At 72.2% G+C, this 115343-nt stretch carries 112 protein-coding genes and 5 tRNA genes (2 of these 117 cut by a window edge); 71 read left to right on the top strand and 46 right to left on the bottom strand.

Annotation, left to right across the window (positions count from 1 at the left end; translation table 11 throughout):
- From E9228_RS02735 to E9228_RS02670, 14 genes are all read left to right on the top strand, one after another.
- Positions 1-958, top strand: partial view of a FliI/YscN family ATPase gene (locus E9228_RS02735; RefSeq protein ID WP_166779045.1) — the 3' portion only. Its footprint begins 386 nt before the window's first position; only the last 958 of its 1344 coding nucleotides appear in the window; the start codon falls outside the window, past its left edge; its stop codon occupies positions 956-958.
- A complete protein-coding gene (locus tag E9228_RS02730; protein WP_166779044.1) occupies positions 958-1383 on the top strand; it encodes a flagellar FliJ family protein in 426 nt (141 codons plus the stop codon). Before E9228_RS02735 ends, E9228_RS02730 begins: the two co-directional genes overlap by 1 nt.
- Positions 1380-2159 carry a C40 family peptidase gene (locus tag E9228_RS17265; RefSeq protein WP_166779043.1) on the top strand — a complete coding sequence of 260 codons (780 nt, stop codon included), beginning with the start codon at positions 1380-1382 and terminating at the stop codon, positions 2157-2159. The genes E9228_RS02730 and E9228_RS17265 overlap by 4 nt, the downstream gene beginning before the upstream one ends.
- Positions 2156-3727, top strand: a complete 1572-nt coding sequence (locus tag E9228_RS02720; RefSeq protein ID WP_166779042.1) for a flagellar hook-length control protein FliK — start codon at positions 2156-2158, stop codon at positions 3725-3727. Before E9228_RS17265 ends, E9228_RS02720 begins: the two co-directional genes overlap by 4 nt.
- A 29-nt stretch (positions 3728-3756) precedes the next feature.
- Positions 3757-4197 carry a flagellar hook assembly protein FlgD gene (locus tag E9228_RS02715; RefSeq protein ID WP_166779041.1) on the top strand — a complete coding sequence of 147 codons (441 nt, stop codon included), beginning with the start codon at positions 3757-3759 and terminating at the stop codon, positions 4195-4197.
- A gap of 44 nt (positions 4198-4241) precedes the next feature.
- Positions 4242-5417, top strand: coding sequence for a flagellar hook protein FlgE (locus tag E9228_RS02710; protein ID WP_166779040.1), 1176 nt, complete (start codon positions 4242-4244; stop codon positions 5415-5417).
- Positions 5418-5700: 283 nt separating this feature from the next.
- Complete coding sequence (locus E9228_RS02705) at positions 5701-7284, top strand: glycosyltransferase family 39 protein (RefSeq protein WP_166779039.1); 1584 nt, start codon at positions 5701-5703, stop codon at positions 7282-7284.
- A gap of 68 nt (positions 7285-7352) precedes the next feature.
- Complete coding sequence (locus E9228_RS02700; RefSeq protein WP_166779038.1) at positions 7353-7697, top strand: YciI family protein; 345 nt, start codon at positions 7353-7355, stop codon at positions 7695-7697.
- A 73-nt stretch (positions 7698-7770) separates the two neighbouring features.
- On the top strand, positions 7771-8583 hold the full coding sequence (locus E9228_RS02695; RefSeq protein ID WP_166779037.1) for an alpha/beta hydrolase: 813 nt from the start codon (positions 7771-7773) through the stop codon (positions 8581-8583).
- Positions 8584-8647: 64 nt separating this feature from the next.
- Positions 8648-9292, top strand: a complete 645-nt coding sequence (locus tag E9228_RS02690) for a MerR family transcriptional regulator (RefSeq protein WP_166779036.1) — start codon at positions 8648-8650, stop codon at positions 9290-9292.
- Complete coding sequence (locus tag E9228_RS02685) at positions 9289-10215, top strand: NAD-dependent epimerase/dehydratase family protein (RefSeq protein WP_166779035.1); 927 nt, start codon at positions 9289-9291, stop codon at positions 10213-10215. The genes E9228_RS02690 and E9228_RS02685 overlap by 4 nt, the downstream gene beginning before the upstream one ends.
- Positions 10212-11153, top strand: a complete 942-nt coding sequence (locus E9228_RS02680) for a hypothetical protein (protein ID WP_341849739.1) — start codon at positions 10212-10214, stop codon at positions 11151-11153. The genes E9228_RS02685 and E9228_RS02680 overlap by 4 nt, the downstream gene beginning before the upstream one ends.
- A gap of 46 nt (positions 11154-11199) precedes the next feature.
- Positions 11200-11652, top strand: coding sequence for a hypothetical protein (locus E9228_RS02675; RefSeq protein WP_166779034.1), 453 nt, complete (start codon positions 11200-11202; stop codon positions 11650-11652).
- Positions 11649-12800 (top strand): DNA glycosylase AlkZ-like family protein, encoded by a 1152-nt coding sequence (locus E9228_RS02670; protein WP_166779033.1) that lies wholly within the window; start codon positions 11649-11651, stop codon positions 12798-12800. The genes E9228_RS02675 and E9228_RS02670 overlap by 4 nt, the downstream gene beginning before the upstream one ends.
- Here the strand turns inward: E9228_RS02670 and E9228_RS02665 are convergent.
- Both E9228_RS02665 and E9228_RS02660 read right to left on the bottom strand, forming a co-directional pair.
- Positions 12769-14361, bottom strand: coding sequence for a peptide chain release factor 3 (locus E9228_RS02665; protein ID WP_341849738.1), 1593 nt, complete (start codon positions 14359-14361; stop codon positions 12769-12771). The genes E9228_RS02670 and E9228_RS02665 overlap by 32 nt on opposite strands.
- A 123-nt stretch (positions 14362-14484) precedes the next feature.
- Positions 14485-14865: a hypothetical protein gene (locus tag E9228_RS02660; protein ID WP_166779032.1), complete on the bottom strand. Its 381-nt coding sequence runs from the start codon at positions 14863-14865 to the stop codon at positions 14485-14487.
- A 79-nt stretch (positions 14866-14944) separates the two neighbouring features.
- Here E9228_RS02660 and E9228_RS02655 point away from each other — a divergent pair, with 79 nt between their 5' ends.
- From E9228_RS02655 to E9228_RS02640, 4 genes are all read left to right on the top strand, one after another.
- The gene (locus tag E9228_RS02655) at positions 14945-15850 is read left to right on the top strand and encodes a helix-turn-helix transcriptional regulator (protein WP_166779031.1); all 906 of its coding nucleotides are present in this window, start codon (positions 14945-14947) and stop codon (positions 15848-15850) included.
- Positions 15847-17040, top strand: a complete 1194-nt coding sequence (locus E9228_RS02650; protein WP_341849737.1) for an MFS transporter — start codon at positions 15847-15849, stop codon at positions 17038-17040. The genes E9228_RS02655 and E9228_RS02650 overlap by 4 nt, the downstream gene beginning before the upstream one ends.
- A gap of 98 nt (positions 17041-17138) precedes the next feature.
- Positions 17139-17384, top strand: coding sequence for a CopG family transcriptional regulator (locus E9228_RS02645; RefSeq protein ID WP_166779030.1), 246 nt, complete (start codon positions 17139-17141; stop codon positions 17382-17384).
- A complete protein-coding gene (locus tag E9228_RS02640; RefSeq protein WP_166779029.1) occupies positions 17381-17725 on the top strand; it encodes a type II toxin-antitoxin system PemK/MazF family toxin in 345 nt (114 codons plus the stop codon). The genes E9228_RS02645 and E9228_RS02640 overlap by 4 nt, the downstream gene beginning before the upstream one ends.
- A 22-nt stretch (positions 17726-17747) precedes the next feature.
- On the opposite strand, the gene E9228_RS02635 is transcribed toward E9228_RS02640, so the two are convergent.
- Together E9228_RS02635 and E9228_RS02630 are read right to left on the bottom strand one after the other, a co-directional pair.
- Positions 17748-19043, bottom strand: coding sequence for an LCP family glycopolymer transferase (locus E9228_RS02635; protein WP_166779028.1), 1296 nt, complete (start codon positions 19041-19043; stop codon positions 17748-17750).
- Positions 19044-19180: 137 nt separating this feature from the next.
- Positions 19181-19585: a MerR family transcriptional regulator gene (locus tag E9228_RS02630; RefSeq protein ID WP_166779027.1), complete on the bottom strand. Its 405-nt coding sequence runs from the start codon at positions 19583-19585 to the stop codon at positions 19181-19183.
- A 99-nt stretch (positions 19586-19684) separates the two neighbouring features.
- On the opposite strand from E9228_RS02630, the gene E9228_RS02625 reads away from it, so the two are divergent.
- The gene (locus E9228_RS02625; RefSeq protein ID WP_166779026.1) at positions 19685-20386 is read left to right on the top strand and encodes an SDR family oxidoreductase; all 702 of its coding nucleotides are present in this window, start codon (positions 19685-19687) and stop codon (positions 20384-20386) included.
- Positions 20387-20511: 125 nt separating this feature from the next.
- Here E9228_RS02625 and E9228_RS02620 read toward each other — a convergent pair whose 3' ends face one another.
- From E9228_RS02620 to E9228_RS02610, 3 genes are read right to left on the bottom strand one after another with little or no spacing between them, the layout of a single operon-like run.
- Positions 20512-21405, bottom strand: a complete 894-nt coding sequence (locus E9228_RS02620) for a carbohydrate ABC transporter permease (RefSeq protein WP_252727498.1) — start codon at positions 21403-21405, stop codon at positions 20512-20514.
- Complete coding sequence (locus E9228_RS02615) at positions 21402-22352, bottom strand: carbohydrate ABC transporter permease (RefSeq protein ID WP_166779025.1); 951 nt, start codon at positions 22350-22352, stop codon at positions 21402-21404. Before E9228_RS02615 ends, E9228_RS02620 begins: the two co-directional genes overlap by 4 nt.
- Before the next feature lie 10 nt (positions 22353-22362).
- Positions 22363-23703: an extracellular solute-binding protein gene (locus tag E9228_RS02610; RefSeq protein WP_341849736.1), complete on the bottom strand. Its 1341-nt coding sequence runs from the start codon at positions 23701-23703 to the stop codon at positions 22363-22365.
- Between the two features lie 115 nt (positions 23704-23818).
- Here E9228_RS02610 and E9228_RS02605 point away from each other — a divergent pair, with 115 nt between their 5' ends.
- Positions 23819-24634, top strand: a complete 816-nt coding sequence (locus E9228_RS02605; protein WP_341849735.1) for a DeoR/GlpR family DNA-binding transcription regulator — start codon at positions 23819-23821, stop codon at positions 24632-24634.
- Between the two features lie 28 nt (positions 24635-24662).
- Here E9228_RS02605 and E9228_RS02600 read toward each other — a convergent pair whose 3' ends face one another.
- On the bottom strand, positions 24663-26234 hold the full coding sequence (locus E9228_RS02600; protein WP_166779024.1) for a glycoside hydrolase family 36 protein: 1572 nt from the start codon (positions 26232-26234) through the stop codon (positions 24663-24665).
- Positions 26235-26362: 128 nt separating this feature from the next.
- Between E9228_RS02600 and E9228_RS02595 the strand changes: the two genes are divergently transcribed.
- A complete protein-coding gene (locus E9228_RS02595; RefSeq protein WP_166779023.1) occupies positions 26363-26581 on the top strand; it encodes a hypothetical protein in 219 nt (72 codons plus the stop codon).
- 50 nt (positions 26582-26631) lie between these two features.
- A complete protein-coding gene (locus E9228_RS02590; RefSeq protein WP_166779022.1) occupies positions 26632-28221 on the top strand; it encodes a Na+/H+ antiporter in 1590 nt (529 codons plus the stop codon).
- 23 nt (positions 28222-28244) lie between these two features.
- Here the strand turns inward: E9228_RS02590 and E9228_RS02585 are convergent, their stop codons facing one another.
- From E9228_RS02585 to E9228_RS02570, 4 genes are all read right to left on the bottom strand, one after another.
- Complete coding sequence (locus tag E9228_RS02585; protein WP_166779021.1) at positions 28245-29036, bottom strand: anti-sigma factor; 792 nt, start codon at positions 29034-29036, stop codon at positions 28245-28247.
- Positions 29033-29599, bottom strand: a complete 567-nt coding sequence (locus E9228_RS02580; protein WP_166779020.1) for a sigma-70 family RNA polymerase sigma factor — start codon at positions 29597-29599, stop codon at positions 29033-29035. Before E9228_RS02580 ends, E9228_RS02585 begins: the two co-directional genes overlap by 4 nt.
- 89 nt (positions 29600-29688) lie before the next feature.
- Positions 29689-30333 carry a class F sortase gene (locus E9228_RS17480; RefSeq protein WP_341849734.1) on the bottom strand — a complete coding sequence of 215 codons (645 nt, stop codon included), beginning with the start codon at positions 30331-30333 and terminating at the stop codon, positions 29689-29691.
- Between the two features lie 2 nt (positions 30334-30335).
- On the bottom strand, positions 30336-31178 hold the full coding sequence (locus E9228_RS02570; protein WP_166779019.1) for a DUF4397 domain-containing protein: 843 nt from the start codon (positions 31176-31178) through the stop codon (positions 30336-30338).
- Between the two features lie 229 nt (positions 31179-31407).
- Here E9228_RS02570 and E9228_RS02565 point away from each other — a divergent pair, with 229 nt between their 5' ends.
- The 13 genes from E9228_RS02565 to csrA all read left to right on the top strand — a co-directional run bounded on the left by E9228_RS02565 (position 31408) and on the right by csrA (position 41980).
- Positions 31408-31689, top strand: coding sequence for a flagellar FlbD family protein (locus E9228_RS02565; RefSeq protein WP_166779018.1), 282 nt, complete (start codon positions 31408-31410; stop codon positions 31687-31689).
- Position 31690: 1 nt separating this feature from the next.
- Positions 31691-32503, top strand: coding sequence for a motility protein A (locus E9228_RS02560; protein ID WP_166779017.1), 813 nt, complete (start codon positions 31691-31693; stop codon positions 32501-32503).
- 2 nt (positions 32504-32505) lie between these two features.
- Positions 32506-33435, top strand: coding sequence for an OmpA/MotB family protein (locus E9228_RS02555; protein WP_166779016.1), 930 nt, complete (start codon positions 32506-32508; stop codon positions 33433-33435).
- A 68-nt stretch (positions 33436-33503) separates the two neighbouring features.
- Positions 33504-34385, top strand: coding sequence for a FliM/FliN family flagellar motor switch protein (locus tag E9228_RS02550; RefSeq protein ID WP_166779015.1), 882 nt, complete (start codon positions 33504-33506; stop codon positions 34383-34385).
- The gene (fliN, locus tag E9228_RS02545; protein WP_166779014.1) at positions 34382-35095 is read left to right on the top strand and encodes a flagellar motor switch protein FliN; all 714 of its coding nucleotides are present in this window, start codon (positions 34382-34384) and stop codon (positions 35093-35095) included. Before E9228_RS02550 ends, fliN begins: the two co-directional genes overlap by 4 nt.
- Before the next feature lie 4 nt (positions 35096-35099).
- Positions 35100-35642, top strand: coding sequence for a flagellar biosynthetic protein FliO (locus E9228_RS02540; protein WP_166779013.1), 543 nt, complete (start codon positions 35100-35102; stop codon positions 35640-35642).
- Entirely contained in the window at positions 35639-36466 is an 828-nt protein-coding gene (gene fliP / locus E9228_RS02535) for a flagellar type III secretion system pore protein FliP (RefSeq protein ID WP_166779012.1), read from the top strand. Before E9228_RS02540 ends, fliP begins: the two co-directional genes overlap by 4 nt.
- Before the next feature lie 24 nt (positions 36467-36490).
- Entirely contained in the window at positions 36491-36766 is a 276-nt protein-coding gene (locus E9228_RS02530) for a flagellar biosynthetic protein FliQ (protein ID WP_110902510.1), read from the top strand.
- The gene (locus tag E9228_RS02525; protein ID WP_166779011.1) at positions 36766-37527 is read left to right on the top strand and encodes a flagellar biosynthetic protein FliR; all 762 of its coding nucleotides are present in this window, start codon (positions 36766-36768) and stop codon (positions 37525-37527) included. Before E9228_RS02530 ends, E9228_RS02525 begins: the two co-directional genes overlap by 1 nt.
- Before the next feature lie 4 nt (positions 37528-37531).
- Positions 37532-38731, top strand: coding sequence for an EscU/YscU/HrcU family type III secretion system export apparatus switch protein (locus E9228_RS02520; RefSeq protein ID WP_166779010.1), 1200 nt, complete (start codon positions 37532-37534; stop codon positions 38729-38731).
- Entirely contained in the window at positions 38728-40782 is a 2055-nt protein-coding gene (locus tag E9228_RS02515) for a flagellar biosynthesis protein FlhA (protein WP_166779009.1), read from the top strand. The genes E9228_RS02520 and E9228_RS02515 overlap by 4 nt, the downstream gene beginning before the upstream one ends.
- Complete coding sequence (locus E9228_RS02510) at positions 40757-41710, top strand: hypothetical protein (RefSeq protein WP_166779008.1); 954 nt, start codon at positions 40757-40759, stop codon at positions 41708-41710. Before E9228_RS02515 ends, E9228_RS02510 begins: the two co-directional genes overlap by 26 nt.
- Positions 41711-41728: 18 nt before the next feature.
- Positions 41729-41980, top strand: coding sequence for a carbon storage regulator CsrA (gene csrA, locus E9228_RS02505; RefSeq protein ID WP_111044175.1), 252 nt, complete (start codon positions 41729-41731; stop codon positions 41978-41980).
- 37 nt (positions 41981-42017) lie between these two features.
- Here the strand turns inward: csrA and E9228_RS02500 are convergent, their stop codons facing one another.
- A complete protein-coding gene (locus tag E9228_RS02500) occupies positions 42018-44162 on the bottom strand; it encodes an acyl-CoA dehydrogenase family protein (RefSeq protein WP_166779007.1) in 2145 nt (714 codons plus the stop codon).
- Between the two features lie 233 nt (positions 44163-44395).
- On the opposite strand from E9228_RS02500, the gene E9228_RS02495 reads away from it, so the two are divergent.
- Positions 44396-45859 (top strand): peptide MFS transporter, encoded by a 1464-nt coding sequence (locus E9228_RS02495; RefSeq protein WP_166779006.1) that lies wholly within the window; start codon positions 44396-44398, stop codon positions 45857-45859.
- Between the two features lie 217 nt (positions 45860-46076).
- On the opposite strand, the gene E9228_RS02490 is transcribed toward E9228_RS02495, so the two are convergent.
- From E9228_RS02490 to E9228_RS02470, 5 genes are all read right to left on the bottom strand, one after another.
- Positions 46077-46418 (bottom strand): hypothetical protein, encoded by a 342-nt coding sequence (locus E9228_RS02490; RefSeq protein ID WP_166779005.1) that lies wholly within the window; start codon positions 46416-46418, stop codon positions 46077-46079.
- Between the two features lie 65 nt (positions 46419-46483).
- On the bottom strand, positions 46484-49849 hold the full coding sequence (locus E9228_RS02485) for an SbcC/MukB-like Walker B domain-containing protein (RefSeq protein WP_166779004.1): 3366 nt from the start codon (positions 49847-49849) through the stop codon (positions 46484-46486).
- A complete protein-coding gene (locus tag E9228_RS02480) occupies positions 49846-50685 on the bottom strand; it encodes a DUF4194 domain-containing protein (RefSeq protein ID WP_166779003.1) in 840 nt (279 codons plus the stop codon). The genes E9228_RS02485 and E9228_RS02480 overlap by 4 nt, the downstream gene beginning before the upstream one ends.
- A complete protein-coding gene (locus E9228_RS02475) occupies positions 50682-52217 on the bottom strand; it encodes a DUF3375 family protein (protein ID WP_166779002.1) in 1536 nt (511 codons plus the stop codon). Before E9228_RS02475 ends, E9228_RS02480 begins: the two co-directional genes overlap by 4 nt.
- A gap of 201 nt (positions 52218-52418) precedes the next feature.
- Positions 52419-52491: transfer RNA gene (locus tag E9228_RS02470), tRNA-Val, on the bottom strand.
- Between the two features lie 248 nt (positions 52492-52739).
- On the opposite strand from E9228_RS02470, the gene E9228_RS02465 reads away from it, so the two are divergent.
- From E9228_RS02465 to E9228_RS02440, 6 genes are all read left to right on the top strand, one after another.
- Positions 52740-52811: transfer RNA gene (locus E9228_RS02465), tRNA-Gly, on the top strand.
- 86 nt (positions 52812-52897) lie between these two features.
- Positions 52898-52971: transfer RNA gene (locus tag E9228_RS02460), tRNA-Cys, on the top strand.
- Positions 52972-52994: 23 nt separating this feature from the next.
- Positions 52995-53069: transfer RNA gene (locus tag E9228_RS02455), tRNA-Val, on the top strand.
- Positions 53070-53199: 130 nt separating this feature from the next.
- Positions 53200-53892, top strand: a complete 693-nt coding sequence (locus E9228_RS02450; protein ID WP_166779001.1) for a GDSL-type esterase/lipase family protein — start codon at positions 53200-53202, stop codon at positions 53890-53892.
- Between the two features lie 21 nt (positions 53893-53913).
- Positions 53914-54501 carry a hypothetical protein gene (locus tag E9228_RS02445; protein WP_166779000.1) on the top strand — a complete coding sequence of 196 codons (588 nt, stop codon included), beginning with the start codon at positions 53914-53916 and terminating at the stop codon, positions 54499-54501.
- 203 nt (positions 54502-54704) lie between these two features.
- Positions 54705-56561 (top strand): glycoside hydrolase family 18 protein, encoded by a 1857-nt coding sequence (locus E9228_RS02440; RefSeq protein WP_166778999.1) that lies wholly within the window; start codon positions 54705-54707, stop codon positions 56559-56561.
- 190 nt (positions 56562-56751) lie between these two features.
- Here the strand turns inward: E9228_RS02440 and E9228_RS02435 are convergent, their stop codons facing one another.
- Complete coding sequence (locus tag E9228_RS02435) at positions 56752-58149, bottom strand: serine hydrolase (protein ID WP_166778998.1); 1398 nt, start codon at positions 58147-58149, stop codon at positions 56752-56754.
- Positions 58150-58282: 133 nt separating this feature from the next.
- Between E9228_RS02435 and E9228_RS02430 the strand changes: the two genes are divergently transcribed.
- A tRNA-Gly gene (locus E9228_RS02430) sits at positions 58283-58354 on the top strand.
- A gap of 320 nt (positions 58355-58674) precedes the next feature.
- Here E9228_RS02430 and E9228_RS02425 read toward each other — a convergent pair.
- The 8 genes from E9228_RS02425 to E9228_RS02390 form a co-directional block, all read right to left on the bottom strand.
- Positions 58675-59451, bottom strand: coding sequence for an FAD-binding oxidoreductase (locus E9228_RS02425; protein WP_341849733.1), 777 nt, complete (start codon positions 59449-59451; stop codon positions 58675-58677).
- Complete coding sequence (locus E9228_RS02420; RefSeq protein WP_166778997.1) at positions 59448-60041, bottom strand: molybdopterin-dependent oxidoreductase; 594 nt, start codon at positions 60039-60041, stop codon at positions 59448-59450. Before E9228_RS02420 ends, E9228_RS02425 begins: the two co-directional genes overlap by 4 nt.
- Positions 60042-60158: 117 nt before the next feature.
- Positions 60159-60821: a response regulator gene (locus E9228_RS02415; protein WP_166778996.1), complete on the bottom strand. Its 663-nt coding sequence runs from the start codon at positions 60819-60821 to the stop codon at positions 60159-60161.
- A complete protein-coding gene (locus E9228_RS17260; RefSeq protein WP_166778995.1) occupies positions 60818-62098 on the bottom strand; it encodes a histidine kinase in 1281 nt (426 codons plus the stop codon). Before E9228_RS17260 ends, E9228_RS02415 begins: the two co-directional genes overlap by 4 nt.
- Positions 62095-62844 (bottom strand): VTT domain-containing protein, encoded by a 750-nt coding sequence (locus tag E9228_RS17255; RefSeq protein ID WP_166778994.1) that lies wholly within the window; start codon positions 62842-62844, stop codon positions 62095-62097. Before E9228_RS17255 ends, E9228_RS17260 begins: the two co-directional genes overlap by 4 nt.
- Before the next feature lie 95 nt (positions 62845-62939).
- Positions 62940-63878, bottom strand: a complete 939-nt coding sequence (locus E9228_RS02400) for a glycosyltransferase family 2 protein (protein ID WP_166778993.1) — start codon at positions 63876-63878, stop codon at positions 62940-62942.
- The gene (rfaE2, locus tag E9228_RS02395; RefSeq protein WP_166778992.1) at positions 63875-65461 is read right to left on the bottom strand and encodes a D-glycero-beta-D-manno-heptose 1-phosphate adenylyltransferase; all 1587 of its coding nucleotides are present in this window, start codon (positions 65459-65461) and stop codon (positions 63875-63877) included. Before rfaE2 ends, E9228_RS02400 begins: the two co-directional genes overlap by 4 nt.
- Positions 65458-66969: an aldehyde dehydrogenase family protein gene (locus E9228_RS02390; RefSeq protein WP_166778991.1), complete on the bottom strand. Its 1512-nt coding sequence runs from the start codon at positions 66967-66969 to the stop codon at positions 65458-65460. Before E9228_RS02390 ends, rfaE2 begins: the two co-directional genes overlap by 4 nt.
- Positions 66970-67178: 209 nt before the next feature.
- On the opposite strand from E9228_RS02390, the gene E9228_RS02385 reads away from it, so the two are divergent.
- Positions 67179-68279, top strand: a complete 1101-nt coding sequence (locus tag E9228_RS02385; RefSeq protein WP_341849732.1) for a glycosyltransferase family 9 protein — start codon at positions 67179-67181, stop codon at positions 68277-68279.
- Between the two features lie 246 nt (positions 68280-68525).
- Here the strand turns inward: E9228_RS02385 and E9228_RS02380 are convergent, their stop codons facing one another.
- From E9228_RS02380 to E9228_RS02350, 7 genes are read right to left on the bottom strand one after another with little or no spacing between them, the layout of a single operon-like run.
- Entirely contained in the window at positions 68526-69230 is a 705-nt protein-coding gene (locus tag E9228_RS02380) for an SDR family oxidoreductase (protein ID WP_166778990.1), read from the bottom strand.
- A gap of 53 nt (positions 69231-69283) precedes the next feature.
- Positions 69284-70675 carry a PfkB family carbohydrate kinase gene (locus E9228_RS02375; protein ID WP_166778989.1) on the bottom strand — a complete coding sequence of 464 codons (1392 nt, stop codon included), beginning with the start codon at positions 70673-70675 and terminating at the stop codon, positions 69284-69286.
- Positions 70672-71322 carry a D-sedoheptulose-7-phosphate isomerase gene (locus E9228_RS02370; RefSeq protein WP_166778988.1) on the bottom strand — a complete coding sequence of 217 codons (651 nt, stop codon included), beginning with the start codon at positions 71320-71322 and terminating at the stop codon, positions 70672-70674. The genes E9228_RS02375 and E9228_RS02370 overlap by 4 nt, the downstream gene beginning before the upstream one ends.
- Complete coding sequence (locus E9228_RS02365; RefSeq protein ID WP_166778987.1) at positions 71319-72677, bottom strand: glycosyltransferase; 1359 nt, start codon at positions 72675-72677, stop codon at positions 71319-71321. Before E9228_RS02365 ends, E9228_RS02370 begins: the two co-directional genes overlap by 4 nt.
- Positions 72677-73693 carry a glycosyltransferase gene (locus E9228_RS02360; RefSeq protein ID WP_166778986.1) on the bottom strand — a complete coding sequence of 339 codons (1017 nt, stop codon included), beginning with the start codon at positions 73691-73693 and terminating at the stop codon, positions 72677-72679. Before E9228_RS02360 ends, E9228_RS02365 begins: the two co-directional genes overlap by 1 nt.
- Positions 73694-73752: 59 nt before the next feature.
- A complete protein-coding gene (locus tag E9228_RS02355; RefSeq protein ID WP_166778985.1) occupies positions 73753-74889 on the bottom strand; it encodes a glycosyltransferase family 9 protein in 1137 nt (378 codons plus the stop codon).
- Positions 74886-75434, bottom strand: coding sequence for an HAD-IIIA family hydrolase (locus E9228_RS02350; RefSeq protein ID WP_166778984.1), 549 nt, complete (start codon positions 75432-75434; stop codon positions 74886-74888). Before E9228_RS02350 ends, E9228_RS02355 begins: the two co-directional genes overlap by 4 nt.
- A 120-nt stretch (positions 75435-75554) precedes the next feature.
- On the opposite strand from E9228_RS02350, the gene E9228_RS02345 reads away from it, so the two are divergent.
- From E9228_RS02345 to E9228_RS02335, 3 genes are all read left to right on the top strand, one after another.
- Positions 75555-76538, top strand: a complete 984-nt coding sequence (locus E9228_RS02345) for a glycosyltransferase family 9 protein (protein WP_166778983.1) — start codon at positions 75555-75557, stop codon at positions 76536-76538.
- Positions 76539-76584: 46 nt separating this feature from the next.
- Positions 76585-76938 carry a PRC-barrel domain-containing protein gene (locus tag E9228_RS02340; RefSeq protein WP_166778982.1) on the top strand — a complete coding sequence of 118 codons (354 nt, stop codon included), beginning with the start codon at positions 76585-76587 and terminating at the stop codon, positions 76936-76938.
- A gap of 309 nt (positions 76939-77247) precedes the next feature.
- Complete coding sequence (locus E9228_RS02335; protein ID WP_166778981.1) at positions 77248-78174, top strand: GDSL-type esterase/lipase family protein; 927 nt, start codon at positions 77248-77250, stop codon at positions 78172-78174.
- Positions 78175-78196: 22 nt separating this feature from the next.
- On the opposite strand, the gene E9228_RS02330 is transcribed toward E9228_RS02335, so the two are convergent.
- Positions 78197-79072, bottom strand: coding sequence for an alpha/beta fold hydrolase (locus tag E9228_RS02330; protein ID WP_166778980.1), 876 nt, complete (start codon positions 79070-79072; stop codon positions 78197-78199).
- A gap of 23 nt (positions 79073-79095) precedes the next feature.
- On the opposite strand from E9228_RS02330, the gene E9228_RS02325 reads away from it, so the two are divergent.
- Complete coding sequence (locus tag E9228_RS02325) at positions 79096-79554, top strand: NUDIX domain-containing protein (RefSeq protein ID WP_166778979.1); 459 nt, start codon at positions 79096-79098, stop codon at positions 79552-79554.
- A 139-nt stretch (positions 79555-79693) separates the two neighbouring features.
- Positions 79694-81784 carry a carboxypeptidase-like regulatory domain-containing protein gene (locus tag E9228_RS02320; protein WP_166778978.1) on the top strand — a complete coding sequence of 697 codons (2091 nt, stop codon included), beginning with the start codon at positions 79694-79696 and terminating at the stop codon, positions 81782-81784.
- 224 nt (positions 81785-82008) lie between these two features.
- Here E9228_RS02320 and E9228_RS02315 read toward each other — a convergent pair whose 3' ends face one another.
- Together E9228_RS02315 and E9228_RS02310 are read right to left on the bottom strand one after the other, a co-directional pair.
- Positions 82009-83400 carry an MFS transporter gene (locus E9228_RS02315; RefSeq protein WP_166778977.1) on the bottom strand — a complete coding sequence of 464 codons (1392 nt, stop codon included), beginning with the start codon at positions 83398-83400 and terminating at the stop codon, positions 82009-82011.
- A 253-nt stretch (positions 83401-83653) separates the two neighbouring features.
- The gene (locus E9228_RS02310) at positions 83654-84658 is read right to left on the bottom strand and encodes a hypothetical protein (RefSeq protein ID WP_166778976.1); all 1005 of its coding nucleotides are present in this window, start codon (positions 84656-84658) and stop codon (positions 83654-83656) included.
- Positions 84659-84745: 87 nt separating this feature from the next.
- On the opposite strand from E9228_RS02310, the gene E9228_RS02305 reads away from it, so the two are divergent.
- Complete coding sequence (locus E9228_RS02305; RefSeq protein ID WP_166778975.1) at positions 84746-85015, top strand: hypothetical protein; 270 nt, start codon at positions 84746-84748, stop codon at positions 85013-85015.
- On the opposite strand, the gene yidC is transcribed toward E9228_RS02305, so the two are convergent.
- The gene (gene yidC / locus E9228_RS02300) at positions 85012-85782 is read right to left on the bottom strand and encodes a membrane protein insertase YidC (RefSeq protein WP_166778974.1); all 771 of its coding nucleotides are present in this window, start codon (positions 85780-85782) and stop codon (positions 85012-85014) included. The two genes, E9228_RS02305 and yidC, sit on opposite strands and share 4 nt — an antisense overlap.
- 57 nt (positions 85783-85839) lie before the next feature.
- On the bottom strand, positions 85840-86157 hold the full coding sequence (locus E9228_RS02295) for a DUF6412 domain-containing protein (protein WP_166778973.1): 318 nt from the start codon (positions 86155-86157) through the stop codon (positions 85840-85842).
- 67 nt (positions 86158-86224) lie between these two features.
- Here E9228_RS02295 and ybaK point away from each other — a divergent pair, with 67 nt between their 5' ends.
- The 17 genes from ybaK to E9228_RS02210 all read left to right on the top strand — a co-directional run bounded on the left by ybaK (position 86225) and on the right by E9228_RS02210 (position 104486).
- On the top strand, positions 86225-86710 hold the full coding sequence (ybaK, locus tag E9228_RS02290) for a Cys-tRNA(Pro) deacylase (RefSeq protein ID WP_166778972.1): 486 nt from the start codon (positions 86225-86227) through the stop codon (positions 86708-86710).
- A 96-nt stretch (positions 86711-86806) separates the two neighbouring features.
- Positions 86807-89395 carry an ATP-dependent Clp protease ATP-binding subunit gene (locus E9228_RS02285; protein WP_166778971.1) on the top strand — a complete coding sequence of 863 codons (2589 nt, stop codon included), beginning with the start codon at positions 86807-86809 and terminating at the stop codon, positions 89393-89395.
- Between the two features lie 689 nt (positions 89396-90084).
- Positions 90085-90330, top strand: a complete 246-nt coding sequence (locus E9228_RS02280; protein ID WP_166778970.1) for a hypothetical protein — start codon at positions 90085-90087, stop codon at positions 90328-90330.
- A 139-nt stretch (positions 90331-90469) separates the two neighbouring features.
- Entirely contained in the window at positions 90470-91012 is a 543-nt protein-coding gene (locus E9228_RS02275) for an adenine phosphoribosyltransferase (protein ID WP_166778969.1), read from the top strand.
- 95 nt (positions 91013-91107) lie between these two features.
- A complete protein-coding gene (thrS, locus tag E9228_RS02270; protein ID WP_166779370.1) occupies positions 91108-93096 on the top strand; it encodes a threonine--tRNA ligase in 1989 nt (662 codons plus the stop codon).
- Positions 93096-93674 carry an HIT family protein gene (locus E9228_RS02265; RefSeq protein WP_166778968.1) on the top strand — a complete coding sequence of 193 codons (579 nt, stop codon included), beginning with the start codon at positions 93096-93098 and terminating at the stop codon, positions 93672-93674. Before thrS ends, E9228_RS02265 begins: the two co-directional genes overlap by 1 nt.
- Before the next feature lie 12 nt (positions 93675-93686).
- A complete protein-coding gene (gene pdxS / locus E9228_RS02260; protein ID WP_166778967.1) occupies positions 93687-94604 on the top strand; it encodes a pyridoxal 5'-phosphate synthase lyase subunit PdxS in 918 nt (305 codons plus the stop codon).
- A complete protein-coding gene (gene pdxT / locus E9228_RS02255; RefSeq protein WP_166778966.1) occupies positions 94594-95193 on the top strand; it encodes a pyridoxal 5'-phosphate synthase glutaminase subunit PdxT in 600 nt (199 codons plus the stop codon). The genes pdxS and pdxT overlap by 11 nt, the downstream gene beginning before the upstream one ends.
- 162 nt (positions 95194-95355) lie before the next feature.
- A complete protein-coding gene (locus E9228_RS02250; RefSeq protein WP_111073446.1) occupies positions 95356-96120 on the top strand; it encodes a YebC/PmpR family DNA-binding transcriptional regulator in 765 nt (254 codons plus the stop codon).
- Between the two features lie 23 nt (positions 96121-96143).
- On the top strand, positions 96144-96773 hold the full coding sequence (gene ruvC, locus E9228_RS02245; RefSeq protein ID WP_166779369.1) for a crossover junction endodeoxyribonuclease RuvC: 630 nt from the start codon (positions 96144-96146) through the stop codon (positions 96771-96773).
- Entirely contained in the window at positions 96770-97390 is a 621-nt protein-coding gene (gene ruvA, locus E9228_RS02240) for a Holliday junction branch migration protein RuvA (protein ID WP_166778965.1), read from the top strand. The genes ruvC and ruvA overlap by 4 nt, the downstream gene beginning before the upstream one ends.
- The gene (gene ruvB / locus E9228_RS02235) at positions 97387-98424 is read left to right on the top strand and encodes a Holliday junction branch migration DNA helicase RuvB (protein ID WP_166778964.1); all 1038 of its coding nucleotides are present in this window, start codon (positions 97387-97389) and stop codon (positions 98422-98424) included. Before ruvA ends, ruvB begins: the two co-directional genes overlap by 4 nt.
- Before the next feature lie 66 nt (positions 98425-98490).
- On the top strand, positions 98491-98880 hold the full coding sequence (locus tag E9228_RS02230; RefSeq protein ID WP_166778963.1) for a preprotein translocase subunit YajC: 390 nt from the start codon (positions 98491-98493) through the stop codon (positions 98878-98880).
- A gap of 91 nt (positions 98881-98971) precedes the next feature.
- A complete protein-coding gene (gene secD / locus E9228_RS02225; protein WP_166778962.1) occupies positions 98972-100729 on the top strand; it encodes a protein translocase subunit SecD in 1758 nt (585 codons plus the stop codon).
- On the top strand, positions 100729-101727 hold the full coding sequence (gene secF, locus E9228_RS02220; RefSeq protein ID WP_166778961.1) for a protein translocase subunit SecF: 999 nt from the start codon (positions 100729-100731) through the stop codon (positions 101725-101727). The genes secD and secF overlap by 1 nt, the downstream gene beginning before the upstream one ends.
- Entirely contained in the window at positions 101727-102086 is a 360-nt protein-coding gene (locus E9228_RS02215; protein ID WP_166778960.1) for a rhodanese-like domain-containing protein, read from the top strand. Before secF ends, E9228_RS02215 begins: the two co-directional genes overlap by 1 nt.
- Positions 102087-102131: 45 nt before the next feature.
- A complete protein-coding gene (locus tag E9228_RS02210) occupies positions 102132-104486 on the top strand; it encodes a RelA/SpoT family protein (protein ID WP_252727496.1) in 2355 nt (784 codons plus the stop codon).
- Between the two features lie 70 nt (positions 104487-104556).
- Here E9228_RS02210 and E9228_RS02205 read toward each other — a convergent pair whose 3' ends face one another.
- From E9228_RS02205 to deoC, 3 genes are all read right to left on the bottom strand, one after another.
- Positions 104557-105108: a type IV toxin-antitoxin system AbiEi family antitoxin gene (locus E9228_RS02205; protein WP_166778959.1), complete on the bottom strand. Its 552-nt coding sequence runs from the start codon at positions 105106-105108 to the stop codon at positions 104557-104559.
- A 78-nt stretch (positions 105109-105186) separates the two neighbouring features.
- Positions 105187-106146 (bottom strand): ROK family protein, encoded by a 960-nt coding sequence (locus E9228_RS02200; protein ID WP_166778958.1) that lies wholly within the window; start codon positions 106144-106146, stop codon positions 105187-105189.
- Between the two features lie 100 nt (positions 106147-106246).
- A complete protein-coding gene (deoC, locus tag E9228_RS02195) occupies positions 106247-106993 on the bottom strand; it encodes a deoxyribose-phosphate aldolase (RefSeq protein WP_425248363.1) in 747 nt (248 codons plus the stop codon).
- Positions 106994-107035: 42 nt separating this feature from the next.
- On the opposite strand from deoC, the gene E9228_RS02190 reads away from it, so the two are divergent.
- From E9228_RS02190 to E9228_RS02175, 4 genes are all read left to right on the top strand, one after another.
- Positions 107036-108568: an SDR family oxidoreductase gene (locus E9228_RS02190; protein ID WP_166778957.1), complete on the top strand. Its 1533-nt coding sequence runs from the start codon at positions 107036-107038 to the stop codon at positions 108566-108568.
- On the top strand, positions 108565-109188 hold the full coding sequence (locus E9228_RS02185; protein ID WP_166778956.1) for a GDSL-type esterase/lipase family protein: 624 nt from the start codon (positions 108565-108567) through the stop codon (positions 109186-109188). The genes E9228_RS02190 and E9228_RS02185 overlap by 4 nt, the downstream gene beginning before the upstream one ends.
- Complete coding sequence (locus tag E9228_RS02180) at positions 109185-109640, top strand: DUF6804 family protein (RefSeq protein ID WP_208385446.1); 456 nt, start codon at positions 109185-109187, stop codon at positions 109638-109640. Before E9228_RS02185 ends, E9228_RS02180 begins: the two co-directional genes overlap by 4 nt.
- A 68-nt stretch (positions 109641-109708) precedes the next feature.
- Positions 109709-111262, top strand: coding sequence for a stealth conserved region 3 domain-containing protein (locus E9228_RS02175; protein WP_166778955.1), 1554 nt, complete (start codon positions 109709-109711; stop codon positions 111260-111262).
- A gap of 38 nt (positions 111263-111300) precedes the next feature.
- Here the strand turns inward: E9228_RS02175 and E9228_RS02170 are convergent, their stop codons facing one another.
- From E9228_RS02170 to qcrC, 4 genes are all read right to left on the bottom strand, one after another.
- The gene (locus E9228_RS02170) at positions 111301-112260 is read right to left on the bottom strand and encodes a phosphodiesterase (RefSeq protein ID WP_166778954.1); all 960 of its coding nucleotides are present in this window, start codon (positions 112258-112260) and stop codon (positions 111301-111303) included.
- A gap of 198 nt (positions 112261-112458) precedes the next feature.
- The gene (qcrB, locus tag E9228_RS02165; RefSeq protein ID WP_166778953.1) at positions 112459-114150 is read right to left on the bottom strand and encodes a cytochrome bc1 complex cytochrome b subunit; all 1692 of its coding nucleotides are present in this window, start codon (positions 114148-114150) and stop codon (positions 112459-112461) included.
- Positions 114147-115214 carry a cytochrome bc1 complex Rieske iron-sulfur subunit gene (gene qcrA, locus E9228_RS02160; protein WP_166778952.1) on the bottom strand — a complete coding sequence of 356 codons (1068 nt, stop codon included), beginning with the start codon at positions 115212-115214 and terminating at the stop codon, positions 114147-114149. The genes qcrB and qcrA overlap by 4 nt, the downstream gene beginning before the upstream one ends.
- A gap of 33 nt (positions 115215-115247) precedes the next feature.
- On the bottom strand, positions 115248-115343 hold the end of the coding sequence (gene qcrC / locus E9228_RS02155) for a cytochrome bc1 complex diheme cytochrome c subunit (protein WP_166778951.1). 720 nt of this gene lie beyond the right edge of the window; the window shows 96 of its 816 coding nt (coding positions 721-816); its start codon lies off the right edge, out of view; the stop codon is at positions 115248-115250.

The following is a 115343-nucleotide window of genomic DNA, read 5'->3' as shown; positions in this document are numbered from 1 at the left end:
CCACGACACCCCGAACGCGATGGCCCGCACCCGCATCGACACGCCGATGCAGCTCGGGGTCCGCGTGCTCGACACGCTGACGACCGTCGGCCGCGGCCAGCGCATGGGCCTGTTCGCGGGCTCCGGCGTCGGCAAGTCCTCGCTGCTGTCGATGATCGCGCGGGGGAGCGACGCCGCCGTCAACGTGATCGCCCTGGTCGGGGAGCGCGGCCGTGAGGTGCGCGAGTTCCTCGAGGACGACCTGGGGCCTGCGGGCCTCGCCCGCTCGATCGTCGTCGTGTCCACGTCGGACGAGCCCGCGCTGATGCGGTTGCGTGCGGCGTTCGTGGCGACCCGCATCGCCGAGTCGTTCCGGGACGCCGGGCAGGACGTCGTCCTCATGATGGACTCGCTCACCCGCGTCGCGATGGCACAGCGCGAGATCGGCCTGTCCGTCGGCGAACCGCCGGCAACGCGGGGCTACCCGCCCTCGACGTTCTCGGTCCTCGCCGGTCTGCTCGAGCGCGCCGGCACCGACCGGGTCGGCAGCGTCACCGGGATCTACACCGTCCTGGTCGACGGCGACGACCACAACGAGCCGATCGCCGACGCTGCCCGCAGCATCCTCGACGGCCACGTGGTGCTGGACCGGAAGCTCGCGGTGACCGGCCACTTCCCGTCCGTGGACGCGCTCGGGTCGATCTCGCGCGTGGCCTCGAAGGTGACGACGCCCGAGCAGCGGGCCACCGCGACCGCGCTCCGGAAGGTGATGGCCGCTCGACGCGCGGCACAGGACCTGCTCGACGTCGGCGCGTACCAGCGCGGTACCAACCCCCTGGTCGACGCGGCCGTCGACCACCAGGACGCCATCGACGCGTTCCTCCGGCAGGGCATGGCCGAGCAGGTCACCGCCGCCGGGTCGTGGGAGCGCCTCAGCGGACTCGTCCGCACCCTCGGCGCCGGCGGGGGGCTCCTCTGATGGCCCGCCGGTTCCCGCTCGCCGGGCTGCTCCGTCTCCGGCACGCCGAACAGGACCGTGCCGCGGCGACCCTGGCGGACGCGAACGGCCGGGTCCGTGCGGCCGCCGACGCCCGGATGGCCGCGCGGCGCACCCTGGACGACGAGCCGGCGACGATCACCGACGCCGCGACGCTGAGCGCCGTCGCCTCGGCCCGGGCAGCGACGCGGGGGATGCTCGAGGAGCTCGACGCCGTCGTCCGGTGCCGCCGCGCCGACGCCGACCGTGCGCAGTCGACCTACAACGCCGCACGCCGCTCGGCACTCGGGCTGGAGAAGCTCGAGGGTCAGCACACCGCGCGGGTCACCGCCGAGGACCTGCGTGCCGAGCAGAACGCGCTCGACGAGATCGCGGCCCGTCGCCGCACCGAGGGGGGACATCGATGAGCATCGACGCCGTGCTCTCGCGGATCAGCGAGATCCGCAGCCAGATCGAGACGCTGCAGAGCGGGAGCGGCGCGCCGTCCGCCGCGTCCTCGGCAGCGGCCTCCTCGGCCTTCGCCGACGCCCTGGCCACCGAGACCGGCACCGGGACCGGGACCGGGACCGCGACAGGTGCCGCAGCCGGTGCCTCGACGGCGGGTGCAGCCGGCACCGCCGCTCCCGCCGGCGCCGCGACCGCAGCGCCAGCCACGTCGGTCGACGCCGGCCGCGACACCCTCGCCACGGGCAGTGGAGCGACCGGGGACGCCGTCGTCGCAGCGGCCGAGAAGTACCTCGGTGTGCCGTACGTGTTCGGCGGCGAGACCCGCGCCGGCATGGACTGCTCGGGTCTCGTGCAGACCGTCTTCAAGGACCTCGGCGTCACCATGCCCCGCGTCGTGCCGGACCAGGCCGACATGGGCGTGGCGGTGCCGTCGCTGGCACAGGCGCAGCCCGGCGACCTCATCATCCCCAAGGGCGAGGGACACATCGTCATCTACGTCGGCGACGGCAAGGTCCTGCACGCGCCGCACCCCGGCAAGGACGTCCGGATCGTCGACAACTGGTACAAGGACTCCGACATCGCCACCATCCGCCGCATCGTGCCCTCCGGACAGGAGGCCGCGGCCACCGCCGCAGCGCAGGCCGCGCGGACCGTCGGGACGAGCAGCACCACGAACGCCACCGACCTGCAGATGGCCGCGCTGCAGTCCATGCTCACCTCCGGGAGCGTCGCGTGAGCGCCGTCCTGGCCGGCGCGTCGGCGACACCGGCCGCGCCCGTCGTCCGGACGCGGCCGGTGGGGGACCGCCAGGGACCGACCGAGGACAGCACGGGCGCCGGCTTCGGTGCCGCGCTGTCCGCGGTGGCCGGCCACGCCGAGCGGGACCGAGGACGGCAGGACTCCTCCGACGACACCGACGCGAGCACCGCTGCGACACCGACCGCCGCACCGGCAGCGATGCCGACGTCCTCGCCCGGGACCGCAACCGGGACCAGCACCGGCACCGCGCCGGTGACGCCGACGACCGGCACCTCGGGCGTCGCGACCGCTGCCACGCCGACCGACCTGGTGTCGCCGGGGGAGCACGCAGCGGGCACGCCGGCACCGGCCGTCGTCTCCACCGCGGCCGCCGTCATCGTCCGTGCCGTCACGGTCGGCGCCGCCGCCGTCAGCGCGGGTGTCGTCGGGACACGCGTCGCCGGTGATGTCGCCGCGCAGTCCGCGCAGTCCGCGCAGGCCGCGCGGGCCGCGGCGACCAGCGACGCAGCAGCGGTGACCGCCGACCCCGCCGACGTGACCGGTGGGGCCGACGCGGGCAGTGCGACCGGGGCCGCGGCACCCGTCACGCCGGCCCCGTCGGCGGTCCTGCCGACGGCTCCGCCGCTCGACACCACTCCCGTGGACCCGACGGCTCCGCTCCCGGCCGGGCCGTCCTCGTCCACGACGGCAGCCAGCACACCGGCCGCGACCGCACCGGCACCGACTCCGCGACCGGTGCCTGCACCGGCGGCCAGCGCGGTCGTGTCCAGCGCGGTCGTGTCCAGCGCCGCCGTGTCCGGCGCCGTCGTTTCCGCGGCGACCGCTGCCGCGGGTGTCGTGACCTCGACCTCCGCACCCGCCCCGCGACCGACCACCGGAGGGGACGCCCAGCCCGCGACCGCCGCGGTCCCCGGTCCGTCCGTCGGCCCGGCCGGCCACGCGGTTGCCGCAGCCGCTGCGGACCAGGGCGGGGCGAGCCTCCCGGCGGTCACCGCCACGAGCGACGCACCGGTCGTCCTGACCGTGCCGACGACCGCGCCGCCCGCGACCGCCGGCACCCCCGCGCCGACCGCCGGTCCGGCCGCGCCCGCCGCAGCACCCCAGCCAGTGGTGCAGCAGCTCGCGCGTCCGCTGTTCACGCTCGCGCACGCCGGCCCCGGTGAACACGTCCTGACCGTCCAGCTCACACCGGAGGCACTCGGCCCGGTCACCGTCCGCGCCCACGTCACCGGACACGGCATGCACGTGGAGCTGTTCGCGGCCTCCGACGCCGGACGCGACGCGGTGCGGCAGATCCTGCCGGACCTCCGCCGCGATTCCGGCGGGAGCACGACGCTCGACCTGTCGGCCCAGAACCACCCGGCCGACACCAGTGCCGACGGTCGCGACCAGGCGGCCGACGCCGGGCGCGACGCCGCCGGCCGCGACCGTGCCACCGACGGAGCCGACCGCCCCGCCGTCCGGGAGGCCCGCGCCGGGATCGCCCCGTCCCTCCCGTCCGCCTCGACCACCGTCCGCACCGCGGGACTCGACGTCCTCGCCTGACCGGCCACCACGACACAGGAACGAGAACCATGCCACTCGACGGGATCACCGGCTCCGTGGACACCGCCACGGCCGCTGCCGCAGTCGCCGCCAACCCGACCTCGTCGCGGTCGCAGACGATGGACTCCGAGGTCTTCATGAAGCTCCTCGTGACGCAGCTCCGCAACCAGGACCCGTCGTCGCCGATGGACACCAACCAGATGATCAGCCAGCAGACGCAGCTCGCGATGATGGAACAGGTCACCAACCAGACCACGACGGCCAACGAGGACTTCTCGCTGCAGATGCGCATGGCCGCCGCGAACCTCGTCGGGAAGCAGGTCAGCTACACCGACGCCGCCTCCGGCGCGGCCGTCACGGGGACCGCGTCCGCGGTGTCCTACGCCAAGAGCGTGCCGACCGTGACCGTGAACGGGAAGGAGGTCGATCTCGACGTGATCTCCGGTATCACCACCGCCTCCGGTTCCTGACCCTCCCTCTTCCCGCACACTCCTCGTCCACGAAGGGACGCACCATGCTCCGCTCGCTCTACTCCGGGATCTCCGGCCTCCGCTCCCACCAGGAGATGCTCGACGTCACGGGCAACAACATCGCCAACGTGAACACCGTCGGCTTCAAGTCGTCGACCACGGTCTTCCAGGACACCCTGTCGCAGATGACCCAGGGTGCCGGCGGCCCCCAGACCGGCATCGGCGGCACCAACCCGGCTCAGATCGGCCTCGGCGTGCAGGTCGCCGGCGTCTCCACGAACTTCGCCCAGGGCTCGGCGCAGGCCACCGGCAAGGCGACCGACCTGATGATCTCCGGCGACGGCTTCTTCGTCACGCGTCTCGGCAACGACACGGTCTACAGCCGCGCCGGTGCGTTCGACTTCGACGCCGACGGCCGCCTGGTCAGCTCCGACGGCAAGATCGTGCAGGGCTACTCGGCCACGGACGGCGTCGTCAACGACGGCGGTCAGATGAGCGACATCACGCTGCCGCTGCAGTCCGCCGCACCCGCGACCGCGACCAGCACCGCGGGTGTCTCCGGCAACCTGCCGTCGGACACGAAGACCGGTGAGGTCCTCAACCGCGACGCCACCGTGTACGACCAGTACGGCACCAAGCACACCCTGTCGCTCGCGTACACGAAGACCGACACCGGTTGGAGCGTCTCCGCGTCCAACGGGCAGGGCTCGTCCGCAACCGGCACCGTCGCCTTCGGTGCCGACGGCAAGATCACCCGTGGCGCCACCCTGCAGGTCGGTGGCATCGCGGTGGACATGACCCAGCTGACCGGGTTCGCCGCGCTGAACACCGCGTCGATCTCGTCGCAGAACGGGCACGAGGCCGGGTCGCTGAAGAGCTACTCGATCTCGAAGGACGGCACCGTGATGGGTACGTTCTCGAACGGTGCGTCGCTCGCCGTCGGCCGCATCGCCCTCGCGACCTTCGCCAACCCCGCGGGTCTCGAGAAGACCGGCGCATCGGGCTACCGCGCGACCGCCAACTCCGGCGCCGCCACCGTCGGCGTCCCGGGATCCGCAGGTGTCGGCTCGCTGGCCGCGGGCACGCTCGAGATGTCGAACGTGGACCTGTCGCAGGAGTTCACCAACCTGATCGTCGCGCAGCGCGGCTTCCAGGCGAACGCCCGCATCATCACCACCTCGGACGAGGTGCTGCAGGAGCTGACGAACCTGAAGCGTTAGTCGCGATCGATCACGGCACGACAGCGCCCGGACCGCCCCGTCCCCGCCTCGGCGGACGGGGCGTTCCTCGTCGCCGCGACGGTGGTCGTCATCCAGGTCGGCGCAGGCGCACGGCTGGCGACACGCGGCACCACCGCTCCCGCAGCTGACGGTGTCCTCAGGCCGCCATGCCCCCACCGTTCGCGGCGAGCGCGGACTCGGCACGACCGCCCGCGCGCCTTCCGGACAGTGCGCTGCCGCTGTGCCGGAAGAGCCTCATCCGAGCGTCGATATCCTCCGCGACATGCCCCGCACCCGCTCGGACAGCCCGCCCGACGTCGTCGCTGATCGACCATCGACGGTCGACGGCACCCCGACCCACGGCCGGCTCGCCCTGGTGCTCGGCAGCGTGTTCGTCGGCATCGTGGGGACCGTCGTGTCGTTCTGGGGTGCGTGGACGGCCCCGGCCGGCATCGACGAAGCAGCCACGATGAGCGCTGCTCGTCGGTCGCTGCCGGAGCTCTGGCACATGGCGCACAACGTCGATGGTGTGCACAGCCTCTACTACGCGTTCGTGCACGTGTGGTTCCGCTTCCTGCCGTACGACCTGGCGACGCTGCGCTTCCCGAGTGCGGTCGCCGCCGGGGTCGCCGCGGCACTGCTGGTCGTCCTGGTCAGTCGACTGACGACGCTCCGGGCCGGTCTCATCGCGGGCGTCGTCCTGGCGGTCCTCCCGCGGACCACGTCCTCCGGCCTGCAGGGGCGTTCCTACGCGATGAGCATCGCGGTCGCCGTGGTGCTGACCCTGATCTTCGTCGTCGCGACCGACCGGAGCATCCAGCGACGACCCCGCGCGTGGCTCTGGTGGCTCGGGTACACGGTCGTCGCGGTCTTCGGATCGGCCCTGTTCCTCTACTCGGCCCTGCTCGTCGTGGCCCATGCCTGCACGATGCTGATCTGGCAGCTCACTCGTCGCCGTCAGGGCGCCACCGGCCGGGCGGGGCTCTCGTGGCTCGTCGCCGCCGTGGCCGCCGCTGCCGGGACGGTGCCGATCGTGCTGTTGACCAGCGGACAGGCCCAGAAGCAGCTCTACTGGATCGGGACGACCCTGAGCGTCGACGGCCGGCTGGCGGACTCGGTGTTCGTGCTCCAGTACTTCGGCCTCTCGACGGTCCTCGCCGTCGTCAGCGGTGTCCTCGCCCTGGTCGGCATCGTCGCGGTCCTCGTGCTGCGGCGGCTCCGTCCCTGGGTCGCCGCGATCGAGATCGCACTGCCGGCCGTGGTCCTGCCCACCGTCATCGTGATCGTCGTGTCGGTCGTGGTGCAACCGCTCTACAACTCGCGTTACCTGACGTTCACGACGCCGTTCGTGGCCGTCCTCGTCGGGCTGGGTCTTGCCGCGGTGCGGTGGCGGACCGTGTCGGTGGTGGGCCTCGTCGTGTTCGCCGTGGTCGCGGCACCGCAGATCGCGCAGCAGAAGGAGCCGGACCACAAGACCGGATCGCACTGGCGGGACGTGGCCGCGTACGTCGCGGCCGAACGCGAGCGGCTGCCGGACCTCGGCGGTGTCGACGGCGTCTACTACGGCCCGCTGCCCGGCCACCCGATCCGCACGACGGAGTACGTCTCGTCGTCGTACCCGGCCCCGTTCCGTGGCCTCCGCGACGTCACCCTGGTCCGGACGGCTGCGGACGTCGGCGAGCTCTGGGCGGACCGGTCGCCGGCGACGGCCATCCCGCGTCTGCGCGGCGTCGACCGGATGTGGTACGTCGGGGCGACGACGGCCGAGCAGCCCGCTGCCGTCGGAGACCGACTGGAGGCCCACGGTTGGCGGGTCGAGACGCGTCACCGGGTCGACGACTTCGTGGTCGTCACCTACGTCCGGTGACCGCGACAGGCGCACACTGTGGGTGACGGCGACGGTGCCGTCGCACCGACACGGCAGGAGAGTGCGCCATGCAGTACCTCGTGAACGTCCTGGACAGCGGACCGCGGTCCGGACGGCAGACCTCCGGCACCGCGACCGACGCGGAGGCGGCGGCCGTCGACGCCTTCAACGACCGCCTGCGGGCGGCAGGGCAGTGGGTGTTCGCGGCCGGGCTCTCGGGACCGGCGGACGCGACGGTCGTCGACGACCGCGACGGTGTCGGGCTCGTCGAGCCCGGTCCGCGTACTGATGCGCCAGAGCACGTCGCCGGGTTCTGGATCTGGGACCTGCCGGACGGGGACACCGCGCTCCGTCTGGCCCGCGACGCGTCGCGAGCGTGCAACCGTCGCGTCGAGGTCCGACCCATCCTCTGACAGCCGACGGCGACCCGGTACGGTCGCAGCAGGGTGTGCCAGGGGAGCGCCACTCGGGACGGGGGAGGTGGGCATGGGCACGGGGAACACGGTCGGGGCGGACTCGCTCCGGTGGTACCGCTCGGAGACCGAGGCCCACGTCGCCGGTCCGACGCTGCTCTGGCTGCACGGCGGCGGGTTCTTCCGCGGGAGTCCCGCGCAACCCGAGGCACACGACGTCGCCCGGGTCCTCGCCGCCCGGGGCGTCACCGTCGTGACCGCGGCCTACCGACTCGCGCCGGTCCCCGGCATCGGGCACCTGCGGCGGGGTCGGGCGGAGCGGGAGCGCTTCCGCAGGCCACTCGACGACGTCCTCGTCGCACTGCGGAGGACAGCGACCGAGTCGCCGGAGGGCGTCGTCATCGGTGGCGCGAGCGCGGGTGCGTGTCTGGCCGCCGCCGCGACCCTGCACGCGATCGACGACGGTGCTGTGCCGACCGGGGCCGTCTTCGCCTACGGCTTCTTCCACGCGACACACCCGCGGAGCGGGGACCCGGCGCACCGCTCCCGGGGCCACCGTCGGATCACGCACGCGCCGTGGGCCCTCGACGTCGCGAACCGCAACCACGCCGGCTCCCGGCAGGCGCTCGCCGACCGGTACGCGTTCCCGGGTGGCCACGACCTCGCCGGGTTCCCGCCGACGCTCCTCGTGCACGCCGAGCGGGACACCATGCGGACGTCGGGCGACCGGCTCGCGGCGGAGCTCTCGGCCGCGGGTGCTGACGTGGAACGCCATGTGCTGCCGGGCAGCGCGCACGCCTTCCTCAACCGCCCGGGCTCCCCGGCGTTCACGGCCGGCACCGCGCTGATCGCGGAGTGGATGCAGCGGCGGCCGCGTGCCGGGTGAACACCCGGTGTCGGATCGAGCCGGAGGCTTGTGTCACCGGAGCAGATAGTTCTACTCTCCGAGAGTGCGAATATCCGAACTGGCTCGAGAAGCCGCCACACCGCTGACGGCCGTCAAGTACTACCAACGTGAAGGGCTCCTGCCCGCGGGCGAGAAGACCGCACCCAACCAGACCGCGTACGACCGTCGACACGTCGAGCGCGTCCGCCTGGTCCGCGCGCTGCTCGAGACCGGTGGTCTGTCCATCGCGGTCACGAAGCAGGTCCTGGCCGTCCTCGACACCGACGACGCCCCGCTCGCCGAGGTCTTCGAGGTCGCCCAGTACGCCATCACCGACTCGCGCTCCCCGGAGACCCCGGCCAGCCGGGCGGCACGTGCCCGCATCGAGGACCGGGTCACCGCCGCCGGGTGGTGCGCCACGACCGACAACCCCGGCCACGAAACGGCGGCACGAGCGCTCGACGGGCTCGCCACGATCGGCTTCGACGCTCCGGACGACTACCTGGACGCGTACATGACCGCCGCCGCGACCGCCGCCCGGGCCGACGTCGCCGCCCTGCAGAGCCGGGACGGCCGGGATGCGATCGCCGAGCTCATGGTCATCGGCACGGTGCTCGGCGACCCGTTGTTCGCCGGGCTGCGACGGATCGCGCAGCAGGACGCGACCCACGACGTCTTCCCCGTCGCCACGGACGGCGCGACCTCGTGACCGCGACCCGGCACGTCGTCCTCGGCGGCAACGGCGTCATCGGTCGTGAGACCCTCCGCGCCCTCCGCGAGCGCGGACTCGACCCGGTGTCGGTCGGGCGACGCCCTGCCGTCGGCCGTGGTGGTGCGTCGGTCACGGCCGACCTGCTCGACGCCGACGCGGTGGCGCGGACCCTCGACGGTGCCGACGTCGCGTACTTCGTCGTCGGTCTGCCGTACTCGGCACCCGTGTGGGCGGAGCAGTGGCCGGTGTTGGTGCGGAACACGATCGCCGCCGCGCGCCGGAGCGGGACGCACCTGGTGTACCTCGACAACGTCTACGCCTACGGTCGGGTCACCGGTCCGATGACCGAGGAGACACCGGTCCGTCCGGTGAGTCGGAAGGGCCGGGTCCGCGCCGAGGCCCTCGACCTGCTCGCGTCCGCCGCTGACGAGGGGCTGACCGTCACCGTCGGTCGCAGTGCGGACTTCTTCGGGCCCGGAGCGACGACCAGCGTCGTCAACGGGTTCGTCCTCGACCGCATCGCCGCCGGGAAGCGACCGACGTGGTTGCTCGACGCGGACCTCCCGCACTCCCTGACGTCGACGACCGACGTCGGCGATGCCCTCGCGGTGCTCGGTACCGACGACCGGGCCCGCGGCCGGATCTGGCACCTGCCCACCGCCCCGGCCCGTACCGGTCGGGAGGTCGTCGAACTCGCCGGTGTCCCGGCGGCGCAGACCGCGGTGATGCGTTCGGCGACGCTCCGGATCGGTGCCCTGTTCACCGCCGCCGCGCGCGAGACCCTCGAGATGCGCTACCAGTGGGCGGAACCGTCCGTCCTCGACTCGAGCGCGTTCGAGCGGACGTTCGGCACCGCGCCGACGCCGCTCGAGGTGAGCATCCCGGCAGCGCTCGCGCAGACCCGCCCGGTGTCCCGGTGACCGCCTCGATCCGCCGCGCGGTCGCCTGGCACCCGGCTCTCATGACCGTCGCCGGGGTGATGGTCCTGTGCGCCGTCGTCAGCGTCGTCGGGCTGCTGGTCGACCCGCGCACAGTCCTCGGCGCACCGCTCTGGGCGAAGCCGCTGAAGTTCTCCGTCTCGATCCTGCTCTACGCCGTCACCTGGGCGTGGCTGATCGCCCACCTGCCGCGGTGGCGACGGCTCGCGCACCGGCTCGGCACGGTGATCGCCCTCACGCTGCTCGTCGAACAGGCCCTCATCCTCTGGGCGGCCGCCACCGGCACCACCAGCCACTTCAACGTCTCGTCACCCCTGCACATCGTCGTGTGGGGCGTGATGGCGGTGTCGATCACCGTCCTGTACCTCTGCACCTTCGTGACCTCGGCCGCGCTGTTCTTCCTGCGTTTGCCGACACCCGCGCTCACCGTGGCGGTCCGGCTCGGCGCGGTGATCGCCCTGGGCGGCATCGGTGTCGCGTTCCTCATGACGGGTCCGACGCCGACCCAGCTGACGACCCCGGACGGCATCGTCGGCGCGCACGCGGTCGGTGTCGTGGACGGTGGGCCGGGCGTGCCGGTCCTCGGGTGGAGCACGACCGGCGGCGACTACCGGGTGGCGCACTTCGTCGGCATGCACGCCCTCCAGCTCGTCCCCCTCGCGGCACTCGCACTGACGGTGCTCGCTCACCGGATCCCGCGACTGCGCTCCGACACCACGCAGGTGCGCATCGTCGTCATCGTCGCGCTCGCCTACGCGGCCGGCACCCTGCTGCTGACGCTGCAGGCGGCCGTCGGCCAGTCCGTGGCGCACCCGTCCGGAGCGGTCTCGGCGATGGCCGTGGCGATCCTCCTGGCCGCGAGCACCGCGACGGTGCTCGTGCTCCTCCGGCCCCCGACGACCGCGCTCCGGACGACGTGACCCAACCGTGTCCCGCGAGGGGGACCGCCCGGTGCAGGATCGAGCCATGCGGACGGCACGGGCGGCGGTGATCGGCGGGGTGGTGGCGCTCGTCGCCGCGATCGCCGTCGTCGGCTGCAGCGTCGGCCCGACGGCGTGCACCGCGGTCGGCTGGGTGAACGGCGTCCAGGTGACGCTGCTCGGCGACACCTCCGCGGTCGCCACCGTGACCGTGTGTGGTGGAGCCGGATGCGAACCACCAGCCGCCGACGACCCGCCCGCGATCCCGCCCGAGGCGGACCCCGGGAGCACGCCGACCCCGGTGTCGGGCGGCGTCCGGTGGCCGGTGCACCTCGGGTCCGACACACCCGGACGTGGCGCGGTCGCCGTGTACGACGGTGCCGGTCAGCTGATCGTCGAGCAGGCGGTCACGCTGCGCTGGGACAGCCCGTACGCGGCGGACCCGTGCGGCGGACCGTCGTCCGGACGCGTCACCGTGCGTCTGCCGGTGCCGCCGTGAGTCCCGTCCCCGACACGACGATCCGCAGCGCACGACTGACCGCCGGCCTGGTGGGGCGACCGGTCGGCAGCTCGCCGACCGCCCGTGCTGCCGCCCCGCTCGACGTCGTCCGGCACCTGGTCGCGGTGCAGGCGCAGGACTTCAACCAGTCCCTGTGGGCGATCGGCGCCCGGTCGCTCGGCACCACCCGCACGGACGTCCTGGCCGCGTTCGACCGTGGTGAGCTCGTCCGGTCCTGGCCGATGCGCGGCACCCTGCACACCACCACGCCCGACGACCTCCGTGTCCTCCTGTCCCTGACGGCGACCCGCACGATGCGGACCGTCGCGACCCGGTTCCGGCAGGTCGGCCTGCAACCGGAGGACGTCGACCGTGCCCGGGACGCCCTGCTCGCTGCGCTCTCCAGCGGGGTCGCGCTCGAACGGGAGGACGCCATGCGGTCCTTCCGTGACGCGGGCGTCGATCCGGGTGAGTCGCGCGAGTACATCCTGCTGCTCGCGTTCGCACTGGAGGCACGCATCGCCTGGGGACCGAGCCGTCGCGTCGGGCAGGCGCTCGTCCTGCTGGACGACCGGGCACCCGTCAGCAGTGCGGTGCGCGAGCTCGTCGAGGACGCGGAGGCGGCGCTCGTCCACGTCCTGCTCGGCTACCTCCGCGGGCACGGCCCGGCGACACTCGCCGACTTCGGGACGTGGATCGGGCTGCCGCTCACCGCGGTCCGGCGCGCTCGAACGACTGCCGCGCACCAGGTCGTCGACGCCGACGCGACCCGTGTCGCGATCGGCAGCGCAGCACCGGCGAGCAGCGCCGCGGTGGCCCACCTGCTCCCGGCGTTCGACGAGTACGTCCTCGGTCTCGCCGACCGATCGGCGTTGTTCGTCGACCCCACGGACCGGGTCGCGAGTCGGAACGGCATCGGTGCTCCTGTCGCCGTCGTCCGCGGGAGGATCGTGGGCACCTGGTCGCGACCAGCCGACGACGGCACGATCTTGCTCACGCCGTTCCGCGCGCTCGGCGCGGCGGACGAGCGCGCACTGCACCGAGCCGCGGACCATCTCGGCTCGTTCCTGGAACGTCCGACGAGCCTCCGGATCGATGCCGGAACCGGACCGCCGGTCACACCGGCGCCGGCAGCTCCAGGCCCTTGAGCTCGCGCATCACGGAGTTGAGGTGCCACTGGTCGCGGAACAGACCGTAGCGGTCACGGTCGGTGGTGACGATCTCCATGTCACGGCGACGCTCGAGCAGTGCGAGGTCAGAGTCGGTGACGGTGCGGACCATAGTCCACGGCAGGGCTTCGACGCGGACTGCCGTGCCGAACTCGGCCAGCAGACGGGAGGTCAGGACCTCGAGCTGCAGCGATCCGATGACGCCGACCATGGGCGCCTGCGCGGTCCGACGCTCGGACTCGAGCAGCTGCACGACGCCCTCGCCGGCGAGCTGCTGCATGCCCTTCCGGAACTTCTTGGCCGTGCTGGGGTCGGTCGGCGCGACGGTCGCGAACATCTCCGGGGCGAACCGGGGGAGCGGCTCGAACTCGACGGCCTCGTCGCTGTAGAGCGTGTCGCCGGGGTGCAGCATCGTGGCGTTCACCAGACCGACGACGTCGCCCGGCCAGGCGACGTCGACGGTGTCGCGCTCCCGACCGAAGACGCTGAGCGCGTGCTTGGTGTTGAAGCGACGGCCGGACTGTGCGTGGGTGAGCATCATGCCGCGGTCGAAGCGGCCGGAGCAGATGCGGACGAACGCGACCTGGTCGTGGTGGGCCGGGTCCATGTTCGCCTGCACCTTGAACACCTGGGCGGCGAACTGCTCGGTGACCGGGCGGGGAGCGCCGTCCTCGGTCCGCCGGGGCAGGGCCGGAGGAGCGGTGTCGCGGAGGAACCGCAGCAGGTCGACCGTGCCGAGGTGCTTGGTGGCGACGCCGAAGAACACCGGCATGCTGACCCGGGCGTGGAAGTCGTCCTGGTCGGGTAGCCCACGGACCTCGCGGGTGAGTTCGACCTCTTCGAGCGCGGTGGTCCACGCGGCGCCGAAGAGCTCGGCAGCCTCGGCCGCAGAGCGGACGGTCGCGACCGGCAGGTGGCCGCCACCGGTGGACTCGTACGTCGTCAGGGTCTCGGTCGCGGTGTCGACCAACCCCTGCAGGTCGCCGGCCTCGCCGACCGGCCAGGTGACCGGGGTCGGTACACGGCCGGTGCGCTCCTCGAGCTCGTCGAGCAGGTCGAGCGCTTCACGGCCCGGGCGGTCCCACTTGTTCACGACCGCGATCACCGGGATGTCGCGGGTCCGGCACACCTCGAACAGACGGATCGTCTGCGCCTCCATGCCCTTCGCGGCGTCGATCAGCATGACCGCGCAGTCGACGGCTGCGAGCGCACGGTAGGTGTCCTCGGAGAAGTCGGCGTGGCCCGGGGTGTCGACCACGTTGATGAGCGTGCCGGCGGCGTCGAGCTGGACGACCGCGGAGCTGATCGAGATGCCTCGGCTGCGCTCGATCTCCATCCAGTCGGACACGGTCGCGCGGCGGGTGGCCTTGCCCTTCACCGCGCCGGCTTCGTCGATGGCCGAGGCCGCCAGGGTCAACGACTCGGTGAGCGTCGACTTCCCGGCGTCCGGGTGCGCGATCACGGCGACGGTGCGGCGGCGGTCGGCCTCGCGCTCGATCGTGCCGGCGAGCGCGGCGTCCGCCGGGGACGGACCGGTCACGCGACGCCCCGCTGGGAGCGTCGATCGACGGCGTGACCTGGGCGTTCCGACTTCTGCACCCCACGACGATACCGACTGCTCCGGACAGTCGACGAACCGGCACCGCCCGGAGGCCCGTCCCCGTCAGGTGGGCATCGCCAGGATGCGACGGAACAGCTTGCCGATCGCGGTCCGGCGGGGCTTCCAGCCGTGCGCCGCGAGGGTGTCGTTCACCGGTTTCGTGATCCACCGCGAGTTGAACGTGAAGGAGCCGGATCCGCCGGTCGACGAGCGAGTGCTGGTGCGCATCAGGCGTCGGTACTCGTTCGTGTCGGGCAGCAGCTGGATGCCGTAGCGGTAGGTGGTGACCGTCCCGCCGCCGGAGCGACCGAGCTGGTGGGTCGCGATGAACTGTCCGTCCTCGAACGTCATGTCGAACGGGTGCTCGGTCGCGCGGTGCAGGGCCATCAGGGCGTCGCCGACCTGGTTCGCGGATGACGGGGACGCGGCACCGGGGGTCGACATACCCGGACCCTACCGATGCCCGGTTGAGGTGGCACGACAGGGAACCCCTCCCCGGGAGGCCCGGCCGTACCGTGGGCGCATGCCGAACGAGAACGAGGTGCGGGACTTCCTGATGTCCCGCCGTGCCCGGATCACACCCGAGTCGGTCGGCCTGCCGGGTGGACCCGGTCGACGGGTGCCCGGCCTCCGACGTGGCGAGGTCGCCGTCCTCGCCGGGGTCAGCGCCGAGTACTACTCCCGCATCGAGCGGGGCAACCTGGCCGGCGTCACCGACACCGTCCTCGAGGCCATCGCCGACACGCTGCGGTTCGACGACTCCGAGCGTTCGCACCTGTTCGACCTGGCCCGGGCGGCGAACACGTCCCCGGTGCGCCGCGGTCGTCCGAGCGTCCCGGGCGCCGTCCGGCCGGGACTCCGGTACGCGCTGGAGGCCATGCACGACGTCGTCGCCTTCGTGCAGAACACCCGACTCGACGTGGTGGCCATGACGGACCTGGGCCGTGCGCTCTACAGCGACGTCGTCGAGGCCGGCGGCGACCAGCCGAACTTCGCCCGCTTCGCGTTCCTGCACCAGGACCTGTCGCGTCGGCTCTACCCGGACTGGGACGGCGCGGCGGACACCTCCGTCGCGATGCTGCGGACCGCGGCCGGTCGACACCCGGACGACCGTGCTCTTCGGGACCTGATCGGCGAACTCGCGACGCTCAGTCCGGAGTTCCGGCAGAAGTGGGCGGCGCACGAGGTCCGGCTGCACACCCACGGTGTCAAGACGTTCCACCACCACGCGGTCGGCGACGTCCGGTTGCACTTCGAGAACCTGACGCCTGGGCTCGACGGCGAGCACAGCGTCATCGTCTACTCGGCGGAACCGGGCAGTGCGGACGCGGAGTCGTTGCAGCTGCTGGCGAGCTGGGCCGCGACCCGCACGACGGACGCGAGTGGTGCCTCCCGGGCCGAGGACGTGACCCGGGGCGGAACCCGGTGACGACCACCGCGCCCTCACCGACGACGACCGGCCACGCAGCCACCCGTATGCCCTGGGCGGCGCTGGTCGCCCTCGCGGCGATCGGGTTCCTGCTGCTGTCCGCCGAGACGATGCCGGCCGGACTGCTGCCGCTGATGGCCGGCGACCTGAGCGCCAGCGAGGGTGTCATCGGCCAGTTCATCAGCGTCTGGGCCCTCGGCACCGTCGTGGTCACCGTGCCGGCGATCACCCTCACGCGTGGGATGCGCCGCAAGCCGCTGCTCCTCGCCGCGCTCACCTGCCTCGTGCTCGCGAACACCGTCACCGCGCTCTCGTCAGACGTCGTCCTGTCGCTCGTGTCCCGCTTCGTCGGCGGCGCGGCGACGGGCGTCCTGTGGGGGATGCTGGCCGCGTACGGGCGCCGGATCAGCCCGCCGGCACGCGGCGGGCTGGCCCTGGCGGTCGTGTCGACGGGCGCGCCGGTCGGCTTCGCGCTCGGCACGCCGCTCGGCGCCTGGGTCGGCGGCGTCCTGGACTGGCGGTGGTCGTTCGCCGGCATGTCGCTGCTCGGCGTCGTGCTCATGGTCCTCGTCGTGCTGCTCGTGCCCGACGTCGCGGGTCAGGCAGCCGGTGGACGGCTGCCCCTGCGGCGGGTGTTCCTGCTGCCCGGCGTCCCCGTCGTCCTGGTCGTCATCGTCGTGTGGATGCTCGGCCACAACACGATCTACACCTACATCGCGCCGTTCCTCCGCGACACCGGCACCGGACTCTCGGCGGACCTGGTGCTCCTGGTCTACGGCGTCTGCTCGATCGGCGGGGTCGCACTGACGGCGGCGCTGATCGATCGGCACCCCCGCGGGCTGCTGTGGGCGAGCCTCGGCGGGTTCGTGTGCGCCGCGGTCCTGCTCGTCGTCGGACACGGGTCGCCCGCGGTCGTGCTCGGTGCCGCCGTGCTCTGGGGGTTGACCTTCGGTGGAGCGGCGCCGCAGCTGCAGAGCGCCCTGACGATCGCCGGCGGCTCGGAGTCGGACCTGGCGAACGCGTTCCTGCCGGTCGCGTTCAACCTGGCGATCTCCGCCGCGGGCCTGGTCGGAGCGCTGCTCCTGGGCGTCTCGGGTGGGCTGGTCCTCGCGGTGTTCATGGCCGTGCTCGGGGCGCTGGCGCTGGCGGTGACGGTCGTCGGCCGGCGGAACTTCGCCGCTCGCGGGTGACAGCCGCTCCGGGCAGTGGGCGCGGCGGTCGGTACCCGACTCTTCGTCGGCACCGGTAGGGATCGACGTCATCGGTGTGAACGGTTATACTCGCGCGTATGAAGACCGCGATCTCGATCCCTGATGCCGAGTTCGAGCGTTTCGAACGCGTTGCCGCTCGTCACGGTCTGAACCGGTCCGAGTTCTACCGGCGTGCTGCTGACAGGCTGGCTCAGGAACTCGAAGGCAGTTCCGACTTGACCAGGATCGCGAATGCGGTCATCGAGCGCGCGGGTCAACCGTCGGCTGACGACGTGTTCGTCCGCGAGTCCGAGCGCCAGATGATCGAACGGACCGAGTGGTGATCGAGTACGGCGACGTGGTCTGGGTGGACTTCGGGGCGCCTCGCGGATCCGAGCCGGCCAAGGTCCGACCCACGATCGTGATGCAGCAGGACTGGCTCCTCGCCAGCGACATCCGAACGGTGTTGGTTGTCCCACTCACCTCGAACACCGCGTTGGAGTCGTTCCCGGGCAACGTCTTCGTCCCTCGCGAGACGTCGGGCCTCGAGAAGGACTCAGTCGCGGTCGTGTCGCAGATCGGCCCGGTGGGCCGTGAGTTCCTGGACCCGTCCCCGGCGGGCCACCTGCCCGCCTACCTCCTCAGGGAGGTCGGCGCCGGTGTGCGGCTGGTGACCGGGGTCTGAGGCCCAGGCTTCTGCGATCGGCCTAGTACTTCGACTTCGCCGCGCAGGTCACCGTGTCGGCGGTCTGTCCGGAGACCGAGTCCGGTAGTTCGGCGGCGGACGCGCTCGCCCGGGGCGTCGCCGGAGCCGTCGTCGGGCTGCCGGCGGCGGGCGGGGTGGTGGTCCCTGTCACACTGGCGGGAGCCGACGGTGATGCGGTGGGCGCGTCCGGATCACGAACCGCCGAGCGACCGAGGCTGTCCGGCGCGAGCTGCACCGGCTCGTCGGCTCGCAGCGCAGCGGTCAGGGTCGCCGCCGGTCCCTCGGACACCAGGACCCGGCCGGGCTGGTCCGGGTCGTCGACGACCGGGAACTGCAGGAACACCATGTTGGCGAGTCCGACGGTGTTCACCGCGAGGGCGAGGCGCGCCAGGGTCGCCGGATCGCTGAGCGAGTCCGACAGGACCATGTTCTGGAAGGCCATGTCCGCGAGCCGCAGGACCTTCGCCGGGTTCGTGAGTGTGCCGGCGGAGACCGTCTGACGGGCGAGCGCCGACATGAACGTCTGCTGGTTGCTGATGCGGCCGAGGTCGCTCGTGTCACCGACGCCGTGTCGCGACCGGAGGAACGCAGCGGCTTCGGCACCCTTGAGTTCCCGGTTGCCGGGCTGCAGGTCGAGCGGCGGCGTGACGTCGTCGTCCTTGATCGGCGTGGCGAGGCAGACCGTGACGCCACCCACGGCATCGGCCATCCGCACGACGCCGTCGAAGCTGATGGTGCCGGCGTAGGCGATCTGCAGGCCGGTGAGCTGCCCGATGGTGCTCGCGACGCAGGCCAGACCGTGCTGCTCGCCACCGCGTGCGAGTGCGGTGTTGAGCATCGCCGCGGACGACGCCGGTGTGACCGTGCCCTCGTCGTTCGTGCACGCCGGGATCGGGATGACCAGGTCGCGCGGGAAGCTGATCACCGACATGTTCGAGTGGTCGGCCGAGATGTGCACGAGGATGTTCGTGTCGTTGTGCCCGACGCCGCTGCTCGCCGCACGGTTGGCCGCGTCGTCGAACCCGGCCCCCTGCCCGTCCCGGGTGTCGGTCGCGACGAGGAGCATGTTGACCTCGCCCGACTGGGCCGTCAGCGCGGGTGCCTTCTGCGCGGTGACGCCGGGCATCGCGAGCGAGACGGACGGCTGCGCGCTCTGCAGGACCTGCCACGTGGCGACGGCTCCGATCGAACCGGTCCCGACCACCGCGACCGCTGCGACGACCGCGACCGCGCGGAGCAGGGTGCCGAACGGGCCACGACGGGGGAGACGACCGTGCCGCGCCAGGGGAGCGCCCACCCCGCGAGTCGATGACGCGTCTGCGTGCGCTCGTCCGTCGTCCGACATGCATCCCCCAGGGTCAGCCGGAGTGGTCCCCGGTCCGGTCATCATGCCGGACGCCGGGGTCGGTCACCGCCGAGACTCCTGAGAGGGCCTCAGGCCGCGACGACCGCGTCGGGCGACGGCCGGCCGGTCCGGAGCGTCGGGCAGTGCTCCGGGGTCGGGTGTTCGGAGATGTGGATGACCTCGTCCAGCCGGTCCCGTGCAGCCGTCAGCTCGGCCAACTGCGCGGTGATCCGGTCGCGCTCCTGCACGAGCAGGGCGAAGGACTCCGGTGTGGCCACGCCGGCGTCGACGCAGGGCAGGAGCTGCACGATGGTGCGGCTCGGCAGACCGGCGGCGAAGAGCTGCTGGACCAGGCGGACCCGGTCGACGGCGTCCACGCCGTAGGTCCGTTGGCCGCTGCCGGTCCGGGTCGACGCGAGCATCCCCTGCTCCTCGTAGTACCGGAGCGAGCGGACGCTCACCCCGGTCCGGGCAGCGAGGTCCCCGATGCGCATGTCGTCTCCGTTCCGGGCTTGCCCCTGACACTGATGTGAGGTCTTAGCGTAACCGAGCCGCAGCGGGACGGACCCGTTCGGCGGAAGGACACCACCACCATGGACATCACCGGATCCGTCGCCCTCGTCACCGGCTCGAACCGCGGCCTCGGACGGCACTTCGTCGAACAGCTCCTGCAGCGCGGTGCGTCGAAGGTCTACGCCACCGCCCGGCGCCCCGAACTCGTCGACGTCCCCGGGGTCGAGGTGCTCGCCCTCGACATCACCGACCCGGCCTCCGTCGCGGCGGCAGCCGCCGCTGCGGGCGACGTCACGCTGCTGGTCGACAACGCCGGCATCTCGTCGTCGGGCTCGCTGCTCACCGACGACCTGGCGGACGCCCGACGTGCGGTGGACACCCACCTGTGGGGGACCCTCGAGATGGTCCGGGCGTTCGCACCCGTGATCGAGGGCAACGGCGGCGGTGCGATCGTCAACGTCCTCTCCGCCCTCTCCTGGTTCGCCGCGCCCGGCGCCGGTGGGTACGCCATCGCCAAGGCCGCCGAGTGGAACATGACGAACGCCGTCCGTCTCGAGCTCTCCGGTCGGGGCGTGACCGTCCAGGGCCTGCACCTCGGTGCCGCCGACACCGACATGATGGCGGGCTACGACGGGCCGATGACCGACCCAGCCGAGGTGGTGCGCGCCGCGCTCGACGGCGTCGAGCGCGACGCCACCGAGGTGCTGGTCGACGACTGGAGCCGCGTGGTGAAGGCCTCCCTGGCCGGCGACCCGGTGGACTTCTCGGCGCAGATCGCCTGAACCGGCTGCCTCGTGACCGGGGACCTGACGGACGGGAGGCCCGTGGCGACGCCGCCACGGGCCTCCCGTCCGTCAGGTGCGTTCGCGCCGCGGTCGACGAGGTCGTCCAGGGTCCTGCCGGTCGCTCACCCCTTGAGTCCGGCCGACGCCATGGTGGCGACGAACTGCTTCTGCGCGACGAGGAAGAGCAGGATCAGCGGCAGGGTCGCGACGACGTTGCCCGCCATGAGGAGTGACCAGTCGGTCCGGCGCACCCCCTGGAAGTTCGTCAGCCCGAGCTGCAGCGTGAAGGCGTCCTCGTTGTTGATCGCGATCAGGGGCCAGACCAGGTCGTTCCAGGACCCGAGCAGCGTGAACACCGCCAGGGTGGCCAGGGCCGGACGGGCGAGCGGGAGCACGATCCGGAAGAACACCTGCAGGCGGCTGCAGCCGTCGATCATGCCCGCCTCCTCGAGCTCGGCGGGGAGCGAGAGGAAGAACTGCCGCATCAGGAAGATGCCGAACGCCGACGCGAGCCACGGCACGATCGCGGCACCGAGGTGGTCGACGAGGTGCAGCCGCGCGAACATGACGTAGGTCGGGATCATGAGCAGCTGCGACGGGATCATGATCGTCGCGAGGATCGCGAGGAAGCCGAAGGTGCGCCCTGGGAACCGCAGCCGCGCGAAGCCGTACCCGGCGAGGGAGCACAGCACGAGGTGCGAGACGATCGCCGACGCCGAGACGATGACGGTGTTGAGCAGCCAGTGCAGGACGTCGCTCTCCGCGAAGAGCCGCTCGTAGCCGGTCAGGGTGAAGTGCGTCGGGATGAACGCCGGCGGGAACCGGTTGATCTCCGAGGCGGGCTCGAGCGAGGTGGTGAACATCTCGATGAACGGCACCAGGAAGAGCAGCGAGACGGGCAGCAGCAGGAGGTGCCAGGGGCTGAACGGCAGTCGTCGCCGACGCCGGGTGGCGGTCGCGCCGGCGCCGTCGGACCCGGCACCGAGGACGGGGACGCGGGTCTCGGTGGACATCATGGCGTGCTCCTTCCGGCACGTCGCTGCGCGACCGTGACGATGACCGTGGTGACGAGGGTGAGGAAGAACAGGCCGTAGGCGATGGCGGAGCCGTACCCGAACTGGAGGTTCTGGAAGGCGACCTTCCAGAGGTGGTAGACGATCGTCTGCGTCGCGTCGAGCGGCCCGCCGCGGGTGGTCGCGTAGACCAGGTCGAAGAGCTGCACCGCCTGCAGGGTCTGGTAGATCGCGACGAACGAGGTGACCGGCGCCAACTGCGGCCAGACGACCCGCCAGAAGGTCTGCCACGAGTTCGCACCGTCGATCCGCGCGGCCTCGATGACCTCGTCGGGGACGTCCTGCAGCGCGGCGAGGTAGATCACCGTCGTGAACGCCGCCTGCCCCCAGAGCGACATCACGATGATGACGATCATCGCCTCGCTGCGGTCCTCGAGCCAGCCCTGCTGCGGCAGGTGCAGGACGCGCAGGACGTTGTTGACGATGCCGAACTGCGGGCTGAACAGGTACGTCGTGAGGATCCCGGTGGCGGCCGCGGACGCGACGAACGGCACGAAGACCGCCGTGCGGTACAGCCCGATGAACCGGATCTTGCGGTTCAGTGCCACCGCGAGGAACAGCCCGAGCAGGAGCGACGCCGGCACGAAGAGGACCGTGTAGAGCCCGGTGTGCAGCACGGCCGCCCCGAGCGAGGCGTCGGTGACCAGGTCCTGGTAGTTCTGCGTACCGACCGGCGTGGCCGGGCTGAACCCGTCCCAGCTCTGGAAGGAGAGGACGAGCGCCCAGACACCGGGGAAGATCGTCAGGCCGAGGACGATGGCGAGCGCGGGGGCGACGAACCCCCACCCGGCGGCTGCCTCGCGGCGGGACCGGGCGGACCGTCGACGGGCTGCGGTCTTCGCGGGCGTCTGCTCACGCTGCGGCGGGGGCTGGATCGTGGAGGTGGTCATGTCGTGGCTCCTAGCCCTGTCGCAGTGCCTTGTCGGCGGCGACCGTCGCCTGCCGCAGCGCCTCGGTGGGTGTGCCCTCGCCCTGGAGCACCCGCGCGACGCCGTTGCCGACCGCTTCGGACAGGCCGTTGTAGCCGGGCACCGTCGGTCGGGCCTGTTCGGCGTTCGCGGAGTTCGCCTGCATGACGTCGAGCCCCGGCAGCGCGGCGACCTGCTTCCGGAACGCCGGGCTGCTCGTCTCGCTCGAGCGCAGCGGCAGGTTGCCGACGGCGACGTTGAACCGCTCGTCCTGCTCCGCCGCGGTCAACCAGCGCGTGAACTCGGTCGCCCAGTGCGCACGGTTCACGTCGTCGTTGTCGAACACGGTCCAGAGGTCCGGACCGGACACCGTCTGGTGGTCGCCGTCGGTACCCGGCAGCCTCACGACGCCGTACGAGGTCTTCGCCGTCTTCAGGGCCGAGAGCTGCCACGGTCCGGAGGTGATCATCCCGATGCGGTCGCTCGCGAAGAGCTGCGCCGCCTTCGTGTCGGTCTGGTCGAGGTACACGCTCCGGTCGTCGACGGCCATGCCACGGAGGAACGCGACCGCCCGGACACCGGCCGTCGAGTCGAAGGCCGAGCGCTCGCCGTCCTCGCTCAGGATCGCGCCGCCGTTCTGCCACAGGTGCGGCCAGAGCTGCCAGGTCGTCTCCTCGCTGCCGGACACCGAGTAGCCGTACCCGTAGGTGTGGCTGTCGGCGTCGGTCAGCCGCTCCGCCGCGCGGCGGAAGTCGTCCCAGGTCCAGTCCGCGGTCGGGTACGGGACACCGGCCCGGTCGAACACCGTCCTGTTGTAGAGCAGCGAGATGTTGTCGACGACGGCGGGGAACCCGATCACCTTGCCGCCGGTCGGCTGCGCGGTCGCCCGGGCGGCGGACGAGAACTCGTCCCACCGCACGTCCGGGTCGGACACCACGTCCCGGAGGTCGAGCGTCCGACCGGAGCGCTCGAGCTGGCTCGCCCACGACCCGAACGTGTAGGAGACGTCGGGGGAGTCGTGGCCCGCGAAGGACGCGGCGAGCTTCTGGAGGAGTTCCTCCGTCGACGACGACCCTGCGGACATGTCGATGGTGACGTTCGGGTGCGCTTCCTCGAACTCCGCGACGAGCCGCTGCAGGAGCTTCTCCGCCTGGTCGCTCTGCCCGGACCACATCGTGATGGTGACCGGTGCCTCGGTGTCGAGCACGGTCGCGCCCGGGTTCGAGCAGCCGGTGAGCAAGGCCGTCGTGACGGCGAGCGTGGTTCCGAGGACGATGCCCCGCAGTGCTCTGGACCGTCGTCGGCGGGCGGACGTGCGTCGGGGTGTCGGCACCGGGAACTCCTTCGTCGAACGGTGGGATGCGTCGTGGAGGCATACTGTTTGGTTTTGAGCGTTTGTCGCAACGGTCGACCAGAACCGCGCAGTCCAGTTGAGCGAAAGGGAAACCGTGACGTCCTTCCTCGAGTCCGCTCCGAGCCGCCGAACCGGCTCGTCGAAACGGTCGACCCGCAAGATCGCGATCATCACGGCGGTCCGTGAACGTCGGAGCGTCGGCCTCGACGACCTGATGCGGACGTTCGGGGTCTCCGCGGCGACGATCCGGCGGGACCTGGCCGACCTCGAGGACCAGGGGATGCTGGCGCGGACACACGGCGGCGCGCGGACCCTGCCGGCCGCGGAGGTGCCCGTCGGGCTGCGGGACGCCCAGCACCGCGACGCGAAGACCCGCATCGCCCGCTGCGCCGCGACCCTGCTGCCCGAGGGGCCGTGCGCCGTGGCGATCGGCGGCGGCACCACCGCCGCCGGGGTCGCCCGTGCGCTGATGTTCCGGAACGACCTGACCGTCGTCACGAACTCGGTGACGACGGCGTCCGAGATCGGCGGTCGGCCCAACCTCACGGTGGTCGTCACCGGCGGGGTCGTCCGCGGGCACTCCCTGGAGCTCGTCGGCGCGCTGGCCGAGAGCACGTTCAGTGCGGTCAGCGTCGGGACGGCGATCCTCGGCATGGACGGTTTCAGTGCCGCAGGCGGGGCCACCACGCACGACGGGACCGAGGCGCGGACGAACAGCGTGATGGTCCGTCGGGCCCAGCGGGTCGTCGTGGTCGCGGACTCCTCGAAGATCGGCCGGGTGACCACCGCGTGGGTCGCCGACCTCAGCGACGTCGACGACCTGGTGACGGACGACGCGGCGGACCCGCACGAGCTCGACCGCATCCGGCAGCACGGCGTCCGCGTGCACACCGTCTCGGTGCCGCGGTGACCCATCGGCCGCCGGATGGGTGGGATCGCTAGCCCCGCGCCTCCGTCAGGCGTTCCCGGCCCAGGCGTGCCTCGCGGACGACCGGCGCGAAGTCCACCGTGCGGCCGTCGACGACGAAGCGGTCCGGTCCGGTCCGCTCGACCTGCGGTTCGCCGGTGAGGAACCGCCGGAGCGCCGCCTGCTCGGTGTCGTCGAGCCAGGCCACGGGGTCGGACGTCGACCGGAAGCCCGACACCCGCGCCAGGTCGACGCCGACCTGACGCTGCTCGGCCGTCATCGTCGTGTCCCGCGACCGGAAGAACGCCACGTCGGGGTCGACCTGGTACAGCCCGCGCATCCACAGTCGGGCGAGGGACGCAGCGGCACCGTTCCGACCACCCTCGTGACTCGGATCCGCGACGCTCCCGGGCGGTGCCCAGTCCGAGGCCGTGTCCGGGCCGACGCGGACCCCGTCGAGCAGGCCGACGGACGGGAGCATCGGTGCCCCGCACCCGAGCAGGTAGACGTCGGGCCCGGCGGCGACACGGATCCGCTCCAGGGCCTCCCGGTACGCCCGTTCCCGCGGCACGTCCCGGTGTCGGAGCCCCGGCAGGGCCCCGGCGTAGAGGAAGTCGAGCTTGAGGTACCGGAAGCCCCAGCTGACGACCGTCCGGATCACGGTGTCCAGGTGCTCCTGCACCTCGGGGTGCGTGGTGTCCAGGGCGGCGTAGTGGGAGTCCCAGTTGTACCCGGCGACGAGCGGGCCACCGGCCGGGTCCTGCACGAGCCACTCGGGGTGCTCGGTCGCCGTCCGTGACCCGGGCAGGCAGATGAGCGGCGCGAGCCAGAGCCCTGGGCGCGAGCCCCGTGCGGCGATCGTCGCCGCGGTCGCCGCCATGCCGGACGGGAACCGGTCGCCCGCCACCCAGTCGCCGACGATCTCCTCCCACCCGTCATCGACCTGGACGACGTCCACCGGCAGGTCCCCGAGCCCGGCAGCCGCGTCGGCGATCAGCCCCTCGTCGATGTCCTCGTAGGACGAGTACCAGCTGCACCAGAGGGTCGACACGGGTGGAGCGGTCGGTGCGCCGAGCCGGTCGCGCAGGAGTTCCGCGTACCGGGTGAAGACGGCCTCCTCGGGTCCGAGGCCCAGGAACCACCCGTCGCCGTCGTCGGTCTCCACGGTTCCCCACAGGCTGCGCGCCGCGCCGCCCACCCTCGGGGTGCCGAGGCCCAGCGCACCGAGGAGCAGGACCCGGCCGTCGGCCAGGCGGAGTGCCCCGACCCCGTTGCCCTCGTGCCGGTCCGGCGTGTCGTTCGCCGCGTCGTCCGCGGTCAGGCGGCGCTCGTCGTCACCCCAGATCCGCAGCGGACTCTCGTCGAGCGGAGCCCAGCCCGTGGGCGACCAGGAGTTCCAGCCACCCCGGTGGAAGTCGGTCGCCGCGAGGTCGAGCCCGTCGAGCCCGTCGAGCCCGTCGACGACGATCCGCACGTCGCCCGGGTCGAGGACCCATCCCAGGCGGGTCCGGACGACACCGTCGCCCACCACCGCATCGTCGCCCGCCACCGCACCGGCGGAAGCCAGGCCCGTACCGTCGACGTGCAGTTCCCTCGTCGCCATGACCAGGCTCCCTCCCCGCGCCACGACCTGCGGCGCGCGACGATCGTAGGGGCCGCCAGCGCTCCGGTGACGGAACCGAGCACCGCGGCTGCGCGGCTGGGCGGCAGCGGTCGGGGGAGAATGAGCACGTGGACACCCAGGGACAGCAGCCGCGGTGGCGGAAGACGTGGTCGATGGTGCAGGTCGGCGTGCTCGCCACGGCGGTGGTCGGCTGCATCGTGCTCCTGCTGACCGGCGACGGCACGCTGGACCGCGTCTACGCCGTCGCGCTCGTCTTCTTCGGCATCGCCCTGCTCGGGCACGTCACGTTCCTGGTCATCACGGCCCGGGCCGAGCGGGGACGCTGAGCGGACGACCGCGCACGCGCACACCCGCACCCTGCCAGGCTGGAGCCTCCATGGAACTCATCGCGCCCGAACTCGTCGTCGTGCTCGTGGTCGCGATCGCCGTCGCCACCGCCGTCTCGACCCGGTTGCGCGTCGCGCCCCCGGTCCTCCTGCTCGCCTTCGGGGCGGCGATCGCCTTCATCCCGGTGTTCGGCGAGGTCGAGCTGCCGGCCGACGCGGTGCTCCTGCTGTTCCTGCCGGCGCTGCTGTACTGGGAGAGCCTGACGATCTCGCTGCGGGAGATCCGGGCGAACCTCCGCGGCATCGTCCTGATGGGCACGCTGCTCGTCGTCCTGACCGCCGGCGGCGTAGCAGCCCTGCTGCACCTGCTCGGCATGCCCTGGGGTCCCGCCTGGGTCCTCGGCGCGGCGGTCGCCCCGACGGACGCCACCGCGGTGGGCGCGCTCACCCGGTCGCTGCCGCGGCGCAACACCACGGTCCTCCGTGCCGAGTCCCTGGTGAACGACGGCACGACCCTCGTCATCTACGGCATCGCGGTGGCGGTGACGGCGGGGGAGCAGGAGCTCACCGTCTGGAACGTCTCCGGCATGCTCGTGCTCTCCTACGTCGGCGGGATCGCGGCCGGACTGCTCACCTCGTGGCTCGGCATGCTCGTCCTCCGTCGGATCCACGCGGTCGTGCTCGAGAACCTGCTGACCCTCCTCGTGCCGTTCGCCGCGTTCCTCGTGGCCGAGGCGGTCGGCGCGTCGGGCGTCCTCGCCGTCGTGGTCGCGGGACTCGTCGTCAGCCAGGTCGCGCCGAAGCTCGACCGTGCCGAGACACGGCAACAGGTGCGCTCGTTCTGGTCCTTCGCGACGTTCCTGCTCAACGGCGCCCTGTTCGTGCTCGTCGGCATCGAGGCGACGATCTCGGTCCGGAACCTCGCCGGCAGCGAGATCGCGATCGGCCTCGGGCTGATCGGCGCGGTCTCGGTCGCCGTCGTCGTGCTGCGGTTCGCGTTCCTCAACCTCTCGTGGGGCACCATCCGTCTCGTCATCCTCCGGACGGGAGGCTCGCCCCGCGAAGGACACCGCGACCGGTTGGTCAGTGGGTTGACCGGGTTCCGCGGCGCGGTCTCGCTCGCCGCCGCCGTGGCCGTCCCGCGCGTGGTCGAGAGCGGTGGGGCGTTCCCGGACCGGGACCTCATCGTGTTCGTCACCGCGGGTGTCGTGGTGGTCACCATCGTCGGGCAGTCGCTCGTGCTGCCGGCCGTGGTGCGGTGGGCGGCGTTCGACGGCAGCGGCGAGGTGCTCGAGGAGCGCCGTTCGGCCGAGCGCACGGCGATCGAGACGGCGCTCGACGCGCTGCCGCGGCTCGCCCGGAAGACCGGCGCCGAGGCGGAGATCGTCGACCGGATCCGTGAGGACTACGAGGGCCACCTGGCCCTCGTGGAGGCCGAGGAGAGCGACGACGACGAGCACCCGCTGCTCGTGCAGCGCGGTGCGGCGGTCGAACTCGAGCTCGCACTCGTCCGGCTCAAGGCGGCGACCGTGCTGCGGCTGCGTGACCAGGGCGAGATCGACGACCTCGTCCTCCGCCAGGTGCGCGCCGAGTACGACGCCGAGGAGACCCGGCTGCTCCGGCTCGACCAGCGCGAGTAGCTCCGGTCGGCGGGAAGGCTGGATCAGCCGTCGGCTCGGAGGGTCCCTCGGACGACCGAGTCACCGGAGTGCGCGGGGTCGCCGTCGGCGGACTCGGCGGAGACGTCGACGACCGGGTAGCGGGACGGGTCCACGCCGGAGGGGACCGTGAACCGACCCTGGTCGCCGTCGAGGAACCCGACGCTGACGAGCCCGCTGAGGTCGGAGCGCATCATCCAGACCTCCCGGAGCGGGGCCGTGCCGTCCGAGGTCCGCGGATCGACGTCGACCACCAGGCTGAGTCGGCCGTCGGTGTCGCGTTCGAGTGCGGCGGTGCCGTGGGCGCCGGACCAGCCGGGGAGGGCGGCGAGCCGCGCCTGGGACACGACGGCGTCGGAGCCGCCGCCGGCACCGGTGCCGACGAGCGCTGCGGCACCGAACCCGACCACGAGGCCGGCGACCACCCCGGCCGCGGTGAGCAACGCGACGGTGCGGCGGCGGAGACCCGGACGTCGGCGGCGGACGTGGTCGTCGCCGGACGTCGGGCTCGGCGTCGCGGCCGGAGCGACCGCCGGTCCGACGACCGGCACCGCAGCCGGGCTCGGCCGCTGCGTCTCGTCGAAGCCGAGGTCCGTGGCGATCCGCTCCCACACCCGGGCCGACGGCGCGACCAGGTCGAGGCTCTGCGACGACCTGGCCACGGTGACGACGCGGCGCAGGTCCTCGAGCTCGCCGCGGCACCGGGCGCAGTCGAGCAGGTGACCGGCGGTCGCGTCGGTCGGGAGCGTGTCGCCGATGGCGAGCAGGGCGAGGGTCTCCTCGTCGATGTGGTTCATTCGGTCACCTCCAGACGTGTTCGGAGCCGAGCGAGACTTCGACGGATGTGGCTCTTCACGGTGCCGAGCGGCAGCCCGAGTCGTTCGGCGATCTCACGGTGGCTGAGTTCCTCGTAGAACGCCAGTCGCATCACCGTGCGGGGGACCTCCTCGAGCCGGTCGAGCTCCCCGGCGACCAGGACACGCTCGGCCAGTCCGTCCGTCGTGTCGTGGGTCGGCGGGACCGTGCGCTCCTGGTCGGCGACGGCCGAGGCGAGTCGGGCGTGCCGGGTCCGTTCCGCGAAGGCGTCGGCGATGCAGTTCCGTGTGATGCCGACGAGCCACGCGCCGAGCGGTGCCTGGTCGGGACGGTAGGTGTGTCGGCTGCGCCAGGCTCGGACGAAGACCTGCTGTGTGACGTCCTCGGCGGCGGCGACGTCGCCGAGGGACCGGAGCGCCAGCGTGTGCACCAGGGTCGACCAGCGCTCGTAGACCGCGCGGAGGACGGCTTCGTCGCCGGTGCCGAACGCGTCCGCCAGCGCAGCGTCGTCCCGGGCGCTGTCGTCGGTCTGGGTGCTGGTCACGGCGTCGTGGAGCCTTCCGGTGGCCGCTCGGGGCCCCTGCCCCGATGGTAGGCCGCCGGGGTGCGCGGTGGGGCGGATGAGTCGGTCGGTCACAGCGGTGTCGCGGTGACGACGAGGTTGCTGCGGTAGTGGTGGGTGCTGGTGTCGAACTCGCCGCCGCAGGTCACGAGCACCAGGCGGGGTGGGCCGTCCCGGTCGAAGACGCTCGACCAGGGGACCCCGGTCTTGGCCAGCAGGTCGACGGTCGCGACCGTGTAGTCCGTGGCCCGTCCGTCCGCGCCGGTGACCGTGACCGTGCTGCCGACGGCGACCGTGGCGAGCCGGGCGAACGGACCGACCCCGTACCCGACGGCGTCGACGTGGGCGGCGAGCACGGTGGACCCGGACGCCGAGGTCGGGGTCGCGCCGAACCGGTACCAGCCGGCGACGGCCGGGTCCGCGGGCAGCGCCATCGCCCCGGCGTCGTCCACACCTTCGGGCTGCACGGTCTGGTCGATGCCCAGGCCCGGCACGGCGACCCGCACCGGCGGCACCACGACCGGTACCTCGTCGGGCAGCGCGGCGTCCTGCCGGGGCACCGCGGTCGAGAACGCCGAGGGGACGGGCGTCGGGGTCGCGGTGGGGAACAGGTGCTCGCCGGGGACCCGATCCGCCGACGAGCACCCGGTCAGGAGGGCCGGGACGGTGGCGACGAGCAGGGAGATCGTCACCGCCGTCCCGACCCGGTCGCGCACGGTCAGCGCCGAGCCGATCGGACGCCGGCTGCACGGCGTCGGAGGCCGACGAGCGTCAGGGCGGCGAGCAGGACGACACCGCCGCCGATCGCCAGCGGAGCGCCGTCGGTGCCGTTCGTCGCGACCAGTCCGGCGTTGCCGGCCGGCACACCGTTCGGCGCACCGCCGAGGTCACCGATCGTCTGCGTGGCGAGCTCGAGGTCCTCGTCGTCGAGGCTGCCCCAGGCGTAGACGATCGTGGCGGATCCGGCCTGGACCGCGACGTCCGCCGGACCGATCACCGGGTCGGTGGTCCCGGTCGCCGCGACCGAGGCCGATACGGTGCCGGCGGGCAGGGTGAGGGTCTGCTCGTCCGGGTTCGACAGGTTCGTCACGACGGCCTTCCCACCGGCGAGGACGTCGACCGCGGGGGCCGCGGCGACGTGGCGGACGACGAGACGACCCTGCCCGGCGGCGACCGCCGAGGTGTCGTTCGTGAACACCGTGGCGGTGGGGCTGCCGTCCGCCTGCAGGTGCGCCACGGCCGTGGAGTCGCTGCCCGCCGCGAACGAGACGTCCACCGGTCCGATGACCGGCTTCGAGTCGTCGGTCGCGTCGCCGGCGGTGATCGTGAGGGTGTGTGCGCCGGCGGGGACCGTCATCGGGCCGGCGAGGGTCCCGGGGGTGAAGTCGTCGATGGCCCGGGCACCGTCGAGGTAGACGTCGACCGTGGTGTCCGGGACGGCGTGCAGGACCGAGAGCGTGGCGTCGCCGGCAGCTGCCGTGGCCGAGGTCGCCGGGATCGCGATCGCGATCGCCGCGAGCAGGGCACCGGCGCCGATGCCGGTGACGAGGTTCTTCCGCATGGTGTGCCTCCTGGTCGGCCCGGAGGCCGGGTCGGGTGGTGGGCGACGTCGTCGTCGTCCACCACCACTACCGGGGGCACCGCCCGTCCGGATGCACCGGGTCCGGAACTCGTCGCGTGGCTTACGGACGGCACCGGTCCGCCGATAGTGCGCACTGACCACCCACGGACGGGCGGTCGAACACCTGCCCCACGGACGGCGGCGGGTCGATCGAGAACCAGGACGGGCCATGATCGTCGTCACACGACTGAACGGCAGCGGATTCGCTGTGAACCCCGATCTCGTGGAGCGCATCCAGGAGACGCCGGACACGACGCTCATCATGGTCGACGGGGCGAAGTACATCGTCCGCGAGTCCCTGGCCGAGGTCATCGACCGCATCGCCTCGTACCGAGCGCGCATCGTCAGCATGGCGTACGGCACCGACCTCCCCGTCGGCCGCGACGCCACCGGTCCGCAGCCGACCCTCGCGGCGGTCGCTCCGCTCCGCACGCAGGACGGGGGGCGGTGACATGGACATCGCGACGATCGTCGGCATCCTCCTCGCCTTCGGCGCCCTCTTCGGCATGATCGAGATGGAGCACGTCGAGCTCGGCGGGCTGTTCCTCCCCGCGCCGATCCTGCTCGTGTTCGGCGCCACCATCGGGGCCGGGATCGCGAGCACCACGCTGAAGGACGCCATCGCGAGCTTCAAGGCCGCGCCCAAGGCCTTCACCGGCAAGGTCACCCCGCCGGCGTCCGTCATCGAGGACGTCGTGGGCCTGGCGGAGGTCGCCCGCTCGAACGGCCTGCTCGCCCTGGAGCAGGAGGCCGACAAGCACGACGACCCGTTCATGAAGAAGGCGCTGCAGAACATCGCCGACGGCACCGACGGCGACGAGCTCCGGATCCTGCTCGAGGACGAGATCGAGTCGAACGCCGCACCGATGCGCAGCGCGAGCTCGTTCTTCATGGGCCTCGGCGGGTTCGCCCCGACCGTCGGCATCATCGGCACCGTCGTGTCGCTGACCCACGTGCTCGCCAACCTCGGCAAGCCGGACGAGCTCGGCCCCCTCATCGCGAGCGCCTTCGTGGCGACGTTGTGGGGTCTCCTCACCGCCAACTTCATGTGGCTGCCGATCGGCGGCAAGCTCCGGAAGCTCGCACAGCTCGAGTCGGACCGGCAGACGCTGCTGATGGAGGGCCTCCTGGCCGTGCAGGCCGGCAGCCAGCCGCGGCTCCTCGGCGAACGCCTCACCGCGATGGTGCCGCCGAGCGCGCGGGGAGCCTCGGGCAAGGGCGCCAAGGCGAAGGCCGGAGCCGACGACCAGCAGCTGGCGGCCTGATCATGAGCGCCAACCCCCGCGGCCGCGGACGCGGTCGCAAGAAGGGCGGTCACGACGAGGCCGAACACCCGGACGAGCGCTGGATGGCCTCGTACATGGACATGATCACGGTGCTCATGTGCATGTTCCTCGTGCTGTTCGCGATGTCGACCGTCGACCAGGACAAGTACATCGCGCTGAAGAACTCGCTCGCCACCGGCTTCGGCGAGGTGAAGTCGCAGAAGGTCGACACCGCCTCCGGCACCGTCGTCACGAAGGACCAGGTCGAGGACGGCTCCGGCTACTCGGTCGACAAGGCGCAGGCCGACCACTCGACCGCGGCGTCGGGTGCGAAGGACACCAACGTCGACCCGGCCTCGACCGTCGTCCCGGCGACCGCGACCAAGGCGGACGTGAACGCTGCGCAGGCCGAACTCGACGACCTCAGGGCGATCGAGGCGGCGATCAAGGGCAACCTCGACAAGGCGGGGCAGTCGACGAACGTGCAGTTCACGGTCGACGCCCGCGGCCTCACGGTCCGGCTGATCGGCAGCGAGACGTACTTCGGCACGAACAGCGCCGACCTGTCCGACCAGGCGAAGCGGATCATGGACGCCATCGCCCCGGTGCTCCGCGGCGCCGACCACGACGTCAGCGTCGAGGGGCACGCCGACAGCCGCAACTCCACCGCCCCGTACGCCACGAACTGGGAACTCAGTGCGGCCCGCGCCACCGGGGTGCTGCGCGACCTGGTCGAGCGCGGCGGGATGCCCGCGGCGCGCATCCAGTCCGTCGGCTTCGGGTCGAGCCGGCCGCTCGCCACGGGCACCACCGACGGCGACCTCGCCCTGAACCGCCGCGTCGACATCGTGGTCCTGTCGAACGCCGACCAGGACGTCAGCGCCCTCATGCCGAGCCTCGCGAAGGCGCAGGACGGAGCCCGTTCCGGGTAGCACCGACCGTCGCCCCAGAAGAGGGGCCAGAGCTGACGGTCGTCCGCGGACGGCCGAGAGTACGACTCGTGACCGAGACCCTGACCGCGCCCGAGGTGTACGACTTCGCGCGTCCGTCGACGCTCGCGCGTGAGCACGCCCGGGTCCTCGAGCTCGCCTTCGAGACGTTCGCCCGGCAGTGGGGCACGCAGTTGACCGCCAAGGTGCGTGTGCTCAGCCAGGTCACGTGCGACCAGGTCGCGATGATGACCTACGACGAGTACGCCGCATCCCTTCCGGCCCTCACCGGCATGGTCCTGCTGCCCATCGAGGGCGTCCCGGCCAAGGGGGTCCTGCAGGTCCCGCTCGACGCCGCCCTCGCCTGGGTGTCGCACTCGCTCGGCGCCTCGAAGCCGCTGCCGACACCCGAGCGCACCTTCACCCCGATCGAGCAGGCCCTGGTGCGCCGGCTGGTCGAGGACGCGCTCGACGACCTCCGGTACTCGCTCGGCGGGCTGCTCGACCAGACGGTCACCGCGGGGGCGTTCCAGTTCAACAGCCAGTTCGCTCAGGCCGCGCAGAAGTCCGACCTGATGATCGTCGCCTCCTTCGGCATCCGGGTGGGGGAGCGCCTCGCCGCCGGGACCCTCGCGCTTCCCGCCGAGGCCGTCCTGCCGCAGCTCGTCGACCGACCCGCCGACGTCTCGACCGCCGACGCGAAGGCACTGCTCGACGCACAGCTCGCCGCCGTGCCGGTCGGCGTCTCGCTCCGCTTCGCACCCGCGACCGTGCTGCCGGCACAGGTCCTCGGCCTCACCGTCGGCGACGTCCTGCCCCTGCCGCACCCGCAGCACCGCCCGCTCACCATCTCCGTCGACGGTGAGCCCGTCGGCACCGCCGCCGTCGGCGCGAACGGCTCGCGGCTCGCGGGCGTCGTCGTCACCACCACCGCATCGGAGCCGTCCGCATGACCGTCGTCACCTCCACGCTGCACACGACCGCCGCCGAGGCGCTCGCGAACGCGCTGCCCACCGCCGTCCCGCTCGTCGCCGTCGTGCAGCCGGGAGGCCCGACGCCCGACCTGCAGGCACGTGCCGCGGACGCCGTGGTCGCCTCGTTCGTCGGTGGCGTCTCCGCGGACCTCGCCGTGGTGCTGCTCGACCTCACCGCCATCACGGCCGCGGGCGGCGTCGACTCCGGTCTCGTCTCCGTCGCCGACGTCCTCCGTCCGTCGCTCGAGGCCGCCGTCGCACCCCTCGGTGCGGGTGTGCTCGGCGAGGGCCGCCGCGACTCCGCCGTCGCGCTCGTCGCCGACCCGGAGGCCGTGGTGTTCGCCCTGACCGCCGCTGGGCAGCCGATGGGCTGGGTGGCGATCCGGATCCGCGAGAACGGCACCGTCGCCGAGCCGATCGTGGCCGCACCGGTGCCGTCCGCCGGCAACCTCGGCCGCATCAACAGCGTCGAGATGACCCTCACCGTCGAGATCGGCCGCACCCGGATGTCCGTGCGTGACGTGCTCGGCATGGAGCCCGGCGCCGTCGTCGAGCTCGACCGGTCGGCAGGCGCCCCCGCCGACGTGCTCCTCAACGGCCGGCTCATCGCCCACGGCGAGGTCGTCGTCGTCGACCAGGACTACGCCGTCCGCATCACCAAGATCCTCGACGTCGCCGAGACGGTCTGACCCGGTGGACACGCTCGTCATCGCGCTCCGCGTCGCGCTCTCCCTCGGCGTGGTGCTCGCCCTCATGTGGGTGCTGCACCGACGCATGCAGAAGGGGCAGTTCGGCGCGGGACGGACCCGGGGACGCCGTTCGGCGTCGCTCGAGGTCGTCGCCCGTCAGGGCATCGGCGGCAAGGCGAGCGTGGTCGTGGTGGACGTCGACGGGGAGCGGCTCGTCCTCGGCGTGGCCGAGCACGGCGTGACCCTCCTCACGAGCGGCCAGGCGCCCGCGCCGGAGCTCACGATCGTGACGGGTCCGGTCGCGCTGCCGACGGCGGACGCGTTCCGTGCGGAACTGGACCGGCAGGACGGGGCCGGAGCGAGCCTCCCGTCCGACACCGCCGCTGCCGTGACCGACGACACCCTGCCGCTGCGACCGCGCGGACGACGTGCCGCGCCCCGCACCGCCTCGGTCGTCCCGACCGCCGCGCAGCTGCAGGGTTCCGTCCTGTCCGTGGACACCTGGCGTCAGGCGGCGTCGGCGCTCCGCTCCCGGCGGACCGGGTGAGCGCGGCCCGCACGGGTCGGCTCCTGCTGCTCGTCCTGCTCGGCGTGACCGTCGTCGCGGGGTTCCTCATGCTCACCACGACCGGCGCGCACGCTGCCGGGGTCGTCCAGCCCACCGCTCCGGCGGCGCCGACCGCCCCGCCGACACCGTCGACCGGTGGCTTCAGCGTCGACGTCAACGGCCCCGACGGCACGCCGTCCTCGGCCGTCGTCACGCTCATCGGGATCACCCTGCTCAGCGTCGCCCCGGCGCTGCTGCTCATGATGACGTCGTTCACGAAGATCTTCGTCGTCCTCGCGATGACCCGGAACGCGCTCGGTCTGCAGTCGATCCCGCCGAACCAGGTGATCGCCGGACTCGCCCTGTTCCTGTCGCTGTTCGTGATGGCACCGGTCATCGGGCACGTCAACGACGACGCCCTGCAGCCGTACCTGGCCGGGCACCTCGACTTCCAGCAGGCCGTCGAGATCGGCACCAAGCCGCTCCGGACGTTCATGCTGCACCAGACCCGTGACGAGGACGTCGCCCTCATCACCCGGGCCGCCGGTCAGGCGAACCCCAAGCACATGAGCGACGTGCCGATGACCACCGTCATCCCGGCGTTCATCATCTCCGAGCTCCGCAGCGCGTTCATCATCGGGTTCGTCATCTTCATCCCGTTCCTCGTCATCGACCTCGTCGTCTCCGCGGCGCTGATGTCGATGGGCATGATGATGCTCCCGCCGGTGATGATCTCGCTGCCGTTCAAGATCCTGCTGTTCGTGCTGGTCGACGGCTGGGGGCTCATCATCACCTCGCTCATCGAGAGCTACCACGTTGTCTAGCCGCACCACGTCCGGGAGGCACGCGTGAACCAGCAGGCGGTCATCGACCTCACCCTCCAGGCGCTCCTCGTCGCCGGCAAGCTCGCCGCCCCCGTGCTCATCACCTCGCTCGTCGTCGGGTTCGCGATCTCGCTGTTCCAGTCCGTGACGCAGATCCAGGAGGTCACGCTCTCGTTCGTGCCGAAGGCCCTGGCCGTCGCCATCGCCCTGGTCGTCTGCGGCAACTGGATGATCTCCGAGATGATCGCGTTCACGCACGTGGCGTTCGACATGATCCCGAAGCTGCTCGGGAGCGGCTGATGGACCTCGTCGTCGACGCCGCCCGACTCGAGGGCACGATGCTCGCCGGGGTCCGGCTCGTCGCGTTCTTCGTCGTCGCCCCGCCGTTCTCCTACAAGGCGTTCCCCGGTGTGGTGAAGGTGATCCTCGGGCTGGGCCTCGCGATCGGCGTGGCCCCGAAGGTGACCGCCGGGTACGAGCAGCTCGACACGGCCGCGTTCCTCGTCGCCCTGGTCACGCAGCTGCTCGTCGGCCTGGTGCTGGGCTTCATGGTGTACCTCGTGTTCGCCGCCGTGCAGTCCGCGGGCGCCCTCGTGGACCTGTTCGGCGGGTTCACGCTCGCGCAGGCGTACGACCCGCAGTCCCAGGTGAACGGTGCCCAGTTCACCCGGCTGTTCCAGATGGCGTCGCTCGCGCTGCTCTTCGCCTCGGGCGGCTACCAGCTCATCATCGGCGGCCTGGTCCGCTCGTTCGACGGTGTCCCGCTCGTGGGCGGTCGGTTCCCGGTCGACGGCGTCGCCCCGATGCTCATCGCCGCGTTCGGGCAGATGTTCCTGGCCGCGCTGCAGATCGCCGGGCCGCTCGTCGTCGTCCTGTTCCTCGCCGACGTCGGACTCGGCCTGCTGACCCGCGTCGCCCCCGCGCTCAACGCGTTCCAGATGGGCTTCCCGATCAAGATCGGCCTCACCGTCCTGTTCGCCGGCGCGCTCTTCATGGCGCTGCCGAGCGTGGTGTCCTCGCTCACCGGCGACGCCGTCCAGGCCATCACGGGCAGGGGGTGACGACGTGTCGGACAGCGGAGAACGCTCCGAACAGGCATCGCAGAAGCGGATGCGCGAGGTCCACCGGAAGGGCCAGCTCGGCCGGTCACAGGACCTCAGCGCCTGGATCGGCATCGCCGTCGCCGCGCTGATGATCCCGTCGACCATCGGGCACGCCTCGTCCGCCGGGCAGCAGCAGCTCCACGCGGTGACGCTCGTCATCGCGGACCCGAGCATCGGCACCATGCGGCACGTGCTCGACGACGCCCTCGCCTCGATCGGTAGCACGGTCGGCCCGATGCTCGGGGTGGTCGCGGTCGCGGTGCTCGCCGTCGCGGTCGCGCAGGGCGGGGTCCACATCAAGAAGCTGACCCCCGAGCCGGACCACTTCGACCCGGTGGCCGGCGTCAAGCGGGTGTTCGGCACCCAGGCGCTCTGGAACGGGCTGAAGGCCCTGCTGAAGACCGCGGTCGTCGGACTGGTGCTCTGGTTCGCCGTCCAGGGACTCGTCCCCGTCCTCATGTCGAGCGGGTCCCTGCCGCTGACGAGCGTCCTCGAGGCCGCCGGAGCCGGCGCGGGCACCCTGCTCCGGGCCGCGATCGCCGCCGGGCTGGTCCTCGCCGCCCTCGACGTGTTCGTGGTCGTCCGCCGGAACCGCAAGCGCACGATGATGACCAAGCGCGAGGTCAAGGACGAGAACAAGCAGGCCGAGGGCGACCCGCTCGTGAAGTCGCAGCGCCGTTCCCGACAGCTCGCCGCCAGCCGCAACCGGATGATCGCCGCGATCGGGACCGCCGACGTCGTGATGACCAACCCGACGCACTACGCCGTCGCGATCCGGTACGAGGCCGGGAAGTCCGCGCCCCGGGTCGTCGCGAAGGGGGCCGGTCCGGTCGCGGAAGCCATCCGGCAGAAGGCCACCGAGGAACGCGTGCCGATGGTGCAGGACATCCCGCTCACCCGTGCGCTGCACGCGGCGTGCGAGCTCGGCCAGGAGATCCCGGTCGACCTCTACACGCCCGTCGCCCGTGTCCTGTCCTTCGTCATGACGCTCGCCGCCCGCGGGGCCACCGCCGGCACGCACACCCCGCCCCGTCCCACCACCCCGGAGGAGGTCGCCACCGTGCTCGACCCGACCACGCTCAGCGGCGACGTCCGCCCCCGGAAGCTCCGGACCCCGCGTCCCGTCACCGACAACACTCCCGGAGAGGCCCTCCCCGCATGAAGCGCGCCGACCTGCCGAAGTTCGCCGTCCCGGTGCTCATCGTCGGCATCATCCTGCTGCTGATCCTGCCGGTGCCGCCGTTCCTGCTGGACGTGCTCATCATCTGCAACATCCTGCTGGCGCTGGTGATCCTGCTCACGACGCTGTTCGTCAAGAAGCCCCTCGACTTCTCGGTGTTCCCGTCGCTGCTGCTCGTCGCGACGTTGTTCCGGCTCGGGCTCAACGTCGCCTCGACCCGTCTCGTGCTCGCGCAGGGGTTCGCGGGCGACGTCATCCAGGCGTTCGGGCACGTCGCCGTCGCGGGATCGGTCATCATCGGCGCGGTGATCTTCCTCATCCTCGTGGTGATCCAGTTCGTCGTCGTCACGAAGGGCGCCGAGCGCGTCGCCGAGGTCGGCGCACGCTTCACCCTCGACGCGATGCCGGGCAAGCAGATGGCGATCGACGCCGACCTCAACGCCGGGCTCATCACGGACGTCCAGGCCAAGGAGCGTCGCGCGGCGGTGTCCGCCGAGGCGGACTTCTACGGCGCCATGGACGGTGCGTCGAAGTTCGTCAAGGGCGACGCGATCGCCGGCATCCTGATCCTCGTCATCAACCTGGTCGGTGGCATCGCCATCGGCATGCTGCAGAACGGCATGTCGATCACGGACGCGCTGTCGCACTACGGCATCCTCACCATCGGTGACGGCCTCGTGTCCCAGATCCCGGCGCTCCTGATGGCCGTGTCGACCGGCATGATCGTCACCCGCTCCGGCGCCGAGTCCGACATCGGCACGTCGGCGTCCGACCAGCTGTCGCAGTCCCGTACCGCGCTGATCATCGCCGGCGCGGCCGCGATCGCGATGGGGTTCATCCCCGGCATGCCGATCCTGCCGTTCCTGCTCATCGGCGCGACCCTGCTCTTCACCGGGTGGCGGATCGGGCAGAACGCCAAGCGCGCCGCGGCGTCGGCCGCCGAGCAGCAGGCCATCGCGGCGGCCGCGCCCGCGAGCGACACCCCCGAGGACCTCCTCGAGCAGATGCGGGTGCACGCGCTCGAGATCCTGCTCGCACCCGATCTCGTCGACATGGTGTCCGGCGCCTCCGACGACCTGCTCGGCCGGGTCCGGGCCCTCCGCCGGAAGATCGCGATCGACATGGGCGTCGTGGTCCCGCCGGTCCGCACCCGCGACAGCATCGACCTGCCGCCCGCGACGTACGCCATCCGGATCGCCGGGGTCGAGGCGGGCCGGGGCACCGCGCCGGCCCGGAGCGTCCTGGCCCTCGGCGAGCAGCTCGACGGCCTGCCCGGCGACCCGACCGTCGAGCCCGTGTTCGGCCTGGCGGGCAAGTGGATCCCCGCCGAGCTCCGGCACGCCGCGGAGATGACCGGCGCGACCGTGATCGACCGGGTGTCCGTGCTCGTCACCCACCTGCAGGCCGTCATCGGCGACAACGCCGCGCGCCTGCTCACCCGCGAGGACGTCAAGGTCCTGACCGAGGGGGTCAAGCAGGTCAACCCCGCGGCCGTCGAGGAGCTCGTCCCGGGCATGCTCTCGATGGCCGAGCTGCAGCGCGTCCTGCAGGGGCTGCTCGCCGAGCGGGTTCCGATCAACGACCTCGGCCGGATCTGCGAGGCGCTGACCCTCCGCGCGAAGGTCTCCACCGACCCCGAGGGTCTCGTCGAGTCGGCACGTGCCGCGCTCGGCCCGGTGCTCGCCGCCCGGCACCTCGACGGCACGGTGCTCCGCGTGATCATGATCGACCCGGTGCTCGAGCAGGCGATGCTCGAGGGACTCCGACCGTCCGAGCAGGGCAGCCAGATCCTGCTCGACGCGCACCGCATCGAGCAGGTCCTCGGTTCGGTCCGCGACTCGGTCCGCGCCGTCGAGGACCAGGGACTGTCTGCCGTGCTGGTGTGTGCGCCGCAGCTCCGCCCGGCCGTGCACCGCATGGTGTCCGCGCAGGCGAACGGCCTGCCGGTGCTGTCGTACCAGGAGGCCACCGCCGCGGGCTCCACCATCGAGACCGTGGGAGTGGTCCGTGCCGCCGATCCGATCGCAGCGTAGCGGCGCCACGCTCGACGAGGTCCGCGCCGGCGTCCTCGCCGAGTTCGGCCCCGGCGCGCGCATCGTCTCGGCCGAACGCGTCACCACCGGTGGCGTCGCGGGGCTGTTCCGGAAGGCGCACGTCGAGGCCGTCGTCGAGGTCCCCGACCCGCTCGACCCGCCGACCGCGCGCGTCGCCATCGCGTCCTCGCCGGCCAAGCGGGTCGGGATCGCGGCGCTCCTCGCCGACGCCGAGGCGGCCGAGTCCCGCATCGCCGAGTCCGACGGCACCGCCACGACCCGGGCAGACGCCTTCGCGTCGGTGCTGGACGGCTTCGCGTCGGACGGGCTGGCCCCGCCGCGCCGGACCGGCGCCCGACCAACGACGGCCGAGCCGGGCCTCCCGTCCGCGACCGACGGCGCCGTCGCGTCCGTGACCAGCCTGCCGGGAGGCCCGGAGCCCGACCCGTGGGCCGACCTCCGTGCCGAGCTGGTCGCCCCCGGAGCCGCCGGCGCGGCCTCCGGCGCGCCGGCCGCGCCGCCGCCCGCCCCGGCCGTCCGTTCCGCGGACGGCGACCTGGTCCTGCTCGTCGGCCGGGCCACCGACGTGGACGCTGCCGCCGGGGTCTTCGCGAACCGGCACGCCCTCCGCGCCACGGCCGCCTCGGACCGACGGAGCGGGATCCTCGCCCGCGCCGACGCGGTCCGGGACGGCGTGGCACTGCTCGCCGTCGCCGCGTGGACCGACGTGGCGACCACCGCGTCGCTCGCGCCGGACCAGGTGTGGGTCGTCGTCGACGTCGGCCGGAAGCACGAGGACGCCGTCGCGATGCTGACCGCCGTGGTCGAGGTCGGGGTCCCGATCGCCGGGGTGCTCGCGATCGGCGCCGAGGAGACCGGCACCCCGGACACGGTCCGCCTGCTCGGGGTCCCGGTCCGCACGCTCTGACCGGGATAGGCTGGTCCGGTGCTGGTACTCACGCGGAAGGTCGGCGAGCGGATCCTCATCGGTGACGACATCGTCATCACGGTGCTCGACTCCCGCGGTGACGGCGTGCGCATCGGGATCGATGCCCCGCGCGGTGTGAAGATCCAGCGCGAAGAGGTCGTCCGGGCCGTGGCCGAGGCGAACGTCGCCGCCGCTGCCGGAGCCGACGACGACGCCGAGGCCCGCCTGCGCGCCGCCCTCGGCGCCCCGCGGCCCCCCGCCGCCGACTGAGGCGCGGCAGGGCGCCGTCCGGCTGTCCGGCGCGCGCCTACGGGCGGGGCTTCTTCTCCTGCTCCGGCAGCCGACCCGCGGCACGCTCGGCGGCGTACCAGGCACGGGCCTCGTCCTGTCGGGCCTGCTCGGCACCGGCCGCGATGGGGGAGCGGACGTGCGCCGGCTCGTACCCGAAGGACTCGATGAGCTGCGGGACGACCGGGCGGATGCGGGCCACGAGCCGGTCGACGTACGCCGACACCGCCCGGGCTCGCTGCGCCGAGAGGCGACCGTGCAGCAGGTGCCAGTCGAGGTGCTGCTCGACCAGCCCGAGGGCGAACAGGTCCCGCAGCCAGACGAGCACCGTGCGGGTGTCGCCCGGCGGGACGTCCGCGATCGCGTCGGTGAAGGCGTCCCACTGCATGAGTTCCGCGTGCGCCTTCGACGCCTCGATGAGCTCGTGCTGCGACCGGTTGAGGAGCACGGCGGCACGGGCACGGTCCTTGCCGGCGGTCCGCAGTCGCATCCCGATCTCGGTCACCATGGTCTCGACGCGCCCGGCCAGCAGCGCACGCTGCGTGCCGGCGTCCTGCAGGTCGGCGACCGAGGCCGCGAGCGAGCCGCGGTCCGACACGGTCTGGCCGAGCCGACGGAGACCCGTGGCGTCCGCGAGCTTCGACCCCACCTGGGTCGCGACGAACTTCGCGGTGGACACGGCGTCACGCGGCGCGGCCTTCCGGAAGTCGGTGAGCAGCCGCTTGCCGACGAGCTGCAGCAGGACCGTGTTGTCGCCCTCGAACGTCACGTAGACGTCCAGGTCGGACCGGAGGCTCGTGATCCGGTTCTCGGCGAGGAACCCGGCGCCGCCGGTCGCCTCACGGCACTCCTGCAGCGTGTCGAGTGCCGACCAGGTCGACATCGACTTGAACGCCGCCGCCTGGGTCTCGAGGTCCTCGCGGCGCTCCGGGGTGTCGGCACGCCCGCTGAACACGTCGTCGAAGGTCTGCAGCAGCTTCTCGTGGGCGAAGGACTGCGCGAACACGGTCGCCAGACGCGGGATCAGGCGGCGCTGGTGGCGGCCGTAGTCCAGCAGGACGCCCTCCTGCCCGTCGCCGGTCGGGAACTGCCGACGCTGCATCGCGTACGTCAGGGCGATCTGCAGCCCGACCTTCTGCGCGACGACCGCGGCTCCGTCGAGCGACACCCGACCCTGCACGAGGGTGCCGAGCATCGTGAAGAACCGACGGCCGGGGGACTCGATGGGCGAGGAGTACGTGCCGTCCTCGGCGACGTCGCCGTAGCGGTTGAGCAGGTTCGTGCGGGGGATCCGGACGTGGTCGAACCACAGCCGTCCGTTGTCGATGCCGTTGAGGCCGCCCTTGACGCCGTCGTCCTCGCCGCCGACACCGGGCAGGAAGCCGTCGTCGTCGCGCAGCGGGACGTAGAACGCGTGCACGCCGTGGTCGACGCCCTGCGTGACGAGCTTGGCGAACACGACCGCGGCCTTGCCGTGCAGGGCGGCGTTGCCGATGTAGTCCTTCCACGCGCCGCGGAAGGGCGTGTGCACGACGAACTCCTGCGTCTCCGGGTCGTAGGTCGCGCTCGTCGCGATGTTCTGCACGTCCGAACCGTGGCCGGTCTCGGTCATGGCGAAGCAGCCGGGGACGTCGAAGGCGATGATGCCGGGCAGGAACTCGCGGTGGTTCCGCTCGGTGCCCAGGTGGTGCACGGCGGACGCGAAGAGCCCCCACTGCACGCCGGCCTTGATCTGCAGCGACGGGTCGGCGACGGTGAGCTCCTCGAACGCCGCCAGGTTGCCGCCGTGGTTGTCCTGGCCGCCGAACTCGGCCGGGTAGGGACGCTGGATCGCGCCGGCGTCGACCAGGATGCGGAGCTGGTCGAAGACCCGGGCGCGGTGCTCGGCGATCGGCTGGCCCTCGATCTTGTGGAGCGCGGGGTCCCCGGCCAGGCGACGCGAGATCCGGCGGTCCTCGGCCCAGCGACCGAGCAGGTGCTCGGCGAGCAGGTCGACGTCGATGCGGACGTCCGTGTCCGTGCTGCCGGTCGGCGTACCGGCTGCCGGGTCACCCGTGGCGTCGGCCTTCGGCGCGCTGCCGGAGTCCGGTGCGCCGGGTGCGGCGGGGCCGGTGCTGCTCGCACGGCGGTCGGTGCTGCTGCGGACTGGTGCGGTGTCGACCATCGGGTGCCTCCTGGACTGCGCGGTGGACGGACCACGTCACTGCGACGTCGGTCCGACCGGACCAGCGTAGGCACCCGTGTTGCGGATGGCATGACAGCCGTCCGAGGGCGACAACCGGTCCGGCCGGCGGTGCGACGGCGTTCGTGGGAACCCTCCAAGACCCGCCCGGGGCATCCGTCGGGACCCTGGTGGCGATTCGGCACGACCCTCGTCCCGGGGGCACACTGGCCGGCATGTCGAGCACCACGAAGCCAGACCGGCGCGGCAGCGGGCGCACCTTCTTCGGGCAGCCGTTCGAGCTGTCCACGCCCTTCGCCGTCGAGCTCTGGGAGCGCTTCTCCTTCTACGGGATGCAGGGCATCGTCCTGCTCTACATGTACTACTCGCTCTCGCGGGGCGGCCTGGGCATCGACCAGGGGGTGGCGAACGGCATCATGGGCGCCTACGGCGGTGCCGTGTACCTCTTCACCATCCTCGGCGCGTGGATCGCCGATCGCCTGGTCGGGGCCGACCGCACGCTGTTCGGCAGCGCCGTCGTTGTGATGCTCGGGCACATCGCGCTCGCACTGCTCCCCGGGGTCGGGGGCATCGGGGTCGGCCTCGTCCTCATCGCGCTCGGGTCCGGCGGGCTCAAGGCGACCGCGACGACGATCGTCGGCTCGCTCTACTCCCGCGACGACCCGCGGCGCGATGCCGGCTTCTCGCTGTACTACCTCGGCGTGAACCTCGGTGCGTTCGCCGGGCCGCTGCTCACGGGGCTGCTGCAGTCGACGCTCGGCTTCCACTACGGCTTCGGGCTGGCCGCGGTCGGCATGGCCGCCGGACTCGTGCAGTACGCGATCCGCCGCCGGAACCTGCCCGACGCGGTGCAGCACGTCACGAACCCGCTGCCGCGGTCCCGTCGGCCGCTGGCCGTCGTCGTGGCGGTCGTCGGACTCGTCGTCGTCGCGATGGCCGTGCTCACCGGGGTGCTGAACGTCGCCACGCTGCCGGTCGCCGTGGTCGCCGTGGTGGTCGTCGCGACGATCGCCTACTTCGTCGTGATCCTGTCGAGCGGCCTGAGCGCCGACGAACGCTCGCGGGTGTTCGCGTTCATCCCGCTCTTCATCGGCAGCGCGGTGTTCTGGTCGCTGTACCAGCAGCAGTTCACGGTCGTGACGGTCTACGCCGACCAGCGCCTGGACCGCGACCTGTTCGGCTTCTCGATGCCGGTGTCGTGGGTGCAGTCGATCAACCCGATCATGATCATCGTGCTGTCCGGCGTCTTCGCAGCCATCTGGACCCGCCTCGGCGACCGCCAACCGTCCACCCCGACGAAGTTCGGACTCGGCACCGGGATCATGGGCGTGGCGTTCCTGCTCTTCCTGCCGTTCGTCGGCACCGGGCAGAACGGCACTCCGCTGCTGGCCCTCGTCGGCATCCTGCTCGTGTTCACGGTCGCGGAACTGCTGCTGTCGCCGACCGGGCAGTCCGTCGCCACGAAGCTCGCGCCGCCGAAGTTCCAGACGCAGATGGTGGCGCTGTTCTTCCTGTCGGTGTCGCTCGGCACGGCGATGACCGGCGTGCTCTCCCGGTACTACGACCCGCGCCACGAGGCGCCGTACTTCACGGTGCTCGGCCTGGTCGCCGTCGCGGTGGGCGTCGTCCTGCTCGTCCTCGCCCGACCCGTGCTGCGACTCATGCGGGGCATCCGCTAGCGGCGCGTCACCGTGCACCGAGCGCGCGCCACCGCACGTCGGACAGGCACGGTCCGGTAGCCTTGTGGTCAGCTGAACAGCACCGGATCACGAGGAGTCACCCCCATGCTCGAGCTCATCGCAGGCATCATCATCGGCATCGGCGTCCTCGGCGGGTTCGGCACGTGCCTGGCCTTCGCCGCCATGATGAAGTCCGGCTCCGAAGAGTACTGACCGGTCAGGACGCTCCGGCGTCCACGGTCTCCGGCTCCAGCGGGACCGGCACCAGCTGACGACTCAGGACGGTCGCGCGCTCGAACGGGCCGCGGCCGTCCGTCGTGTACGCGGGCTCGTCGAACTCGACGACCCAGGCCACCCGCACACCGGCGCCGGCGTACCCGGCGAGTTGCGCGCCTCCCGGAGCGACGATCAGCCCGATCGGGTCGTCCGCCCACTGGTCGCCGCGGTCCGACGGGACCACCCGCACCACGGCACCGATGCCGAGGACCGGGACGTCCGACGGCACCGCGCCGGAGGCGTCGTCGGGGGCAGCAGGGCGGGGAGCGCGACGTCCGAACACGCGTCGACCCTACCGCCGACCCCGGGCAGCGCCCCGGGACCGGACCCGGGCACGCCGCGGGCGCGTCAGTCCCGCCGGATCTCCGTCACCGACGAGTACCCGGTGTCCGGGTGCTTCCGCATGGACAGCAGCCGCTCCATCGACGGCTCCAGGGCCGTCACCTTGTCGAGCGGCGCGCTCACCACCAGCTGGAACCCGAGGCGCAGCCAGGCGGTGACCGCACGGCCGGCGAACTCCGAGTCGGCCTTGATGAACGCCTCGTCGAGGAACACCGGTGCGAACCTCGGGCGTGGACGGGTCTCGTCGCCGAGCTGGTACCGCAGCGCCGCACCCACGATGAACGCCACGAGCTCCTGCGTCTCGCCACCGGACTTGTCACCGAGGGACGAGTAGACGCCGAGGTCGTCGCCCGCGGTGTCGTAGCGGACGGCCGTGATCTCCATGTGCCGACGCACGTCCAGGACCGCGTCGCGCTGCGTGGTCCGGCCACGCGGGGACTCCGGGTCGGGTCGGATCACCGCCATGAACCGGCGCAGGCGTCGGAACCGGGTCTCGAGGACGTCGTCCGTCAGCTCGGTGTCGACCGACGCGGACAGGGCACGGAGCTCCCGGCGGAACTGGGTGACGTCCTCGCGGGTGACCCGGCGGATCACGATCTTCAGCCGGTCGCGGTTCGCGCCGAACGGCAGGTCGCGCAGGATCTCGTTGACGGGCTCGAGCCGCTCCTCGATCTCGACGACGGCTCGGTCGAACGCGCCGGAGAGCGGCACCAGGTCCTCGCCGCTCCACTGGGACAGCCGTCGACGCCACTCACTGCGCCGGGCGTGGAGGCCCGTGGCGACGATCTGGTCGAGGATCGCCCGGTAGTCCGGGTACGACGCGACCCCGGTGCCGAGGTTCGGGTCCGGCCAGGCGTCCTGGTAGCGCTCGAAGGTCGTGATGAGGGCCACCGAGGCAGTCGCGGCGCCGTCGAGGGCCTGTGACAGCCGCTCCTCGAGTCGCCGGCGGAGGCGCTTGGTCGCGTCGTCGAAGCCGTCCACGCCGTCGGGAGCCCCGACCTCGTCGAACGCCTCGGCGAGCAGCCGTCGCTGCTGCTCGTCCGGCAGCCGCTCCGGGGCCTCGGTGAAGCGCTCGAGGATCTCACTGGCCGCGTCCTGACCGTCGACGAGCACCGCGTGCCGTTCCTCGAGCCGCTTGACGCTGAGCCGTGCCGCGGACCGACGGTCGCCGGCCTCGTCGAGAGCGGCGCGGAGCCGTGCGACGGACTCCCGGAGCGTCCGCAGCCCGTCGTCGGCGGCGAGCAGCGCCTGGCGTTCGTCCTCCAGACGGGCGAGCGACGCGTCGGCACCGGCCACGTCGACCGCGTCCCACGTGACGTCCACGCGGTGCTGGTGCGCGGTGCGGAGCGCGTCGAGCACGGCCAGGTCCTGCGCGATGTCGGTGCGGCGGGCCTCCAGGGCGGTCAGGTCCGCGGAGATCTCGGCGAGTTCGGTCTCCACGGAGCGGACCCGGGACTCGTTCGTGAAGCCGATGACGTTCGCCTGGCGACGGTCACCGTGGGCACCGCGGCGGCCGTCGCGGAGCTGCCCGGCGACGGTGACGCGGCGGCCGCCACCACCGAGGTCGGCGGCGTCCTCGACGCAACGGGCGTCGATCCGGTCGGACTCGATGCGCTCCCGCACCCACGTGCTGAACGGCGACGGCTTGATCGCGAGCTTGCCGGACACCATCGATCGGTCGCCCGGCAAGTCGAGGTGCGGGCCCATCGGCACGCCCTCGAACTGCACCCGCACCGGCAGGCGCAGCGAGTCGATCGCGGCGCTGAAGTCGTCCAGGCGGTCCTCGTCGACGAGGAGGGTCCGGGCGACCGGGGCCAGCACGGACTCGATCGCGGTCCGCCACTGCTCCTCGGCGGGCAGGACGTCGAGCAGCTCGGCGACGAAGGGCACGTCCGCCGGATCGAGGCCGGCAGCCCGTGCCATCGCGACCCGGGCCTCGTGCATCGGCAGCGGCATCGCACCCTGGCGGTGCTCGAGCGACCGACGTTCCTGACGGAGGGTCCGCTCGCGGTCGAGGAGCGGGTACTCCTCACGGGTCAGGGCGTCGCGGCGGCCGTCGAGGTCGTCCCGACGGGCGCTGTACGTGCCGAGGAACTCGTGGCTGGCGCGCTGGGCCTCGGTGAACTCGGCCTCGGTCGTCAGCGGTTCGCCGAGGGGAGCGGTGCGCTCGTCGAAGACCTCGCGGGTGCGGGCGACGGCGGCACGCTCCCGGGTCCCGCGGTCGATGCGGTCCTCGAGCTGCGTGAGCGCGTTGCCACCCGAGTCGCGCAGCCGGGCCTCGGCGTCACGGAGCTCGACCTCCACCGCGGCGTGCCGGGCCGAGGCGGCCTCGACCTCCGCGCGCGTGGCGGTCCGTTCCCGGGTGTTCCGCTCCACCTCGAGGTCGAGCAGCTCCCGCTTCCGGGACGCCGTCCAGTGCGCGAACGGCGAGACGTCGGCGCCGGTCGCGATGCCGTCGAGTGCAGCGGCGGCCGCACGGGACCGCTCGATCTCGTCGTGCAGCTCGGCGATGGGGGAGAGGATGCGGACCTTGCGCTCCTCGGTGTCCATCGCCTCGTACGCCTCGTCGAGGGCGGCGAAGTGCGCGAGGGCGCGGTCGGCCGCCTCGTACGTGCCGGGGGTCTCGAGCACGAGGGACTTGTAGAGGGCGTCCACGGTCGGCATGTGCTGCCCGGCCTGGATGCGGGCGAGCAGGCGCATCGCCCGGTTGCCGCCGCCCGAGTCGCCGATGCCCAGCCGGGTCTGCAGCGTGTACGCCAGCTCCTGGTACGTGTCCCGGATGACGAGCCCCGGGACCCGCCCGGTGAGCTCGAGGTGCGCGAACCGGGAGGGCACGAAGTCCTCGAGGCGGCGCAGGTCGAACACGTCGTCGACGGTCGCCATGGTCATCTGGATGTCCGCCACACCGCGGGCGCGGCGCGGCACGATGTAGGCGCGGAGGACGGTGAACCGCCGCTCGTCGTCGTTCCGGAACGTGACGGCGACGGCGCCCCAGGTGGTCTGCTCGTCGCCGCGGAGCGTGACGTCCTCGAGCGCGCCCGTCTCCGGGTCCCGTCGGGTGTCGACCTTGCCGCGCAGGTAGGTGAGCAGGTTCCGCTGGTCGGCGCTGCGGGCCCGTCCGGTGGTCGCGTCGTTCGAGGCGCCGTTGAACGGCACGTCGGACGGCATCATGACCGCGAGGTACGCGTCCATCAGCGTCGACTTGCCCGTTCCGGAGGCGCCGGAGATCAGCGTCGCCGTCCCGGAGAGCTCGACCTGGCGGTGGCCCTGGAAGCCGCCCCAGTTGATGACCTGCATGGACTCGGCACGCCACTGCGCGACCGTGTCGAACAGGGCGGGGATGCCCGTGGTGTCGGTGTCGACGGTGCTCACGCGCGGTCCTCCTCGGTGTCGTCGGCGTCGGTCTCGGTGTCCGGCTCGGTCTCGTCGGGTTCGGTCACGTCGACCGGGAGGCCCGGCTCACCCCCGTCGGTCGCCGCACCGCCGTCCGTGGTCGCGTTCCGCAACGCGGTGGTGCTCGTCAGCCACCTGTCGAGCTCGACCAGACGCTCGAGGGGCAGGAGGACCTCGATGACGCTCGCGATCCGGAAGCGGTCCGGGTCGGAGGTCTTCAGCAGCACCCGGGCCGTCACCAGCCGTTCGATCGCCTTCGCCACGCGGGCCTCGTCGCGGGTGCGGTCGGTCGCGGTCGCCGGCCGGAACCCGGACACGTGCCCGAGGATCTCGGCCCGGTCCACGACCACCTGGTCGGGGCCCGGTCGGGCGTCGGCACGCAGACGCATGCGCAGGTAGACGAGGACGATCGTCTCCTCGCGGGTGTACGGGGCATCGCGGAGCAGGGTCGGGAAGCCGCGCCGGGTGCTCTCGGACCGGGCCTGGCGCTTGAAGGCGACCTCGCGGTCCCGGTCGACGTGGAGTTCGAGGAAGAGGTCGTTGAGCCGCGACCGCAGCTGGTGTTCGGCGTCCAGGACGGCACGCCACTCGTCCGCGTGCGTGCGGGCGCTGACGTAGGGGTGTCGGAGCAGTGCGACCAGGGCGCGGCGCTGGGGTTCGTCGAGTCGGCCCTCGTCGCCCTCGAACAGCGCGAACGTGCTCTCGTCGCGCTCCGGTTCACCGGAGGCGTCCTCCGGTCCACCGAAGACGTCGACGGGACCGTCGTCCACCGAGGTGACCTCGTCGTGGACGGGTGCTGGCGTCGTGTCGCTCACCGTGCCTCCTGGCCGGGTTCGTCGTCGGGGTGCGGTGCGTCGCCCGCCGGGGCGAGCGCGGCGGTGGGCATGTGGAAGGTGACCGGCTCGCCGTCGGGCCGGACCGTGCGGTGCGGCGCGGCGGCGGCGGCCGCCTCGAAGTCGTCGTGTCCGGTGAGCAGGTGGGCGAGTCCGAAGAGCTCGACGGGTCGGCGCTGCTCGGCGGGCAGCGCGTGGAACGCGTCGACGCTCGAGCCGGTCGCGGCACGGGCCAGGACGTCGCGCAGTTCGGCGAGCAGCGGACCGCCGTGGCGGCGGAGTGACTCGACGTCGATGTCCTCGAACACGTCGTCGTCCGGCTCCTCGATCGGCGGCGGCACGGACTCGGCGTCCGGGTCGTAGAAGCGTTCGCGGAGCGTGCCGACGGCGGCGGACGGGGGCAGCAGGCCGAGCGGGACGCGATCACGTGCCGAGCCGGCGTCCATCCAGGCCGCCAGACCGCGGTTCACCGAGCGGAGGACGGCGTCGAGCTCGCGGTCCCGGACGACGTCGTGCGCGACGATCTGGTCGCGCAGCGTCGCGGTGAGCATCCGGCGCTGGGCGAGGACGTCCTCGATGCCCTGGCGGAGGATGCCGACCGTGCCGCGGAAGGTCCGACGCTCGGTCGGGCTGAGGGAGCCAGCGAACGGGTGCTCCAGGATCGTGGTGATGTCGTCGCGGAGCCGGAGGAGCAGCGCGTCGTCGCGCAGGAGCTCGAACGCCCCCTGGAACGCCCGGCCTTCCGGCGTGGACTCCATCAGGTTGTCGGTGCGGGCGAGGTAGTCGTCGAGGATCTCGCCGATCGGGCGGACCTCTTGCCGGAAGTCCTCGACGATCTCGCGGTGCATCGTCGCCACCGCCTCCTCCACGCGCTTGAAGTCGCTCGGCAGCTGGCGGATCAGGTCGGTGAGGTTCGTGTAGCCGTCGCGCATCCGGTCCTCGTCGACCGTGACGACCTCGTCGCCACGGGCCAGGCGGTCGCGCTCGGCCTGCAGTTCCGCGATCTGGGCGTCGAGCCGGCGGACCTGGGTGTCCCGGTCGGGCTCGGCGCGGGCAGCCCAGCGGTGCACGGCGTCGACGATCATCGTCAGTCGGCTCTCGCTGATGAGCGCGCGCTCGGACGACAGGGCGTCGATGAGGCTCAGCGCTTCGAGGGCGTGACTCGTCAGGCTGTACTGCTCGTCGCCGTCGGGGGAGTTGGAGCGGACCAGCCACTGCGCCGCCACCCACTCGCGGCAGAGCGAACGGCCGTTCGGACGCGGAGCCTCGCCGGCGGGGAGGTCACCGGTCGTGGAGTCGCTCGCCGGCACGCGCGCACCCGTCGCCTGCAGCCGGGCGACGTGCTCCTCGACCTGCAGGTGCATCCGGTCCGCGGGGACGTACTGGACGTCCCGGTCGAACACCGTGCGGAAGACCGAGACGACGGCGGCACTCGTCGGACGCGACATGAGCCGGAGCGTCGGACGGTCGAGCACCTGGCGGACCCGGGCGAACTCGAGGTCGACGTCGGTCATGCTGCCCCTGGTGGTCGGTCGGGTCGTGTGGTCAGGTCGTGTCGTCAGCCCAGTCGTGTCATGAGCCCGTCGGGGGATGCAAAGAGCCCGACGCGGTGGCGTCGGGCTCTTCGGGTGTTTCGACTGCGGGTGTTTCGACTGCGGGTGTTTCTACTGCGGGTGTTTCTACTGCGGGTGTTTCGACTGCCCGGAACGGGCACGTGGGCGATACCAGACTCGAACTGATGACCTCTTCGGTGTGAACGAAGCGCGCTACCAACTGCGCCAATCGCCCCTCGCACTTGCGTGCGGATCGATAGTAGCGGATGTCCGGCCGTGGTCGGAACACCGGCCACCCGTCGCGCGCGTCGCCGGCCGCGTGGGCACCCTGGAGGACCGTGGAGACCCCGCCGATCCGCATGAACCCGGGGGACACGCCCGGTGAACGGGATGGGTTTTGGAGAAACCGCGTGAACTGGGTACAGTTTACGAGTCGCCGCGAGAGCGGGTCGGACAACACCGGTGTGACTCAGGTCAGACCATGCGGATGTGGCGCAGTGGTAGCGCATCACCTTGCCAAGGTGAGGGTCGCGAGTTCGAATCTCGTCATCCGCTCGAGGTGCCTGTCTTCTCCGGAAGGCAGCAACTCTCCAGAAGAGGTATCCCACCGATCGGGTACTACGCCAGACGTGGACCTTGATGGTGGGGTGGCCGAGAGGCGAGGCAGCGGCCTGCAAAGCCGTCCACGCGGGTTCGAATCCCGTCCCCACCTCCAGTCCGCCCCGGCGGAACTCATCTGGGCGATTGGCGCAGCGGTAGCGCGCTTCCCTGACACGGAAGAGGTCACTGGTTCGATCCCAGTATCGCCCACCACGAAGAAGCCCCCGGGTGTCGACAGACACCCGGGGGCTTTCCTCGTTCCATGGCGGACCCGTCCGGTCGGCGGCCAGCGCGCGCCGACCGTGTCCGTGATCGATCCTCGTGATCCGCTAGGTTCTCCTCCGTGCACACGAAGTCGCTCCCTCGCCTCGCGGCGGTCCTCTCCGCCGTCACCGCCGTCGTCGTGACGGCCACGGTCGCCGCCGGTGCCGTCGCGTCGACCACACCGGCAGTCGACGCGGCCCGCGCTGCGTCCGCCCCCGTCACGTACACGTTCGCCGGGGACAGCGTCACGCAGGCGAGCAACAAGTGGTCCTGGGTGAAGTACGTCGACACCCGCCGGGCGAAGTCGGTCGGCGGCGTGGCGGCCGGCGGGCTGACCTCGGCGACGGTCGCCGCCCAGGTCACACACCGCGACGCGGACGTGCTGGTCGTCATGGTCGGCGTCGGCGACGTCCGCAACGGCGTCTCGCCGGCCACCGTCCGGAAGAACATCGGCACGATCGTCCGCAAGGTCGGCGCACGCCACGTCCTGCTCGCCGCGGTGCCTCCGTGCGACCGCACCGCAGACGGCCCGCAACGCATCGACCGCCGGGCCGCGGGCTTCGTGCTCGACCGGTCGTTGCAGGAGTTCGCGTCGTCGCGCGGATGGGGCTGGGTCGACCCGTTCTCGTCGGTCCGTCACATCGACAACACCTGGAGTGCCGGGACGTCGTCGCCCGACGGGGTGCACCCCACTGCGACCACCGCGAAGCGGTACCTCGGACCGCGCATGACGGTCGCCGTCACGCAGTCCGTCACCGGTGCGAAGCCGTAGGTCGGGCACCGAGGACATCCCGTGCAGAACGTGACCGACGGGGCGGGCCGGCTCGTGACGCGCGTCGCCGTGACCCGCCTGCTCGTCGTCGGGGTCGGGACCGCCGTCGTCGCGACCGCGCTCGTCAGCCTCGCCGTCGGGCTGGGCCTGCGATCGCTGTCGTTCGGCATCTCGCTCGCGGGGTTGGCGCTCGTGGTGACGGCGTTCACGCTGCGGGCCTCGCTCGGCACGGGCTGGTCCAACGGCCGGCGCTTCGGCGACCAGGCGGCCGCGCGTCGGCTGCGCCGGGCGGTTCGGCGGCGGTCCGTCGACGGCCTGACCGGTGACGACCGTCGCGTCGTCGTCGAGTACGCCCTCGGGTACCGGGACGTGATCCTGGTCGACGCCGTCCAGAACGCCGGGCTCGGCCTGTCCGTCGGGATGAACCAGGTCTCGCGTCTCTCCGACGACGGGTCCGTCGACGGGTTCGCCGTCGTGCTCCTGATCGCCGGCACCGGGCTGGTCGTCGCGGCGGTGGTGACCGCGCTGGTGCAGGACCGCCGGCGCCGGCGGTTCCTGGCGACCCTCGAGTCGGTCGACAGCGCGGACCGGACGCCGACGCCGGAGTGACGACGTGCGTCGACGGACGGGAGGCGCGGTACCAGCCGGCACCGCGCCTCCCGTCGTCGTCCGGTCACGATCGCGACCGGACGCCGCCGACCTCGGCGACTCGGAACGCCGACGGATCGCTCCGCGTGGCCGATAGCGCCTGACGGAACGAGACGTCCGGTCCGAGGGGGCTGCGGACGGTTCCCGACCCGAGGAGTGGCTCCATGCTGCGTCCGATCCCGACCAGACGGTTCCTGCCGGTGGTGGTGCTGCTCACACTGCTCGCCACCACGGTCACCGCGGCCCCGGCCGTCGCCGCGACCAGCACGCAGGTGTCGGTCTCGTGGCGGAACACGTCGTCCTGGTCGACGGGGTTCCGGTCCGCCGTCGGGGTGACGAACGGGTCCGGAGCGACGTGGCGGGGGTGGAAGATCACGTTCGCCTACGGCTCCGCCGCCACGGTGTTCCGCGACGTCCGCCGGGTGTCCAGCTCGACGAGCGTGCTGACCGTCGCCGGGGTCACCGGGCGGTCCGACCTGGCGAAGGGGGCGACGGCGTCGTTCCGCATCGACTCCCGGAAGGTCGCGAAGGCGCGGACGGTCCCGACCTCCTGCACGGTGGTCGGAGCGGCGCTGCCGTGTTCGTTGAACGGCGGGAAGGCCACCCCGGGCCGGCCGCCGGCGAGTCCGACCCCGAGCCCGACCCCGACCCCGACTCCCAGCCCGAGCACCGGTCGGGACGGCGTCGTGTCGGTCGGTTGGCTCAACAACTCGACCTGGACCACGGGCACGCAGTCCTCCGTGTCCGTGACGAACCGGACCTCCCTCCGGCTCGCGCCCTGGCGGATCCGGTTCACCTACGCCGCAGCGGTGGACACGATCTGGGACGCCTCAGCCAGCTCGGTGCCCGACGGTTTCGTCGCCGCCGCTCCGTCCTACGCCACCGTCCTCGACGCCGGTGCCGCCACGTCGTTCGGCCTGACCTCGACGACGACGGGCGGCGCCGGCGTCGTCCCGACCGCGTGCACCGTCCTCGACCTGCCGGCCGGCACGGACGTCGCGTGCACGGTGGGCGGGGGACCGGTCGGCGCCCCGGCGACGCCGGCCCCCGCCCCGGAGCCCATCGCGGCGCCGGCACCGTTGACGCAGCCGCGGGTCGGTCGGACCCTGATCGCCCCGTACGTCGACCTCGGGCTGTGGCCGACAGCCGACCTGCGGTCCTTCGCGACGCAGACCGGCATGCGCGCCTTCACGCTGGCGTTCGTGGTCTCGGACAACGGCGGCAGCGCCTGCACGCCGGCGTGGGCGGGTTTCGACGCGTACCGGATCGGCGGCCCGCAGGACTTCCACGCGAACATCGCCGCGTTCCAGGCGAGCGGCGGTCAGGTCGTGGTGTCCTTCGGCGGCGCGGTGAACAGCGAGCTCGCCCTGCAGTGCACCGACCCGGCGGAGCTGCAGGCCGCGTACCAGCAGGTCGTCGACCGGTTCGGCGTCGACCGCATCGACCTGGACGTCGAGGGCACGGCGCTCGGCGACACGGCAGCGAACCAGCGTCGTGCGCGCGCGATCGCCGGGGTCGTCGCCGCGCAGGCCGCGAAGGGGCGCCACCTCGACGTCTCGCTCACCCTGCCGGTGATGCCGACGGGGCTCCTCGACGAGGGCATCGCTGCCGTCCGCGGGCTCACCGCCGCCGGTGTCCGTCCGGTCGCGGTGAACCTCATGGCGATGGACTACGGGCAGGGCTCCCGGCCGATGGCGGCGGCGGCGGAGTCGGCGGCGGTGGCGACCGCGACGCAGCTCGCCGCGATCCCCGCGTACGCCGGACTCAGTGCTGCCGAGCGTCTGTCGATGATCGGGATCACCCCGATGATCGGGCTCAACGACACGGGTGAGGTCCTCACCCGCGCGGACGCCCAGGCCCTGGCCGCCTGGTCCGTGGCGAACGGCATCGAGGTGCTGTCCTACTGGGAAGCGACCCGCGACCAGCCGTGCAACCCGTCCATCGGCGCGTACATGTGCTCCGGGGTGCCGGAGGCGCAGTGGTCGTTCGCGCGTGCGGTGGTCACCGGCGCGACCGGGTGAGCCGACGGAGCCCGTCAGCGCAGCGCGTCGGCGAGCTCCTCGAGCAGGGACGCGATCGATGCCGCCCGTGGTGACGTCCGCCTCGCCGCTGTCCGTTCCGTGTTCCACCCGTCCGACCGTAGGGACCGGCACATCGGCCGGCCTTGCGGTTCCGCGCTCTCCGGACCGTCGGCGTCGGCGTCGGCCGAGCTCAGTCCACCGGGGATCGGTCGACCGGCCGGTGCAGGGTGGCGATGCCGTCGTGCAGCGGTTCGGTCTCCCAGGCGGCCGAAGCGGACCCGTCGGCCAGGTCGCAGCGGACGTGCAGCAGGTGGGGCGTCTCGACGAAGCGGACGTCGATCGTGACCACGTCACCGGCTCGGGCACCGCTCGTCGCCGTCGCACCGGAGACCAGCCACGAGCCGTCGCCCACCGGCGCCGTGACCGTCCCGGAGGCGTCGCGGAGGGTGAGCACCCACCCGCGGTCGGTGTCCTGGGTGAGGTGCAGTGCCTCCAGTCCGGCTCCGGTGCCTGCCGACAGGGTGACGGCGGAGCCCTGCGGCAGCGTGCCGAGCGGATCGCCGCTCACCGGGGGGAGGGCGAGCCCGGCGAGGCGGTCCTGCAGCCGGCCGTCGTCGGCGGCGGATCCCGGCCGGTCGACCGCCGGCAGCAGGTGTTCCCACACCGCGTCGAGGACGGCCTGCATGTCGACGCTCTGCCCGGTCATCGCGACGACGACGTCCTGCTCCGGCAGCACGACGCAGAACTGCCCGTACGCGCCGTCGCCGCGGAAGCCGTGCCGGGCCATCCAGAACTGGAACCCGTAGCCGACGGACCAGTCCGCGGCGGCCTCGTCCGGGTTCTCGACCCGGACGCTGGTGGCTGCGGCGATCCAGTCCTCGTCGAGCAGACGCTCGCCGTTCCACACACCGCCCTGCAGGTACAGCTGGCCCAGGGCGGCGATCGCGTCGGTCGTCGTGTAGCCGCCGCTGTACCCGAGTTCCGCGCCGGCGTCGTCCCGCCGCCAGGCGAAGTCGTCGATGCCGAGCGGTGCGAGCAGCCGCGGGCGCAGGTACTCGAGCAGCGAGGTGCCGCTGACCCGTCGGACGATCTCACCGAGGGTGTACGTGCACGGCTGGTTGTAGGCGAAGACACTGCCCGGCTCCTCCTCGGGCGGCAGCAGCAGGAAGCCGCGCACGGTGTTCGTCGGGTCCAGCTGCTCTGCCCGGTCGATGGTGTCCGTGCGGTGCCCGCTCGCCATCGCCAGCAGGTGTCGCACCAGCATCCGCCGTGTGCGCTCGTCGGTGACCTCGGCGTCGAGCTCCGGGAAGTGACTGATCATCGTGTCGTCGAGGTCGATGAGCCCGGCGCGGACCGCGATCCCGACGGCCGCTGCCGTGAAGCTCTTGCTCAGCGAGTACAGCAGGTGCGCTCGGTCAGCGGCGAACGGGGCCCACCAGCCCTCGGCAGCGACCTGGCCGTGCCGGAGCACCATGATGCTGTGCGGCTCGACACCGGCGGTGTCCTCGAGCGCGGAGACCAGTCGATCGACGCCCGTCGCGTCGATACCGAGGGTGGACGGGGAGCTGCGTCGGAACGTCGTCGTCACGGCTCCGACCCTAGTCGGCGCGTCGTTCCGGCAGTGGGTGAGGGTCCGGCGCGCCCGACACGCGGCCGGGAGGCCCGGTTCCGGACCGACGTCGGGTACAGTTGGCCGTGTTGGTCACCCCGGTGGGCAGCATGCGGATGTGGCGCAGTGGTAGCGCATCACCTTGCCAAGGTGAGGGTCGCGAGTTCGAATCTCGTCATCCGCTCAGTAGCGTTCCTCAAGAGACAGACGAAACCCCCGGCCGGTGGCCGGGGGTTTCGTGCGTCGTGGGGCGTGTGGCGATGCAGTCGCCCGGTGGTCGTCGGCGCCGGCTGGGCGCAGGGTTCGGGTCCCCGCGCCCACGCCGGCGCGGAGGCATCGTCGCCTCCAGGGGACCGGCGGATGGGTGGTCCGGCGCAGGTCCCGGGCATGTCTTCGGAACCGTTGCCCCCCGAGATGGGCACACGTTCCGTCCGTGCGGTTTCCCGCAACGATCCCGCACCGTCCGCGAGCCCCCTTGACGAACGTCGCGTGGACTGTCGCGCGTCAGGCTCCGCCGAAACGCTCCGCCCGGACCTCGGTGACGTCGTGCCCGAGCTCACCGAGCCAGCGCAGCACCTGTTCGACGAACGGCGTCGAGCCGCAGACGTAGACGAGTGCCCCGGCGTCGGGCGGCAGCACCGACGCGGCCAGGCGGTCGCGTGTGAGCCGCCCGGCGGGTGTCTCGGCTCCGGGCGGGGTCTGACGGCTGTAGACCACGTCGAGCGCGAACGGTGCCCGGTCCGCTGCAGCGACCGCCGCGTCGAGTTCGGCCCGGAAGAAGACGTCCTCGGGCGTCCGGACGGCGTAGAGCATCCGGAACGGCGACGGGTCGCCGGCCTCGGCGTGGGCGGTCACCATCGGCAGCAGTGGCACGATGCCCGACCCGCCGGCGATGAGCTGCACCGGTCGTGGGTCCGCTGCCGAGACGTCCGGACGCCAGACGAACCAGCCGCCGAGCGGTCCGTGGACCTCGAGCGTGTCGCCGACCTCGACGGCGTCGACCAGGAACGGGGAGACCTCGCCGTCCTCGACCCGGTCCACCGCGAGCGTGATCCGGGTGCCGTCGCCGGCGGAGGCGATCGAGTACGAGCGGGTCGCCTGGTAGCCGTCCTCGGCCGTCAGGCGCAGGTCGAGGTGCTGGCCCGGGTCGTTGCCCGGCCAGGTCGGGACGTCCAGGACGAGACGACCGGCGTTCGGGGTCTCGGGAGCGACCGCGACGACCGTCGCGTCGTGCCAGGCGGGACGACGGAGCGGCCGGACCGGCGTGGCGGGCAGGGTCACCAGTACCGCTCTTCCTTCCACGGGTCCCCGTGCATGTTGTAGCCGGCGTTCTCCCAGAACCCAGGCTCGTCCTCGGCGTGCATGACGATGCCGCGGACCCACTTCGCGCTCTTCCAGAAGTACAGGTGCGGGACGAGCAGCCGCGCCGGGCCGCCGTGCTCCGGGGTCAGGGGTTCGCCGTCCGCTTCGAACGCGATCCACGCCTGCCCGTCGAGCAGTTCGTCGAGCGGGACGTTCGTGGTGTAGCCGCCGAAGCTGTGGACCATGCAGAAGTCGAGCGAGGTCTCGATGTCGGCGAAGAGCTTGTCGAGCGGGACGCCGCGCCAGCCCATGCCGAGCTTGGTCCAGTGCGTGACGCAGTGGATGTCGACGGTGATGTCCTCGAGCCCGAGCGCCCGGACCTCGTCCCACGTCCACGAGTGCAGGCCGGACTCGGTGCGGATCGAGAAGCTCCACTCGGACGGTTCGATCTCCGGGGTGGCTCCGGCCGACAGCACGGGCCAGTCGTGCACGAGCGTCTGCCCGGGCGGGATCTTGCTGTCGTCGACGTCACGGCGGCGTCCGCCGAACCCGCGGGTGAAGCTGGCCATCGCGTCCTCGTTCCTGTCGTCACCGGCGTCGAGACCGCCGCCCACCCGATCCTGCCACGGCTGCGCCCTCGTCCGCCGCCCGAGCGCTGCGACCGAGCGATGCGACCGAGCGGGGAGTCAACCGGCCGGGGTGACCAGGCCGGACTCGTACGCCAGGACCACGGCGTGCACGCGGTCCCGCAGCTGCAGTTTCGCCAGCACGCGGCCGACGTGGGTCTTCACGGTCTGCTCGGCGATGAACAGTTCGCGACCGATCTCACCGTTGGAGCGGCCGCGGGCCATGAGCATGAAGACGTCCCGCTCGCGGTCGGTGAGGACGGCGAGCACGTCCGCGGGTGCCGCGGCAGGTCGGGGACCGGCGATGAACGCCTCGACGAGGTGCCGGGTGACGCGGGGGGCGAGCAGGGCGTCCCCGGCGGCGATGGTCCGCACGGCGGCGATGAGGTCGTCGGCGCCCGCGTCCTTGAGCAGGAAGCCGCTGGCGCCGGCGCGGAGCGCGTCGAACACGTAGTCGTCGATGTCGAACGTGGTGAGCATGAGGACGCGGACGGGCGTCGAACTCGGCGCCGCGGTCAGCCGTCGTGTCGCCTCGATCCCGTCGAGGACGGGCATCCGCACGTCCATGAGCACGACGTCGGGTTCGAGGTCGATGCCGAGCGTGACCGCCTCGGCACCGTCCCCGGCCTCGCCGACGACCTCGATGTCGGGCTGGGAGCCGAGGATCGCGACGAGCCCCAGGCGGAACACGGCCTGGTCGTCGACGACGAGCACACGGGTCATCGCGGGTCTCCGTCGGGGAGGCGGGGCAGGGTCACGGCGACGCGGAAGCCGCTGTCGGCGGTCGGTCCGGCCTCGAGCGTGCCGTCGAGCGCGGCGACACGCGAGCGCATGCCGGCGAGTCCGTACCCGCCGTCGTCGGCAGGGGGCGGGGCAGCGAGGGGCGCCGGGGCGTTCGTCACCGTGACGGACACGGCGGCCCCGACCACCTGGACGACGACGGTGGTGGCGGCACCCGGGGCGTGGCGCACGACGTTGCCGAGTGCCTCCTGGACGACGCGGTACACCGTGAGCTGTGTGACCCGGCCGACCGTTTCGGCGGCCCCTCCGTCGTCGGCGTCTCCGTCCCGGCGCACGTCCAGCGTGACCGACAGTCCGGCGGCCCGGGTCGAGGCGACGAGCGCCGGCAGGTCCGACAGCCCCGGCTGCGGTGCCCGCTCGGCGTCCTCCTCGCCGCGCAGCGTGCCGAGCAGTTGCCGCATCTCGCGCAGGGCGGTCCGGGAGGTCTCGGCGATCGTTGCGAACTCCGCCCGTGCCGCCGGGGTCAGGTCCGCCACCCGGTACGGCGCCGACTCGGCCTGCATGTGCACGACGGACATGCTGTGTGCGACGACGTCGTGCAGCTCCCGGGCGATGCGGGCACGTTCCTCGACGGCGCGGCGGGCGTCCGCCTGCTGCTCGGCCTCCTGCCGCGCGGCCACGAGCTCGGCGCCGACGTGCCGCCGCTGCCCGAGCAGGACGGCGGCGGCACCGGCGAGCAGTGCGCTGCCGGACGACACGACGAGCGTGCTCACCCAGACGTCCGGCTCGGCCCAGCGGCCCGGGGTCACGGCGACGAGCACCAGGGTCAGGACCGTCGACGCGCCCCACGCGATCGCCGTGGTCCGCCAGTCGGTCCGGAGCCCGAGGACGACGAGCAGCACCGACAGGCCGATCATCGCGGTCACGGGCATCGGCCACGGGCCGGCCGTCCCGGGCGCGGTCAGGACGCCGAGTCCGGCGAGGGCGAGCAGGTGCACGGCGGTCGCGGACCGCGGTCGCGCCGGCGCGACCAGGAGCGTCGCGCTGAGGACGGCCGTCACCAGGAGCGCGAGCGGGACCGGCACGTCGTGCACGACGACCGCGACCGGAGCGCCGACGGCGAGCAGCGTGACGGCCGCGACGACGAGGGACCCGCGGACGGCGACGACCGACCGGGAGGCACGCAGTCGCGTCCCCGGGATCCGGAACGTCGCCGGGAAGGTGCGGTCCAGGACGGTCCTGCTGGTGCGGGCGGTCACGGTCGTGCGGTCCCTCCGGTGGTGACGGTGCAGGTGGTGGGGCGGGGTGCCGTCATGGCCCGGGCGGCTCGGGGGGTCTGGTCGGTGGCGGGGGTGGGGCGTGCCTCCCGGTCGGTGACCGTGCCGACGACGGTGGCTGCGGTGCGGGCGGCCCGTCTGCGCTGGAGCCTACCGAGGACACGGTCCACGGCGAGGCCCAGGCCGCCGGCGACGACCATCGACACCGCGGCTGCCACGAGCGGCTCGTGCAGGAACGACGAGGTGGCGAGTGCGATGCCGATGGATGTGGTGCTCCACGCGATCCCCGCCACCGCGCTGATGCCGAGGAACCGGCGGTAGGGCAGCCCGGTGGCTCCGGCGGTCATGTTGACGGCCACACGGCCGACCGGGACGTAGCGCCCGATCAGGATGAGGCTGGCGGAGCGCCGCTGCATCTGCCGCTCGGCGAACGCGAACGCCGCCGCGATCCGGGGCCGTCGGGCGTTCCGGAGCCGCTGCAGCCCGATCCGCCGGCCGATCGCGTAGGCGATCGAGTCACCGGCGATCGCGCCCAGGGCAGCGGCGCCGAGCACCACGGCCAGGACCGGCTGGCCGGACGTCGCGGCCACCGCGGCGACGGCGACGAGCGCGGTCTCGCTCGGCACCGGCGGGAAGAAGCCGTCGACCAGGCAGAGGAGGAACAGGGTCAGGTAGACGAGCGGCGATGACGCCAGGTCGACGACGAACGGGGTGATCTGGTCGAGCACGGGTGTCGCTCCTCCCGTCGGCGGACCTCGCCGACGGGTTCGACGCTACGGAGCGACGGGCGGTCTGCCATCCCGCTGCGGTCGCGTCCGACCCCCTACCGCGGTATGACTCCGCGGGTCCAGTGCTGCCGGTGCTGCTCGTGCTCCGTCTGCTGCTCGTGCGCGAAGACCACGTCCGGTGCGTCGACGGAGCGGTCCGTGACGGTCGTCGGCGCTTCGAGGTGCACCGCGCCGGAGGGCACGATGCCGACCCCGCCGAAGCGCTCCATGACGAGCCACTGCGCGACGACGTCCTCGCCGGCGTGCCCCGCCGGCAGCGACTCCCAGAACCGGAAGCCGCCGACGGCCTCGAGCGACGCGCGGTCGTACATCGCGCAGGCGCCGACCCAGGCCACCCGGTACGGCAGCCAGCCGCCCGGTTCGACGTCGAGCTCGGCCGCGACGTGCACGAGGTTCGCGGCGTTGTGCAGGGACCAGCGGTCGAAGCCCGGAGTCCCACGGCGCACGACCTCGGGCACGACCGGACCGTCCCAGAGCGCGAACGGCTCCGTCTCGTGGGGACGGCGGTCCTGCAGGTAGGACAGTCCCTGGACGGCGCTGCCGACGAAGCCGGTGTCGAGCGACCGCAGCGCGTCGAGCATCCGCTGCACCGAGCCGGGTTCGAGCCACACGTCGTCGTCGAGGAACAGGACGGCGTCGGCGCGGGCGTGGTCGAGCAGGAACTGCCGGTGTTCGGCGAGCCCCCGCCGGTCCGGGTGGGTGAGGAGCGTGACGGGTCGGCCCTGTGCCTCCAGGACGCGGACCATCGCGGCGATCGCCGGCCGCTCGACGACGTCACCGGTCTCGGACTGGTCGCTGAGGACCAGACGGAAGGCGACCTCGGTCTGGGCGGCGAGCCCGGCAAGCGTTGCGGCGAGTTCCGCGGTCCGACCGACGGTCGGGATGAGCACGTCGACGTCGACGGGGGAGGAGTCGGTCGGTGTCACCTCGGCCGGACGACCCCACTCGCCGGACCACCGCGCCCCCCGTGTCATGCGTCGCCGGTGCCCGTGCTCGCCGGCCCGGTCGTGGCCGAGTCGGTCGCGGTGCCGTTGCCGGCCGCGGTCTCGCGGATCCGGCGGACCACGGCGCTCGTGGAGTGCTCGGCGACGTAGTCGACCATGACGACCTCGCCACCGTGTGCGCGGACCACCTCGGTCTCGCTGAGCATCTCGGGGGAGTAGTCGCCGCCCTTGACGTAGACGTCGGGACGGATGCGCTCGATGAGGGGGATCGGGGTGTCCGTCGCGAACACCGTGACCAGGTCGACGCAGGCCAGGGCGGCGAGCACGCCGGCGCGGTCCTCGGCCGTGTTGATCGGACGCTCGGGTCCCTTGAGCCGGCGGACCGAGTCGTCGTCGTTCAGCGCGACGACGAGCAGGTCGCCGAGTTCGCTCGCCTGTCGCAGGTACGTCGTGTGCCCGCGGTGGACGACGTCGAAGCAGCCGTTGGTGAAGACGATGCGACGACCGGCGCGACGGGCTTCCTCGACGGCGTCGGCCAGCTGGTCGTGGTCGACGACGGTCTCGGCGGGTGCGGACACCGACGCAACCAGGGCGTCGGCGGTGCAGACGGACGTGCCGGCTTCGCGGACGACGACGTCGGCGGCGGCCTGCGCGAACGAGACGGCCTCGCGGACCGGGGTCCCGACGGCGAGGGCGACCGAGGCTGCGGCGCAGAAGGTGTCACCGGCACCGGAGGCCTGCTGCTCGGACGCCGGGGTCGCACGGGTCCGGTGCACGTCGGTGGTCGGCCGGGCCGTGTCCTCGAGCAGGACGGTGCCGTTCCGGTCGAGCGTGACGACGGCGTTCCGGGCACCGGTGACCGCGAGGACCTCGTCGCGCACGGCCACGACGGTCTCGGCACGTTCCGCGCCCTGGCCGAGGTCACGTCCGAGCAGGGCCGCGGTCTCGCCGGCGTTCGGGGTGACGAGGTCCGGGTGCAGTGCACTCCAGCGGGAGAGGTCGTGCGCGTCGACCACCACGGTCGTCGGACGGTCCCGCTCGAGGACGGGGACGATCGCGGTCGCGTCGACACCCAGGTCGTAGTCGCAGACCACGACGGCGTCGGCCCGCGCGGCCACCAGGTCGGGGGATCCGGGCACGTGCGGGGTCCGGCCCTGCACGGCCGCCGCCGTCGCCTCCGCGAGCAGCGCGGTGTCCGCCGCGCTCGGGGCACCGGCCAGGTCGTCGACCCGGACGACCACGCGGTCACCGCCGACGATCCGGTCCTTGCTCGTCGTCGTCGCACCGGGCACGGCCACGAGCCAGCGGGTGTCGACCCCGGCGGCCTCCAGGCGGTCCCGCAGGACACGGCCCGTCTCGTCGTCGCCGATCAGGGCGACCATCCGGACGTGCGCGCCCAGGGCGCGGGCGTTCACGGCGGTGTTGGCCGCGCCTCCCGGGACGGCGATGGTCTCGGTGACCCGGACGACCGGCGCTGGTGCCTCGCGGGAGACCCGCTCGGCGGCACCGACCGTCCACCGGTCGAGGATGACGTCCCCGACCACGACGACGACCGGCTCGGCCGCAGCGACGGAGTCGACGACGCGGCGGACCATGCGGACGTCGGCGGTCACCGGACGTCCTCGGCGGTCGCGGTGTCGGTGTCGTGGCTGCCGGCGGTGGCCGGGTCCACGGCACCGGCGGCAGCGTCGGTCGGCGTGCTGGTCCGGCGCGGTGCGGCCTCGAGGTGCACGACCGTGGTCGTCGTCATCTCGTCGAGCAGGTGCGGGCCGTACCCGAATCCCGAGCCCGACGCGCCGCGCGGCTCGGCGCTGCCGCCGGGCGCGCCGCCGAAGACGGCGTTGATCTTGACGGTGCCGACCGGCAGCTCGGCGGCAGCCTGCAACGCGGTCGCGGTGTCGCCGGTGAGCACGGTCGCGGCCAGGCCGTACCGGTCCTCGGCGGCGAGGCGGAGCCCCTCCGCCATGTCCTCGACGATGCGGACGGGGGCGATCGGGCCGAAGGTCTCCTCGGTGAGGACGAGCATGTCGTCGGTGCAGCCCGTGAGGACCGTCGCCGGGTAGAACGTGCCGGCGCCGGCGGGGACGGACCCGCCGGTCAGGACCTGGGCACCGGCCGAGACGGCCTGGTCGACGTGCTCCTGCACGGTCGTACGGAGTCGCTCGTCCACCAGCGGACCGAAGTCGGTCGCGGCGGCGGCGGTCTTCCGCTCGGCGGCACGCACCAGGGCGGCGGTGAACTCCTCGGCGATGCCGCGGTGCACGTAGACGCGCTCGACGCTCGTGCAGATCTGGCCGGTGTTCGCGAAGGCGCCCAGTGCGACCTGGTCAGCCGCCCACACCGGGTCGACGTCGGCGTCCACGACGGCGGCGTCGTTGCCGCCGTTCTCACGGATGACGTGCGCGCGGGTCCGCAGTGCGGCCTCCGCGAGACGGTCACCCGTCGCGGTCGACCCCACGTGCGCGTAGACCGCGATGCCGTCCTCGGCGAGCAGCTGTTCACCGGTCGCGGCGTCCCCGTCGACCCCGACGAGCACGCCGTCGGGCAGTTCGGCGGCGAGCAGGCGGTTGAGCAGGGCGATCGTGCCGGGGCTCCGCTCGCTGCCCTTGTGGACGACGGTGTTGCCGGCGGCGATCGCGGCACCGAGGATGCCGCACGCGACGGCCACCGGGTCGTTCCACGGTGTCAGCGCGAGGACGACGCCCCGGGGGTGCGGGACCGCGAAGTCGGCGGCGCCGTGGTTGCCGCGCAGGGCCTCACCGCGGTGCAGGGGGCCGAGTTCGGCGTACTGGATGAGGGTGTCGATGCCGGCTTCGACCCCACCGAGCGCGTCGCCCGGCACCTTCCCGGTCTCGCGGGTGTTCATCGCGGCGAGCTCGTCGGCGTGGTCGCGCAGCCGCTCGGCGGCCGCACGGAGCATCGCCCCGCGCGCACCCGGAGCCGTGCGGGCCCAGCCGGTCGCCGCTGCCCGTGCCCGCGCGACCGCGTCGCGCACCTCGTCCGCCGTGCTCCGGCGGGTCTCCGAGGCCACCTCCCCGGTCACGGGGTCGAGCACCGTGATCGTGTCCGCGGACGAGTCGTCCGACGACGGGGCGGTGGTGGTGGGGGCATCGAGCGTCATGTGTGTCCTTCTCGTCGTGGTCCGGTCGCGTGCACCGGGGCTCCCCACGCTGCACTGCTCCTGCTGTGTGTGCCCACGGGTCGCGCCGTGGTGTCCACGGGACGCAGCAGGACCACCCGACCGGCACCCGCACGGGTGTCCGTCGGTAGGAACGAAGGGACGCGCGACGGGGATCCCGGCGGCGTCGGACATCGAGGAGGACGACAGGCGTGGTGCAGATCGGACGTGGCGGCGAACGGTTCGAGGGGGTCCGCGAGATCGCGGTGCTCCGGGGCGGGGGACTCGGCGACCTGATGTTCGCGATGCCGGCGATCGAGGCCCTGGCGGCGGCGTACCCGGAGGCGCGCATCACCCTGCTCGGGACACCGACGGCCGGAGTGCTGCTCGCCGGCCGCACCGACGCGGTGCACGCGGTCGAGGAACTGCCGGTGTCGCCCGGGGTCCGCGACGGTGGCGACGGCGCTCCCGACCTCGAGGACTTCTTCGCCCGCCTGCACGGCCGGTTCGACCTGGCGGTGCAGCTGCACGGCGGTGGCCGCAACTCGAACCCGTTCCTGCTCCGCCTGGGCGCGGCACACTCGGTCGGCACCGCCACGGAGGACGCCACCCCGACCGAGCGCTGGGTCCGCTACGTCTACTACCAGCACGAGGTGCTCCGCGCCCTCGAGGTCGTCGGGCTCGCCGGCGCGGAACCGGTCACGCTCGACCCACGCCTCACCGTCACCGACGACGAGCGCCGAGCGGTGCGGGAGCGCCTGGGCGTCGCGGGTCGGCTGGTCGCGATGCACCCCGGTGCGACCGATCCTCGCCGTCGCTGGAGCCCGGAGCGCTTCGCGGCCGTCGCGGTCGCGCGACTCGAGGCCGGCGACGACGTCGTCCTGGTCGGGGACGACTCGGACCGGCCGGCCGCTACCGCGATCCGGGCGTCCGTCGCCGAGGCCGTCGGGCCCGAGGCCGCCCGGCGCCTCCACGACCTCACCGGCACGCTGCCGTTGCCGGAGCTGCCCGCCGTCCTCGGTGCCGCCGACGTGATGGTCGGCGACGACTCCGGTCCCCGGCACCTCGCCGTCGCGGTCGGCACCCCCACCGTCGGTGTGTTCTGGTTCGGCAACGTCATCAACGCCGGACCGCTCGACCGCGGGCGGCACCGGGTCCTCATGAGCTTCGTCACCCGGTGCCCGGTGTGCGGGGTCGACGTCACGCAGGTCGGGTGGAGCGCCGAGCGGTGCGAGCACGACCCGTCGTTCGTCGACGAGATCACGCCGGACCGCGTCCTGGCGGACGTCGAGGACCTGCTCGCCACGAACTGACGGCCGGCCCGGGCCCGGCAGGCCCGGGCCCAGCGCCGCGCCCGGGCCCGCCCGCCGAGGTTCCACGATTCCGGCATCCTGCGCCTCGAGATGCCGAAATCTCGGCACCGCGACGGGACGCGTGCGGCATGTCCTGCGACCTCGGCGGCGCGACACTGACGGACGGGAGGCCCGGTACCAGCTGGTACCGGGCCTCCCGTCCGTCAGGTGCGAGCGCCGGGCGCGTACCCAGGGCGCGAGCGCCGGTCAGGGCCAGCTGGGCTCCGTCGCCGGCATGATCGACAGCTCGCGGATCTCGCACCCGGCCGGCTGCGACAGGGCGAAGATGATCGAGTTCGCGACGTACTCCGGCTCGATGAGCTGCGCGTCCGGGCCCGGCTTGTACTGCTCGGTCCGGTCGGCGAAGAAGTTCGTGCGCATGCCCGCCGGGATCACGTTGGTGACGCCGACGCGGCCCGCGGTCTCGGCCGCGAGGGCCTGCGAGAACCCGCGGACGCCGAACTTCGACGCCGAGTAGGCGGTGCCGTGGCCGACGCCGCGCAGGGCGAGCGACGACGAGATCGTCACGACGCGGCCGTGGGTCGCCTCGAGTGCGGGGAGGGCGGCGCGGACGGTCGACGCGGTGCCGATGAGGTTGACGGCGACGATCTTCTCCCAGTTGCCCGACGAGATGGCGTCGATCGGGGCCGGGGTGTCGATGCCCGCGGCGGTCACGACGGCGTCGAGGCCGCCGTGGCGCTCGACCGCTTCGGCGACGGCACGTTCGACGGCGTCGGTGTCCGAGACGTCCACGGCGACGGCGTCGACGCCATCGGGGACGGCGTCGATCCGCAGGTCGAGGACGATCGGGGTGCCGCCGGCCTCGGTGACGGCGGCGACGACGGCTGCGCCGAGTCCGGAGGCTCCGCCGGTGACGAGGACGCGGCCGATGGGGGTGGTGGGGACGGGCATGGATGTCCTTTGCGTTCTGGTGCTGTGGTGGGAAGAGGAGGTCAGGGGGCTGCTCAGCCGACGCGCTCGATCGCGGCCGCGAGCCGGGTGGTGGAGCGGCCCGGGTGGAACGGCACGGTGACGACCCGACCACCCCACTCGGCGAGGGTCACGGACTCGGGCAGCTCGTCGGCGGTGTAGTCGCCGCCCTTCGCCCAGACGTCCGGACGGAAGCGGCGGAGCGCGTCGTCCGGGGTGGACTCGTCGAACACCACGACGGCGTCGACGCAGTCCAGCGCCAGCAGGAGCTCGACGCGGTCGTCCTGGCCCATGATGGGTCGGTCGGGTCCCTTGAGGCCGCGGACGGACTCGTCGGAGTTGAGGCACACCACCAGGCAGTCACCGAGTGCGCGCGCCGCCGACAGCGTGCGGGCGTGGCCCGCGTGCAGCAGGTCGAAGCACCCACCGGTGGCGACGACCACGCCGCCTGCGGCCCGGACGTCGTGGACGACGCGCAGGGCGTCCCGGTCGGCACCGGGCACGGCGATCGGTGCGGGCGGTGCACCCTCGACGAGCGAGGCCACCCCGCCGGCGGCGAGGTACGCGGAGGCCGCCTCGACCCCCGCGGTCACGGCGTCGGCGATCTCCGCTCCGGTCGCGAGGGCGACGGCGACACCGGCGGCGAGCCGGTCTCCGGCGCCGCACGGGTCGCCAGCGGTGACGGAGGGGGCGGGGACGAAGCGCGAGTCGGCGCCGCGGGGCGTCCGGCTGCCGACCAGGGCACCGCGGTCACCCATCGTCACGGCGACGGCGCGGACGTCCCAGCGGGCGACGAGGTCGGCGGCGGCGTCGGTCGCGAAGGCGACCCCGCTTCCGGTGATGCCGGTGAAGCGGTGTGCCTCGCTGGCGTTCGGGGTCGCGACGGTGGTCCCGGCGACGGGGGTGGCGCCCTTCGGGTGCGGGTCCCAGACGACCGGGGTGTGCGAGACGACGGCACCGAGCGCGGCACGCATCTCGGGAGCTTCGGTGAGTCCGCGGCCGTAGTCGGCGACGATCACCGCGTCGACTCCGTCGAGGGCGTCGCGCATCGCGGGGGTCACCGCGGGGACCGGCGGGGTGTCGCAGCCCTCGTCGATCCGGACGAGCGCGTGCTCGCCGACCCGGACACGGGTCTTCACCGGGGTCGGCGCACCGGAGGGACCGTCGACGATGCGGACACCGGGGAGCAGCGAGCGGAGCTGGTCGGCCGGGGCGTCGTCGCCGAGGACGGTGACGAGCGTGACGTCGTGACCGTCCTTCGCGAGCATGGTCGCGACGAGACCGGCGCCACCGGCACGGCGCTGGTCCGAGCGGACGTCCACGACGGGCACCGGGGCGTCCGGGCTGAGGCGGTCGCTCGTGCCGATGACGTCGACGTCGAGCAGGGTGTCGCCGACGACGACGATGCGGAGCTGCCGGTCGGTCATCGGGTGCCTCCACGGCGGAGTGCGGGCTCCATGGCCCGGCAGAGTGCGTGCACGAGGACGAGTTGCGCCTCCTGCACGTTGGCGGACGGGCCGTCGATGGCGATGACGTCGTCGACTGCGGCCGCGAGGGGGTTGGGCAGCGCGCCGGTCATGGCGATCGACCGGGCGCCGGCGTCACGGGCGGCGGCCGCGGCGGCGAGCAGGTTGGGGCTCTTGCCGCTGGTGCTGAGGAGGACGACGACGTCGCCGGCGCGGGCGTGTGCCCGGACCTGGCGTGCGAAGACCTCCTCGAAGCCGTAGTCGTTGCCGATCGCCGTGACGGCGGAGGTCTCGGCGTGCAGGGAGATCGCCGAGTACGCCGGCCGGTCCCCGTCGAAGCGTCCGGTCAGCTCGGAGGTCAGGTGCTGCGCCTCGGCCGCGGAGCCGCCGTTGCCCGCGGCGAGCAGGCGGCGTCCGGCGACCAGGCGCGCGGCGATGTCGTCGGCCCAGGCGGCGATGTGGTCGCCGTGGTCCACGAGGGACGCGATCACGGGCACGGAGGCGGCGATGTGCTCGAGCACCGTCCGGGTACTGGCCGAGGTGTCGCTGGTCGGGCCGTCGCTGGTCGGGGTCTCGGTCGTGCCGATCCCGGTCTGCTCGATGGTCATCGGGCGTTCCTCTCGGTGGTGGGGAGCGCGGCCTCGGCCAGCGGCTCCTCGGCGGGGCGGACGGAGTCCGGGATACGGGTGGTCGTCGGGGAGACGCCGATGCCGCCGACCGGACGGACCGGACGGACCCGGCCACCGGCGACCAGGCGTTCGTAGACGCGCTCGGTGTCCGTCGCGACCTTCTGCCACGTGTAGCGCGACTCCGCGCGGTGTCGACCGGCGAGACCGTACGCGGCACGGCGTTCCGGGTCGTCGAGCAGGCCGCCGAGCGCTGCGGCCAGGCCGTCCTCGTCGCGGGGCTCGACGTGCAGACCGGTGGCGTCCTCGACGACCGTGTCGATGAGCCCGCCGACCCGGGACGCGACGACGGGCACGCCGCACGCCATCGCCTCGAGCGGGACGATGCCGAACGGTTCGTACCAGGGCGCGCACACGACGACGTCGGCGCTGCGGTACACGGCCCCCATCGCCTCCTGGGCGAGCTGCCCACGGAACGAGACGTGGTCGCGGACGCCGAGGTCGCGGGCCAGCGCGTCGAGGCGCTGGTACTCCGGGTCGTCGGGGAGGTCCGCCCCGGCCGTGCCGGCACCGCCGACGATGACGAGTTCGACGTCCCGGCCGGCGGCGACGAGCTGCGCGACGGCGGCGATGGTCGTGCCGACGCCCTTCCGCTGCACGAGTCGGGAGGCGGTGAGGACCCGGAACGTCCGCCCCCGGTCCTCGACGGGACCGTCCGGGCGGAACAGCTCGACGTCGACGCCACAGGGGACGACCGAGATGGAACGGAGGGGGACGCCGAGGCTCTTCAGCTCGAACGCCTCGTCGGAGCACGTCGCGACGACCTGGTCGGCGCTCCGTCCGACGGCGGGCTCGAGCCACTCGCGCTCGGCGGGGCTGGTGTCGGCGGAGCCCTGGTGCCGACGCTTCACGACGCCGAGCGCGTGGAAGGTCTGCACGACCGGGATGCGCGTGCCACCGGTGCGGGACTGCACCTGGCCCACGGCGTCGATCGTCGCGTGACCGGACATCCAGAAGTGGCCGTGCACGACGTCGGGCCGGTCCACGAACCACTCGGACGCCAGGACCTGCGCGAACGTGCCCATGTACGGGAGCAGGTCGTCCTTGGGCACGTGGCGAGCGGGACCGGCGTCGACGTGCACGACGTCGACACCGGGACGGAGCGGCACGCGGACCGGCAGCGAGGCGTCGTCACGGCGCGTGTAGACGGTGACGGTGTGGCCGCGGTCGGCGAGGGCAGCGGAGAGCGCCGCGACGTGGACGTTCTGGCCGCCGGCGTCGACGCCACCGAGGGTCGCGAGCGGGCTCGCGTGTTCCGAGACCATGGCGATCTTCATCAGATGCTCCTTCCCTGCGGTGCCGCGGCACCCGCACCGACGGTCGCTGCCCCGGTCTTCGACCGGTGTCGCGACCGCACGTCGTCCAGCAGCTCGTCCCAGTCCGCCAGGAACCGGGGCAGCGCGTGCCGCGCGAGCACGGCCTCCCGGGCGACGAGGCCGCGTCGGCGTGCTTCGTCCGGGTCCTCCAGGAGGGTCCGGGAGGCGCGCACCAGTTCCTCGACGTCGGTCGCGATCGCGCCGGCCTCGGCGGGCACGGTCCGTGCGGCGTCGGTGGTGGCGAGGACGAGCACCGGCATCGCCATGTGCATCGACTCGATGAGCGACAGCCCGAGCGAGGTCCACCGGTTGGCGTGTACGTACGCCCGACGCCGGGCGAGGGCGGCGTGCATCGGGTCCGGCTTCACGTCACCCAGTCCGACGAGCAGGTCGCCGTGGCCGAGTTCGCCGAGCTTCTCGGTGCCCATCCCGAACACGTCGACCGGGGCGACGGCGCCGAAGCGGGGGAGCAGGTCCGTCCCGACGACGCGGTTCCGCCGGACGGGTTCGTTGATGACGGCGGCGAACCGCTCGAGCTCACCGGAGTACAGCGGACCGGGGTCGACGACGCCGTGCTCGACGACGGTCGTGCGGGTCGAGCCGCAGTCCCACATCAGGGCGTTCCAGTGCGTGACGTGGGCGATGGTCACGTCGTCGCGGTCCCGGAACGGGTGGAGGCTGTCCGGGACGTCGAGGCGCGGGGCGTTGTGCTCGACGAAGACGACCGGCACGTCGCGTCCGCCGAGCAGCTCGCGGGCGACCTCGAGTTCCTCGGGCCGCTGGAGGACGACGAGGTCCACCTCGGCGCCGGCGACGTCCTCGGGTGCGATCTCGACGGCGTTCGTGCCCCAGTTCCGGCCACCACGACCGAGGCCCCAGCCGTCACGGGCGGGGGTCGTGGGGATGAGGTACTCGTGCGGGCCGCGGACGAAGGCGTCCATCCAGCCGCCGTGCACGTGCCACACGAGGATCCGCATGCACTGCCTTTCGGTCGCTGTCGATCAAGGAGGAGGAGAAGGAGAAGCAGTGCCGCACGCTACCCACGGGTCTCTGGCGCTCCTCGCAGGGAGTCGTCGTTCGTCCGCAGAGCGCATCCGGTGAGTCGTTCGTGCGCCGCGAGGACCTCGTCGACGCTCACCCCGGCCAGGCACGGGTGACCGGGGACGGGGCACTCCCGCGCCCGTGAGAGCCGGCACGGGGCGTCCTGGTCGCCGAGGAGTTCGACGTGCTCGGCGTACGGCGCCCACTTCACGGCGGGCACGACCGGGGAGAACAGCGAGACGATCCGGGCGCCGACGGCCGCGGCGAGGTGGGCCGGACCGGTGTTGCCGACGACGACGACCTCGGCGCCCGCCAGGACCGCGGCGAGCACCGCCGGGCTGGTGCGTCCGCCGAGGTCGATCCCGCTGGTGCCGGCCACCTCCGCGGTGAGGTCCCGTTCACCGGGGGACCCCGTCACGACCACCGGGACGCCGAGTCGGGCGTACGCGGCCACGAGGGCACGGTGGGCCGGCGGCGGCCACGAGCGGGCTTCGACACTGGCGCCGGGGTGCACGACGACGTACCGGTCGAGCGCGGCGACCTCGTCGGGCAGCACCGCGGTGTCGTCGTGCCGGACCCGGAGTCGCCCGTCGTCACCGTCCGGCAACGCGTAGCCCGCGGCGGCGGCGATGCGGAGCGCCCGTTCGGGTTCGGGGACGTCCTCGGGCAGGTCCTCGCCGGGCCGGAGCCGCACGTCGAGCAGGGACCCGGGATGGTCGACCGATGCGCCGGACACCCGCGGGACGCCGGCGAGGCGCAGGAGCATCGCGAGCGGCAGCGGCGACTGGTGGAAGGACGTCAGGACGACCACCTCGTCCGGTCGCTCCTCGTCGACCAGCGCGCGGAACTCGGCGAGGACGGCGTCGTCGAGCGGCCGGACGGTCTCCGTGACCCACGGTGCTGCCCAGACGCGGAGCGAATCGACGCCGGGCAGCAGTGCTCCGGCGGGGGCGCCCTGCGGGCCGCAGAGGAGCGTGACGTGGTCCGCTCCGGCGGCGACGGCACGGACGGCGGGACCGGCGACCAGGACGTCCCCGAACGAGTCGAGACGCGCGACGAGCACGCGGTGACCGGAGCGTGCGGCCGTGCCGGTGCCGGTGCCGGTGCCGGTGGTGGGGTCGCTGTCGGTCATGCCGTCGCTCCGACGGAACGCGCGACGACGAGCGCCACGGCCTCCTCGATCGAGCCGGCGACGGTGGTGGCGGCCTCGACCTCGGCGGGCATCGTCCGAGCGGTCGGCACGAGGATGCCCTGCGCCCCCGCTGCGACGGCCGCTCCGACGTCGGCACCGATGTCCCCGATCACGACGAGGTCAGCGGCGTCGAGTCCGAGTCGCTGCGCGGCGGAGAGCACCATGCCGGGCCGCGGCTTCCGGCAGGCGCAGTCGTCGCCGCGGTCGTGCGGGCAGACCTCCCAGACGTCGAACGGCCCGACGAGCTCGTCGACGCGGGCGTTCGTGGCGTCGACCTGGTCGCGGGTCGCCAGGCCCTTCGCGATCGCGGACTGGTTCGTCACGACCCCGACGGCCAGCCCGGCGGCCCGAGCCGCGGCGACGGCGTCGGCCGCACCCGCCACCGGCACCACCCGCTCCGGGTCGGCGTTGTAGGGCACGTCCACCACCAGGGTGTCGTCGCGGTCGAAGAGCACGCCGCGGAGCGGACGATCGGTGAGGGCCACACCTCTCTCTACCGGTGGAGCCGCGTCCGTGCCCACCCGGCGCGCGGAGCGTGGCGCGCGGTGGACAGGGTGGAGCCACCCGGCGGACGGGACGGTGCCGTGCCGGTAGCGTCGGGCGACGTGACCGCCGTACCCACCCTGCCCCCGTCCGACGGCCGACCGGAGCTCGTCGTGCTCCGGGCGATCAAGCTCGGCGACCTGCTCGTCGCCGTGCCCGCGCTGCACGCTCTCCGCCGCGCCTTCCCGGGCCACCGCATCACCCTGGCGACGACCGCCTGGCTCGCCCCGGTCGTCGAACTCGTCACCGACGTCGACGTGCACCTCGCCCAGCACGGCCTGGACCACCCGATCCACGTGCCCACCGGCGTCGTCGACGTCGCCGTCAACCTGCACGGTGCCGGACCCGAGTCGGGCGACCTCATCGACGCGCTGCAGGCCCGCCGGGTGATCGGTCACGGCGCCCCCGACGGTCCGGAGTGGCAGCACGACGTCCACGAGCGTGTCCGCTGGGCCGGGTTGATGACGGCACACGGCATGCCCGCCGACCCGGACGACGTGTCGATCGCGGTCCCGGCGGTCCCCGCCGTCGTCCAGGGCGCGGCGGTCGTGCACGTCGGAGCGTTCCACGGCGCCCGGCACTGGCCGGTCGACCGCTCCGCCGACGTGGTCCGCGGACTCGTCGCGCGCGGCCACCGGGTGGTCCTCACGGGAGGCGCGGACGACGTCGAGCGCGCACTGGCCGTCGCCGGACTGGCCGGCCTCGACGACGCGGCGGTCCTCGCCGGACGCCTGGACCTGCAGCCGTTCGCCGCCGTCGTGGCTGCTGCGAGCCTCCTGGTCACCGTCGACACCGGAGCGGCGCACCTCGCCTCCGCCTACGGGATCCCGTCGGTCGTGCTCTTCGGCCCCGCGCCGCCCGAGGCGTGGGGTCCGCCGGCGTCGGGCCCGCACGTGGTGCTCACCGACGCCTCGGTCCGCCGGGGCGACGTGTTCGCCGAGGACCCGGACCCGGCGATCCTGGCGGTCAGCGCCGACGACGTCCTCGCGGCGGTCGACGGACTCGGTGTCACGCCCGCCGTCACCGTCCACAGCACGGATCGGTAGCGTCGATCCGACGGCACGGACAGTCCGGCCGTCGGAGGGAGCCGCCGTGTTCGAAGCAGCCAACATCCGGGACTGGATCGGCCTGCCGGTCGTCGACGCCCAGGAGGACAAGATCGGCAACCTCGAGAGCATCTACTACGACACCGCGACGCAGCAGCCGGCCTTCGGGTCCGTGACGACCGGCGTCGTCGGCAAGAAGCTCGTGTTCGTGCCGCTCGTCGGCGCGACGGTCGCCCCGAAGCACCTGCTCGTGGCGTTCGACAAGAAGACCGTGAAGGACGCCCCGTCCATCGCCACCGACGGTGAACTCGACGCCGCCACCGAGCCCGAGCTCTTCCAGCACTACGGCCTCGACTACCAGGCGGGTGCCGGCGGCGAACGCCGGCTCGGTCGTCGCTGAGTCACGCGTACCCGCTGAGGTCCTGGGAGGGAGGGCCGAGCCGGACCGGCTAGCCTGGTCCGCTCGACCCCGCCCGAGGGTCGGCCACCCGACCCGAACACCCCGGAGCCCACCCTGCGCCGTCCGCTCAGCACCCGCGTCCCCGGTGGCCGTGCGCGCGGTGGCCGTGCGCGCGGTCGTCGGCTCGCGGCACTCGTCGCCGGAGCCGTCGTCCTCGGCACCGTCCTCGTGGGCGGTCCGGCCGGGACGCCCACGGCGCCGCAGGAGGCGTCGGCCGCACCCGGGTGGCCGGTGCCACAGCCCTTCCGCGTGACCGACGACCCGCCGGAGACGTTGACCGACCTGCCGCCGGGCAGCGAGTACGTCGCGCTCGGCGACTCGTACTCCGCGGGGTACGGCCTGGCGGACCCGACCGGACTCCCCGTCCGGGCGTGCGCGCAGTCCGGGCGGGACTACCCGCACCGCATCGCCGCACGGTTCGGTCTCGCACTCACCGACGTCACCTGTGCCGGCGCGACCAGCGAGGACGTCCGCGACCGCACGCAGTGGCGCGGGGCACCGCCGCAGATCGAGGCGCTGTCGGAGTCGACCCGGCTCGTCACGCTGACGATCGGGGGCAACGACGCGGACCTGTTCGGCACCGCGGCCTCGTGCATGGCGCTCTCCGCCTCCGGGCCCGTGTTCTCGGGCAAGAACGCGCCGTCCTGTCGGAGCACGCTCGACGTCGACGGGGTCGACACGCTCGGGGCGAAGATCGAGGGGCGGGTCGCGCTCGGGATCGCGGAGACCCTGGCCGACATCCGCGAGGCGGCACCGAACGCGACGGTCCTGCTGCTCGGCTACCCGGCGATCTTCCCGGACGCCGCACACACCCCGGCGCGGGGCTGCTTCCGACCCGCGGTCGACCTCGGCACCCTCGCGGGACGGTTCCCCGAGGACACCTACCCCTTCACCGACGCCGACGTCCGGTGGCTGCACGGCGTGCAGGAGCAGCTCGACGAGGTCGGTCAGAGCGCAGCCCGGGCCGCCGGTGTGCGGTTCGTGGACGTGTTCGCGACGACGCAGGCGCACTCGGCCTGCGCACGGTCGGGCGCGTACGTGAACGGGGTGTCGCTCGACTCGCTCGGCGGGTTCAGCAGCATCGACCTCGAGCCGGGCGCGCTGCACCCGAACACGGCGGGGGTCCGGTACCTGACCGGACGGCTCGACGCGGAACTCCGGGAACGGCTCGGCTGACCGCCGCTCGACCGGGCCCGGGTCAGGCGCGCAGGACTGCGCCCAGTCGGTCCATCAGCGCCGGCAGCGTCGACAGGACCGCGATGTGTCCGTCGTCGGGACGCTCCTCGTACCGGGCCGACGGCATCGCCCGGGCGAGTGCGCGCCCGTGTGCCACCGGGACGACCCGGTCACGCGCGCCGTGCACCAGGAACGTCGGCACCGTGACGGCCGACAGCGCGAACCCCCAGTCCGTCACGAACGCCACGTCGTCGTCGGCGCCGCCCAGGAGGCCCGGCCCGCCCGCCGCCGACGCGTCCTGCCCCAGGGCGGCCCAGTCCCCGTCGAGGGCCGCCCAGTCGGTGTCGACGAACTGGGACGGATCGAAGTCCGCGGTCGCCGCCCAGGTGATGCGTGCCTCCCGTCCGGCGGCCGCGGCACGGAGGCCGCCGTCGTCCGCCATGCCGTCCCACCAGGCCGGCGTGTCCGCGAACGGTGAGGGGGAGGCGAGCGTCGCGACGGCGGCGACCCGGTCGGGCAGGAGGGCCGCCGCAGCGAGGGCGTGCGGGCCGCCGCCGGAGCCACCGACGACCGCGACGCGGGCGATGCCGAGGGCGTCGAGCACCTGACCGAGGTCGCTCGCGCCGTCCGCGACCCGGCGTCCGGGCAGTGGGTCGGCGCCGCCGTAGCCGGGCCGGGTGACGGCCACGAGGCGGAGGCCGCGGGCCGCGGCGGTCCGTCGGAGCGGCTCGAACAGGACGCCGGTGTGCGGTGACTCGTGATGCCAGACGAGCGTCGGCCGGTCCGGGGCGGCAGCGTGTCCAGCGGCCCGGCCAGCGGTGTGTCGGGCGGGGGCGTCGTCGACGGCGGTGTCGTCGACCAGGACGATCCGGCCGTCCCGGAGCTCGATGGTCTGCATGCGCCGGAGGGTAGTCTCCGGCCGTGCCTCCTCGCTCCGCCGGACTGCTGCTGCACCGTGGCACCGGGTCCTCCCTCGAGGTCTTCATCGCGCACATGGGCGGCCCGTTCTGGCGTCGGCGTCCGCGGGCGTGGTCGATCCCGAAGGGCGAGCTCGAAGCGGGGGAGGACGCGCTGACGACGGCGCTCCGCGAGTTCGGTGAGGAGATCGGGACTCCTGCTCCCGAGGGCGCGCCGGTCCTGCTCGGCGACTTCCGGCAGGCCTCCGGCAAGGTCGTGACGGTGTGGACGCTCGACGCGCCCCACTTCGCCGTCGACGTCGTGCGGAGCAACACCGTGTCGCTCGAACTCCCGCGCGGTTCCGGGCGCTTCGTCGAGGTGCCCGAGGTCGACGATGCCCGCTGGGTGCCGCTGGCCGAGGCCCGGGACCGCGTCGTCGCCGGCCAGGTCGCCGCCCTCGACGCCCTGGCGCACCGCGGCTGACCCCGCTCCGCAGCACGTCGCCGTCCCGCTGGCCGATCGACGCACGCCGTGGCCGATCCTGCGCTCGCTGGCTAGCCTGAGGGTCGTTCAGGTCCGCGACGCCTCCCGCCGGTCGGACCGTCAGGGGACAGGGGAACACATGCAGCGCAACCGGATGCTGGTCGCGGGAGTGACCGCACTCGTCATGGGAGCCGGACTGACCGTGGGCGGCTCGACCGTCGCCTCGGCCGCGCCGGTCGGACACTGGGGGACATTCACCGTCGCCGGGGCCGCACGGGCGTACACCGGCACGGTGACCCTGCCGGGCTTCCCGGCGACCACGTACACGTCGACCTCCCGGCAGTCCACGGTGATCAGCGGGGCGTCGGTCTGGCAGGGACCGGCGACGGGCCCGGGGTCGACGTACGGGTCGAGCCGGGGCACCACGTACCTCAACCAGCGCCCGGCCACCGACACGCCGAACACGTCCGGGGCGTCGGTCACGACGTACACCTTCGCGACGCCGACCCCCGGCGCCGGCAGCTGGTCCTTCGTCCTCGGTGACGTGGACGCCGACCAGGCGACCATCGCCGCGACCGTGCCGGGCGGTGGCGCGGCGACGGCGGCGCAGCTCGGGTTCCAGAGCACCTACAACTCCTGCTCGGCCGTCTCGGCCGGCGGGTGGTCGTGCCCTCCCGATCCCGACGGCACCACCGGCCGGGACGTCCCGACGTGGAACAGCGCGACGCGCACCCTCACCGGCAACGCGGCGGCGACCGACACCGCCGGGGCCACCGCCTGGTTCACGCCGACGGTCCCGCTGGAGACGCTGACGATCACGTACCAGCAGCGCAGCGGGCTCCCGGTGTACCAGACCTGGTTCGCCGACCGCACGGCAGCGATCAGCGGCACCGCGACCCGTGACGGCGCGCCTGTGGCCGGCGCGACCGTCACCGCGACGGCGCCCGGCGGCCGGACGGTCACGACGACCACCCGGGCGGACGGCACCTACGTCTTCCCGGAACTCGCCGTCGACTCGGGCTACCGGGTCACCCTCACGGCCCCGGACGATGTCGTCGGGGACCCGACCGTCACCGACGTCTCGCTCGCGAGCAGCCCCGGCGGTGCGGACCGGACCGGCGTCGACTTCGTCCTGGCCTCGGTCACGGGCACCGCGACCCTCGACGGCGGTCCCGTAGCGACCGGCACCCGCGTCGAGCTCCTCGGCACGGACGGCACCGAGATCGCCGCCACCACGACCGACGCCACCGGCGCCTACCGCTTCACGACGACGCCCGGCGACTACCGGGTGCGCGTCACCGCCCCGGAGGGCACGACCGGCACCGCGACCGAGTCGGTGACGATCCCGGCGGCCGGGACGACCCAGGACTTCGCCTTCACCACCCCGGCCGCCGTCGTCGACCTGCCCGGGACGGTGACGGACACCACCGGTGCGGCCGTCGCCGACGCCCCCGTGGTCGCCACCCCGGTCGACCCCGCGGTCAGCGACCCGGTCACCGCGACGACCGGGACCGACGGCTCGTTCGTCCTGCCCGAACTGCAGACCGACACCGCGTACTCCGTCGTCGCCGGCACCGGTGACGACGCCAGCGACCCGCAACGCGTCACGACCCCCGCGGCGGGCACCACGCCGACGCCGCTCTCGTTCGTCGTCCCGGCACCCGTGGCGGTGCCGACCGTGGTCGACGTCCCCGGCACCGTGACCGACACCGCCGGGGAGCCCGTCGCCGACGTGCCCGTGACGGCGACGCCGACGGACGCCTCGGTCGGCGCTCCCGTCACGGTCACGACGGCCGCCGACGGCGCCTTCGTGCTGCCGGACCTGCTGACGGAGACCGAGTACTCCGTCGTCGCCGGCACGGGCGACGACGCCAGCGCGCCCCGCCTCGTGACGACCCCGGCTCCGGGGACGGCGGCGACCCCGCTCGCCCTCGTCGTCGCCGCCGCAGCCACACAGGCGCCCACACCGACCCCCACCCCGACACCGACACCGACACCGGGCACGCCGTCGCCGGCTCCGAGCACCCCGCCGGGGACCGGGGGCGGTACCGGGGTCACGCCCGGCAGCGGCAGCGGCACCGGCTCGACCCCGACCGCCGGGGGTCTCGCCTTCACCGGCGCGGACCTCACGCCCGGCCTCGTGGCCGCGGGCGTGCTCCTGCTCCTCGGTGCGGGCCTCCTGACCCTCCGCGGGGTCTGGAACCGTCGCCGTCCCGAGATGCACGACTGACCTCACGAGCACGACGAGACGCCGCCGACCCCGGGAGGTCGGCGGCGTCTCGTGCCCCCGGGCCACGGCCCCGCTGCGGACGCCCGGTCCGGCACGCCGGCGCTCACGGGACGGGACGGCACCCGCACGACCGGCACGCGCACGACCGGCTCGAACGACCGACTCGTACGACCGGCTCGTACGACCGGCTCCTACGACCGGCTCCTACGACCGGCTCGCGGACGCTACCGCTCGCGGACCGCCCGCACCGAACCGGTGGCCGTCTGGATCGACCCGGTGGCCGCACGGCGCACTGTGGCGACGGACCCGGTGACGGTCTGGATCGCCCGGCTGACCGTCGGGATCGAGCTCGTGACGACGGCGAGCGACGAGGTGAGCACCTCGATCGACGACGTGCTGAGGTGCGGCTGCGCCGTGCTGTGCACCGGGAACCCACGCTTGGCGAACGCGACGACGGACAGCCCGGCGACGAGCACCAGGGCGCCGGCGAACGGCAGCGTCTGCAGACCCGAGAGCCCGAGCACCTGCCCGCCGATCGCCGCCCCGCCCGCGATGCCGATGTTCGACGCCCCGTTGACCAGGGCGCCCGCGATCTCCGGGCTGACCCCGCCGGTGCGGATCGCCGCGGCCATGAACAGCGTCCCGGTCGTGCCGTTCGCCGCCATCCAGAGGCCCGCGACGACCATCGTGCCGACGAGCGACCCGTGGGCGAAGGGCATCAGGACGAACGCGGCGGCCATCGCGGCGATCGCGGCGATCAGGGTCTGGCGGGGTGCCCGGTCGACGAACACGCCCGCGAGCCAGAGTCCGATCACGCCGGTACCCCCGAGGACGAGCAGCGCTCCCGAGACCATGCCGGCGTCGAGCCCGGCGTCGATGACGTAGGGGCCGATGTACGTGTAGACGACGTAGTGCCCGGCGAAGAGCAGCAGGTCGGCCACGACGACCGACAGCAGTCCGGTCCGCGCCCAGGCCCTGGGGGAGCCGACGTGCGGCGAGGCAGCGCCCCGGACGGCGGGCAGGCACACGGCGGCCACGACCGCGAGGAGCGCCGCACAGGCGGCGACGCCACCGACGGCGGGACGCCAACCGACCGACTGCCCGACGCCGGTGGCGAGCGGGACGCCGATGACGAAACCGAGCGAGCTGCCGGAGTAGACGAACGCGATGGCGCGACCGGCGAGCCGTGGCGGGACGATGCGCGTGGCGTATGCCGAGGCGACCGAGAAGAACAGGGCGTGCGCGATGCCACCGACGACCCGGCCGGCGCAGACCACGGCGAAGGACGGTGCGAGCGCGACGAGGGCGTTCGACACCGTGTAGCCGATCAGGGTCGCGACGAGGACCGTCTTCCGCGGCAGCTTCGCGGTCAGCGAGGTGAGGGGAAGGGCGAGCAGCGCGACGGCGGCCGCGTACACCGTGATGACGATGCCCATGGTCGACTCGGTGACGCCGAGGTCGCGGCTCATCGTGCCGAGCAGGCCGACCGGCATCAGCTCGGTCGTGATGGCGAAGAACGTGGCGAGGCCGAGGACGGCGATCCCGATCACCGACGACGTCGTGACGGTGATCGGCGTCGTGTGCGGGTGCACGGTTCGGTTGCTGGTGGTGGACACGGCGGCTGACCTCCTCGAGGACGTGCGAGGAGCGCGCGGGAACGACGGAGTGGTCGATCGGTCGGAGCGCGCTCGCTGGTGGTGGGCGGGGATGTGGAGATGTGGTTCTGGCCACTCCACGGCGAGTGCGCTCCATCCAGTGTTGCACGACGCACGGCGATCACGCGAGGGCTCCCGGGCCGTTCTCGCGATGCTCTCAGGAGCGCTCCAACGCGGTGTCCTCCGGGAGCGCGTCCGACCGACAGCCCGCCGGTCAGTACAACGGTGGCGGCGAGCTGGTCACGGTGCCGCGGACGGCGCCGCCGACGACCCGGAGCCAGAGGGTCCCGCTCAGCGAGGTCGCCGACAGTGAGACCGTCCCGTGCAGGGCGTCGTCGCGGGGGTAGCACGCGCTCGTCCCCTGCAGGCGGTCCGCGGTCGCCACCAGGCACAGGGTCGAGCGGTCCCGGCCCACGCCGGCCCAGACGTTCCACGGCGTCGCGGCGTCGTCGCCCGCCAGTGACCGGTTCGTGAAGACGAGCCGGGTGGTGTGCAGCGACACCGGTGCGTCGATCCCACCCGGCAGCTGGTCGGCGTACGTCTGCGGCAGGTCGAGCATCTGCTCGAGCGTCACCGTCCCCGCCGCGGGGGTGGTCACCGCGGACGCGGGCTCCGCGGCGGTGCGGGTGCCGATCGAGAGCCCCACGCCGGTCCCGGCCACCAGACCGATCACGACCGCGGCACCACCGAGGGCCCACAGCACGGTGCGGTCGGTCCGACGGACACGCGCCAGGAGCACCCGCGCACGGTGCGTGATCCGGCGGGTGCCGGCCAGGAGGCGCGTCCCTGGTCCGCCGTCACCGCTCGCCTCGGGCGTCCGGTCGCGGTCGTCGTCGTCGCCGTCGGTGCCGGGGTCCGTCAGGCGGCTGGGGTCGTCGGCACGATCCGCGTCCTCGGCGTGCACCGGCTGCATGGCGGGCAGCGCCGCGACCGGAACGCCGGGAGCGGAGTCCGGAAGGGACGACGGCGGCTCGGGAACGGACGACGGCACCTCGGGAACGGACGACGCCGGCTCCGCGGCGGGCGACGCACCTGCCCGGCGGGGACGACGCGACCCCGTGGCGGGGCCGACAGCGCCGGCGGGACGCTTCCGGGCCTCCCGGTCGAGGTCGGCGAGTGCGATCCGGGCGCGCGCTGCTTCCGCCGGGGTCGACCCCGCGCCCCACGCGGTGCGCTCGAGACGCGCTCGTGCTGCCGCGTCGTCGTCGGTCCGGCTCATCCGCGCTCCTCGTCGTCACGCCCGACCTCATGCTGCCACCGGTGCGCCGACGGCGCGCACCCAGACCGGGGGGAGTACGCCCGAGGGATGACCGATGCGCAGAACGACCAGGCCGCCGACCCGACCGATCCCGCCGTGCCCGCCGACGCCACCGGTTCGACGCCGCAGGCCGTCGACGAGGAGACGCTCGAACCGCTCAGCCATGACACGCAGTCCGGTGAGGCCGACTACGTCGCCACCAGCCCGGGCGGCAGCGGCACCGAGCGGCACGTGCCGCTGCCGGAGGAGGAGCAGGGCCGCGACACCGAGTACGACCCGGTCGACCAGGGACCGCAGCAGGAGGGCCAGGGCGGCTAGGCGAGTCCGACCGCCGCGCGCTCCCGGAGGACCCGCCGCAGCACCGCCCGCTCGCCGAGCGTCCACACCGCGCTCGTCACGACGTACAGCGCGGCGGCGAGGGGTGCGATCGCGGCGAACCCGACCGAGACGAACGGCATCCACCGGGCGATGCCGGTCATGGCCGTGGCACCGGACACGGCCGGGTCGCCCGACTGCGACGCGGGTGCCGGGTTCCCGTGCAGCTGTGCCCGCCGGGTCAGCTCCACGACGACCGCCAGCACGGCCAGCAGCAGGAGCACCACCCAGCCGTGCACCCACAGTGGCGAGGTGACGACCGTCACCGCGGACTGCGCGAGCGGGATGCCGGCCAGGGTGGCGCGCAGCAGCGTGTTGACCGTGCCGTCGATGCTCGCGTGGGTGAACAGCGTGTACAGCAGCGACACGACCGGCGCCTGCGCGAGCACCGGCAGGCAGCCGGCGAGCGGGGACACCCGCTCGCTCGTGTACAGCGCCTGTAGCGACCGCTGGAAGCGGGCGGTGTCCGTCCCGGCCCGTCGTCGGAGTTCGGCGATCCGGGGCGCGAGCCGTCGGCGGTCCCGCTCCGCACGCACCTGGAGGACGGCGAGCGGGACGAGCAGCAGCCGGACCGCCAGGGTGAGCAGGACCACGGCGAGCGCCGCGGCGGCCGTCCCGGCGACGGGGGTGAGCAGGTCGGTGAGCGTGGTGACGAGTGTGGTGCCGGCGTGCAGCAGCGTGCTGAGGCCGGGCAGGGTCGTGATGTCCATGACGGAGGTCCTTCGATCGTGGGGTCTGGAGCGTCTGCGGCCCGAAACCGATCGGTGTCAGACCGCCGGGACGGCTCCCGGCGCCCGCGATCGCGGGTGGCCGTCGGCGTCCGGGTCGCTCCAGCCGATCCGGGTCACGAGGTCCGGTGTCGTCCGGGAGGCCCGTGGTGCGCCCGCAGCGTCGGCCCCGGTCTGCAGGGCGACCAGGCGCAGCACGAGCAGTGCGGCAGCGAGGGCGGCCACGGCGGTGACGGTGATGCCGAGCGCGCCGAGCCCGAGCGCCGCGACGGCGAGGGCCGGGAGCGAGCCGAGCGCGGACGGGTCGAGGCCGTGCAGGGCGGAGAGCCCGCGGAGCAGCACCTCGATGACGGTCATGGTGCGGCTCAGCGTAGCGCCCGCGTGCCTCCGAGGTCGTGACGGTCGAGCGGGGCAGGATCGGGGCATGAGCGCAGCATCCCCGAGCACCCCGGCGACGCTCGCGCTGGAGCGGGCCGGTGTGCCGTTCACTCCGCACGTGTACGAGCACCACGAGAGCGCCACGAACTTCGGGGAAGAGGCGGCTGCGGCACTCGGGCTCCGCGAGGAGCAGGTGTTCAAGACGCTGGTGGTCTCGGTGGACGGCGACCTGGCCGTGGCGATCGTGCCGGTGGCCGACCGTCTCGACCTCAAGGCGATCGCGGCGGCCGTCGGCGGCAAGAAGGCATCACTCGCCGACCCGAGCCTGGCGGAGCGGCGGACCGGGTACGTCGTCGGGGGGATCAGCCCGGTCGGGCAGAAGACCCGCATCCGCACGGTGCTCGACGCATCGGCTTCCCAGCACGCGACGATCTTCGTGTCCGGCGGGCGTCGTGGCTTCGACATCGAGCTGTCGCCGGCGGACCTGGCGAGGGTCACGGACGCCAGCACAGCGCCCATCGCCCGGAGTTGAGTCCAGCCGCCGCAAGTTCTTCATCCGAGCGGGAATGAGCCCGGTCCCCCTGCGTTGCATTGAGTCGAAGGCACTCAAGTTCCTCAGGAGGTCCCTTTGCCACAGACGTTCGGCCCGACCGGCGGCAACGACTCGTTCGACGAGTTCCTCGCACGACTGCTCGCGGCTTCACAGAACCCCGGCCAGTCCCAGCGGTCCATGCCGTTCGGACGACCGGTCGACATCACGCGGCTCCTCAGCCGTCGTACCCACGAGCTGCTCCAGCAGACGGCGACGTACGCCGTCGAGCAGGGGCAGCACGAGATCGACGCCCTGCACGTGCTGCACGTGCTCGTCGGCACCGAGCCCTTCGCAGCCGTCCTGCGCTCCGCGGGCGCCGACCCCGAGCGGTTCGCCGCCGACGTCGAGCAGCGTCTGCCGATGCCCTCGGGCGACACCGTCGAGGGCCGTCCCGCGCTGACCCCGTCGGCGCAGCGGATCCTGCTCGAGGCAACCCAGGCCGCCCGCGGGTTCGGCAGCACCTACACCGACCCCGAGCACGTCTTCTTCGCGCTCGTCACGGACCAGGACACGGTCGCGGGCCAGCTGCTCGCGAGCGCCGGCGTCACCCCGCAGGTGATGCAGTCCTACGCACAGGAAGCGGCCGAGGCCGCACGAGAGGGGCGTCCCATGCCCGGCACCACCGCCCAGCAGGACCAGCAGTCGGAGACCCCGACGCTCGACCAGTACGGCACCGACCTCACCGCCCGCGCCCGCGAGGGTCGCATCGACCCGGTGATCGGCCGAGCGGACGAGATCGAGCAGACCGTCGAGATCCTGCTCCGTCGTACCAAGAACAACCCCGTCCTGATCGGTGAACCCGGCGTCGGCAAGACCGCCATCGTCGAGGGGCTCGCCCAGCGCATCGTCGACGGCGACGTCCCCGCACTGCTCCACGGCAAGCGCGTCGTCGCCCTCGACCTGCCCGGCATGCTCGCCGGCACCCGCTACCGCGGCGACTTCGAGGAGCGCCTGACGACGGCCATGGACGAGATCGCCGCACACGCGGACGAGCTCATCGTCTTCGTCGACGAACTCCACACCGTCGTCGGCGCCGGGGGTGGCGGCGAAGGCGGGTCGATGGACGCGGGCAACATCCTCAAGCCGCGCCTGGCCCGCGGCGACCTGCACCTGGTCGGCGCCACGACGCTCAACGAGTACCGCCGCATCGAGAAGGACGCCGCACTCGAGCGCCGCTTCCAGCCCGTGACGGTGGGGGAGCCGAGCGTCGAGGACGCGGTCGCGATCCTCGCCGGGCTCAGCCCCCGGTACGCGGAGCACCACGGCGTGACCTACGCGGAGGACGCCATCCGCGCCGCCGTCGAGCTGTCGCACCGCTACGTGACCGACCGGCACCTGCCGGACAAGGCGATCGACCTCATCGACCAGGCCGGTGCTCGCCGCCGTCTCGCCCGCTCGGGTGACGTCGACGTCGAGGCGCTCCGTGCCCGGGTCACCGACCTGACGGCCCGGAAGGACCGCGCGGTCGCAGAGGAGCAGTACGAGGAAGCGTCGGACCTGCGTGACGAGCTCGCCGGACTGGAGGCGCGGATCACCGCCGCCGCCACCGGTGACGCCGAGCGCGCCTCCCGTCCGTCGGCCGTGGACGACGTCATCACGGAAGCGGACATCGCCGCCGTGGTGTCGCGTGCCACCGGTATCCCGGTGACCCGCCTCGGCTCGGCCGACAAGACCCGCCTGGCCGCCCTGGAATCCGAACTGCACGACCGCGTCGTCGGCCAGGACGACGCCGTGCGCGCCATCGCGAAGGCGGTCCGGCGCAGCCGCACCGGCATGGGCGACCCGCGTCGCCCGGTCGGCAGCTTCCTGTTCCTCGGCCCGACGGGCGTCGGCAAGACCGAGCTCGCGAAGGCCCTGGCCGCGTCGCTGTTCGGTGACGAGTCCGCGATGCTCCGCTTCGACATGAGCGAGTTCGGCGAGCGCCACACGGTGTCCCGCCTGGTCGGTGCCCCTCCCGGGTACGTCGGCTACGACGAGGCCGGCCAGCTCACCGAGCGTGTCCGTCGGAACCCGTACTCGGTGATCCTGCTCGACGAGGTCGAGAAGGCGCACCCGGACGTGTTCAACCTGCTGCTGCAGGTGCTCGACGACGGACGGCTGACCGACGGGCAGGGCCGCACGGTCGACTTCCGGAACACGGTGGTCATCATGACCTCGAACATCGGGTCGGAGTTCCTGGCGTCCCGCTCGGGTGCGCTCGGGTTCTCGGTGGCCGCCGACGGCGGGTACGCGGAGGACGACCTGCGCAACCGTGTGATGGGCAAGCTCCGCGAGTCGATGCGGCCGGAGTTCATCAACCGGATCGACGAGATCGTGCTCTTCCGCAAGCTCGACCGCGAGCAGCTGCGCTCCATCGTGGGGCTCCTGCTGCAGGACACGGCCTTCCGGCTCGCCGCGCAGGGCATGGTCCTGTCGGTGTCCGAGGCCGCGACGGACTGGCTCGCCGAGCACGGGTACGAGCCCGAGTACGGCGCCCGTCCGCTCCGCCGGCTGATCCAGCGCGAGGTCGACGACCGCATCGCGGAACTCGTGGTCGACGGATCGGTGCACGAGGGTGACACCGTCCGGATCGACATCGCGGACGGCGAGGTCGTCGCGATGGTCGACGCCCCGGTCGCGGTCTAGTCAGCTGTTCCTCGAAGAGCCCCCGGTACTCCGGTACCGGGGGCTCCTCCGTGTTCCCGGATGCAATTCGGCGAGAAATGCAGGAAAAGGGTTGCGGGCCGGTTCCGGTCGTGGATAGTGTTCTCTCGACGCGAACGGATCACCGATCCGCCGTCGAAGACCAGCCGACACCGTGCCGAAAGGGGGCCGACCATGATCACCACGCAGACGCCGTTCCGAGCAGTCCGTGGAACCACCGGCCCCACCGCCGAGTCGTGCTGATGAACACGCCGTCCTGAACCGCGATCAGCGCTGACCGGACTCGTCCGGTCACCGGCGTCGGCCACGGCTCGTGCCCTTCCGGCTGGCGCGCTACGTCCGCCTGACCAGGCGGCATCGGCCGGGTCGGGGAGGAGCAGCGGGATCGACCGGCCGCTGACGCGGGCCTTGCGGGTCCTGCCGGTCCTGCGGGGCCGCGCCGTCTCGCCGTTCGTGACGCCGGTGTTCCACGCTGCACCGCATCCTCGCGGAATGCGTACGCGCCGATTCTTCTGCACGCATTCTCCGGCGCGCATCATTCCGCGTGGATTCTTCTGCGACTCCACGAGTTCTCCTGTCACGCCTGCCGGCATCGTCCCGGCGCGTGACCCCGGTCGATTCGTCGACCCTTCTCCCCGCATTCCGCGGCATTCTCTCGAACAGGAAACGCAATGTCATCGAAGACCCTCCTCCGCCCGGTGCGGCCGCCGACCGGACGACCCCACCGGGTGTCGTTGCCGGACCGGATCGCCCTCCGGATCGGACTCGCCCTCATCGTGTGGAGCCGCCGGACCCGGCGTCAGCCGCACGAGATCGACCCGGCTGCCGAACTCCGTCGGCACCGCGAAGAACAGGCCCGCCTCGCTCGCGAAGCCGAGTGGGTGACCCTCGGCGCCGCCATGCACATGTGGCGGTGACCGATGTGGACGCCCGGCGCGGCCCGCGCCGGACGGGAGGCACGGCACCAGCCGGCACCGCGCCTCCCGTCCGGCACGCCCCGCGTCGGTGCGCCGAGCACGGACGGCGGCACCCCGCCGGACCCGTACGGTTGAGGGCATGACCGACTCCGCCGCTGCCCTCGTCGAGCGCCTCACCACGATCGTCCCCGACTTCCCGAAGCCGGGCGTGCTCTTCCGTGACGTGACGCCGGTGTTCGCCGACCCGATCGCCTTCGGACGGGTGTGCGAGGCCCTCGCCGCGCCGTTCGCCGTCGGTGGGGGCTTCGCCGCCGTCGCCGGCATCGAGGCACGCGGGTTCGCCCTGGCCGGCGGCATCGCCGCGCAGCACCAGGTCGGTGTGCTCACCGTCCGCAAGGCCGGCAAGCTGCCGGGCGACGTGCTCAGCGAGCAGTACGCGCTCGAGTACGGCGAGGCCGAGCTCGAACTCCGCCCGGGCCAGCTCGAACCGGGCACCCGGGTACTCGTCGTCGACGACGTCCTGGCCACCGGGGGCACCGCCGCCGCGACCGTGACGCTGCTCGAGCGTGCCGGGTACGAAGCGATCGGCTTCGCCGCGCTGCTCGAACTCGACGGGCTGTCCGGCCGGGAGCGCCTCGAACCGCGCCTGCCCGTCACCACGCTCGGGCGCGTGCCCGCCTGACCCGACCCGCCACTACCATCGACGTACCACCAGACCGAGGGAGCCCCACCATCGTGACCGAGTCAGTCGCCGCAGAGTCCGCCGAGCCCGCCGACGTGCCCCAGGCACCCGAGCCCCGCACCGCGACGACCCCGACGACGGGCACCGAGCTCTTCGACGGCGTCCGCGGCGTCGTCGCGATCCGTGTGGACGGGGTCCTCAAGGACCTCGCCGCCGACGTGCAGGCGGGTAAGACCGCCGAGCCGGTGACGCTCGACGAGCAGGACGGTCTCGACATCCTCCGGCACAGCGCCGCCCACGTGTTGGCGCAGGCCGTGCAGCAGATCAACCCGGACGCCAAACTCGGCATCGGACCGCCGGTCACCGACGGCTTCTACTACGACTTCGACGTCGCCGAGCCCTTCACGCCGGACGACCTCAAGGCGATCGAGAAGGGCATGGACCGCATCGTCAAGCAGGCCCAGCGTTTCCGCCGCAAGGTCGTGACCGACGACGAAGCCCGCGAACTGATGGCGGGGGAGCCCTACAAGGAGGAGCTCATCGGCCTGAAGGGCGCCGCGTCCGAGGGCGACTCGGGCGAGAGCGTCGAGGTCGGCGCGGGCGAACTCACCGTCTACGAGAACGTCGACCCGAAGTCCGGCGAGGTGCTCTGGCAGGACCTCTGCCGTGGCCCGCACGTGCCGCACACCCGCTGGATCGGCAACGCTGCCAAGCTCATGCGCGTCGCCGCGGCCTACTGGCGTGGCTCCGAGAAGAACCCGCAGCTCCAGCGCGTCTACGGCACCGCGTGGCCCGACAAGGACCAGCTCAAGGCCTACCTGGTTCGCCTCGAAGAGGCCGCGAAGCGCGACCACCGCAAGCTCGGCGCCGAACTCGACCTCTTCTCGTTCCCGGACGAGATCGGCTCGGGCCTGGCGATCTTCCACCCCAAGGGCGGCATCATCCGCCGCGAGATGGAGGACTACTCGCGCCGTCGGCACGAGCAGGAGGGCTACTCGTTCGTCTACACGCCGCACATCACGAAGGGCGACCTGTTCGAGCAGTCCGGTCACCTGGGCTGGTACAAGGACGGCATGTTCCCGCCCATGCACATGGACGAGGCTCGCGACGACGACGGCAACGTCACGCGTCAGGGTGCGGACTACTACCTCAAGCCGATGAACTGCCCGATGCACATCCTGGCGTACCGGTCGCAGGCCCGGTCCTACCGCGACCTCCCGTTGCGGATGTTCGAGTTCGGGACGGTCTACCGCAACGAGAAGTCCGGCGTCATCCACGGCCTCACCCGGGTCCGGGGCATGACGCAGGACGACGCCCACATCTTCACCACGAAGGAGAAGATGAAGGAGGAGCTCACCACGACCCTGCAGTTCGTGCTGTCGCTGCTCCGTGACTACGGCCTCGACGACTTCTACCTCGAACTCTCCACCAAGGACCCGGAGAAGTACGTCGGCGACGACGACGTCTGGGACGAGGCGACGAACACCCTGCGCGAGGTCGCCGAGGAATCCGGACTCGAACTCGTCCCGGACCCCGCCGGCGCAGCGTTCTACGGCCCGAAGATCTCGGTCCAGGCCCGTGACGCCATCGGCCGCACGTGGCAGATGTCGACCGTGCAGCTCGACTTCAACCTGCCGGAGCGTTTCGGCATCGAGTACGCCGCCGCCGACGGCACCCGCCAGCGCCCGGTCATGATCCACCGTGCCCTGTTCGGCTCGATCGAGCGGTTCTTCGGCGTCCTCACCGAGCACTACGCCGGCGCGTTCCCCGCGTGGCTCTCGCCCGTGCAGGTCGTCGCGATCCCGGTGGCCGAGGAGTACGGCGACTACCTCGACGAGGTCGTCGCGAAGCTCCGCGCCCAGGGCGTCCGCGCCGAGGTCGACCACTCGGACGACCGCATGCAGAAGAAGATCCGCACGCACACCAAGGCGAAGGTGCCGTTCCAGCTGATCGCCGGCGGGGACGACCGTGACGCCGGGGCCGTGAGCTTCCGCTTCCGCGACGGCCGTCAGGACAACGGCGTGCCCGTGGATGAAGCGGTCGAGCGCATCACGACCGCGATCCGCGACCGCGTGCAGGTCTGATGACCGGCCCGCTCGACGACGAGGGCGACCCGCTGGAGATCCGGGACGCCGCCACCCAGGCGGCGGTCCCGGACGCCTTCCAGCGCCTGTGGAACCCGCACCGGATGGCGTACATCGACGCCGGCCGTGCCGGAGAGGGACGCGGACACCGTGACGACTGCCCGTTCTGCGCGGCACCGTACAAGTCCGACGAGGACGCCCTCATCGTCGCGCGGGGTGAGCACGCCTACGTGCTGCTCAACCTCTACCCGTACAACAACGGCCACCTGCTGGTCTGCCCCTACCGGCACGTCCCGCTCTACGACGAAGCGACGGCCGAGGAGCTGCAGGAGATCGGCGAGCTGACCCAGACGGCGATGCGGGTCCTGCGGCAGGTCTCGCACTGCGACGGCTTCAACATCGGCATGAACCAGGGCGAGGTCGCCGGAGCCGGTGTCGCCGCCCACCTGCACCAGCACATCGTGCCGCGGTGGCAGTCGGACGCGAACTTCTTCCCGATCATCGCCCGGACGAAGTCGCTCTCCCAGATGCTCGGCGACACCCGTCGACTCGTCGCCGAGGGGTGGCCGTCGGACTAGACTGAGGGGATCATGAGCGACAGCACCCCCAGCACCGTCAACGCCACTTCGACCACCGGGTCCTCGCGCGTCAAGCGCGGTCTCGCGGAGATGCTCAAGGGCGGCGTCATCATGGACGTGATCGACGCCGACCAGGCACGCATCGCCGAGGAAGCCGGCGCCACGGCCGTCATGGCCCTCGAGCGGGTCCCCGCCGACATCCGCGCCCAGGGTGGTGTCGCCCGCATGTCCGACCCGTCGATGATCGAGGAGATCATCGCCGCCGTGTCGATCCCCGTCATGGCGAAGGCCCGCATCGGCCACTTCGTCGAGGCCCAGGTCCTGCAGGAGCTCGGCGTCGACTACATCGACGAGTCCGAGGTCCTCTCGCCCGCCGACTACGTGAACCACATCGACAAGTGGAAGTTCACGACCCCCTTCGTCTGCGGTGCCACCAACCTGGGCGAAGCGCTCCGTCGCATCACCGAGGGCGCGGCCATGATCCGCTCCAAGGGTGAAGCCGGCACCGGCGACGTGTCCGAGGCCACGCGCCACATCCGCACCATCTCGAAGGAGATCGCGGCGCTGCGCAACCTCAAGGAAGACGAGCTGTACGTCGCGGCCAAGGAACTGCAGGCGCCGTACGACGTGGTGAAGGAAGTCGCCCAGACCGGCACGCTGCCCGTCGTGCTCTTCACCGCCGGTGGTGTCGCCACCCCGGCCGACGCCGCCATGATGATGCAGCTCGGCGCGGACGGCGTGTTCGTCGGCTCCGGCATCTTCAAGTCCGGCGACCCGGCGAAGCGTGCCGCCGCGATCGTCAAGGCCGTCACCTTCCACGACGACCCGAAGGTCATCGCCGAGGTCTCCCGTGGCCTCGGTGAGGCGATGGTCGGCATCAACGTCGCCGACGTCCCCGCGCCGCACCGCCTCGCCGAGCGTGGCTGGTAAGGCGTCGCCCCGGATCGGCGTCCTCGCACTGCAGGGCGACTTCCGTGAGCACATCGCCTCGCTCACCGAACTCGTTGCGGACGTCGTCCCGCTCCGCCGCCCGGAGGAGATCGACGGCCTCGACGGTGTCGTGATCCCCGGCGGCGAGTCGAGCGTGATGGACAAGCTGTCCCGTGCGTTCGGGGTCGCCGAGCCGTTGGGCGCCGCCATCCGTGGCGGACTGCCGACCTACGGCACCTGCGCGGGGATGATCATGCTCAGCGCGCGGATCACCGACGGCATCGCCGGGCAGCACACCCTCGACGTCCTCGACACCACGGTCCGGCGCAACGCGTTCGGCAACCAGAACGACTCGTTCGAGATCGACATCCCGATGCCGGACCTCGGCGCCGAGCCGGTGCACGCGGTGTTCATCCGCGCGCCGGTGGTCGAGCAGCACGGAGCCAGCGTGGACGTCATCGGCGCACTGCCGGACGGTCAGGTGGTGGCCGTGCAGCAGGGCAACGTGCTCGCGAGTGCGTTCCACCCCGAGGTCGCGGGCGAGGACCGGTTCCACCGCCGCTTCCTCGACATCGTCCGTCGCGCCTGACCCCTCTCCTGCAAAACGCAACCGTGGCGCTTACCCGCCGGGTTGTACCGCTGCGAGCAGGCGCTGCCCTTGCGTTTTGCGGGGGAGCGCGCGAGGCGGACGCACACCGGCCCTCCCGGTCGGTAAACTGTCGGAGACTTTCCGCACGACGCAAGGAGAACCGTGTCCGGGCATTCCAAGTGGGCGACGACGAAGCACAAGAAGGCCGTCATCGACGGTCGCCGTGCGAAGTCGTTCGCCAAGCTGATCAAGAACATCGAAGTCGCGGCCAAGATGGGCGGCGCCGACATGTCGGGCAACCCGACCCTCGTCGACGCGGTCCAGAAGGCCAAGAAGACGTCGGTGCCGAACGACAACATCGACCGCGCGATCAAGCGCGGTGCCGGCCTGACCGGTGAGTCGATCGAGTACACGACCATCATGTACGAGGGCTACGGCCCGAACGGCGTCGCACTCCTGGTCGAGTGCCTCACCGACAACAAGAACCGTGCTGCGGCCGAGGTCCGGACGGCGATGAACCGCAACGGCGGCACCATGGCCGACCCGGGCAGCGTCGCGTACAACTTCAACCGCAAGGGCGTCATCTCGGTCACCAAGACCGACGCGCTGACGGAAGACGACGTCATGACGGCCGTCCTGGACGCCGGTGTCGAAGACGTCATCGACCAGGGCGGTGGCTTCGAGGTCATCACCGAGGCGAGCGACCTGGTCGAGGCCCGCACCGCCCTGCAGGCTGCCGGCATCGACTACGACGCCGCGGACGCCGAGTTCGTGCCGAACCTCAAGGTCGAGGTCGACGCGGACACCGCCCGCAAGGTGTTCAAGCTCATCGACGCGCTCGAGGACAGCGACGACGTCCAGAACGTCTACGCCAACTTCGACGTGCCGGCGGACGTGCAGGCCGAACTCGACGAAGACGAGGACTGATCACCACGCGGTCCGGTCCCGTCCTGCGCGTGCTCGGGGTCGACCCCGGGCTCACGCGGTGCGGGGTCGGCGTGGTCGAGGTCACCCCGGACCGCCGCGCCCGACTCGTCCACGTGACGGTCGTCCGTACCCCCGCCGACATGGCCCTGGAGTTGCGGCTGCTCGCGATCGCCGACGGCATCGCCGAGCAGATCGACGCGCACCGTCCGGATGCCGTCGCGGTCGAGCGGGTGTTCGCACAGGCGAACGTCCGCACCGTGATGGGCACGGCCCAGGCGGCCGGCCTGGCGCTGCACGCCGCCGCCGCGCGGGGGTTGCCGGTCGGGCTGCACACCCCGTCCGAGGTGAAGGCCGCGATCACCGGCTACGGCAACGCCGACAAGCGGCAGGTCCAGGCGATGGTCGCCCGGGTGCTCGGCCTGGCCGAGGCTCCGAAGCCCGCCGACGCCGCGGACGCGCTCGCCCTGGCGGTCTGCCATGCCTGGAGGCTCGGCTCACCCGACGCGGTGAGCTCCGGCCCGTCGACCCTCACCCCGGCGCAGCGTGCCTGGCGCGATGCGCAGGCCGGCGCTGCCGGCCGGAGCGCCGCGTCCCCCCTCGTGCGGAGCGGCGGCGCGAGGACGTCCCCGGCCCGCCCTAGGCTCGGAGCATGATCGCGAGTCTCCGGGGCACCTGCATCGACGTCGCCGGATCGACCGCCGTGATCGAGGTCGGGGGAGTCGGGTACGCCGTCACGGTGACTCCCGCCCACGCCCTGACGATGCGCCACGGCGCAGAGGTCTTCGTCCGCACGGCCCTGATCGTCCGCGACGACGCGTTCGAGCTGTTCGGCTTCGAGTCCACCGACGCCCTGCGGGTGTTCGACCTGCTCCGGAGCGTCTCCGGCGTCGGACCGAAGTCGGCACTCGGTGTCCTGGGGCAGATGACCGCCGCACAGGTCGCGAACGCTGTCGCGCACGACGACGACGGCGCGTTCCGCAAGGTCTCCGGCATCGGACCGAAGACCGCCAAGCTCATCATCGTCGCCCTCGCCGGCAAGCTCGCCGCGTTCGAGGCGCCCACGAGCGGTGTCACGGCAGCCGCAGCCGCAGCCCACCCGGCGTCGGAGGACGTCGTCATCGCGCTCGTCGGCCTCGGCTGGCGTGAGGACGCTGCGCGGAGCGCGGTGGACGACGCCGTGGCGACCGAACCCGGCGTCGAGCAGATGGGGACGCAGGCACTGCTCCGCGCCGCTCTCGGGACGCTGCGCCCGACGGGTGCCGGACGGTGAGCGGCGGGATCACCGCCGCCGACGCCCAGTCGCCGGAGGAACTCGCGTTCGAAGGTGCACTCCGACCGAAGTCGCTCGACGAGTTCGTCGGGCAGCGCAAGGTCCGTGGGCAGCTCGACCTGCTGCTCAAGGCGGCGGCGATGCAGGACCGGACACCGGACCACATCCTGATGGCCGGGCCGCCCGGACTCGGCAAGACCACGCTCGCGATGATCGTCGCGCACGAGTCGGCACGCCCGTTGCGGATGTCCAGCGGGCCGGCGATCCAGCACGCGGGCGACCTCGCCGCGGTGCTGTCGTCGCTGATGCCCGGTGACGTCCTGTTCATCGACGAGATCCACCGCATGGCGCGTTCTGCGGAGGAGATGCTCTACCTGGCGATGGAGGACTTCCGCATCGACGTGATGGTGGGCAAGGGCGCCGGGGCGACGAGCATCCCGCTCGACCTCGCGCCGTTCACCCTCGTCGGCGCGACCACCCGTGCCGGGCTCCTGCCGAACCCGCTCCGCGACCGCTTCGGGTTCACCGCGCACCTCGAGTTCTACGAGCGTGACGAACTCGAACAGGTCCTGATCCGCGCCGCGCACCTGCTCGAGCTCGACTTCGACCGGTACGCGCTGCGCGAGATCGCCGGACGCTCCCGTGGCACCCCACGCATCGCGAACCGGCTGCTGCGTCGGGTCCGTGACTACGCGCTCGTGCACGGCACCCGGGACGGCATGACGGCCGTCCACGGCGCGCTCGAGCTCTACGACGTGGACGAGTACGGCCTCGACCGCCTCGACCGGGCGGTCCTCGAGACCATGCTCACCCGCTTCGACGGCGGACCCGTCGGGCTGAACACCCTGGCGGTGTCGGTGGGCGAGGAGTCCGAGACGATCGAGTCCGTCGTGGAGCCGTTCCTCGTGCGCATCGGTCTCGTCACCCGGACACCCCGCGGGCGGATCGCGACACCGCAGGCCTGGCGGCACTTCGGTCTGACACCCGGTCAGGCCGCTGCACAGCCCGGTCTGTTCGGTGCCGACGATGCGTGAAGTACCGCACATGTGCGTGCTCTAGACTGCTCGCGCCCGAAACCGCTCGACCGACCGAAGGCTCCCATGGACCAGTACTTCCTCATCATCATCGTCGTGGCGTTCGCGGCCTTCATGTTCTACAGCAGCCGCAAGCGCAAGAAGCAGCAGACCGAGACCGCCAGCCAGATGGTCCCCGGCGCGCGCGTCATGCTCTCCTTCGGCCTGTACGGCACGCTCGTGTCGGTGGATGACGAGAAGGTCACCGCCGACGTCGAGATCGCGCCGGGCACCGTCATCACCGTGCACCGCCAGACCCTGTCCCGCGTCGTACCGGAGGAGACCCCGGAGGCCGTCGACACGACCGCCACGGCCGAGACCGAGACGGACACCCACGTCACCGAACTCAACGGCGAGCCGATCTACGGCGAGCGTGTCGAGGACGTCGACACCACGAAGCGCAAGACCGAAGACTGACCTCCGACGCCGCCGGCTGACCGGTGGTGCGACACCATGAGCCCCGTGCGTTGCGACGCGCGGGGCTCACGACAGAAAGACGAGACGACCGGTGGCACGATCGACACCCGTCAAGAAGGCGCTCCGCTCGCTCACGTGGTTGGTGATCCTCATCGCGGTCCTCGCGGGGCTGAACACCGCCGCGTCGGTCCTCGCGAGCACCACGAAGGACGCTTCCGACAAGTGGTACGCCGGCGCGAGCTGGCTCCCTGAGCTGGCGCTCGACCTGCAGGGTGGCACGCAGATCACCCTGGCGGCGCAGAGCACCGAGGGCTCGGCAGTCACCTCGCAGCAGCTGCAGCAGGCGGTGAACATCATCCGCCAGCGCATCGACGCAACCGGTGTCTCGGAGTCCGAGATCAACACCCAGGGCGCGAACAACATCGTCGTCTCGATCCCGGGCAAGCCGGACCAGCAGACGATCCAGCGCATCGAGGCAGCGGCGAAGCTGACCTTCCGCCCGGTCCTCTACACCGAGGCCGCATCCGACAGCGCCGTGGGTGACTCCGGGTCCGGGGCGTCCGCCTCGCCGACGCCGTACTCGCCGCCCGCATCGCTGCAGGCCACGCCGAGTTCGAAGCCGACCAACGGCAGCGACCTGGCCTGGGTGACGCCGAAGCTGCAGGACCTCTACACGAACTACAAGTGCTCGGCCCCGGACGACGTCACGTCGGCCCCGGACGACGAGCCCCTGGTCACGTGTGACAACGACGGTGCCGCGAAGTACATCCTCGGCCCGGTCGAGGTGTCGGGTGCCGACATCAGCAACGCCACGTCCGGCCTCGCCTCGAACTCGCAGGGCACGACGACCGGCGAGTGGGCGGTCAACCTGTCGTTCAACGGCGCCGGCACGAAGGACTTCGGCTCCGTCACGAACCGCCTCGTCAAGCTCGCGCAGCCGCAGAACCAGTTCGCGATCGTCCTCGACGGCACCGTCATCACGGCGCCGACGACGAACTCCGCGATCACCAACGGCAAGGCGCAGATCACCGGCAACTTCACCGCCGACTCGTCGAAGACCCTCGCCGACCAGCTGAAGTACGGCGCCCTGCCGATCAACTTCCAGGTGCAGTCGAACGAGGTCATCTCCTCGACGCTCGGCACCGCGCAGCTCGTCGGCGGTCTCGTCGCCGGCCTGATCGGTCTGATCCTCGTCGTCATCTACTCGGTCATCCAGTACCGGTCGCTGGCGTTCGTCACGGTCCTGTCGCTCGGTGTCGCCGCGGCGCTCACCTACCTGGTCATCGCGATCATGTCGTGGCGCGTCGACTACCGCCTCTCGCTGGCGGGTGTGGCGGGTCTGATCGTCGCGATCGGCATCACGGCGGACTCGTTCATCGTGTACTTCGAGCGCATCCGTGACGAACTCCGTGACGGTCGTGCCCTCGAGAGCGCCGTCGAGTCCGGCTGGCGGCGTGCACTCCGCACGATCCTCGCGTCCGACTCGGTGAACTTCCTCGCGGCCGTGACGCTCTACGTCCTCGCGGTCAGCGACGTGAAGGGCTTCGCGTTCACGCTCCTGCTCACCACCCTGATCGACGTCGTCGTGGTCGCGCTCTTCACACACCCGATGATGCAGCTCATCGCCCGGACGCGCTTCTTCGGCGAGGGACACCGCTTCAGCGGGCTCGACCCGGCGGCCCTCGGTGCGGTGTACCGCGGCCGCGCGCAGTTCCGGGCCCCGATCGTGGACGGCAAGCGGCAGCGCAGCGCGCGTGAAGCCGCCCGTCGCCAGACCATCGCCGAGCGCAAGGCAGCCGGCACCGACAACGGCACGGGCAACGGCACCGGCAACGGGAAGGACAGCTGATGGCGAGCTTCAGCCAGTTCGGCAGCGACCTCTACACGGGCAAGCGGTCCTACGACATCGTCGGGCGCCGCAAGACCTGGTACATCATCGCGATCGTGTGCATCGTGCTGTCGCTCGCGATCCCGTGGCTCCGTGGCGGGTACCAGCTCGGCATCGAGTTCACCGGCGGCTCGGAGTTCACCATCTCCGACGCGAAGTCGACGGACCAGGGCCTCGCGACCGAGACGGTCGAGCGCGTGGTCCCCGACGTCATCCCGCGCGTCTCGCAGCTCGGCCAGCACGGCATCCGTGTGCAGACCGGACAGCTGACGACCGCCCAGACCGACGAGATCGCCGCCGAACTCGCCACCGCCTACAAGGTGCCGGACGAGAAGGTCGCCGCGACCTTCATCGGTGCCACCTGGGGTGCCGACGTCCTGGCGCAGGCCATCCGCGGTCTCGTCATCTTCCTGGCACTGGCGGCCGTCTTCATGGCGCTGTACTTCCGCACCTGGAAGATGTCGCTCGCGGCCATGGTCGCCCTGATCCACGACCTCCTCATCACGGCGGGCGTCTACGGGATCGTCGGACTCGAGGTCACGCCGGCCGCGGTGATCGGGTTCCTCACGATCCTCGGGTACTCGCTGTACGACACCGTCGTGGTGTTCGACAAGGTGCGCGAGAACACGAGCATCGAATCGATCCGCACGTTCAAGCAGTCGGTGAACCTGGCCGTGAACCAGACGCTGGTCCGCTCCATCAACACCTCGATCGTGGCGCTGCTCCCGGTCGCGGCGATCCTGTTCATCGGGTCGTACGTGCTCGGCGCCGGGACGCTCCGTGACATCTCGCTCGCGCTGTTCATCGGCATCATCGTCGGGACGTACTCCACGATCTTCCTGGCGTCGCCGATGTACGCGCACCTCCGCGAGAAGGAGCCGAAGATCATCGCGGCCGACGCCAAGAAGCAGCAGGCGGCCGCGAAGAAGCGTCCGGTCGAAGCCGGGGCGGACGTCTGATGACCGCTGCCGAGGTCGACCTCACCGAGGCGCTGGCCCGACTCGAGTCGGGTGCACCGCTGATCGACGTGCGTGAGCAGTCCGAGTGGGACGAGGTGCACGCACCCCAGGCCACACTGCTGCCGATGTCGGAGTTGCAGGCCCGTTTGGCCGAGGTCCCGGTCGACGACGCGCACCCCGCCGTGGTCGTCTGCCACAGCGGGTACCGATCGGCGCAGGTCGTCGCCGCCCTCGAGCGTGCGGGCGTCCCCGCCGTCAGCCTGGCTGGCGGGATGGTCGCCTGGGAGCGGTCCGGCGCCCCCGTCGTCCGCGCCGGTTCGGACGCCGCCGCTGACGGCGAACGTGGTCACGAGCACTGACCCGACGCGCGTAGTGTTGTCGGATCGAGTCCCGGGAGGCGCAGCATGACCGACACGCGTGAGTCCTCGCAGCCGGATGCCGGCGCAGCCTCCCGGCCCGGTGACGCCGCCGGTCCCGGCTCCTCGCCGCGGCCGACCAGCCCGCCGCTCGGCGCGAACACCACCGGCAACCTCGGCTCGCTCCGTTCGTTGCTGCCCCGGCTCTTCTCGCGCGCGCAGCCCGCTGGCGCCGTCGACACCCTGATCCGCACGGTCCGGTCGCACCACCCGAAGGCGGACACGACGCTCATCGAGCGTGCGTACTCCGTCGCCGAGCGTGCGCACGACGGGCAGAAGCGGAAGTCGGGGGAGCCGTACATCACGCACCCCGTCGCCGTGGCGCAGATCCTGGCCGACCTGGGCATCGGCACGATCACCATCGCGGCCGCACTGCTGCACGACACCGTCGAAGACACCGACTACCAGCTCGACCAGTTGCGCGAGGACTTCGGCGACGAGATCGCCATGCTCGTCGACGGCGTCACCAAGCTCGACAAGGTCAAGTACGGCGACAGCGCTCAGGCCGAGACCGTCCGCAAGATGGTCATCGCGATGTCGAAGGACATCCGGGTGCTCGTGATCAAGCTCGCCGACCGCCTGCACAACGCCCGGACCTGGGGCTTCGTGGAGTCCGCCTCCGCCTCGCGGAAGGCGAAGGAGACCCTGGAGATCTACGCGCCGCTCGCGCACCGCCTCGGGATCCAGATGATCAAGCTCGAGCTCGAGGACCTGTCCTTCGCGGTGCTGCACCCGAAGCTGTACGTCGAGATCGACAGCCTGGTCAAGGAGCGGCAGCCCAAGCGCGAGCAGTTCGTGCAGAACGTCACGGGCACCCTGAAGAAGGACCTGAAGGCCGCGAAGATCCGTGGCGACGTGATGGGTCGCCCGAAGCAGTACTACTCGATCTACCAGAAGATGATCGTCCGCGGTCGCGAGTTCGACGAGATCTACGACCTCGTCGGCATCCGGGTCCTGGTCCCGACGGTGCGTGACTGCTACGCCATGCTCGGTGCCGTGCACGCGCGGTGGACGCCGCTGCCCGGTCGCTTCAAGGACTACATCGCGACGCCGAAGTTCAACCTCTACCAGTCGCTGCACACCTCGGTGCTGGGGCCGCAGGGTCGTGCGGTCGAGATCCAGATCCGCACGCACGAGATGCACCAGCGTGCCGAGTTCGGTGTCGCCGCGCACTGGAAGTACAAGCAGCGTGTCACCGGACGGGACGCCGAGACCTCGACCCAGTCCGACCAGGACATGGCCTGGCTCGCGCACATCACGGACTGGCAGGCGGAGACCAGCGACCCGGCCGAATTCCTCGACTCGTTGCGGTACGAGATCGGCGCGAAGGAGACCTACGTCTTCACGCCGCAGGGCAAGGTCATCGGCCTGCCGGCCGGCGCGACCCCGGTCGACTTCGCCTACGCCGTGCACACCGAGATCGGGCACCGCACCATGGGCGCCAAGGTCAACGGTCGTCTCGTGCCCCTCGAGAGCGCACTGTCGAGCGGTGACGTGGTCGAGATCTTCACGTCGAAGAACCCCGACTCCGGACCGAGCCAGGACTGGCTGACGTTCGTCCGCAGTCCCCGTGCCCGCAACAAGATCAAGCAGTGGTTCACCAAGGAGCGCCGCGAAGAGGCGATCGAGCAGGGTCGTGACGCGATCGCCCGAGCGATGCGCAAGCAGAACCTGCCGCTCCAGCGCATCATGAGCCAGGACACCATCTCCGAGGTGGCGTCGGCGATGCGGTACGACGACGTCTCCGCGCTGTACGCGGCGGTCGGCGAAGGCCACGTGTCGAGCCAGTCCGTCATCGAGAAGGCGCTCGGCAGCATCCAGACGGAGACCGAGACCGACGAACCCGAGCTCTCGTTCCCGCGGCACGTCACGAGCCGCCAGCTGCGCAACAGCGACAGCGGTGTCCTCGTCCGTGGCGCACCCGACATCCTCGTCAAGCTCGCGAAGTGCTGCACCCCGGTACCGGGTGACCAGATCGTGGGCTTCATCACCCGCGGCCAGGGCGTCTCGGTCCACCAGGCGTCGTGCACGAACGTCAAGTCGCTGATGAACGAGCCCGACCGGATGATCGAGGTCGAGTGGGCGCCGTCGTCGAAGTCGGTGTTCCTCGTCCAGATCCAGATCGAGGCGCTCGATCGCTCGGGGCTGCTCAGCGACGTCACCCGCGTGCTGACCGACCACCACGTGAACATCCTGTCCGCGACGGTGTCGACGTCGTCTGACCGACTGGCGCTGTCCCGGTTCGTGTTCGAGATGGGGGACACGACGCACCTCGACCGGGTGCTCAACGCTGTCCGTCGCATCGACGCCGTCTACGACGTCTACCGGGTCAGCGCGGGCTGACGCGCAACGCCGGCTGACGCGCAGCGCGGGCTGACGCGCAGCGCGGCCGAGGTTCAGCGCGGGCTGAGGCTCAGCGCAGCGCGAAGCCCGCGTCGCGGAACCGTCGTTGCGCCTGTCGGCCCATCGGTGCCCGCTCCGTCAGACGGAGCGCGCGCGCCAGCGCCGACGGCTCGACCCCGGCGGCGTCCACGAGGCCACGCAGCGCATCGGCGGCGCGCGTCGTGAACGGTCCGCGCGCGCGGAGCAGGTCGAGCGCGGTGGCTCCGGGCGTCAGGACCCGGGCGTCGGCACAGACCGTCACGTCGGTGTCCTCGAGCGCGATCTCACGGAGCGACGACCACGCGCCACGCTGCCGGAACCGTTCGTCCGCCGGCACACACGTGTCGTGGGGGACCGGCGGCCGCGAGGACGCGCCCCAGATCCACGCGGCGCTCAACCCTCCGGCGACGAGGCGCGGGTCGCCGACGCTCCAGGAGTACGAGGCCGCCCGGAGGGCCGCGTCCTGCGGTTCCGCGATCGACGCCCAGCACGCACCGACCGCCACGAGGTCACCGGCGAGGACCGCAGCGTGCAGCTCCGCCGCCGGCCAGTCGTCCGTCGTGACGAGTCGGGGAGAGGGCACGAGCACATGATCCCGCACCCCGGACGCCCGCTGGCGCACGTGTGGACAAGCACCCGGGTGTCGACCCCGGGCGACGGATCAGCGCAGGACGTCGGCGCGGTGCACGAGCGCTGCGGCACCGATCAGCGGGCCGTCCTGCGACAGGCCGGTCGGGACGATCCGCACCTTCGTCACGAACGGGAACTCGACCCGCTCGGCGACGGCCTGCCGGGCGTACTCGAACAGGTCGGGGGAGACGTGTGAGAAACCGCCGCCGATCGCCACGACCTCCAGGTCGACCAGGCTCGTCGCGGCCGCGATGGCCTGACCGAGCGCGCGACCGCTCCGCTTGACCGCGGCCACGGCGACCTCGTCCCCGGCCGCGTAAGCCGCCGCGAGCTCTTCGCCGGTGGTGCCCGCGAACCCCTGGCGACGGGCCCAGGCGACGGTCTTCGGGCCACTGGCCACAGCCTCCAGGCAGCCGGTGCCACCGCACGCGCACGGGTCGTCGTACCCACCGCACTCGACGTGGCCGATGTGGCCGGCGTTGCCGGTCGGCCCGCTGACGGTCCGGCCGTGCAGGATGAGCCCGCCGCCGACACCGGTCGAGACGATCATGCCCATGACGTGGTCGGAGCCCTGCGCGGCGCCGACCCAGTGCTCGGCGAGCGTGATCGCCAGGCCGTCCATGCGCAGCGTGACGGGCACACCGGCGGGGACGTGGGCGGCGACACGGTCGCGGAGCGGGTAGCCGCGCCACACCGGCATGTTCAGCGGGGAGACCAGGCCGTGCTCCTCGTCGACCGGTCCGGCGGAGCCGATCCCGACGCCGACGAGGGTGGCGTCGGCCGGGAGGGCGGCGAGGGTCGCGACGACGACCTCGTCCACGGCGGCCTGCAGCTCCTCGGAGGTGCGTCCCTGGCCGGTCGGGCTCCGGTGCCGGGTGGCGGGCAGGACGACACCCTGGTCGGTGACGAGCGCGGCTTCGACCTTCGTGCCGCCGAGGTCGACGGCGAGGGCCAGGTTCCGGGACTCGGACGGGGTCGTGGGGCTGGACATGCGCACTCCGGTGTGGCGGTCGGGAGGCTCGGTGGCGGTCCGGGACGTGTCGTCACGTCCGGACGGGGCCGGCCTGGTCAGGTCAGGTGGGGGAGGGGAGTCAGTAGGACGAGGCGTCGTCGCCGCGGTCGGAGGCTGCACCGGTCGCACTGCGGTGGGCGACCTCGTCGAGGATGCGGGCGGAGGCGCTGGTGCCGATGCGGCTCGCGCCCGCGTGGACCATCTCGATCAGGGTGTCGAGACCACGGACGCCGCCGGACGCCTTGACCCCGGTGTCGGGGCCGACCGTCTCGCGCATCAGCCGGATGTGCTCGGCGGTGGCGCCACCGCCGGCGAACCCGGTCGAGGTCTTCACGAACGCGGCACCCCCGGCGACGGCGGCGCGGCTGGCGGCGACGATCTCGTCGTCGCTCAGGTAGGCGGTCTCGAGGATGACCTTGACGACGGTGTCGCCGGCCGCGTCCACGACGGCGTGGACGTCCTGCTCGACGCGCTGCCAGTCGCCCGACTTCGCAGCGCCGATGTCCTGCACCATGTCCAGCTCGAAGGCACCGTCGGCGAGTGCCTGCAGCGACTCGGCGACCTTGGCCGCGGTCGACGTGGTGCCGTGCGGGAACCCGATGACCGTCCCGACACCGACGCCGGTGCCCTGGAGGCGCTCGACGGCGTGCAGGACGTCACCCGGGCGGACGCACACGCTGAAGACACGGTACGCGGCGGCCTCGTCGAGCTGCGCGTCGACGTCGGAGCGGCTCAGCTCGGGCTTGAGGATCGCATGGTCGATGAGACGACGCACCGAATCAGCGTCGATGTCGGTCGAGTTGTCGGGGAACGCTGCGGTGGCCACGCGGCAAGCCTACAAGCAGGCGTGGGGCGTACCGTGCGGAGCATGCGCGTCCTCGTCACCGGGGCCACCGGGTACATCGGTGGTCGACTGGTCCCCAGACTCCTCGATGCCGGGCACGACGTCCGGGTCCTCGTCCGCAACCCCCGCAAGCTCCAGGACGTCCCCTGGAGCGACCGGGTCGAGGTGGCCGAGGGCGACCTCCAGGACGCCGACGCCGTCGCCGAGGCGGTCGCCGGGATCGAGGCCGTCTACTACCTCGCCCACGCTATGGGCGCCGACGGCGACTTCGAGCAGGCCGAACGCGACGCCGCGCAGACGATGGCCCGTGTCGCCCACGACGCCGGTGTCCGCCGCTTCGTGTACCTCGGCGGACTGCACCCCGACGGCGACCTCAGCAAGCACCTCCGCAGCCGGAAAGAGGTCGGCGAGATCCTCCTCGGCTCCGGCGTCCCGACAGTCGCGCTGCAGGCCGGCGTGGTGATCGGTTCCGGCAGCACCTCGTTCGAGATGATCCGCCACCTGACCGACGTCCTGCCGTGGATGCCCGCACCCCGCTGGGTGCGGAACCGCATCCAGCCGATCGCGGTGCGCGACGTCCTCTACTACCTCGTCGAGGCGCTCACGATCCCGGCCGACGTCAACCGCACGTTCGACATCGGCGGCCCCGACGTCCTGCGCTACGGCCAGATGCTCAACGGCTACGCGGTCGAGGCGAAGCTGCCCCAGCGACCCATCTCGGTCCTCCCGGTGCTCACCCCCCGACTCGCGGCGCACTGGTTCAACGTCGTGACGCCGATCCCGCGCAAGCTCGCGACGCCGATCATCGAGTCGCTGCAGTTCGAGTGCGTGCAGCGGGAACACGACATCGACGACGTCATCCCGCAGCCCGAGGGCGGACTCACCTCGTACCGCCGCGCCGTCCGGCTCGCCCTGACGAAGATGCGCAAGGGCGAGGTCGAGACCAGCTGGCGGAACGCGACGCTCTCGAGCGGCTCGGCCGACCCGCTGCCGAGCGATCCGGACTGGGCCGGCCACACCGTCTACGTCGACGACCGCAAACGTCACTCGTCGGCTCCGCCGGAGGCCGTGTGGAGTGTCGTCGAGTCGATCGGCGGCGAGAACGGCTGGTACTCGTTCCCGCTCGCCTGGGTCGCCCGCGGCTGGCTCGACAAGATCGCCGGCGGCGTCGGCCTGAACCGTGGCCGTCGCGACCCGAAGCGGCTCGAGCAGGGCGACGCGCTCGACTGGTGGCGCGTCGAGCGGCTCGTCCGCGGTCGGTACCTGCGCCTCCGCGCCGAGTTCAAGTCGCCGGGCCGCGCCTGGCTCGAGATGACGGTCACCCCGGCCGACGACGGTGGCAGCGACTACCACCAGCGGGCGGTCTACTTCCCGCAGGGCCTCGCCGGTCGGCTCTACTGGTACGGCATCCTGCCGTTCCACGGCGTCATCTTCCCGGGCATGGTCGAGCGGATCACCGCCCGGGCCGAACGGGAGGCGCACCGCACCGACTCGACGCAGCGCAACTCCACGTACCAGAATGACGACGCGCAGCCAGCGCACGAGGAGGCGGCATGAGCGACGACGGTACGGACGGACGCGGCCCCGGTGGCCGCGACACGGGCGGCGGTGTCCTGTTCCTCGGTGACAGCATCACCGCGGGCGGCGACTGGGGTCAGTGGCTGCCGGACGAGCGGACGATCAACCTCGGTGTCGACGGCGACACCACGGACGGCGTCCTGGCGCGGCTGGACGAGGTCGTGCAGGCAGCGCCCGAGGTCATCGTCCTGCTGATCGGGACCAACGACTTCGGCCACCACCGCGCGAGCGCGGAGCACGTCGTCCGGAACGTCGAGTCGGCACTCGTGGCGCTCCGCCGTGCGCTGCCGGGCGTCCGGCTGCTGCTGGTGTCGATCCTGCCGCGGCAGGCCGAGTACACGCAGAAGATCGAGCAGGCGAACCGACACCTCCGCCAGTTCGTCGCGACCTGCCACGCGCAGTACCTCGACGTCTGGCCGGCCCTGGCCGACGGCGACCACCTCGACGAACGGTTCACCGACGACGGCCTGCACCTCGACGAGGACGGGTACCGCGCCTACGTCGCCGAGCTCGTCCCGGCGCTCGAGCGGGTCCGGGAGCTGCCGCCGATGTCACGGCCGATCTCCCTGGCCGATCTTCGGGACGCGCAGGACCGATGACGGCACGGAAGGGGCGGCCCGCGATCGGGTCGTCGCAGCAGGCCGCGTCCCAGCAGGCGCCCACACAGCGGGCTGCTCGAACCGCTCCCGGTGCCGATCGTGGTCGTGGCGCCAGCGGGGACCGTCGAGAGCTCCCGGACTACACCCGGCCGGCCCTGGCGCCGTCGCTCCTCGCCGCGGTGGTGCTCCTGGCGTGTGTCGCGTTCCTCGACTCGTCCGCGTTCGTGTTCGCGCGCTGGGGGGTCACGGTCCTGGCGCTCATCGTGCTGGTGTTCGCCATCCGCGGGCGTGTCTGGTGGGCCGCGGTCCTCACCGCCGCCGTCGCCGTGTCGTGGAACCCGGTCGTCGTGCTGCCGATCCCGGGCCAGCTCTGGGCGGCACTGCAGCTCGTCGCGGCCGCGCTGTTCATCGTCGTCGGCATCACGGTCAAGGTGCCCCGCGCGGCGGACTGACGCCGCGCCTCCCGGTAGGATCGCAAGTGCTGTGCACAGCGCACGGCGGCACGACCTGGAAGGCATGGATGAGCAACGAGACCGAGCCGGTGACCGAGAGTCCTCTGCTGACCCCTCGACCGTCCTCCGGCGGTCTCGACCGTCCTGACGTCGTCCTCCGCAAGGGACGGCTGACCCTCATCAACGGGCACCTCACGCCGCAGCAGTCGATGATCGAGGACCTGCTCTTCCTCGACGACGCCCTCACCGCGGGCGATGTCGACCACCTCCTCATCCGCGGCAACGACCAGCGTCCGGTGATCGCCGTCGACGAGCGCGACCGCCAGCGTGCCGAGAGCGCCGTGATGGACGCCGCCGCCGGGGAGCCGTTCTACGCGAAGCCGCCGGGCAAGGCCGCCCTGCTCGTCGTCGACGACGGTTTCGGGTCGGCCGACGAGCCCGTGCTCCGACTGTTCCGTCCGCGGCTCGAGCCGTTGGGCCGCCTGCGCTACGGCGCCGAGACGAGCGTGCAGCTCGAGTTCTGGCGCGTCACCGAGACCGAGGTCCTGGCGCCCGTCGAGAACGCCCTGATGCGTCGCAGCCTGCCGATCGAGGAGTTCGTCCTCGTCGACATCGAACGGTACGGCCGCGGGTGGTCCACCGTCGAGCACATGTTCGACGATCATGTCTCGGACATCCGCTTCCCGGTCGACATCGTCTTCTCGTGGGTGGACGGCAACGCGATCGAGTACCAGCGCGCCCGTCAGGCCGCGCAGGCGACCGCCGTACTGGGGGAGGGCGACGACGCCCCGGCCCGCTTCCGGCAGATCAACGAGCTGAAGTACGCGCTCCGGTCGGTCCACATCTTCGCGCCCTGGATCCGCCGCATCTACATCGCGACGGACTCGCCGGCGCCGGAGTGGCTCGCCGACCACCCGAAGGTGCGCATCGTCCGCAGCGAGGAGTTCTTCGCCGACCCCTCCGTCCTGCCGACGCACAACTCGCAGGCCGTCGAGGCGCAGTTGCACCACATCCCGGGGCTCAGCGAGCACTTCATCTACTCGAACGACGACATGTTCTTCGGGCGCCAGGTGGACCCGTCGATGTTCTTCAGCCCGGGATCGGTGACGAAGTTCATCCTCGCGACGACCCGGATCGGGCTCGGCACGAACAACCCGGCGCGCAGTGGGTTCGAGAACTCCGCCCGCGTCAACCGGCAGCTGCTGCAGCAGCGCTTCGGAGCCGTCACCACGCGGCACCTCGAGCACGCCGCGACGCCGCTCCGGAAGAGCATCATGACCGAGATGGAGCACGAGTTCGCGGCGGAGTTCGCAGCGACCGCCGGCTCCCGGTTCCGTGCGGCGGACAACATCTCCGTGACGAACTCGTTGTACCACTACTACGCGCTGCTCACGGGTCGGGCGATCATCCAGGAGAACGCGACCGTCGGCTACATCGACACGACGATGGAGGCCGGACTCCGCGAGCTCGACGAGCTGCTGAAGAAGCGGAACGTCGACATGTTCTGCCTCAACGACGGCAGCTTCCCGGAGGTCAGCGACGAGGAGCGCACGGAGCGTGTCACCGACTTCCTCGAGCGGTACTTCCCGTTCCCGGCGCCGTGGGAGCGCCCCGGCGCCTAGGCGTGGACAGAAGGGCCCCTGGAGGCCCTCCTGTGCCCTCACCGGTGGATCGGGGACACCGGCACCGAGTCGAGGGTGAACACCGGCATCGAGGCCGTCACCGGCGCCGGCTCGACCGCCGACGGGATGACGACGCCGGCGGCAGCCAGTCGTGCTTCGGTCTCCATCGAGGAGACCGGTTCGCCGACGGTGGCGTAGGTGCCGATCGGGACGACGGAGTGCACGACCTGGTGGCCGTACACGTGCATCAGGTTGAACGACTGGGCACCGTCGCGCCCCCGTGTGCCGCCCTGGAACTCGTTGAGGTCCTGCGTGTAGCAGGTGGCGCTGGCGACCGAGACCGGGATGCCCGCGAAGACGGCACTGGTCGAGTAGTGCAGGTGCCCGGCGATGATGGTGAGGATGTCACTGCCTTCGACCACCTCGGCCAGGGCCGGCTGGTCGCGGAGCTCGACGAGGACGGTGAGGTCCTGGACGCTCGGCACGGGCGGGTGGTGCATCGCGAGGATCGTCCCGTGCGGTGCTGCTTCGGAGAGGACCTCGGCGAGCCAGTCGAGCTGCTCGGGGGAGACCTCGCCGTGGTGGTGTCCCGGGACGCTGGTGTCGAGGGTGATCACGCGCAGCCCGTTCACGTCGTAGACGAAGTCGACGGGGCGGTCGGTGGGCTGCAGGCCGAACAGCTCCTGGCGGAACGCACCACGTTCGTCGTGGTTGCCCATCGCCCAGATGACCTGCGCGCCGAGTCGTTCGGCTGCCGGTTCGATGATGTCCCGCACCTTGACGTACGCGCCGGGTTCGCCCTTGTCGGCGACGTCACCGGTGATGACGATGGCCTCGGGGCGGGAGCCGGATGCTTCGATCTCGGCGATGATCTGTCCGAGTCGTGCCGCGGAGTCCACGGCCCCGTAGAGCGCGCCGTCGCCGGCGATGAGGTGGGTGTCGCTGAGGTGGAGCAGGAAGTGGTTCGGCCTGGGGTGTTCAGCCGTCCGGGCGTCCATCGGTCTCTTCTTCCGTTGGCAGCGGGTGCGTGGTGCAACACAGTGCCACACCGTCCTCGACGATTCCAGCACTGGCGTCTGAACGCCCCGTGAACTGGGGCGGCGTGTCCGGTGTCCTGAGGCGAAACGACATGAGGCGAACACACGAGCCCCCGTTCGCGAAGCGAACGGGGGCTCGTGTGTTCTTGCCGAGAAGTACTACCTGGTTCCGGCACCGACCTGCGGGGCCTGGTGGGTCCCTTCGAGGTCGGGACCGTGGTGGGCGGCGTGTGCGGCTTCGAGCTCGTTCTTCGACACCGGCTCGATGCGGTCTTCGAAGAAGAAGCGGGAAGCGCGCGCACGGGCCTTCTGCAGCGAGGTGATGCGACCACGGGAGTCCGGGCGGATCATCAGCGGCTTGTAGTCGTTGAATTCCAGCAGACGCCAGCGCTCGTACTCGTCCAGCTGCTCGTGGACCTCGATGTACTCACCGTGCGGCAGTCGGACGATGCGGCCGGACTCGTACCCGTGCAGGACGATCTCGCGGTCCTTCTTCTGCAGTGCCAGGCAGACACGCTTCGTGATCCAGAAGGCGACGAACGGGCCGAGGACCGTCGTTGCCTGGAGCACGTGGATCACGTGGTTGATCGACACCATGAAGTGCGTCGCGATGAGGTCGGACGACGCCGCGGTGAACAGCGCGCCGTACAGCGTGATGCCGGCGACACCGATCGCGGTGCGCGTCGGGGCGTTGCGCGGGCGGTCGGCGATGTGGTGCTCACGCTTGTCGCCGGTGACCCAGGCCTCGATGAACGGGTACACGAAGATCGTCACGATGAGACCCATGAGGATCGCGATCGGCACGAGGATGTTGAACGAGACCGTGTAGCCGAACCAGTTGACCTCCCAGTGCGGCGGCACCAGACGGAGCGCGCCGTCCGCGAAGCCGATGTACCAGTCAGGCTGGGTACCGGCGGACACGGGGGAGGGGTCGTACGGGCCGTAGTTCCAGATCGGGTTGATCGTGAAGAACGACGCGATCGCGGCGAGGATGCCGGCGACGATGAAGAAGAAGCCACCGGCCTTCGCGGCGAAGGCGGGGAGGATCGGGACACCGACGACGTTCTCGTTGGTCTTGCCCGGGCCCGCGTACTGGGTGTGCTTGTTGATGACGACGAGCACGAGGTGGACACCGAGCACCGCGACGAGGATCGCCGGCAGCAGCAGGATGTGCAGCGTGTAGAGGCGGCCGACGATGTCGGTGCCCGGGAACTCGCCACCGAAGAGCAGGTAGGCGATCCAGACGCCGATGACCGGCACACCCTCGATCATGCCGACGATGATGCGCAGACCGTTGCCGGAGAGCAGGTCGTCGGGGAGCGAGTAGCCCGTGAAGCCCTCGGCCATGGCCAGGACCCAGAGGACGAAGCCGAAGACCCAGTTGAGCTCACGCGGCTTGCGGAACGCGCCCGTGAAGAAGACGCGGGCCATGTGCAGCATGACGGAGGCCACGAACAGCAGGGCCGCCCAGTGGTGGATCTGACGGACGAACAGACCGCCGCGGATCTCGAACGAGATGTTGAGCGTGGACTGCAGCGCCACGGACATCTCGACGCCCTTGAGCGGGACGTAGGGGCCGCTGTAGACGACCTCGGCCATCGACGCCTGGTAGAAGAACGTCAGGAACGTGCCCGAGAGCAGGACGACGACGAAGCTGTAGAGCGCGACTTCACCGAGCATGAAGCTCCAGTGGTCGGGGAAGATCTTGCGACCGACCTCCTTCACCAGGCCGGAGATGCTGGTGCGCTCGTCGATGTAGTTCGCGGTGTAGTTGATCAGGCGCGAACCACGGTCAGGAGCCGGCTTGTTCGCCGACTCGGTGGTGGGGGTGGTGGTCGTTGTGCTGCTCATGAGCGTGCACGCTCCCAGAAGGACGGGCCGACCGGCTCGTGGAAGTCGCTCTGTGCGACCAGGTAGCCGTCGTCATCGACCGAGATCGGAAGTTGAGGAAGGGGGCGGGCCGCCGGTCCGAAGATGACCTCGCAGTTGTTCGAGACATCGAAGGTGGACTGGTGGCACGGGCACAGCAGGTGGTGCGTCTGCTGCTCGTAGAGCGCGACCGGGCACCCGACGTGGGTGCAGATCTTGGAGTAGGCGACGATGCCGTCGTATCCCCAGTTCTCGTGGCCCTTGGCGGGGTTGAGGTCCTTCGGGTCCAGACGCATCAGGAGGACGGCGGCCTTGGCCTTCTCCTCGAGCATGTCCTCGGAGTCGAGCATGCCCTCGGGGATGACGTGGAACACCGATCCGATGGTGACGTCGGACGCCTTGATCGGCAGACCCGTCGGGTCCTTGGTCAGGCGGAGGCCCGACTTCCAGAAGGTGTGACGGAGCAGCTCGTTCGGGTCTTCCTTCGGCGCGAGGTCGCGCACCAGGACGATGCCGGGGAGGGGGAAGGCCACCAGGGCGCCGATGAGGGAGTTGCGGATCAGCTTGCGGCGGCTGAAACCGGACTCCTTGTCGGCGAGCTGGAAGGCCTCGACCGCCTTCGCCCGCGTCGCGTCCGTGCCACGAGTGGTGTGGCGCATCTCGGTGATCTCGCGGTCGGAGACGAGCGTCTTCGACCAGTAGACGGCACCGATGCCGAGGGCGAGCAGGGCGAGCGTGATGGCGAGACCGAGGAAGAGGTTCGCGGAGCGGACCGAGCCGAAGTCCTTCGAGTCGATCGGGAAGGCGATGTACGCCGCGATCGACAGGACACTCGCGACGATCGACACGTAGAAGAACGTGGCGACCTGGCGCTCGGCCAGCCGCTGCTTCTTCGGGTCGACGTCGGTGCGGCGGGCGCGGTGCGGCGGCTCGCCCGGGTTCTCGAACGGCTCGTGCGGCAGGACAGCGGTCCCGACCGGCTCCGTGGCGCCGTGCTTCTCGACAGCCGAGGACGAGTTCAGCGCCTCGTCGTCGTGCTCTGCCATGGTGTTCCCTTCAGTGCCGTGCGACACGGACGATCAGTTGGTCTTCGCGGTCAGCCAGACGGTCATCGCGACGACCGCTCCGAGACCGAAGATCCAGATGAACAGACCCTCGGCGACCGGGCCGAGGTC

Source organism: Curtobacterium salicis (assembly GCF_011759505.1).
In the GTDB taxonomy this organism is placed as follows: domain Bacteria; phylum Actinomycetota; class Actinomycetes; order Actinomycetales; family Microbacteriaceae; genus Curtobacterium; species Curtobacterium salicis.
This window is presented reverse-complemented; position numbering and strand designations above follow the sequence as displayed.

Excerpts from the sequence above, each read along its gene's own strand:
- E9228_RS02730 (WP_166779044.1), top strand. The coding sequence starts at position 958 with ATGGCCCGCCGGTTCCCGCTCGCCGGGCTGCTCCGTCTCCGGCACGCC.
- E9228_RS17265 (WP_166779043.1), top strand. The coding sequence starts at position 1,380 with ATGAGCATCGACGCCGTGCTCTCGCGGATCAGCGAGATCCGCAGCCAG.
- E9228_RS02715 (WP_166779041.1), top strand. The coding sequence starts at position 3,757 with ATGCCACTCGACGGGATCACCGGCTCCGTGGACACCGCCACGGCCGCT.
- E9228_RS02710 (WP_166779040.1), top strand. The coding sequence starts at position 4,242 with ATGCTCCGCTCGCTCTACTCCGGGATCTCCGGCCTCCGCTCCCACCAG.
- E9228_RS02705 (WP_166779039.1), top strand. The coding sequence starts at position 5,701 with ATGCCCCGCACCCGCTCGGACAGCCCGCCCGACGTCGTCGCTGATCGA.
- E9228_RS02700 (WP_166779038.1), top strand. The coding sequence starts at position 7,353 with ATGCAGTACCTCGTGAACGTCCTGGACAGCGGACCGCGGTCCGGACGG.
- E9228_RS02695 (WP_166779037.1), top strand. The coding sequence starts at position 7,771 with ATGGGCACGGGGAACACGGTCGGGGCGGACTCGCTCCGGTGGTACCGC.
- E9228_RS02675 (WP_166779034.1), top strand. The coding sequence starts at position 11,200 with ATGCGGACGGCACGGGCGGCGGTGATCGGCGGGGTGGTGGCGCTCGTC.
- E9228_RS02660 (WP_166779032.1), bottom strand. The coding sequence starts at position 14,865 with ATGTCGACCCCCGGTGCCGCGTCCCCGTCATCCGCGAACCAGGTCGGC.
- E9228_RS02655 (WP_166779031.1), top strand. The coding sequence starts at position 14,945 with ATGCCGAACGAGAACGAGGTGCGGGACTTCCTGATGTCCCGCCGTGCC.
- E9228_RS02645 (WP_166779030.1), top strand. The coding sequence starts at position 17,139 with ATGAAGACCGCGATCTCGATCCCTGATGCCGAGTTCGAGCGTTTCGAA.
- E9228_RS02630 (WP_166779027.1), bottom strand. The coding sequence starts at position 19,585 with ATGCGCATCGGGGACCTCGCTGCCCGGACCGGGGTGAGCGTCCGCTCG.
- E9228_RS02625 (WP_166779026.1), top strand. The coding sequence starts at position 19,685 with ATGGACATCACCGGATCCGTCGCCCTCGTCACCGGCTCGAACCGCGGC.
- E9228_RS02620 (WP_252727498.1), bottom strand. The coding sequence starts at position 21,405 with ATGATGTCCACCGAGACCCGCGTCCCCGTCCTCGGTGCCGGGTCCGAC.
- E9228_RS02615 (WP_166779025.1), bottom strand. The coding sequence starts at position 22,352 with ATGACCACCTCCACGATCCAGCCCCCGCCGCAGCGTGAGCAGACGCCC.
- E9228_RS02600 (WP_166779024.1), bottom strand. The coding sequence starts at position 26,234 with ATGGCGACGAGGGAACTGCACGTCGACGGTACGGGCCTGGCTTCCGCC.
- E9228_RS02590 (WP_166779022.1), top strand. The coding sequence starts at position 26,632 with ATGGAACTCATCGCGCCCGAACTCGTCGTCGTGCTCGTGGTCGCGATC.
- E9228_RS02585 (WP_166779021.1), bottom strand. The coding sequence starts at position 29,036 with ATGAACCACATCGACGAGGAGACCCTCGCCCTGCTCGCCATCGGCGAC.
- E9228_RS02570 (WP_166779019.1), bottom strand. The coding sequence starts at position 31,178 with ATGCGGAAGAACCTCGTCACCGGCATCGGCGCCGGTGCCCTGCTCGCG.
- E9228_RS02565 (WP_166779018.1), top strand. The coding sequence starts at position 31,408 with ATGATCGTCGTCACACGACTGAACGGCAGCGGATTCGCTGTGAACCCC.
- E9228_RS02560 (WP_166779017.1), top strand. The coding sequence starts at position 31,691 with ATGGACATCGCGACGATCGTCGGCATCCTCCTCGCCTTCGGCGCCCTC.
- E9228_RS02555 (WP_166779016.1), top strand. The coding sequence starts at position 32,506 with ATGAGCGCCAACCCCCGCGGCCGCGGACGCGGTCGCAAGAAGGGCGGT.
- fliN (WP_166779014.1), top strand. The coding sequence starts at position 34,382 with ATGACCGTCGTCACCTCCACGCTGCACACGACCGCCGCCGAGGCGCTC.
- E9228_RS02525 (WP_166779011.1), top strand. The coding sequence starts at position 36,766 with ATGGACCTCGTCGTCGACGCCGCCCGACTCGAGGGCACGATGCTCGCC.
- E9228_RS02515 (WP_166779009.1), top strand. The coding sequence starts at position 38,728 with ATGAAGCGCGCCGACCTGCCGAAGTTCGCCGTCCCGGTGCTCATCGTC.
- E9228_RS02500 (WP_166779007.1), bottom strand. The coding sequence starts at position 44,162 with ATGGTCGACACCGCACCAGTCCGCAGCAGCACCGACCGCCGTGCGAGC.
- E9228_RS02495 (WP_166779006.1), top strand. The coding sequence starts at position 44,396 with ATGTCGAGCACCACGAAGCCAGACCGGCGCGGCAGCGGGCGCACCTTC.
- E9228_RS02475 (WP_166779002.1), bottom strand. The coding sequence starts at position 52,217 with ATGACCGACGTCGACCTCGAGTTCGCCCGGGTCCGCCAGGTGCTCGAC.
- E9228_RS02440 (WP_166778999.1), top strand. The coding sequence starts at position 54,705 with ATGCTGCGTCCGATCCCGACCAGACGGTTCCTGCCGGTGGTGGTGCTG.
- E9228_RS02420 (WP_166778997.1), bottom strand. The coding sequence starts at position 60,041 with ATGGCCAGCTTCACCCGCGGGTTCGGCGGACGCCGCCGTGACGTCGAC.
- E9228_RS02415 (WP_166778996.1), bottom strand. The coding sequence starts at position 60,821 with ATGACCCGTGTGCTCGTCGTCGACGACCAGGCCGTGTTCCGCCTGGGG.
- E9228_RS02400 (WP_166778993.1), bottom strand. The coding sequence starts at position 63,878 with ATGACACGGGGGGCGCGGTGGTCCGGCGAGTGGGGTCGTCCGGCCGAG.
- E9228_RS02390 (WP_166778991.1), bottom strand. The coding sequence starts at position 66,969 with ATGACGCTCGATGCCCCCACCACCACCGCCCCGTCGTCGGACGACTCG.
- E9228_RS02380 (WP_166778990.1), bottom strand. The coding sequence starts at position 69,230 with ATGCCCGTCCCCACCACCCCCATCGGCCGCGTCCTCGTCACCGGCGGA.
- E9228_RS02375 (WP_166778989.1), bottom strand. The coding sequence starts at position 70,675 with ATGACCGACCGGCAGCTCCGCATCGTCGTCGTCGGCGACACCCTGCTC.
- E9228_RS02370 (WP_166778988.1), bottom strand. The coding sequence starts at position 71,322 with ATGACCATCGAGCAGACCGGGATCGGCACGACCGAGACCCCGACCAGC.
- E9228_RS02365 (WP_166778987.1), bottom strand. The coding sequence starts at position 72,677 with ATGAAGATCGCCATGGTCTCGGAACACGCGAGCCCGCTCGCGACCCTC.
- E9228_RS02360 (WP_166778986.1), bottom strand. The coding sequence starts at position 73,693 with ATGCGGATCCTCGTGTGGCACGTGCACGGCGGCTGGATGGACGCCTTC.
- E9228_RS02355 (WP_166778985.1), bottom strand. The coding sequence starts at position 74,889 with ATGACCGACAGCGACCCCACCACCGGCACCGGCACCGGCACCGGCACG.
- E9228_RS02330 (WP_166778980.1), bottom strand. The coding sequence starts at position 79,072 with ATGCAGACCATCGAGCTCCGGGACGGCCGGATCGTCCTGGTCGACGAC.
- E9228_RS02320 (WP_166778978.1), top strand. The coding sequence starts at position 79,694 with ATGCAGCGCAACCGGATGCTGGTCGCGGGAGTGACCGCACTCGTCATG.
- E9228_RS02310 (WP_166778976.1), bottom strand. The coding sequence starts at position 84,658 with ATGAGCCGGACCGACGACGACGCGGCAGCACGAGCGCGTCTCGAGCGC.
- E9228_RS02305 (WP_166778975.1), top strand. The coding sequence starts at position 84,746 with ATGACCGATGCGCAGAACGACCAGGCCGCCGACCCGACCGATCCCGCC.
- yidC (WP_166778974.1), bottom strand. The coding sequence starts at position 85,782 with ATGGACATCACGACCCTGCCCGGCCTCAGCACGCTGCTGCACGCCGGC.
- E9228_RS02295 (WP_166778973.1), bottom strand. The coding sequence starts at position 86,157 with ATGACCGTCATCGAGGTGCTGCTCCGCGGGCTCTCCGCCCTGCACGGC.
- ybaK (WP_166778972.1), top strand. The coding sequence starts at position 86,225 with ATGAGCGCAGCATCCCCGAGCACCCCGGCGACGCTCGCGCTGGAGCGG.
- E9228_RS02280 (WP_166778970.1), top strand. The coding sequence starts at position 90,085 with ATGTCATCGAAGACCCTCCTCCGCCCGGTGCGGCCGCCGACCGGACGA.
- E9228_RS02275 (WP_166778969.1), top strand. The coding sequence starts at position 90,470 with ATGACCGACTCCGCCGCTGCCCTCGTCGAGCGCCTCACCACGATCGTC.
- E9228_RS02265 (WP_166778968.1), top strand. The coding sequence starts at position 93,096 with ATGACCGGCCCGCTCGACGACGAGGGCGACCCGCTGGAGATCCGGGAC.
- pdxS (WP_166778967.1), top strand. The coding sequence starts at position 93,687 with ATGAGCGACAGCACCCCCAGCACCGTCAACGCCACTTCGACCACCGGG.
- ruvA (WP_166778965.1), top strand. The coding sequence starts at position 96,770 with ATGATCGCGAGTCTCCGGGGCACCTGCATCGACGTCGCCGGATCGACC.
- E9228_RS02230 (WP_166778963.1), top strand. The coding sequence starts at position 98,491 with ATGGACCAGTACTTCCTCATCATCATCGTCGTGGCGTTCGCGGCCTTC.
- secF (WP_166778961.1), top strand. The coding sequence starts at position 100,729 with ATGGCGAGCTTCAGCCAGTTCGGCAGCGACCTCTACACGGGCAAGCGG.
- E9228_RS02215 (WP_166778960.1), top strand. The coding sequence starts at position 101,727 with ATGACCGCTGCCGAGGTCGACCTCACCGAGGCGCTGGCCCGACTCGAG.
- E9228_RS02210 (WP_252727496.1), top strand. The coding sequence starts at position 102,132 with ATGACCGACACGCGTGAGTCCTCGCAGCCGGATGCCGGCGCAGCCTCC.
- E9228_RS02200 (WP_166778958.1), bottom strand. The coding sequence starts at position 106,146 with ATGTCCAGCCCCACGACCCCGTCCGAGTCCCGGAACCTGGCCCTCGCC.
- E9228_RS02190 (WP_166778957.1), top strand. The coding sequence starts at position 107,036 with ATGCGCGTCCTCGTCACCGGGGCCACCGGGTACATCGGTGGTCGACTG.
- E9228_RS02185 (WP_166778956.1), top strand. The coding sequence starts at position 108,565 with ATGAGCGACGACGGTACGGACGGACGCGGCCCCGGTGGCCGCGACACG.
- E9228_RS02180 (WP_208385446.1), top strand. The coding sequence starts at position 109,185 with ATGACGGCACGGAAGGGGCGGCCCGCGATCGGGTCGTCGCAGCAGGCC.
- E9228_RS02175 (WP_166778955.1), top strand. The coding sequence starts at position 109,709 with ATGAGCAACGAGACCGAGCCGGTGACCGAGAGTCCTCTGCTGACCCCT.
- E9228_RS02170 (WP_166778954.1), bottom strand. The coding sequence starts at position 112,260 with ATGGACGCCCGGACGGCTGAACACCCCAGGCCGAACCACTTCCTGCTC.
- qcrB (WP_166778953.1), bottom strand. The coding sequence starts at position 114,150 with ATGAGCAGCACAACGACCACCACCCCCACCACCGAGTCGGCGAACAAG.
- qcrA (WP_166778952.1), bottom strand. The coding sequence starts at position 115,214 with ATGGCAGAGCACGACGACGAGGCGCTGAACTCGTCCTCGGCTGTCGAG.